Origin of the sequence: Flintibacter porci, assembly GCF_041925195.1 — a bacterium.
In the GTDB taxonomy this organism is placed as follows: domain Bacteria; phylum Bacillota; class Clostridia; order Oscillospirales; family Oscillospiraceae; genus Lawsonibacter; species Lawsonibacter porci.
On sequence record NZ_JBHEVB010000009.1, the window covers coordinates 1 to 112,040 of the forward strand.

The following is a 112,040-nucleotide window of genomic DNA, read 5'->3' on the forward strand; positions in this document are numbered from 1 at the left end:
CACAAAGCACTACACCGTGGTGATTAAACCTAAAATGACCACCTAATTACGGGTGGCCGCTGCGCCGCAAGGTGGCCGCTGGTGACCGCACCGGTGGCCGCCGAGCGCCGCAGAATGCATCTATATAGCAGTTACCCGAATATGCGGAGCATGCCGATGTACTACCGCGTACAATTCCAAAGTCTATACCACACATTGTAAGGCCTTCGCCATTATTGCCGAGATAACGCAGTAGATTCACGGCTTCAGTGGTATTAGTTTTATCGATATTGATTCGGATGATTGTACGTAATTTGTTGCTTACTTTAGACAATAACTTAATTGCGCAGATAATGTCGTCGAAGGAACCTTTTCCATTTTTATAAGGACGCCTAGCATCATGAACATCTTTGGTTCCATCGAGAGTAATCTGTACCATGGTACAATTATAATAGAGAAGTTTGTCAATGATCTCAGATGTTATTAAAGATCCATTAGTGATTATACCGCAAAAAAGGCTAATTCCATGTGAGTCGCAGTATTTTTTCAGGTTTTCCAAAATATAAAAGCCCTGTATTATATTTACGAGAGGCTCACCGCCGAATAAATTGATATACATTGATTTTGCATTGCGCGTTTCAGCCAATCTTATCATAAACCGAATAAACTTGTCTGCCGATTCCTGGGTCATGACATTTGTGGTTTCTCCGGCTCCTTCAAAACAATATACACAAGAAAAGTTGCATGCCCATGTTAAAAGAACTGTTGCAGAGACAGAGGGTGATGCAAATTTGGACTTGTTGTGGAAATAAGAAAAGAGCCGTGTTTCATCAATATGATCATCAATAATGATTCCATAGTTAGTAAAGGACTTTTGCGTAGCAAAATCAAGAGCAGTTGGATCTCCTTCTGTAATTGCGATGACAATATCATCAGACACATAGAAACTATGCCCAGATAATGTATTAAAAAGAATGTGCTTTTTTTCTTTGTCCTCAAATATTAAATTGTATTTAGAAAATTTCATTGAGTCACTCACCTCATAAGCTCTTAGGAAATATGTATAGCTGCTTTTAGATCGAAACCAATGGAGTAGACCGATTCTAGGCTGATAAATTATTTTGCAGTGAGATGTGCCAAGCTGAGGAATGCCCTCTATTAAGCGGGGGTGTCTCCCTCGTTCAGAGGACCAGGCAGCGGGGTAAAGTTCAGGACACATGCGTCAGCAACGCAGCCGTTCAGGGGGCAGGCGTTAACCGCGCAACCAGCGGCACCACAACCATCGACACCACATACATTGGCGGCGCAGGCCACGGCAACACAGGCATTAGCGGCACACCCTACATCGGCAATACAGCCTGCATCAGCAGCACAGCCGAGAGGAGTAGCGTTACCGTATCCATTTCCGATATATTCAGCACTCATTCTTTTCACTCCTACTCAAAATGATTCTCATTACAGAGAATCTGATGAACATACAGAAAGCAGCTATACATATTATTTCCAGCCACTGTATTACAGCAAATCCTCTGTAACTATAAAGGAATATTACGCTAAGCGATATAACGGTTAGCGATATATCCTTTTATAGAAGTATACAAAAAACATGGTAAAAAATCAATAGGTTACATATAATTATACCATTTTCAAAACTCAAAAATTGAATTGGAGTATGTTGAATGCTTGACACTGACATCTGCATCTGATATATTTATATTACAGTAACCGTAATAATATGGAGGCGATAGCTTGAGAGATAATGCTAAAGGCGGAGCACTGACTGAGGTGACTTTCTATATTCTTTTGGCATTATACGAGCCAAAACATGGATACGCAATTATGCAATTTATAGAAGATAGAACAAATGGACGATTGTTACTAGGTGCTGGCACATTGTATGGTGCACTGAATTCTCTATCTGAAAAGAAGTGGATTGAACCTTTTGGGGATGGCGAAGGGAGAAAAAAAGAATATAAGATAACTGAACTCGGCAAGAATGTTGCAGAGAAAGAGTTGTTGCGCCTTCAGGAATTGACCAGAATTGCCGGTGAGATTATTAGGAGGAAATAGTTATGAGTAAAAGATGCTACCGTTTTTTTGGGGGATTATTGCGGACTCAAACAAATTGGTTAAATAAAATGGCTTCGGAAGGATTCCGTTTGGTTCGCACGGGAAAACTGCTTTACGAGTTTGAATCGTGTGAACCTAATAAGTATGAGTACTGCCTGGAATTCATTGGCGAAAAATCTCAGCAAGGTGCAGAGGAGTATAAGAAGTTCCTTGAAGATATTGGATACCATGTCTTTTATAAGAATATTAATTTGAATTACTCTATCGGTAAAGTTAGGGTTCGCCCTTGGGCAGAAAAAGGTGGACGAATTGCAACAAATTCCACCACCTTCAATAAGGAATTGTTAATCGTAGAGAAGGTGAAGGATGGGAAGCCTTTCGAATTACATACTACAAATGAAGATCGTGCTCAATATATAAAGCAACTGAGAAATCCCTGGCTATCTTTCGGACTGATCTTCTTGGTATGCGGCTTTCTAATGAAATCTATCATTCTTGCAATTCTCGCAGTTGCTTCTCTGATTCCTGTTATTCTTTACCAGGTTGAAATTTCTAAACTTGAGAAAGACGCAATAACAAGGGAATAGAGGGAGTGAGCAGTAAAATGAGAAGAAAAGCAACAGTGGTAGGCCTGTGCGGTTTGGTGCTGTTTATTGTTGTTGCGTATGCGTTGGGCTTCAATACAACAAGATTAGCAACAAGAATTGGTTATACGGGCCATGAGTGGTTGGATAGTTGGTCCGGCAAATATATTTGCCTTGATGGATCTATGACTAAGACAATCCATACAAACTCCGATCAGGATGCTATACATGTGGAGGTCGTAACTGAGTCTGGAAATATTTCAATCACGATGACCGATAGTGAAGGCAATACTGTTTTCGAAGAGGATGATATAGAAACATCAGAGTTTAATGTTGATGTATCTGGATCTGTTAAAGTAAGAATTACTGCGGATAAGCATAGAGGTAGTTTTTCCGTTGCAAGCGAATAGTGTGCCAACCGGCTTGAAAAATATACATGCTGCCAATATTATTATGCTTTTGATTTTTTGTTTCCGGTGGCGACACTTGACAGGTCCTGCCGGATGATCCACTCGATGATACCTAAAGCACCCCCCGCTCCATGTTCAGGTGGGTAACGGCAAAGGATACATTAGATTTTAATGGAAAGGGGAGGATTCCATTGTGCTAATATTTAATGAGCCAGCTTTTTTAAGGAACATATGGCCCAAGTTATAAAAACAGTTATAGCAATATGTTTGAGAATATCTGTCGATGCGACTGCAAAAAAGGAGGTAAGACAAATGAAAAGATTTATAGCTTTGATCCTCTCGGCAATTATGATGTTTTCTCTATCGAGCCAAGCATTTGCGGCATCTATTGAGCCAGAAGACGTTACAACGGTCGTGTTAACAGACGAGTTGGGCATACAGACTGGGGAAGGAATGAGTGAAGCTGAGGTTAGGGATGTAGCAAATAAAACATTTGATTACCTAACACCGGAGCAGCAGGAAGTATACATTTATCTAATCGAATCGCTTGCTATAAGCGGAGACTATTCTCTTGTTGAGTTCCATCAAAGATATGTTGATCCAAACTATCGTTTTGAGCCAAGTGCTTCAAGCAGAAGCGCTATTGTGAATGATGAAGTGGTCCTCTATAATGCAGCAAGTATAGCAGGACAATTACAAGCATTGAACCTGCCAGAAGTTGTTTACAATGGCTTTATGGCACTGGCTGCTGCTTTAGCAATGCCTGTTGGGAATGTTGTAGATATAGTAATTGGACTTGGCCTTGGAGTTATCATCGTAGCTAACTGGGATGCGATTAGTAGTAAGTGGAATGATATTGTAGATATTTTCGTTAATGCGTTTGGTTCTACTGTTATGGAGGCTTTCTACTATTTACAGGGACTGGTTGGCATTTATACGGTCACGGTGTCGGGAAAGACTATTACGGTAAATAATGACAAATATAACTGTACGACAAAAGCAGATGTTGCTGTGGCTGATATGAAAAATAATGGGCATCAGTATTATCCAGCAGTGCTAAGTGGTAGCTATGTATGGGTAGCACCTGTTGATATTTCAAGAAAAGTAGCTTTGGCAATTATGAAGATAAATAGCAGCAGTGCAGGAATTTTTACAGTGACATCAAATCTTGCAAGGAACTTGTGCGAAAGTTTAGGTGGAGCAAAGGGACCCGAGATTCATGGCAGTGGATCGAAATATTGGTGGCATTATCATGGGCGTAGCTACATGAATGCTCATTGTTGGTATGTGGCGTGAGAGTCTGGTGGTCGTATGTTGTCATTAACTGCAAATTTGTCTGGAAAAGAATATGAACAACTGATTTCTATTTGCTTTAAGTTTGCGGATCTTTTTTCATTGACGAAAAATGGGTGGATAACACCAAAAGAGGAAAAAGAGTCTACGGACTTAATGCAACGCCTTTTGCCGTATCATATTGAAACGCGTCATACAGATAGATGGTTTTGCTATCGAGTTCCAGATGAACAAAAGATAGAAACTTATCTTTTTCGGGCTACACCTGAATCCCAAAAAATCTTGTTAACATCATATAATTGCATGTTTAATGATGGGGTTATTTGGAGAGTTCCGGAGGATCTATGTTTTTTTAAAGAAGGAAAATTGGTTCTTGGAAGTGTATCGCATGAAAATATATGTTATGTGTATGACGAAGAATTAGGAAAGAAACTACAGGGATGCGGAAAATGGGAAGATATTCCTGAAGAGGAGAATGAACGAATTTATCTATGAGTAGGAGCTGCCTCTCGGAGTAACAGAAAACAATAAAAAAGCCCCCGCTCCAGCATGTGCACAATCGAGTGCCGCTGGAGCGGGGGCTTTGTATTATGCGATTACAAATTCTGCGGGTGATCCGCATGATGATACCCGCAGCAATGAGCCCTTCCCGAAAAAATAGACAGTAAAAAGCGCGGAAAAACAGAATGAATCGCAGTAATACGTAAAATCTCTCAGATCAGGCGACAGAGGCATTACGCAGCCGCAGTTCAAAAGCGCACGGTGAGAGCCAGTCAATGGCGGAATGCGGGCGCAGCGTATTGTAAAAGGCCTCGATATAGGCAAAAATATCCGCTTGAGCAGCACGGCGGGAATCATACCGGTGCAGGTGAACCAGTTCACATTTGAGACAGCTGAAAAAGTTCTCCGCCACAGCGTTGTCGTAAGGGTCGCCTTTGCGGGACATGCTTTGCCGGATGCCCAGCGCGGCAAGCCGGTGCCGAAAGGCTTCTGCGGCATACTGGATGCCCCTGTCACTGTGGAAAATCAGGCCAGGGCTGGGCCGTTCACGGCGTACCGCCATGTCCAACGCGGCGAGAGTCAACTGGGTGTCGATGCGGCTGGAAAAGGCGTAACCCACAACCTTCTTGGTGCATAAGTCTTTGACGGCAGCCAAATACAGCCAGCCCTCGCCGGTGGGAATATAGGTGATATCACCTACCCAGGCCTGATTCGGTTGTGTAAAAGAAAATTGACGCTTCAGCAGATTGGGCGCGATGGGATGGCTATGGCGGGAGTTCGTGGTGGATTTGTAGGCCTTTTTGCGCATGGAGTGGATTCCGGCGGCTTTCATTAGCCGGTGGACCCTCCCGCGTGAGCAGGAATTGCTAGCCTTCAACATGTGATACAGGCTGTCCAGACCCAACGCGGGGTATTTCTCATGCAAATATACCAGTTCTCTCGTTAACGCCTGATTGTGCTGTGCCCGCTGGCTTTGACGGCGTGTAAGCCAGGCATAGTACCCGCTTCGGGAGATTTCCAGCAAGCGGCATAATTTCTCCACAGAGACTCCCGAACGGTCGGCCTTGATGTACCGATATTTGTCCTCTATGGTCTGGAAAGTATGCCGACGGATTTTTTTAGCACGTCAATAACCTCATCTTTCTCTGCTAGCTGCTTGCGCAGTGCACGCACCTCCGCTTCCAGCTCACGTGTCCGGCGGCTGTCCCGGTTCTGGCGGTCTGCCTGACCTGCCTGTACGCCCGCGGCCTTCAGCCAGCTGCGCAGGGTGTCGATGCAGATACCAAGTTCCTTGGCAACCTCTGTGCTCGGACGGCCCTGTTCTGTCACCATCCGGATCGCTCCGGCCTTGAACGCCTCGTCGTACCGGGGCGGCGCTATCCCTTTTTTGCGTTTGTTTTCCATTTCCTTTGTCCCCTTTCCTTTCCATTATAACGAATGTTTTTTTGTCCATCAATTCGGGAAAGGGGGCAAATACTAAAACTTGATGAACAAATCTGTACAGTGAGAATAAGCCCATGATATAATCATAACAGAATTTCAGAAGAGCTTATTTGATCAGGAGGGGAGAGAATGCTATGTATCTTTTTGGGCGTTTTGACCGAGGAACAGAGAAACTTGGTTGAACAGATATTTCAAACACACCATGTCAAATTTATAAATATTTCCTGCAAAATAGTGAAAACTGAGCCTTTGGCAAATGATGCAGTGGCGACAGCATATTTGAAAATAATGGACAATATTGAAAGAATATCAGAATTGCCCTGTCCCCAAATGACTGCCTTTTGCGTTACAATAGTGAAAAATGCATCAATTGATATTTTGCGCCAATCAAAAAAACATGTTTATGTGGACTCGATAGATGCTTTTGCTGAAAAGTCATCAGATAATTTTGAAGATGCATTCATCCAAAAGCAAAATATACAAAGATTAGTAGAATTGGTCCATTTACTTGCTGACGAAGAACGGTATCTTATTCATATGAGATACGTACAGAATATGAATTATGCCGAGATAGGTGCGATGCTTGGGATTTCAGAGGAATCGGCCAAAAAGCGAGGACAGCGAGTTGTAAAAAAGCTAAAAAGACTGTTTGAAAGGGGGGAATAACAGTGAATGATAGTTTTAATGACTTGTTGAAAATTGCAGCAAATCTTGAGTTTGAAAAGGAATGTTCCCAGGCTGTAGAAGTAGATAGCATGCAACATAATGAAGTGAATTTAAGTCGTGAACAGCTGCAAATTCTAAGCGAAAAGATATTGCTCCTTCCTAGAGAGGGGATATTGATACTGTTCTGCAAATATTGCTTTCATTTTACACCAGAAGAGGCGGAACTGTTCTACCACATAAAGGATGGAAAAGCACTCCTTTTATACTATAAGAAATGGTTGTCTTATATTATAGGAATTGATAATAAAGAGATGATCTCAGAATCCAATTTCAAAGATGCCAGTGTAATGGCAATGAAAAAGTATTTGGATCATGAACTTTATGAAGCTACTCCACCTTTAATTCTGAAAAAAAGCATCAAAAAACGAGTGCTGCGAAAGATTGCAGTAGCTGCCGTTATTGCTGCTGTAACTTTTTCTACGGCTTTAGTTGCAAATGCTGAATTTAGAGAACGTGTTGTTTCTTGGTTTATTGAAACTTTTGAAAAGTATACCATCTTTGAATTAAAGAGTAGTGATGGGTTGCAGATCCAAGAGTTACAAGATTTTTCACCACAATATCTTCCTGATAAGTTCGAATTGCTTGATACGATTGAGCAACCTAGCTTGATTTTATATGAATATGAGCGTGGTGACGACGAGTTTTTGAATGTTTTGATTAGTCTGTCGGATACCAAAGTTTATGTTGATACAGAAGGAAGCCTATTGGAAACCGTACAAATAGAAGGTGTTTCTGGATACTACTTCAAGAAAGACGGAAATAATTACGTTATATTTGAAAAAAACGGCTACTATTTCTCGGTCTATGGAACCATTGACAAGAGTGAACTAATCAGGGTTGCTGAAAATATAAAATGAAATAGATGTCCCCTTTTGTCTCCCTGTGCGTTATATGAGTAAAGACTCATAAACGCACAGGGAGTTTTCTTATACAGAAAAAAGTTTTTGACGGAAAAAGATTGTCCCTTTTTGCTTCTCTGTACGTTATATGGGTAAATAGCCAAAGAGGAGGGTTTCTTTTGAATAGAAGTAAGAAAAAAACGGTTGTACTAGCACTAACGGCGATTACGCTTATGAGTGCATTGACTTTCCCGGCATCGGCCATGGGAGCTGTTCCACAGCCCCTCGATCAAAGTGCTCAAAATGCCACTATTGATTCTCGCTGGACGAGTACGACGCTTGTTGTTCCATCTATCAAAAACTCAGGAAAGAATATTTCTGTGTCGCTCTTAATCAAGCCCAAACAAAGTAAAGAAAAAACGAAGGGAACTCTATATTTGGAGCAGTATGATGGATCAGGATGGAAGGAAGTAAAGTCTTGGCCGATTAGCGAAAGTGGGACGGTCAATGTCACAAAAACTTACACTGTAAAGGATAAAGCCAGATATCGTGCAAGAGTTGCGGTTACTACAGGCGCAGATGATATTTCGGCTACTTCTACAGAAGTGGATCTTTCATAGAGACGGAACATTTCAAATTTATGGAAGGTGTGATCCCAATGGTGTAAGATATCTATCATGACAGTTTGGCCGATACGTATTTTGGAAAGGATGGGATGCTTTAATTTGTGAAAAAAGAAGATAGAGAGAAGCTATATATTGTCGTTGCCTGCTTTGGGGGCGGAGTCATTCTTGTACTGCTGATGCCGCTGTTTTTTCGCCTCCTTTTAGCACTATGACACAATGAGATATTTTATTTTCGTTACAAGGAGGAATAGATGTGAAAAAATTTGGAGCTTTTATGTTGGCTTTGATTCTGGCCATGAGTTTATCTGTTTCTGCTTTTGCTGCAGATAATAACGATTCTCCCAGCGATATTCCGCAAAACGCTACCGTTACCACCTTTGTTGGAGATGATGGCCTGGTTTATGAGTACATTCAGTATGCTGAGCCCGTCTCCTACGCATATGACGGAACAACCCATACTTTATTGGGTGTTCTCCGTCGCCAAGAAAACAAATCTGCAATTATGACCAGAGACTATCGTGAATGGAAAGAGTGGAAGGTCATCGACAATGGTATCGAGCAGTCTTGGGTATTCATGTCAAAACCTTATTTTGTAAAGAGTATTGCCCGCGGTGAAACTTACCAAAAGTCGGTTGAAAAGGCGGTTTCGATTTCTCCAAAAGCGGGAATCAGTATTCCTGCAGGTTGCCAACCGACAGTAAACAAAGCACTCAAGGGTGAATTTTCACTTAGTCTGACCGGAAGTTACAAAAAGACTATCACCATCACCCTCAGCGGTCCGGATGATGATAGCTCCAATAATACCAGAACTTTTTATTATAAGCTCGGTTATCATAAACATAACTTAACTATCATTGAAACATTGCGTTCCAATTGGGATGGAGTGATTAAAGAAACTACACACAAAAATTGTTATGGATACGAACCTGCTGTGAAGTCGTATTCGGAGGATAGCAAGGCATGAACAAATTGATGGCGATTTTGCCGATTTTCTTTATTTTTATTGCAAGCATATCCTTTATCTTGATTGTCGGGTGTTGGGCTGCAAACTATGTTCCAGAGGCCTTTTTTTATAAGACTATTCCTTTCGCTATTATTTGTGCCGGAGCACTGATCGCTTTGGCAATTTTGGGTAGACAGACTGCAGACAAATTCCGTAACAAGTAGACTAAGGCCATCCTTAACGGAACATACGTTGATAGGTGTTACACTGCGGACATTCTATGTTTCCCTAAACTGGACTGGAATAGTACCGGTAAAGTCATCGAAAAGAAATGGAAATTGTATGAGGCCCATTAAAGTAATAGGCGGAATCGTATTGATTTTTATTGTTTTAAGTATCGCAATTTTAGCGCTAGCGCCTAAGTAACATATCAATGCTTTAAAATTACAGATTTTTATGTTTTTGCCTAAGAGTAAAAATTAAGAGGTATGTATATGAAAAAGTTTTTAGCCTTTTTCCTTGCTTTGATCATGGTATGTTCTTTGTGCATATCTGCAATGGCAGCAGATGCTGAAGCGGAATATCAGGATGAAGGTGAGAATTTAGCAACTGCACAAGAGATTTATAAACAAGCAGAAATCTTCGCACAAGCCAAAGGACTACAATTACTCCCTGAAGAAGTTGTCTTTGCTTCTTCCGCGAATAACAGTGAAACAATTCCCCCTGCATCGGCTCCATCGAAAGTCGCTAAACCTTCCTCTTCCATTACAGTAACGGAGGGGAAAGGCTCAACTCAAACACTCACCGCCAATGGCGAAAAATGGTTCACCTTCAAAACAACATCTGGTGGTGCGTACAATATTTATACGACTGGCTCAACAAACACTTATGGCGAGTTGTATAAGAGTGGATTGCTTGGCCTGAGCTTAGTGACCAAAACAGGTACCGGTGGGAGTAACAATAACTTCCAAATCAAGGTGGATTTGAACAATAATACAACCTATTATGTTAAAGTAAAAGGCGGCACGTCTTCTTCAAGTGGAAGTTTTAGATTCTATTTTGTTGGTAACCGTGATTCTAAGACTTCTTCGAACGGCGGCGAGTGGAGATGGTCAAAAATGGATGTAGACCCAGACGGCGCGTTCTTTAATATTGACCAAATCACCTACTTGACTCCAACGCAGGCTACAGGGTATTATAATGTGGTCTCGACCGACAATATTCGAAAAGTTCGTGACGCAGTTATCAATCTTACTACCACTAAAGCTATTGAGTGGATTATGAAGTATTATGGTGTCAATGCTGATGTGGCAAAATGGATTCTTGATATTTTGGCTGTTGGATCTGCGGTTGTTCCCCAAATCCCCTCATTAACCTCTGTAGAACTTGATTCTATTGCTAAAGCCGCAGCCCGAGATGCAAGTACAGGTATGTGTACCAAAGGCTTGATTGTATATAGCGTTACAACATATACCAGCACAGGAAGCGGTGGAATGATACCGGTTACCATGAATACATATGAACGCTGGAATGGTACTACAATGTATGGCCAAAAATATTATAGAGGTACATTTTCGCTTCCTGCCAATCCGAAACCTCTGTGGCGTTAACCAATTTTGCGGCGTAAGGGGATGCAACAATGAGAAAGTTCATACGAAATGTAATTATTACGCTTGCCATCCTTGGTTTAATATGTGCTGCATTTTATAAGATTGGATGGCTGACAAGCTGGCGCGAGGTGATAAGTTTATATATCATCGCCTTTATAGTGATTGTTGCTAATAAAGCAATCGATATCGCTGTTTCGAAAATCCAGTCGCGCAAAAAAGACAGATAAGCAGTTCATACCTTTACGCTATTAAATGTCTGCTTCGCTGTTCAGAGTAGCAGCAAACAATAAAAGCCCCCGCTTCAGCAAGGCACAAGAGAGTGCCGCTGGAGCGGGGGCTTAATACTATGTTATTACAGGTTCTGCCGGATGATCCGCGTGATGATGCCCACGGCTACGCCACGCTCCATGTCCAGGCGGGTGACGGCAAAGGACACATCATCCTTTTTCCCGGGCATCCGGTAGTCATAGCAGGAGTGGGCCACCGCATTGACGCCGTTGGAAAGTCTGACATAGACGACGCCCTTGTGGACATCGGTGACCTTGCCGGCGTACTTGCCCTGGATGCGGCACTTCTGCAGGTTGTCCCGGTCGGTGTTTTCCGAAGTGCTCTTGATGTCAGCCCGGATGCTCAGGTCTTCCGGACTCTCGCGCCGCACGCTGAGGATGCGGACCAGCACCTCATCGCCCACAGCAAAACGCTCATGGGCGTCGCCGATCCAGTCCCAGGCCAGATCCCGGGCCAGGATGGAGCACTCGACGCCGAACACTTCCACGCGGATGACTTTCTCAGCCACGGCGATCACACGGGCCTGCACAATGCGGCCTTCGTAGACACGGTACATGCCGTCAGCATCCAAATCGAAGTAGAAGATCTGGCGTTTACGCATCATCGCCTCCCGGCGGCTGGCGACCACGCTGCGGGTCTTGGAGTCAATGCCCCGCACCACAAAGTCGATGTCGGCGCCCAGCATGTTGCCCAGGATCTTGTTCTGGCGCAGCATCAGGTCGGCGTAGTCCTGGCCAGAAGGGCTACGGCCCAGGTTGATCATCATTTCCTTGATGGGAATGATGATGCGGAAACCCTTGTAGTCCACCACGGCCACCGTCTTACGGTTGTCCAGCTGCTCGATGCCGCCCAGCTGGCCCGTCAGAATACGGCGGGTGCGGTAGGCGTTGTGGATCTCATGCCAGATGACATCCTCACGGTCTTCCGCCGTCTCGACATCCTCACGGCTGCGGATGGTCAGGATAGAGGGCTCGCGGCGCGTCTGCACATTCCACCGGCGAGCGGGCGCCCGGGGAGTGGTGGCTTCGGGTGCCTGCTCATCCACCGGAGCGGGATCATCTTCCAAAACGGATTCACCCTCCGCAGTAGTATCCTCGGCCGGGGCCTCATCCATCGGGAGCGGCTCAGCGTCTGCCTGCGGAACAGGGGCCTCCGCCTCAGCAGCGGTATCCGATACCTTCTTCTTGCGGGAAGTGCGCTTGGGCTTTGCGGCAGGCGGTTCTTCGACGGCCTGGGGAGTCGGCTCAGAAGCAGCGGTATCGTCACCTACTCTGTCTTCCTCTGCGGGGAGCTCTCCGTCGCCGTCAGCCGTTGCCTCATCGTCCTGCTCGAAGTCTGTGTTCTCGTCAGAAGGAGCCTCGGCGGCGTCCTCGTCGCTGCTCACAGCATCATCGCCGAACATTTCGGCTTCCGTAAGCTCCGGCAAATCACCGGTGGTATCATCGGAAGGGGGCGCGCTGTCGGGCTGATCCATAGCGGCCAACAGAGAGTTCAGGTCCTCGCCGTCAACCGGGGCAGTATCAGGAGCAGTCGTATCCTCGGAGGGAGCGGGGGAATCCTCCAATGCGGTGGTCTCAGGAACAGGGGCCTCCTGTTCCAGAAGTTCCTTTTTCTTGGTTGCCATATAAGTAAACCTCCTTAATTTGGTGTATTACGAAAGGATCGAATCCTTGTCGGTTGAAACAATGCCCTCCGGGGGTTTGGCTCCAGGTTTTTTCACATCAGCAGCAGGAGCGGAAGGCTTGGGCTTTTTTCGTGTCGGCTTTTTCGGTGCGGCGGGCGGCGGGGGAGGAGCAACAGGGGCAGCTGGCTGTTCCTGCTCCATCTGCCGCCATTCAGGAATGTGGGAAGAGGCTTTGCAAGAATGGAGCTTAGGCGCCTCCGGGTGCTTGGAATAGTCCATCTTGTCAACTTTAAGTACCTTCTGACCGCGGATGATGACCAGAGCCTGCGTGATGGGCAATCGAAGTACTTCATCCGGGGTGAGGACAGGCCGCTTGCCAACGCCAGAAGTTTCACGGAATTCCGGTGTGTAGTTGGAAATGCGCCAGGTGCCCAGCTGCTTGGATTTGCTGGATACCGACACTGAGGCCAGACCGGTGCGCTCGGAGATAAACTCAGCTGTGAGGCCATCCGTGCAGCCCAGAAATAGTTGCGCGTCGCAGTTGCCCAGGATTTCCTGCCAGAGATTGAGAGGGTAGCGGTTCTGAAGGCCCGCGAGATTTTGGAACACGCAGCTCATGGAAATGTTGCGAGAGCGAATCACACTGAGTCGCCGCGAGAGATCAGGGATGGTGCCGCAGGCGGTAAGCTCTTCCCCTAAAATGTGGACAGGAATTGGAAGTTTGCCGCCCTCACAGTTTTTGTCCGCATACCGAACCAGCTTGATAAAGCAGAAAGAGAGAAACAGACTTGCCAGAAAATCAAAGGTACTGTCCTGGTCGCTGGTAACAAGGAAGTAGGCACACCGCTCTTGGCCGGGAAGCTCCAGATCGATTTCGTCCCGGGTGGTAATTTTCTTGATCAGTTCTGACTGGAATACCTGCAGGCGGGAACCCAGACCGATGATGACACCGCTGCGCACGGTATCGCTGGCCTGCTTGAACAGACTGTACGGAGCTTTGGCAGGATGAGTGGGAGGCAGAACATCGAACAGATTGTCCAGATCGGATTCTCCGTTTAGCGTCAGCAAACGGTACACCTCACCGATATTGCGGTTCTCCGCCGCATAACTCTGATCCACATAAAGGACAAGGGCTTTCAGCAGATTCATTTCGCAGCTGTCCCAGAAGTGGTCGCCCTTGCCGGTACTGTTGGTGTTCTTGATGATGACATCCACAAAGAGTTGGGCCATCAGTTCCTGCCCTTCCACTTCGGAAAGGCAGTTCCAGCTGTCCGAGTTTTCCGGGAGTACCAGATTGAACACCTTGACACAGTAGCCTTGATTGCGCAGGTACTCGCTGGATTTTTCGTAGAGCTCGCTTTTGGGGTCAGAAATGATCAGGGATTCTCCGCGAATCACCGCCTGAAGGATGCGGTTCATACAGAAGGAGCGGGTCTTCATGCTGCCGCTGGAGCCGTATACGGCCAGATTGCCGTTGATTTTGGGATTTTCAGGGATGCAGACCGCTTTCCCATCTAACATTCCCAGCACAACACCTTTATGCTTGCGAAGGTCGGGCACCAAATCGAGCACACCCGCCATCTCCTTGCGGCTCAACCAACCAGAGGTGCCATAGGTTCCCTTGGCCGAATAGATGAAATTTCGGTCAGTATCATATTCGCCCGTATCGCTGTAGCCCATCTTCATCACCATCAGGAGCAGGATAGCCAGCAGGCCGATGCAGATCAGGACACCGTATACCCCATAGGGAGGGTGCAGCACTGAGGTCAGGCAGGTAAAAAAGTCGGGCGACGCCGCCACCGGAGATGTGCCGTCTCCGGGAACGCCGCCGCCCTGTTTCCAAGCTGCGTAATTGCCCAATATCTGCCCCAGAAAGCCGCCAGAATAGAGAATGGCGAGGATGGCCAAAGGAGCAGCCATCAGGCAGGCAATCATTTTCTTTTTGTTTATGGGAAGAACCTCCTCTCGAATTTGATGAAGTCAATGGTTTGAAAGCGCACCCTGCTGCCGCAGTAGCGCCGCAGTACATCTGCCTGAAAATCAAAGCAAATGATTATTCCGGAACTGTCCATAAGATCGAGGGCGCTGTTGAAGCGCGCAATCCTGGGCAAATCGAAGAAGTAGCAAAACAAAACAGGCGTTCCATCCGCTTCAAAGGCATCGTGTTCGATGGCCCGACTCGCAGCCCCGGTTGTAAGGCCCTGCTTCAAGATGTCATTGAGCTGCGCTGTCTTAGCACAATCGCACAGCAAGGCCAGCAGCACTTCTCCCTGATGGTCGTTGGTAAAAAAGAAAAAATGGTCGTAGCTTCCGTCCAGCATGAAAGAGTCATGTTTGGCGCCGCCAGTGCTGGTCAGCATCTGGTAAGCGAGTTCCATGCTTTCCCCCAGAACGACTCCCTGCACAGCGTCTGCATTGTATTGCCCGGTGAGGCGCTGCTGACACAGAACGCTCCACATCAGAGCCTTTACCCGCATCTCGGACTTGTAGCGCCATTTCATCAGAGCTGCGCTGCTGTTGTAAGTAATATAGATGCCGCTGGAGGTAAGGAGCACACCAGTGAAGCGAGAACTGCGGATCTGCGTGGTATCCACCCCCATCTCCTTGACTTCACGGGAACTGTAAAATGAGGGATACTCCACGGCCCCATCGGAATAGCCCTGCGGGGCAAAAACCTTCGGTTTTTCATCTTGGAAAAGTCCCACCCCAGCATTGTCCATCGTGACATAGGTTTCTGCCAGACGGTGAAGACGAAGCCGACGCCCAATCTCGCTTTTCAGCCGATTGGTGTCGGTATCGCCTGTCAGATAGGGAGCAAAACGCTCAGGCCAGTTGTCCAGCAGCCTGTTTTTTGCGCGAACGCCTAAACGATAGCCGCGGAGTTTGTCACGGTAATAGGTGCGGAGAAGCCCGCTCTTTTTCAGATCGGTCACAACCGACTCCAAATAGTAAGGACTGGCTGGGAGACGGTTGAGCTGGCTGGTGGGGAACTCTCCTGAGATGGCTGTCAACGCCAGAAGCCGGAACGGGAGCGTGTCCGGCTGTGGAAATGTCCGGCTGCTTTTCCCAAGTGATCACCTCCCTTGTGAATTGTTTTTTTACCGTGATGACTGAGAACTTCGGTAAAATTCTGCAGTGGCGCAAGTCTGGAAGCGTTGAAAATCCGGGCTTTTTTGTGCCATCAAGGTATGTCGGGAAAAATAAGGGCCAAAAGGCTCAAAAATCCGAGATGGTTTTCAAGCTCTCTTTGCGCTCTGCAAGCCATTGGGGAAACCGCTGTTTTTCCATGACAAAGATCTTGGTGCAGTCCTGCTCTCCCAGCTCTGTGGTATTATAGGCATCGCATAGCAAACCGGTATCATCGGCCATCACAAAGGTGGACAACAGATCCAGCAACTGCTTTTCCTCCAGATTGTCATAATCACGCACCCGCCTGGTGGGAAGTGTTTGATCGTAAACTTGGGCAAAGCAGACAACACAATTCCGGTAATGGGGGAGAGGCTGTTCCTTTGCGTACTGCTCCAGAGCGAAATAGAGCGGGTCTAACAGGAACTCGGAACTTTGCCGTTGCCGGCGCTTCGGGAGAAGCCCGGGAAGGGTCACTTCCAGGACCCCGTTTTCATAGGCTATCGAGATGCCCTGCGCCACGCTGGCGGATTGGAGATACTCGCCCTTCTGGATGGAGGTGCTGGAATATATCAAATGCCGCAGCCGGCAGGCGATCCGTTCCGCCCGAAGCGCAGCATCCGTAGAGAGAATTTCGTAATTGTCGGGATAGCGTTGGATGTCTGTTGTGTCCATCGCATACAGCGCATTACTCAAACGGGATATATCGTCGAGAATGCTCCCTATTCTGCGGGAAATCAGTTTTCGATCCAAAAATCATGTGCCTCCTGCTTTCTTGAAATACTGGGTTTGTCCATCTTGGGATACGGTGCAAAAACCGGATATGTCGGGACAGTCGATTTTGGCAATCTGTGTCGGAGAATCGACCAAGATGATGCGACGGCTACCGCCCTTGTTGCCCCGTAGAGCATGACAGACTAACGCTTCCTGTCCATGGGCGACATAGGCGACTTCATACAGTTCCCCATCGGCGAAAAAGACCAGTTTGACAGGAAACTCCGCAGGTGCGTGATAATCAGCCTGCTGAATGAAATCCAAAAGGACCCACACCGCCTTGATAAGCGCCTGATCAGCTTTGGGCGAATAGCCGGCAGGAAAATATCCGCCGTTATCACTTTGGAAAATGCGGCCCTGCCTTTCCAGATGGGAAAGCAGGGCTTTCGCTGTTTCAGACTTGCCAGGGTGAAAGCAAAGAAGCTGCTGCTGGCTGAGACCAGGATACATAGTCACCGTCCGCAGTAGCGTTGCAGCTTCATTTCCATAGATTTCAGCCCTGGTCTTCATGAGCTCACCTCCTGTTTGTAAAAATAGATGACGCATAAAAGACGCCATCGGGGCGCCTTTCAAAAATAGTCGCTGAAAGGCGTCATCGCAGCGTCTATTTGGCGTGTTTTGAAGAAATGTAGGAGAACAAGGGTTATGCAGACTCCTGTTCACGGCGCTTGCGCTCCAGAATTTCACGAAGTTCACGCCGGTCGGTGGTAATCAGGTCCTTCTCAAGAGGGCTGGCCTTAAACTCAACCATGACATTGTTGTTGTTGGTCGAGATCAAGCCATTGCCACGCTCAAAATGGGTGACCTCCATCGTTTCCGCATCGGACAGATGCAGGGTCTCCTGAACCCGTTCCGCTTCATCATCCTCCAGGTTAAGAATGATCTTTGTCTTGCTGTTGTTGATGATACCTTTGCCAAAGCGACCTTCATCCAGATTGAAGAAATCGTTGAGGTCTTGGCTCGCGAAGACCGCCGAGCCTCCATACCCACGTATCGTTTTCGCAATCTCCAAAAGGAAATCGCCGGCCAGCCGTGTGCCTGTGGCGCCTGCACCGGAAAGGAGCTGCCAGCATTCGTCGATGAAGATTGTTTTTTCTTCCGTGCGGTCAGCCTTTGCCCGGTCCCACACGAAATCAAGCGCCACAAACATTCCTACAGTCAGCAGATCGCCGGTGAGCGAGGAAATGTCCAGCACGGTATATTTGTTATCCAGACTTACATTGGTCTGCTTGTTAAATGTACTGGCCGAACCGTGAACCAGACGGTTGAGAATATGAGCCATGCGGATAGTTTCCGGCGCAGCTTTCAGAATCTCATGCAGGTCGCCTAGCACCGGCATTTCCCGGTACTGACCCGGATTGGCCGGGTCATCCAGTGAAGCGTTATCATGCGTGATGCCCTTTGCGTTGTAAGTGCGGATCAACGCTTCGTCCAAAAGCTGACGCTCTTCATGGCTCATATCGGGAATGAGCAGGCTGAAAAAGATGTGCAGCTGCTGGATTTTTGCCGCCAATTCAGAAAGCTGGATTCCGGGGCCGTCCAGAAGTTCATTGACAGACCGATCAACCTTGCGGATCTCCATAACATTGATGCAGTGAGGGCTTGCCGGGGAGATTTGGATAAACTCGCCGCCTACGTTTGCACAGGCGCGGTGAAACTCGTGCCCCTTCAAGGGAGCGACGATGAAAATAGGGATATTTTTACGCCGCATTCTTAACGCCATAAGCTGCATTGTGAAGGTTTTGCCTGCGCCACTGGTACCTAAAATCGAAATGTTGGCATTTTTGTAAATCGCGGAATTGAAAATATCCACGATGATGAGGGAACTGTTGTACTTGTTCACCCCCAAAAGGATGCCGTTGTCGTCACACATCTCAAAGGAAGTGAAGGGGTAGCAGCTTGCGGCGCCGCCAGTCAGCAGGTTGCGCTTGCCACGCTCAAAAAGTCCTTTCTCCATGGATACCAGCGGGAGCGCAGAGAGAAATGCCTGTTCCTCACGAAAATGGCAGGAACGGACATCCATATCCTGCGAAAGCAGAAGCTTTTTCATCTCGCTGACCTTCCATTCCAAATCTTCCTCAGTAGGGGCAGTAACGGTAATCAACAGATTCAGATAGTAGAAGTCCTCGTTGTTGGCAAGACCTTCCTTCAGAAAATAGCCGCTTCGGATGGCGCCGTCGATGTCGTCAAAATCGGTGTTGGTGTCGCTCGCGTCCTTGATTTTGGAACGATTGATGCGGAGCTGCTGGCCTACCCGCTGGATGATGCGCTCTTTGGGCTGCCTGGAAAGGAACATGTCCATGTCGATGCCGTCGCCGGCGTTGACGATTAAACTCAGCCATCCGGCGGGAACCTGCGTCTTATAACCATCCGACGGAATCAGCAAATAGGCGTAGTACAGCCCGTCTATGCACAGATAGCGCCCATGAGTAAAATCAATACTTTTGGGAGCGGCAAACTCGGCTGCAGGGATATGGTCAATCTCGCTTTCCCGGCCTTTTGCCGCATACTGTGCAACAACCTCCTGTGCCCGGAGTGCCAGCGGTTTGATGGCGCTCTCATTTCGGCAGAGGAGATTATAAAGAACATCAACCGTAAATTCGTCCTCGTTTTCGGGGATAATCACTTCATTACCGCATTGCCGGAGGTAATTGGATGCAGTATGTACGGCGCTTTGCAGGGACTGAATAGCTTCCTCTTCCTGTTCCGAACGCCGGGTGTTGTTCCAGGGCTCATACTCAAAAATCAGGAAAAAGCGCCGTGTGACAGCTTCCCGGGCGCCGATCTGCTGCACAAAGCTCAGATAGTCTTCCTGCATCAAACGGCACTGCTCATTTTTCTCCTGAGCCATCTCCCTGCGTACTGTGTCCAAATGACGGTTGATGTCCGCGCGACGGGTCAGCACCTTGATCTGCAGCTTGACGGGAGAGATTTTCAGATACGACACAAAAGAGTAGATGATATTGCGCTGCTCTCTTGCGCTGCGGAGCATAAAGTTGATGGGAACCACCTCGACCACCTTGACATACCGGTGGTCTTTGGTGTAGATGATGCCGTTCTGGATCTTTTCGATGGGAAGATAGTCTGCCACCGGATTCAGGCAGGCGGGCGGCTGCTCTTTGATATGAGCGGGGCGCTTGGGCGGATGTACCTTCTCCTTCCGCTTGTTGGGCTTTTTCTTCGCTTTTTTGGACGAAAGTTCTTTCTTCGGCTTTTTCTTGGGCCGGAGCTTCTCACGAATCTCGTAACTGCGAACCTCGTCAAACTCAGCTGGAAAATCCGATTCACCGGAACGCCTGCGCTTCGGAGGCCGAGACTCCTTTTCTTTCGGAGTCCTTTGCTTGAGATGTCTGCCGGGGCGTTTCATAGGGGGCGCTTGCTCATTCGGCTGCTGACCATCGCCGCCGACGATGCGGCGATTCCGCAGATATTTCAAAAAGATAATCAGAAATTCCGACAAACTCTCGCCAGAAATGCCGATCAATGCGACCAGAGCCGCAGGAAGGGCGGTCAGGCACAAAATGATAATGCGGGTCGTCAACCCGAACGGAACAAACATGAAGACCGGCACCCCGATGGCAAAAGCCAGGATACCGGCCTCAATAACATTCCGCGCACGGAACATACCGCCGAAAAATGTGCCTGATTCAATGAAATTCGGCGGTATGATATAAATATCATGGTCGTTTTTGTTGCTCATACATACCTCATTTCCGTAACCGAAGGAAGGTCAACCGATAATCCAGAACGGACCGCCGGCGCCTGCACGACGGCTGGCCTCGTTTAAGATAATGGACAGATCCCAAAGTTGCTCACTGCGCTTATAGCTGGCCGGGTCTGCCACCATGATTTGACCGTCTTTTACACCTCGAAGAACGATGAAGTGGCCGGAAGAAGTGAAATGCCCTTCAGCCATGATTGCCACAACCAGCTTTCCCTCAGAAAGTGCATCGACGATGCGCTGCGGCTCGGATGTCGTACAGCCGGATACCGGCAGCCCCCAGGCTTCTGCTGCGGCAGGAATCAGGGCGTGATAGGAGCCGCTGTTGTCACACCAGTATCCATTTTCATAGGACCACCGTGCCATCTCCACGGGATCAACCGTATCGTCCGTAAGGGAAGACACTACGATTGCCATGCTGGTCGGCCCGCAGCCGTAGCCGCCAATGTTGTCAGTTCCATAAGGCTGGCTGGCATAGCGTTCATCCAGCTGATTATAGTACACCACCGGTGTCACACCATCGGTAAAGGTTACATCCCCAAGAGAGGGGATGCTGTTTCCGGTCCACTCTGTCATGTTCTGGAGCAGCCCATCACCCAAAAAGGTACTCAGGTTGGAAGCGTAGTCAGAGGCAAGCTCCTTTTGCTCATCCGTGAGTGCGAAAACATGGTCCGCAAGATAGGATTCACCGTTATACCGGATCGTGTAAATGATCCATGTTTCGGTAGTGGTGGTTTCCTCGCCGGTTTCCGGGTCTTCGGTAGTAACCTCACGGGATTCCTGAACGCTGGTGTAGGAATACAGGTGTTCCTTATTGTCCCGGAGAACAGCGGCCAAATCATCCAGTGAAATGCTTTCAAAATCCTCATCCCGGGCCGCACAATACTGAGAGATGATGAGATTGGCATTGAAAACAGGGCCGGAGGAATAGGAATTCTTGATCTCCATGTGGTCAGCACCAGACGAAGCAAAATCTTCCTCGATCCGGGCCATCACATCATCCAGCGCCTCGCCCAGAATGGAATTGATGGTGAATGTGATGTCATTGGCGTTTTCCACGATAGCTGTCTCGCTGTTGAGGACAGGGGCTTCGGAATCTGCCGGAGAAAAGGCGTTAACCAGACCTCCAAAGATAAGCCCCGGGAGCATCAGGATAAACAGTACCGGGAGCAAAAGCAGAATGATAATGACGGCAATGATCTTGCCGATGTGCTTGCGTCCGGCCCAAACGGCCCCGGCCACGGCACCATACGGGCCGCCGGCGGCGGCTCCTTTTGCGGCACCGGAAATTGCCTTGCCTGCCTTAATGGCGCCTTTTATCGTGTGGGCGGCGGATGCTCCGGTTTCCACAGCGTCGGCAAGACCAGTCTTTTTTTCTTCATCCATTTAGAGCCTGTCCTTTCTGCGGGGAGTGGGGGGCAGCTTTTTGACGATTGACTCGTTGTAGGCTATCGAACCATCCGGCGCCATGTAGGGGGATTTCTCTACAGTGTCAACAGCGTATTGCTTATACCATGCCGCACCGTCGGCGGAATGAACCGTTGTGTATTGGCCCTCGGGTGCAACATACTGATCTGCATGATACATTCCGAAAGCGATACCCACCGGATGCTCGGCGGTAACTTCGGTGCCTGTGATACGCCCGCCGCCGATCTCAACATTCTGGTATTGGGGAATGTTTTCAGCGCCAGCTTCCAAAGCAGCGTGCCCCATGTAAGAGTGAAGAGCGTCAACAGCTTTCTCACCGGAAATTGTACCCATCTGGGTGATGTTCCCGGTGGCAACAGAACCGATCACATTGTTGGCGAAATTGCCGCCCTTGCTGACGGACGAAGTATAGATGTGGCCGCCGATACCCCCCGCAGCACCGCCTACGAGACCACCAAGGCCGGAGGCTTTTGTTTCTGAGGGAGTTGTCGCTGTTTTTACCGCATTGTTCGTGACCTTCCGGCCAATTACCCCGGCCAGACCGCCGCTGGCAAAGCCGGCACCAAAGCCGCCGCCCTTACCACCACCGCCTGCATTCACATGGGTGGAATTGCTGCTGTGCCCACCGCCGAAATGGTGGCTGGAAAAGCTCTTGAATCCACTGAAGCCCCGGGCGGCTATCATGGCTTCCGCCAACATACTGCCGCCGGTTTGGCCTACATTGACTCCCAGACTTGCCATGAAGGAGTCGATTTTCTGTGATACTTTGAGAAAACCAATCGCACACATGAACCAAATCAGGACATTGCCGGATACTGCTTCTTTGCCTACGGCATCTACCTGCGCCTGCACTTCTTCCTCCGTAACGGCGGCAAAAGCGGGTTGGCAGCATAGACAGGCAAGAAGCCCGACCATGAGCGCAAGAAACAGAATTCTTCTGAGTTTTTTCATTACGCCCCTCCTTAAAGCGAAAGCGGGTTGGAGATAAACGAACCAACCATGCTCGTAAATAGGCGCAGGCACCAGGCGTTCATAAGCAGCAGAAAAATCTGCCCGCCCAGCATCCGACACCAGGATTTCCAGATGTTTGATGTGGTTTGGCTTGCCCCCATCGCAAAAGCGACTGGTGCAGTATAGACCAGCACACCAAGCAATACATATCGTTCCGCTGCTTCAAGCAGCAGTTTCAGATAGTTCCATGCCAAAATGACGACCAGAATCAAAGTGATCAAGGCCACGGCTCCATTGGCACATACACCGATGATCACCAGCATCACCGAATTGAAATCAGCAAAGCTGAGGGGCGGCAGTTCCGAATCCATGATCCAGCGGTACGGGGTGCCGCCGATGGTCAGTATTGTGTTGATGATCTCGTCTGAAAAAAGTGCCAGCAGAATGAAGAGAACCGAGCGGATGCTCAGCTTCACAGGATCTTCTGCCTCGATACCGGCGCTCAGACCAAAATTCTTAAACAGCTGCCATACCCAGTTGAGCAAAATCAGACCGACAGCCAGAGCTACAAAAATCCCGTACATCGTCTCTGCGGCGGGGAAATAGCGCAGAAAAACGGTCATGTCACAACCAAGCGCGCCCAAAACCGAAGTAGTCACAAGGTCGAGACCTGCCATGATCTGCTCTGCAATCCATTCAACGATGCCATCCAGGATACCCATAAATTACGCCTCCTTCCAGCGGGTGTAGAGTTGTCTCTGTCATCCAGCCCACTGACCGCCGGCAAACAGAGGCGTCACATAAGCCATGATAAAGCCCAATCCGTTGAGGATCGCCCAGGTGATACAGATGCGCTTCAGCCAAGCACGGCTTTCATCGACGGTCCGGCCGGAGCGGGAGAAGTTCATCAACAGCAGGGCGACCGAGGCGGTCACAATGGCCGCAATGGTGGAAATAGCGACGATCTGCGTGTAGACATCCTGCATGATCTCTTTGGCTTTAGACCAAACATCGGTTGCAGCGAAGGCCGGCTGACAGAAGACCAGCGACATCGTGACACAGAGAAAAGCCATATAGGCGAGTTTGGCAGCGGAAAAATGATGCTGAGGCGTGCGGTCGGCATCTTTCCGCTTCGGCTGGGGAAGTTTCAGTTTCTTCAATGTTTGAGGACCTCCAATCCAAATGTGATGATCGTTGCTCAAAAAGCAAAGAATAAGCCCACACCTGATTTACAGATGCGGGCTTATTCCCGGGCCGGACGGCCGTTTGGACAGAAAAAGCACCTCGGAAAAAGGCGCTGTTCTCTGTCCGTATTCGGTTTTGGGTGCAAGTTTGAGCATATTCAGTCTAACACATGGAGATTTACGCCTCAAGGGCAGAAACGCGCCAATTATTTTCCCGATATGTGCCAATTATTTGCCCTGCTTGTTTTCGCCGGCCTTCAAGTCTGGGAAAAATTGCTCCAGCACATCCAGGCTGTCCTTGGAGGTATATCCCCACAGCACGGAACTGAGGGCTTCGATGGCCTCCCGCCGCTTACGGTAATAGGTGCGGAAGGAAATATCCCGGATATGAGGACGCAGGTTCTCGATGATCTCCTCCACATTTTTCAGCTGCTGGGGGGAGAGGAAAGAGTAGTACAGAAGCCAGTAGTATGCTTCACCGTTCTTGTGCTTGGTGCGGAGCAGATCGACTGCCGAATCCAGCAATTTCAGCATTTTGTGGCTGCGCTCAATGCACTTGGCGTGATGCTCAATATCGCTGCCCGCCAGATCGGCGCCGGCCAGGTAGACAGAATCCAGAAAATCCTCGATGGAAGTGCCATACTCGATCTCAAATTTTGTCCGGACATGCTGAACAGACAGCTCCAGGCTCCAAACCACATCACGGTATTTTTTCAGCAGCTTCCAGGTGTCGTGGTACAGCGGGTTTTCAGCAACATTCTTTTCGTCAAATTTCTTCATGGTTATGCCTCCTTAATCGTTTTCAACAATGGGGTTGAGAGTAAGTTCAAAACTTGCGACCTGCTTGTTGCCGCACAACACAGCCAAGCCTAAGCGCAGCACCGTTTGATCGCGCGCGCGGGGTAGTAATACTTCCCGGCAGTCGCCCGATAAAGGATATAACTTGTAGTGAGAGAGGGAGCATCCAAAGCACGAAATCCCTTGTGCCATCAGGATTTGCGCCATTTTCTGCAGGATGATTTCAATGTGAGTTTTTGAAACGCTGGAGAGTTCGTCTGAAACGATGACCTCATGCTCCATGGTGGGCTCTTCCTGGTCAACACAGCCCTCCGCAGGAAGCTCCAGACGGATATTGAGTGTCATAGCGACCTCCTCTTTGTCCACCATCACATCAGATATTTCAAACATGGTGGACAAGTAGTTTTTAAGATAGATTACACTGCCGTGGCGGCCGGGGAAGGACATGAGGGAAATATAGTCCAAGGAGGACAGCTTTTTAAGAATACGGCCAACAGTGGCCCGAGAAAGGCCCCAGCGAGCGGAAAGTTCCGTATAGGTGACCAAAGGGTTGCCGGTGCCATTGCGAAAATAGGCTACAGGCCCAAGCGCCGACCCCTGCACTTGACTGTCGTTGTAGATGGCTGAGACCCATAGATCCAGCACGATGTCCATTTCAGAACAGCGGTCAGAGCTGATTAAATCAGTAACGATGGATACCGGTAAAAAGAAAAAGCCGGTGTCCTTTTGACAGGGAGCGTTATACTCCAGAACCGTGTTGTGTCGGGACCAGTTCCGGATTTTATAGCGGATCACATTCCCTCGCCCCAGAGAGGAGAAGTCAATGAGATGACGCTGCTGAAGCTCTCCCAGGATGGAAAGCGCCTGACACTGAAAACGAGTCCGAAACCATTGAGAAAGCTCTTTGAGCGTACAGACCCATTCGCCGGGGTAGACGGTGTAGCTGATGCCATCAATTCGCCGGTATGAGGTGCGGAAGTTTGCAAAGCTGCAAAGCACGGTATAATAAAAAAGGCCGGAGCCGCCGCTTGCGCGAATGCTCCGGTCATCTATCAGACGATGGATAAACTGTCGGTAAATCCGACAACGTGGATAGTCCACCACCTGTTTAATTTGTAATTGATAGGCTGGCATAAGAATCTCCTTTTTATATATAAGGTATGAAATTGGATTGCACTGCGAAAAAATCGTTGACTTGAACATCTCTGGGGCTTATGCTATACTTGTTTCTGTATGAATCTGCTTGCTGATGCTGGCAGTATCCATGCAGGCTTTACTCTTCCTGGGGCTGTTGCCTTTCAAAGCAATGTAGCCATTCATTGTGCCAATTTTAAGCCATCTTCGAGCCAATTCTGAGCCACTACAACTTTTTACAACTTTCCCACAACTTTTGCTCAAAACCAAACGGCGCAGGAAGGCATGAAATGGAATCAAAGCTGTATGAAGAATGTCATGAAGGTGGCGGTTTTATGGCACAACAGGCTATGTTGAAACAAGATGAAACGGTCAGAACTCAAATCCCCACGATGAAACCACTCGATAACTAATCTCTGAAAAATGTTCAAGAATAGGCGAAAACAGCGGTAAAATGCCTGTTTATGAATAAAAAATTGCATAAATTGAGAGGCGATTTTCATTTTACCCCAGCTTTACCCCATTTCATTTCAAAACCCCAGAGTTACCCCAGCAAAATTACGCGGGTTGAGAAGTTGAAATATGGAGGGTTGGAAGAGCCTCTTATTTCAAAAGCAATTTTAGATCGGCGAGATCACCCAAGCACAATGCTTGGTAAGAGAGTTGGCCTACGGGCCGGCTCTCTTTTTTTATAAATGCAAAAGGAAGGGAGGTGTCGAAAATGGCTAAGTGCGGTGGAGGCAAAGGTAAGGGCAAAGGCAAGGGCAGAGGCTAAAAAATTATAGGGTGCAGATTTATTTCTGCACCCTATTTTTTTGCCAGCGGAGCCGCTGGGTAACGCAGGAGCGACGACTGGGATTTCCGAGGGTAGTTTTACCCCTAAAATTTAGAACGCTTAGAGAGGCTGTAAATGGCCTTAGAGCGGCTTATTAAATCTGGTACATTTGCAGTGCCCATAAGGATCGCTGTGCCTGAGCCAATAGCTGCTAACTTCCACTGTGCGTCCGCAATTCTGACAGAGGCATTTCCATCTGGTTTCATTGCTTCTGATTCTTGTGTTCTTTACCGGCTCAATCACTTTGAGAAAACCAAAGGTCTGGCCTGTAAGGTCGTGTTTGATTTGGAACTGGGAGCAACCGCAAGATTTAGTTTTGCCGCTGCGGAGGCTGTCAGAAAGCACAGATACGATATTTCCGCACTCGCATTCGCAGATCCACTTCGCTTTGCCCGGTTCTGCTTCTGAGTCTTTCTGTATCACTGTCAACTTTCCGAATGACCTACCCTTCAGATCAATGAGGGTAGGTGATTGCTGGTGCCGAAGACATCCACATGATTTTGTTCCGTTTTTCTTCAACAAATTGGTTGAAGAGATAACGGCGGTATTGCCACACTCACATTGGCATAGCCACATAGGACGACCTGGCTTCCTATCGTCTACCCTTTTTACAACGGTCAACATATCAAATGTTCGCCCAGTGAGGTCGATTAACTTTCCCATTTGAAGCCCTCCATCAAGAGATTTTTATTTTCCCTTCGAGATTGGAGAACGACTCTTGCTTTTTCTCCTTGGTAGCTTCCGCGTAAATGTTCATCGTGGTTTCAATGTCGGCGTGACCCATAATTTCTTGGATGACCTTGATGTTCTTTTCGTTTTCGCAAAAGCGAGTACAGAAGGTATGGCGTAGGTTGTGTGCGGAAAAATGCCGGATCAATACGGGGTCGCGCCCTTCCCGATCGGCCCGTACCGTTTCGTCTTCGACATAGGCGGCACAGATACGATCTATGGCTCGGTTGACACTGTGAGGAGAAAGAGGATCGCCGTATCGGTTCTGGAAGATGAAGCCGGTATATCCATCAACGACAGACTCATTGAACCCGATTATCTTTTGAGTTTCCCATTCCGCTTCCAGAGCAGCCCTAACCTCTGACAACATAGGAACGATACGGATGCCTGCCTCTGTTTTGGGGGTTACAATATGAAACCTTGCTTTTTCTTCGTCCACATATTTTCGATAAACCATATTGTGGTTAATGCTGATAATCCCATCGTCGAAATCGCAATCTTCCCAGCGCAAGCCTACAACTTCACCAATGCGGCATCCTGTACCAAGCAAAACTGTGAAAACGGGGAGCCAATGATTATAAACCTTATGCTCCCTCACATACTCAATAAAAGCAGACTGCTCTGCGATACTCAATGAGTGGCGCTTGGGTTTCTCCCAGTTGTTGCTCTTTTTGATTTCTGCCATCGCACCGGTGGCTGGATTGATACGGATATAGTTGTCTCGGACGGCCAAGGTAAATACAGGGTGGATGATGGTGTGAATGATCTCCATTGAGTTTGGCTTGAAACCCTTTTCTTTGATGAGCTTATTATAAAAAGCCTTGACATCTGAGTATTTGATACTGGCGATTTTCTTCTTGCCAATATCATTTCGCACGTACTTGTTGTACATATAAAGATAGTTGCTGCGGGTGGTATCTTTCAGTTCGGGTTTGTTTGCCATATACAGCTCAAACAAATCATTGAGGGTAGCTTTGTTTTCGACTGCAGCTTTGATCCCGTCTTCCAGATCACGGTTGATTTTGCGTTCTTTTTCTCTCAGGCTAAGGTCATCTTTACAGCCCGGAGGAACGCGGTCGGTGGGAACGAGCCGCTTACTATACACGTCATGACGGATACCGTCAGCATCAGTGTAACGGTATCGGTACGACCCATCTTTTCTCTGGGACTCGCCGTCTTTAAGGATACGGCCTTTGTTATCCGTTCGTTTTAATCCAGCCATACTATCTCCTCCTTGCTTTTGTATGGGTGGTAATTCTCCAGTTACATAATATCTTGAGCGATTACCTGTGTCAAGAAGAAAATCATCATTTACTTACTCTTGAAATTTTCTATTGATTTTCGTAGTTGTTCGGTTTACAATGAAATTAAAAGTTGGGAGGTGCTATTATGCCAATGGCTGAGAAAATTCGGATTGCACTGATCAAGCGTAATATGAGCCTGAAAGAGTTATCCTCTCGGCTCGGATGTACCTCTCAAAATCTCAGCGGCAAGTTGAAGCGAGACAATTTCAGCGAGAGAGAATTGATAGAAATTGCCGACGCTATGGATTGTCATTTTGAAGGCCGGTTCATTAGTAATGACAACGGCGAAGAAGTCTAAAGCTATAAGAGCGTAGGGTTTTCACCTACGCTCTTTTTTTTGTTCCTAATGACTGTGGTATCGTTTTGAGTAGCCACATTTTTTACATCGGTATGTTTTGCAACTGAACGATTTTATGTCTCCCTCTACGAATACGTCAAAAATCAATTCCCATTCGTGTTTGCAAAAACAAGATCTGATATAATTTATCAGCCAACGCATAAGTAATTGACCTCCTATTAGTCCTACTTTGTCTTCCAATAACAGTAGAGACAACTATGTGGGCACTGTTGCTTATGCTCCAGCAACTCAACCTTACCCGAATAACACATACAGTTCTTACGCTGATATCCTATTCTGTCGGGCGGGTTTCCATAGTAAAGTTTGAGCAGTTCAAGATCGTACCCAGAAATACAGCCGCAGGCAATCGCCTCTGTTAATCCAGGTTCAGCACAAGATTCGATGCGCAAATCTTTGAGCGGTTTCCCGAGGCTAATGAGGTAGTTTTTGGCGTCCAAGATTATCCCATCTACTGCTCTAAGCTGGCTTTCGTTTGGCGAGAACTTTGGCCCATAGGGAAGAGGAAGTCCTGCAGATTTGAAGCGCTCTCGAACATGGGGGTACATATCAATTACACTGATCCGGTAGCGATTGAAACCCATATCAATGAATGTTTTGATGACGTTAAGCGCTTTTTCGCAGCCTTTTTCGGTTGGGACGATAGGATCTACGCGGATTACAATTCTCTCTTTGGGGAATCCTTTTTCGATCAGGTACATGACCGCTCCGTACTGTTCGTATGGATATGGAACAAGAGGTTCTAAGATGGTACCGCCATAGCCAGTAATCGTCGCGTGGACAATCACCTTGTCTTTGAACTTCATAGCTGCATCGACAAAATTAGGAGAAATGCACTTGGTAATGAGCACTGCGCCATCGACAGATCCCATTTTGTCAACCCATGACAGATCAACGCCGGCATCGCCAGCCTCTGTAATTCCAATTTTATATGCCGGCATCGTTAGTCACTTCCTTTTCGATACGCTGGTTCCAGGCTTCGATAGCAGCATTATTCAAAACCTGAGCAGGCCGATCATACCACCCTGCGTACATAGAGACCGTCGGGCCTCTCGTGTGGCATTTGTTACAACGAACCGTAACGACGACCAGCTTATCGCATCGTCCTGTTTCGGGGTTCCACTTCGTATTGCTGCTTGTTTTCTGATCGACTTTCAGCTTTGTGCTGCCGCAAAATGGGCAAGGTAGTGGCTTCAAGTTTAATTCGGGCATCGGTATCCTCCTCTTCGGACTCGTATCTTGGGCAGGGCGGCATAATCACTGTTCTTTGGTTTTTCAACCAATCGCACGGAACTAAGAAGCCCTTTTTATGCCTACAGGTAATGCAGTTCGCGTTATTGCTCATGATCAGGACTTCCTTCTCCAATACGTCCGTTGCCAGTCTCTGCGGAACAAGTGGTGCCAGTCGTTACACTCTTGGCAGTGCCCATTACTGCCAAGGCATTCTTGGCAATGTCTGATGTGAGTTTGAACAAAGCAAACTAATCTCCACCGTACAAACTGCTTAAAGTTCATCTCACACCTCATTCGGCTTATGTCGATAAAGCGTAAGGCCGCGTGATTTGATATCGTACTCAAAGTTTACGGCGACATCGCCATCATGCCATGTTCCAACCAAAAATAGCTCGTTTGCCCATCTTCCGACTTTCTCCATCTTCACAATGCCGTAGCATTCTAACTCTTTACACCACACAGGTTCGCCGCGCATCTGTCGCAGCTCATCAAGCGCCAGAGGATCATTGTGTATAGACTCTTGTTTATGTCTGATCTTATCGCTTTGGCACAATGGGCAAGATTTACAACGGTCTATTGGCTCATCGTTGTTGTCTCCATAGATTTGATAAGCACATCCATCTCCATCCGGCACATAGCAGGGAGGTGTAATTTTTGCGCCACACCGTTGACCAACTGGAATGATTTTCCCGCTGTCTGTTTGACGGTATATGATGCCGCTACACTTTGCGCATTCGCTCTCTTGCTTCTGTTGGGTACAAAGGGCTGAGATCGCCATATCATATGCGGACAGGACTTTCTCAACAGGAAGCACTAAGTCACAGGATGCACATTCAGGTCGTTCGCAGGTTTCTCGTTGCACACAAGCTACTTCATTTTGAAGTACCTTATCATCGCTTCTATACCAATATGAAGTGGGGACACGCACAAAATTATGATGTTACTCTGAACAGCGGGACGCTTGGAATTGATAAGTGCGTGGATATTATTAAAGATCTCTATTGAGGTGATGTACAGGGAAGAGAACCGTAAGGTTTCTTTTCATGTCCAATCATCCTTTTCAGAAGAAAAAAGAAGCCGCCCTTCCCAAAGCGGGAAGGGCGGCAAATATTTAGGCGGTGTGATGGTCGTGGCAGTGGCAGCCGCTTCCGCAGTTGCCGGGGCAGCCTGCGCAGTGCTTGCCTGCCTTGTGGTCTTTCCACATGGCGCGCCCGGCCAGGCCTGCGCCCAAAATTACGATTGCTAATACAATAAAAGTTCCCATATTAAACTCCTTGATCTTATGCGCGGCTGACCGAGCGGCGGGCGGAGAGCTGCTCCTGCTCACTGGGACGGTAGCCTTTGCGCACCAGCAGATAGATAATAGCGGCCAGAGCCAGGATGGCGGCGATGGTGCCAGCGCCAAATGCCACTTCACCAAGGGCCAGACCCACCAGCTGATAAACAATCAGAGAGACCACATACGCAAAGCCACACATGTAGCCGATAGCAGCCAGAGTCCACTTGGGGTTGTTCATCTCCCGCTTGATGGCGCCCATAGCGGCAAAGCAGGGGGCGCATAGCAGATTGAAGATCATGAAGGCGTAGGCGGCGATAGGCGTGAAGTGTTCAGCCATCTCTAACGACAGATTGCCCGGGAACGTAACACCGAAGGTGGACACCACTTCCTCCTTGGCAATGAGGCCGGTGACAGTGGCCACAGTAGCCTGCCAGGTGCCGAAGCCCAGGGGAGCGAAGATGAAGGCAACTGTCTTGCCGATGGAGGCCAGCAGGGAATCGTTGTTGTCGGCTACCATGCCAAAGCCGTCAGCGGTGAAGCCAAATCCCTGAAGGAACCAGAGAATGATGGAGCTGAGCAGGATGACGGTGCCGGCCCGCTTAATGAAGGACCAGCCGCGCTCCCAGGTGGCGCGAAGGACATTGCCACGGGTGGGGACATGATAAGCGGGCAGCTCCATGACAAAGGGGGCGGGCTCGCCGGCGAAGGCTTTGAACTTCTTCAGCATGACGCCGGAGATAATGACTGCTGCCACACCGATAAAGTAGGCGGAGGTAGCGACCCAAGAGGAGCCGCCGAACAGGGCTCCGGCAAACAGAGCCACAATAGGCATTTTAGCGCCGCAGGGGATAAAGCCAGTGGTCATAATGGTCATCTTACGGTCCCGGTCTTGTTCAATGGTCCGAGAGGCCATGATACCGGGGACGCCGCAGCCGGTGGCCACCAGCATGGGAATAAAACTCTTGCCGGACAGGCCGAAGCGGCGGAAGATCCGGTCCATGATAAAGGCGATACGAGCCATGTAGCCGCAATCCTCCAGCAGAGCCAGCAGGAAGAAAAGCACCAGCATCTGAGGCACAAAGCCCAGAACAGCGCCCACACCGCCCACAATGCCGTCCAGCACCAGGCCTGAGACGACCTCGTTGCAGCCGATGCTATTGAGGAGGTTCTCCACCAAGACAGGGATGCCAGGCACCCAGGTGCCATATTCGTTGGGATCGGGCTCCTCAACCGTAAGGGCCTCTTCAAAGTGGGAGAGGTCCACGGTCTCGGTTGTGGTGACGCCGGTCTCATCGTCATAGAAGTAGACGTCAGTGGTGAGATCAGCGGTCTGAGCGGCAAAGGCCTGGATCATAGCATCGTCCAAGGTGCCATCTTCCCGGGCGGCAGTAAACTCACTGGTGTCCACGCCGGCCTTTTCCGCCGCGGCCAGGAAGCCCTCAATCACAGTATTGGCCTCCTCGTGAGCACCAGAGGCCTCTTCCCAGGCCTCTGTGTCTGCGGTGAAGGGGACAAACCAGCCGTCTCCAAACAGGCCGTCGTTGGCCCAGTCAGTGGCTTTGGTACCAATAGAAACCGTCCAGCTTCCCATGGAGATGGCGTAAACCAGAGCCATGATCACCACAAAGATGGGCAGGGCCAGGATACGGTTGGTGACGATCTGGTCAATACGGTCGGAGGGAGTCAGGCCGGTGCGGGCCTTTTTCACTACGCTGCCAATGATGGAGGTGATGTACTGATAGCGCTCATTGGTGATGATGGATTCACCGTCATCATCCAATTCTTCTTCGCAGGCAGCGATAGTTTCCTGAATCTCAGCGGGCAGCTTCATGCGTCCCTCAAGGGAAGCCAAGACCTTTTCATCTTTCTCAAACAGTTTGATAGCGTACCAGCGTAGCTGGCTGGCATCCACATGGCCGGAGATATTATTTTCAATTACTTCCAGCGCCTGCTCCACCCGCTTCTGGAACGAATGAACCGGACGGAAGGGCTCCTTTAGAGAGGCCACCTCAATCGCCTTGTTATACAGCTCCTTCAGTCCGGAGCCCCGTAGCGCAGAGACCTCAATGACCGGGCAGCCCAGCTTTTCCGACAGCTTGATGCTGTTGATTTGGTCGCCGCGCTTTTTGATAACATCCATCATGTTCAGCGCAACCACCACAGGGATCCCCAACTCCAGGACCTGAGTGGTGAGGTAGAGGTTGCGCTCAATGTTGGTAGCGTCCACCAGATTGATGATCACATCAGGATGTTCATTGAGCAGGTAGTTTCGGCTGACCACCTCTTCCAAGGTGTAAGGGGAGAGGGAGTAGATGCCGGGCAGATCAGTGACAGTGACATCGGGATGTCCTTTCAGTTTGCCTTCCTTCTTTTCTACTGTAACGCCAGGCCAGTTGCCCACATATTGGTTGGCTCCGGTCATGGCGTTGAACATGGTGGTTTTGCCGCAGTTTGGGTTGCCCACCAGTGCCATGCGAATGGACATGATTGCTTCCTCCTTTTAATTAGCTTATGCTAATCCATAGACAAAAATAAAAGCGGTCAAACAGAACCGGTGGAATTACTCCACCAGGATCATATCTGCATCCGCCTTGCGCAGAGAAAGCTCGTAGCCTCGGACGGTCACTTCGACCGGATCGCCCAGAGGAGCCACCTTGCGCACAAAAATGCTGGTACCTTTGGTGATTCCCATGTCCATGATCCGGCGCTTGACGGGGCCTTCTCCCTGCAGCTTTTGTACGGTGACGGTTTCACCGCACTTGACCTGCTTGAGTGTCTTACTCATCGCTATGTTCTCCTTTCCAACCACATCCAAAGCACGTCATACCATAATGCGGTTTGCCATACTCTGGCTGATAGCCACCCGGCTATCTTTTACATTGACAATCAGGTTTCCATTGAGCTGAGCGATTACTGTAACGGGCTGCCCAACGGTAAAACCCAGATTCTCCAGAAATCGACGGGTCTCATCCTTGCCGCGAATGGCCTTAATATTTGCCACGCAGCCAGTTTGCGAGAGGGAGAGGGGCATAATAGGAATCACTCCTATTACAATAAATTTGGACAGGGAAGCCGGGCAGCCAGTCCGGTTTCCCCTCCATCTCGTGCCTAAGCTACAATAAGAGGAGCAACTGGCTGACCATTCACTCCTTGGGCTTCTATGTCCGTTAGAAAGACTGTCAGCCATCCTCTTGTTGCAGCGTTCGATTTGAGCAGGTTGAGCCACCGGATGCCGGAGAGTTCGTGTCACCCAATAGATTGAATCGGCAGCGAGAAAAGATGGATTCCGGTTGCAGATTCGTTGTATTGGAGGAATGTGGATGAACTGCGTTGGCATCAATATTTCCAAAGGAAAAAGCATGATCGCCGTCATGCGGCCCTTCGGAGAGGTGGTAGTCTCACCCTTTGAGGTACTTCACACCGACAGCGAACTGAGTAAGCTGGCAAGGCTGCTCAAAAGCCTGGACGGTGAGACCCGTGTGGTGATGGAGTCCACGGGCAATTACCACGCGCCGGTGGCCTGGCTACTCCACGACGCGGGGCTTTATGTCTCCGTAGTCAATGCAATGCTGGTGCATGACTACGGGAACAACAGTTTAAGACGGGCCAAGACTGACAAGAAGGATGCCGTGAAGCTGGCCAACTACGGCCTTGACCACTGGATCACGCTGCCGAGATATGTCCCGGAGGAAGATACCCGGCTCATGCTGAAGTCTTGCTACCGGCAGTACCAGCAGTATTCCAAAGTGCGGACCATGCTGAAGAACAACCTGATTTCCCTCCTGGACACCGCTTTCCCGGACGCAAACCGCCTGTTTACCAGTCCGCCCCGCGCCGACGGCAGCGAGAAATGGGTGGACTTTGTAGCTGCTTTTTGGCATTGCGAGTGCGTCTGTGGCTTGTCTGAGAAGGCCTTTACCGCCAAGTACCAAAAGTGGTGCAAAAAGCACGGCTACAATTTCAGCGAAGATAAGGCGCTGGACATTTACGCTTCCGCCTGTGGACACTTCGGTGTCATGCCCAAAACGGATACCACAAAACTTTTGGTAGAACAGGCCATTTCCCAACTCCGGGCAACTTCCGCCGCGTTAGCTGCTCTTAAGCAGGAGATGCAGTCTCTGGCGGCTTCTCTGCCGGAGTATCCTGTGGTGATGGAGATGTTTGGTGTTGGCCCCGCGCTCGGCCCCCAACTCATGGCTGAAATTGGCGATGTGCGCCGTTTTCATTCCAAGAAAGCGCTGGTGGCCTTTGCAGGTATTGACGCCCCACCTTACCAATCCGGCCAAATGGATGTTCGTAGCCGCAGCATTTCCAAGCGGGGATCTGCCTCGCTGCGCAGAACGCTTTTTCTGGTGATGGGCGTTCTCCTGCAATGCGCTCCAATGGATGAGCCGGTCTACCAGTTCATGAACAAGAAACGCTCTGAGGGCAAGCCCTACCGTGTCTACATGATGGCCTCCGCCAACAAGTTCCTGCGCATCTACTATGCTTCTGTGAAAGCCTACTTGGATTCTCTGGAACACGACTGATTTCCCAGCGTTATACCATCTGGCTGGCCGCCGTTTTAATTTTGAAATGCTCAGCGGCTTGATTTTGTGTTGCTTTTTTGCTTCTCTAAAAATCTGAAATTTCTACTTGACTTTTATTAGCAGGTCTTTCTCAGTATAGATATTTTAGAGTTTGCAATGTCTAACCAATTAACAGGGTAAGTTTACCACCGCTAACCATGGTTGTCAATAGCTAACTGAATTTTAAGTATCTGTTTTCATTGACTTTTTTTCTGCAGTTGGGTATGATTATATGTACTGAGTATAGGGTTCAGCAGCTGTAGAATATCATCCAAAGGAAAAGTTGATATGCGGGTATGGCGGAATTGGCAGATGCGCAGGATTTCGGTGCTGTCACCTCAGTGGAGAATTACCGTTCCATTTCTGGTGCCCGCGATCTTTAAAACTGAATATGCGCCTGTGATGGAATTGGTAGACATGCGAGATTTAGGTTCTCGTGCAGCGATGCGTGTGGGTTCGAGTCCCTTCAGGCGCACCAAACCAATATAATCCGAACTTGTTTCCGATAGGAGATGGGTTCGGATTATTTGTTTTCTTTGACCGTTACGAAACCGCCTATTTTCGCAACGGGGTGAAGCGTAAACCGACCTCCAAGCCAAGAGGACCACGGAAAAAGAAGAAATCCATATAAACGCAAAAAAGGCGGGGTGCCACCATTTTCGGATGACACCCCGCTTTTGCTATGCCCTTATTCTGGTTTTGCCTCTTGCTTCTCCATTTCTCTCTGCTTCTTCCATTCAGAAAACTCCCGCTGCCCTTCCTCACTCTCATAGAAGGCCAGAATGTCCGGCAGGATGCAGCGAGCTATTGCTTCGATCTGGTGCTGGGGAATATCGGTGTTGTTGATCAGCTTTTTTCTTCTACCCAAATGTACCTCCGTGTTTCTCAAAGATGGTTTACAGATCGTGATCTTTGGGTCGCTGCTGGCGCTGCTGCTCTCTTAGTATCCGACGCACCTCAGGGGGAATACTCTCCACAAACCGCCGCAGCCGCTCGTTTTCCTTTTTCAGTGTCAATACCTCCATCTTCTTCTGGATGCTCTTTTCGCTGTTGACCTTTTCCTTCAGGCCCTCGTTCTCCTGCGTCAGATAGTCGATGGTGGCCTGGTACTTCTTCATCTGCCCCAGATACTTTTCCAGCCGGGAGAAGTACGGCCCCACAATCTCCAAAATCTCGTCCCGCTTCTTCCCGGCGTTCAGCACCCCGATTTCAGATACCGCCTTTTCTATGGCCTGCTGCTGGCGGGTCAGGTCTACGGACTGCTTGAACAGCCATGTGGGAATGTGCTTCCGTTTGGTGACAAGGGCGCTCTCGCCCCGCTTGAGGACGGGGAACGCCTTTTTCATGTAGACGTGAAACTCGTCCTGCCATTGGGAGAGCTGCGCCCGGTTGCCCAAAATCTCCTTGGCGGACAGCCGCCCGTCCTCCGTGATGGGGGTGAAGCACAGATGGAGGTGGGGCGTTTTCTCGTCCATGTGTACCACGGCGGAGAAGATATTGCCCCGGCCCACCTTCTTCTCCATGAAGGCCACGGCCTCCGTGAAATAGGCTTGTACCTCCTTCTTACTCCGGCCCGTGAAGAACTCCGGGCTAGCGGTTATCAGCGTGTCCACAAACATGGTGCTGTCCTTCCTGGTGCGGCACCCCGCCGCCTTGATGCGAGTGTCAATTTCCTTTCGGTACTTCTGCGTAGGCTGAATAATGTGAAAATTGTCCTTGCTTTTACTGATGTCAATATCGGGATTGCTGGCGTACTTCTCCTTTGTGCGCTCGTGGTGGGCTTCCAATGCCCCTGCCGGCCCCGCCTTGTGCTTGACGAAGCGTAAGATTGCGTGTTGTGCTTTTTGTGCCATTGTACCTCCTTACCGCTTGCGCTTGACCCAGACAATGTCATAGTCCAGCACATCCGCAAGCTCCACGGCTTCTTGGTATCGCAGGGAACCCCGACGCAACTTGCCGGATAGATTGGGGACGCTGCGGCTCCAATCGTAATCGTCGTACAACCTATCCACCACCTCTGTCATGGTCATGCCAGAACGGACAATATAGGACTTGATTTCTTCTCGAATGCCCATTGTTCTCTCTCCTTTCCATGTCTGCCCCACAAAGAGCAATATTCGGTTTCGCTGTTTTGTGTGAGATTTGCCGGAAATGAAAAAAAGCCCGCCAAACCGTGAAATCCGTTCGCTTCACGGTGGCGCGCTCTCCAGAAAATAACCGACACAAAAACAGTCAATCGTTCATTCAACGGCGATCCTTCAAAAATTCGGGGAAATTTTCACCTCTTTTTATCCGGCTTGAGCGCAAAAAAAGCCACGCTCAACCTTCTGGTCTGCGTGGCTTTCATACGCTGCATCTGTACTTTTGAAGTTTCTTTTTTACCGCCTCCACTCGTTTGATAACTCCGCTGTGGTTTTTATACCCCAGTTTGTCCGCAATTTCCTCGTAAGTAAATCCATCCTGTCTCAGTTCAACAATCTGCCGATCTTTCAGGGGCAAGGTCTCTAAAAACCGTTCCACAAAGTCCTTAGCAATCACATATTCCTCTACATTTTGGCTTGGGTCTGGAATATGGAAAATAGGACTGTCGTCATCACTGTTTTCCAGCATTCCTTCCAGTGAAACGGTCTGTACCTTCTTGGAGCGGGTGTGATACCACCTGCGGAGGAAGTCTTTGCGAGCGTTGGTATCCCATTTTTCAAAATCTTCATCGCAGGGCATTTCTCGCACGATATCCAAAATTGGTTGCCATCCCTGCTCCGTAATCGCACGCTTCACCACATGGGCAAATAATTCTCTTACCTGATCGGCGTCTAGAAACGGAATTTGTGTTCCAGGCTTCATGCGAAATAAAAGCTGCAACCCCCAACCACATTCCTGCTCTATCAAGCTGGCCCAAAGTGGTAGCGCATAGGAGAGCCGCCAAACTGGACAGTAGCCAGTGTAGTGTTCTTTCCACCCGCCAAAGCCAAAGTGCGGAAAAGCCAAAGCAGCGGTGGCATCCATGATATCCTTCAAGAAAGCGTCACTGTCGAGCAAGTCCATCATCGGTTCGGATGCCGCTATCTCAGAAAGACACCGTGGCAGTATATTCAGCGCAGGATACCTGACGATCTGGTCTGCCGGGATAAGATAGACAAGAGGTAGATAGCGGATGTTGCTGTCAAACGGAAAAATCACTTGGGTTTGCGCTTTTGGTTTACTCATAGAGTCGACTTTCTCCTCCCGTTTTAATCATCTATTATTTTACGACATAAGTATATACTTATTGTTCCTGCTTTTCAAAATTATTTTGTCGGTTTTATAAGAAAGTGAACTACTTGCGTTAAAAAAGTCTTGTCTTATTTCGCTTAAACGAATATAATATACTTGGTTTGTTGTACGCATCCATAGTGATTATGAGGTGTCGCAAGTGAATGGATATATAACGGTTCAAGAAGCCGCCGAAAAATGGGGCGTAACCCCGCGGCAAGTCCAGATATTATGTAAAGAAAACCGCATCGCAGGCGCGACGCGTATGAGCCGTATCTGGATTATCCCGGAAAATGCGGAGAAGCCGACAAACGATAAACGAGGACAAGGTAGGGAAAGAAATGATCCTTCAAAGCACCATGTATCAAAAACAGAATATTGACCTATCCTCCGCTCCCTGGACGATGCATGAATTTTTTGCAGGTAGCGGTCTCGTTGCGTATGGACTAAGAGGAATGTTCACGCCGGTTTGGGCAAACGATATCAGTGAGCAGAAAGCGGCTGTTTACGAAGCTAATTTCGGGTGTGAACGGTTTATTCTGGATGACATCAAGAACGTCAAAGGCGCTGATCTGCCTTTCGCGCATCTTTCATGGGCTAGCTTCCCTTGCCAGGATTTATCTCTGGCTGGTTCTATCGGTGGAATTCATGCGTCCCGCAGCGGTTTGGTTTGGGAATGGCTGCGCGTATTGGACGAGATGGACGATAAACCAAAGATTCTCTTGTTGGAGAACGTGGCGGGCTTACTCTCGACAAACGGCGGCGATAATTACCGGGTTCTTCATATGGCGCTTGTAGAGCGAGGGTATCGCTGCGGAGCTGTTTTGCTGAATGCTTCCCATTTTGTTCCACAGTCCAGGCCAAGAGTATTTATTATCGCTGTGCAGAAGGACTGCTCTATCCCGGAGGAATTGATAGGCGACGGGCCATGTTGGCTGCATAACAACGTTGCAACGCAGTTGGGCCGTGAACTACCGGAATGGATTTGGTGGTATACGGAAAAGCTTTTGCGCCGAACCACATCTCTCAAAGATATTGTCGAGGATGACGCAGTCTTTGATAAAGATGACGTTTTGAAGTTGGTTCCCGAACGGCATTGGGCAAAATTGCGGACACACGACACTGCATACGTCACAGGTTATCGCAGGACGCGAAACGGAAAGCAGCAGCTGGAGCTGCGCTTTGATGGAATTGCCGGTTGCTTACGGACGCCGGAAGGCGGGAGCAGCAAACAGTATCTGGTTGTCAAGAAGGACGGCCAGGTTCACGCCCGCCTCTTGACCGTACGCGAAGCGGCCAGACTGATGGGAGCGCCGGATAATTTTGAACTTCCCGGAAGCTATAACGACGGATATAAAGCGATGGGCGACGCAGTAGCCGCGCCGGTCGCGCAGTTTATAGGAGAACGTTTCCTAACCAAAATTGCGGAGGCGGTATACGATGATTAGTCCCGAAGAACGCCTAAAGGCGTTTCAATCTGAAAATCATATCACCACGAAGGGGCCTCTCTCTTTGGTCGTGCAGTTTACTCGCATGGTGAGAGATAAGGCTTTCCCGTTGAACCCTGACGACTTCCAGACAAGTAGCAAAGGGCAGGTCGCTGGGCTTGGCGGGGCCAACTTGAAAAAGATTTTGAAGGAACACGGCATCACCCAGCAACTGTCTTCTGAAGGTGGGAGAACCAGCAGAGGCAGCATGGGCCTGATGATTAAATATGTGGACTTTCTGAACGCATGGAACGCAGAGGAAGCGGTAGATTTCTCCGTAGTCGAGGACTTTTGGGCCGAGCAGGTGCGCGAATACTTTAGAAATCAGCCGTTCGTTCTGACCGCAGATACATCAAAAACAATCGGCGCAAATCTGGACGACCTGTTTGAACAGGCAAAAAAGCGTCAAAAGCAGAATCCCGGCACGCAGTATCTTGGCACGGTGTTGCAGCATCTTGTGGCGGCAAAACTCTGCTTAATTCTGCCGGAAGGTTCTTTTGAAATCCACGGAGCCTCTGTGGCGGACGGCCCCACAGACCGAAACGGCGATTTTGTCATAGGCAATACAGTCATTCACTGTACGACTATGCCCGGAGCGTTACTGATTGAAAAATGTAAAGCAAATCTCCGCGCTGGTTGCCACCCCGTTATTATCACGATTTTTGAGCGCGTACATACCGCGCTTAATCTTGCAGAGGATGCCGGACTGGCCGGACGCGTCGAAGTGTGGGATATTCAGCAGTTCTTGTCTGCGAACGTCTACGAACACAGCCTTTTTGACGAGGCCAAAAGGAACTCCACGCTCTCCAGTATCATCGACCGGTACAACAAAATTGTGCTGGAGGCGGAAACCGATCCTAGCCTCCGTATAGAGTTTGAAGCCAGGTGATTTGTCGTGGCGGATGTTTTTGATGCGGAAAAACGATCTGACATTATGCGTCAGGTCAAGTCTAAAAAGAACAAGTCCACCGAGCTGCGGTTAATTGAAATATTCAAACAGAACGGAATTACGGGCTGGCGTAGAAACCACCCAGTAAAAGGGCATCCAGATTTCGTATTCCCAAAGAAAAAGATCGCCGTGTTTGTGGACGGCTGCTTTTGGCATGGACACGACTGCCGAAACACTCGCCCTGCCGATCATCAAGAATACTGGCAGAAGAAGCGCGAACGGAACATGGAACACGACAGAGAAGTAACGGCCATGTTCGAGGCGCGCGGCTGGACGGTGTTGCGGATTTGGGAGTGCGAGTTGAAGAAGAAAAATGAGAGCGCATTGGTCGAGCAATTAGATAAGATAATGCGTTAACTCTGATGGATATTGGGGGAAACGTAGATGACAATCAAAGCAGTTGATTTGTTTTGCGGCGTGGGTGGCCTAACATGCGGGTTGCAGAAAGCAGGTATCCCTGTCGTGGCGGGAATAGACATTGATGGTTCATGCGAATATGCCTATACACACAACAACCATTCTCAGTTTATAAAAAAGAGCATTGATGAGGTTACTGGAAAAGAAGTACGAGCGCTGCTTCGTGGGGCAGATGTAAAAGTGTTAGTTGGGTGCGCCCCCTGTCAACCTTTTTCAAGTCATCAAAAGGATAAAAAGCACCGCTCTAATCATAAAGATTGGAAATTACTATATCAGTTTTCCAGATTGGTAAAAGAGGTTAAACCGCATATTGTTTCGATGGAAAATGTTCCAGAACTTCAAAAAGAAAAGGTGTTTTTAGATTTTGTTAACACTCTCAAAGAGGAGAACTATGTGGTCAATTATGATGTGGTTAATGTGGCGGATTACGGTGTGCCTCAACGGCGTAAACGTCTGATTTTGTTGGCGTCAAAGAGAAAAGAAATAAAGATTCCAACACCGACGCATGAGCGATATATAACAGTGAGAGAGGCAATTGGAAACCTGCCAGAAGTTAAAGCAGGAGAAGCAGATAAGGATGATGCACTGCATATCGCGCCAGCATTGTCAAGCATCAATTTGCAGCGAATAAGGAACTCTCGTCCAGGTGGAACTTGGCGCGATTGGCCCGATGCATTAAAGTTAAAGTGCCACAAATCAGAAAAGGGTAAAACATATGCATCGGTATATGGTCGTATGAGGTGGGATGATCTATCCCCAACGATAACAACGCAATTTATTGGATATGGGACTGGACGTTTTGGACACCCTGATCAAGATCGAGCACTTACTCTTCGAGAAGGAGCAATCTTGCAGTCATTTCCTCCGGACTATCAGTTCGTTCCACCTGAAGAGCCGATTCAAATCAGGAAAATTGCCCGCCACATAGGCAATGCCGTACCCCCAAGACTTGGAGAAATCATCGGACAAAGTATAATTAGCAGCCTGCCAAAAATGAGAAAGAAGGCGGTGAATAAAAATGAACAAGGAGTATAAACTCAATATTGACCCGCGTATTCTGGAATTGCTTGGGCCAAGTCTGTACACTAACATTTACTACGTTTTGGCCGAACTGATTGCAAATGCATATGACGCTGATGCACATAATGTGTATATCATCGCTAATAAGGATGATATTACGGTTGAAGATGATGGAAAAGGGATGTCTTATGCCAAAGGGGATGTTCAGAAATACCTTAACGTGGCTGCCGTATCACGAAACAGCAAAGAGGATTCTTATACGCCGCTTAATAGGAAGAAAATGGGGCGGAAAGGAGTTGGCAAGCTGGCGGCACTTTCCGTATCCGAGAATGTACTTGTTAAGACGATAAATGATGGAGAAAAGTCTGGTTTTATACTCTCACGCCATATAGGTGAGAATAATTTGCTTATTCCACTTACAGATGAACAAATAACCTTTGAAAAAATATCTGGTAACGGGACTTCAATTGTGATGCAAAGTCCTCAGTATAAATTACATAGCACCCTAAAGGCCATAAAGAGAAACCTTCTGAAAATATTCCCGTTAGTTAATAAAGACTTCAAAATTCATTTATGTCGCGGCACAGAGACGGTAATTATAGAAGATTTCGATAAGGAAATGATTTCAGAACTATCTACGTTAATAACTTTAGGAGATGAGTTCAAACACTTAGAGTCTTATTTCAAAACACCTTTCCCGGGAAGAATTGCAGACCTTTTAGATAATAGGCCCTTAGCGACTGTCCCTATCAGAATGAAAGACAAAGAAAACGTCGAACATGACTACAACGTGGAAATTAAGGGCTGGATAGGTACATATACATCAACGCGCGGACGAAAAGCGGAGTTGACGGATTTCCCGGACAACTTTATTTCATTATACGCTAATCAGAAAATGGGAGAATTCAATATTCTCCCGGTTGTCGGTCAAAACAAATTGCCGGAAGTATATGTGGTCGGCCAGCTTCATGTAGATATTTTTGAACTTACTGAGCTACCAGATATGGCACTCAGTAATAGACAAGGGTATAAATCTGACGACCCACGGTATCAAGCAGTTTTGGATTATGTTCGAAACACGCTACTTCCAGATGTTTTGAAAAAGCGGGATGTTTTTGTCAACCTTGGAAAAAAGAAAAAAGAAGAAAAGAAATTAGAACAGCAACGAGAGAGTGAAGCATCTTTTCGCCGGTCCGTTGATTCTTTTCGAAAGAACACCGCTAAAAAAGCAGCGCAAAAAATATCAACTCGATTTGGGATTTCTACTGACAAGGCAAATGAAGTAGAATCAATACTTTCCGAAGAGATTAACTCTAACAGCCCGGATATGGGTATCAAGAGTATAATTGACACTCAGAAGAAGAAAATTTTAATAAGCCAGACATATCCCGATAAGGACTTGGCTGACGTTGTATATAATATGCTTGTATTTAATAATGTGCCGCCAGAGGATATTATATATACAAACTGCGATGATGAAGTGTCGCGCATCCCGGAAGGCGACGTTGGAAAATCTGGAATTTATGATTATCTTCGTGACTTCTTCGTCGATAGTTATTCAACACAAAAGATATATGTGATTTTTGTTACAAGCAACAATACAAAGAAATCATGGGGTGCACTAATTGAGGTGGGGGCAGCGTGGATAACCCAAATTGAGCATAAGATTTTTAACATATATGATTTCCGACCAGAGCATCCTTTGGACGATGAGCAACAGTGGCACACAAGTTCGAGGAATGAAGAAGGTGAGTTGTGTATGTCCAAATTAAGTGTGGATATTTTTGCTCAAAAAATCGAGTATATCTGCGATAAGTTGGGTTATAGAAAAAGGACTCGTCAAGAAAATAAAGATCGACTCGAAACGTTGGTAAAAGTGCTGCCGCGATAATTCATGTCTGTTGTGCCCTGTGCAAAAGTACGACGCATATACCTACCGCCGCTCTCTGAAAACGAACAGGATTTTTTCCCGTCCGCTCACAAACTCCTGCCCGTTTTCCTGCCAGTGTAAACTGGGTGCAAACCGCATCGCACCCCGTTTCCCCTGTCAGCCGCGCCAGCAGGTATAACACACTACACCTTGCAAGCAAGGTCGTGTGCCAAAGGGGAGCATAGGCCCCCTTTGGAAACCCCCGATTTTGTCGGTGTGTGGCCACAGATTGCATTTCTGCATCTATGTCCGCACCCCATCCAAAACCCAAAGAAACGACGCAGATCAGCCCATGAATGGTGGGCTGGTCTGCGCCGTTTCTTTATTCGGCCTGCGGGCCGAGATGGGAGAAAACGCATAGAGAAAATTTTATTTCTGAGTTGAAAATTCACGTTATTCGGGTTATAATAAAGTTAACCCGGATAGGAGGTTGAAAGATGAAAGAAGTGGGTAATCGTTTGAAGGCTCTGCGGGAAAGTGTTGGTTTTTCGCAGGTAAAAATGGCCGAGGCTATCGGCTCCACACAGTCCAGTATCAACCGCTATGAGAATGGCCAGTCCACCCCACCTGTAGAACTGTTCCGTCGCTATGCGGATTACTTTGATGTATCTTTGGATTATATCTTTGCCCGAACGGACAAGCCTCAAGGGGTAACATACGCATTTAAGCCCAAAGCCGCTCCAGAGCGTGAGGAAATGCGCCGCTTTATTGAGATGTGTTTTGATCCGCAATCTCCCATGAATGAGAAATTGAAAGAAACCCTGTTCCGCATGATGGAGGATGGAGAATGAAGGTTATATATGAAAGAGAAATTTCTGCAATAAAAGACTGGCTACAGCGTACCAACGCCCAACTTTCAACAGGAGCCTTACCAGCGTTCCTACAAACCGATTGTTGGAAAATACAAAATGAGTTGCAGACGATTTCGACAAATATTCAGTACGAATACCCATTTTATGGCCATGAATTATTAGAGATAAAGAACATACTTTTTTCTGTTCCCCAGCCTCCTTATGGCATGATGCTGTTGAATTCAGCCGCGTTTGGAGAGCTTTTCATAATTATCAAACACATTTCTTCGGAACCGATAGATACTCGGTTTTGGCAGGACATTCACCCTCGAATCATTGCTGTTTCAAAAGGGCTGTTTTGTGATGGTCATTTTGCCGCCGCCTGTGAAGCCGCCATTAAAGAAGTTGAAACTCGAATGCGAGAATTGTTTAAGGAAGGGAAACCCAACTCTCCTATTCCTAAAGATGCAGCGGGTTTAATTGGTGCATTACTTTCAGACAATGGCTTCTATCAGTTTTGCGATACATCAGAAATAAGCGGAGCTAATTTTCGTAAAGGTGTTAAGTCTATCTTTGAGGGTGCTTTTATGGCTTACCGGAACCCCTCTATGCACGCAAATCTAACTTGCTCACAAAGAGAAGCTTTTGAACGGATCGTGCAGGCAAGTCAAATGATGGGTATTTTAACAAGCGGCGAGGTGAGAATATGAAAGCCGTTATCTATGCCCGCTATTCCTCCGACAACCAGCGGGAGGAAAGCATTGAGGGCCAGATTAGAGAGTGTACCGCCTTTGCCGAGAAGAACGGCATTACCATCCTGCGCCACTACATTGACCGGGCCTTTTCCGCCAAGACCGACAACCGCCCGGAATTTCAGAACATGATCAAGGACAGCGGCAAGCGCCTATTCGATATGATTATCGTCTGGAAGCTGGACAGGTTTGCCCGCAACCGCTACGACAGCGCCCGCTACAAGGCCGCTCTGAAAAAGAACGGGGTCAAGGTGGTGTCCGCCACCGAGGTCATTTCCGACGGGGCCGAGGGCATCATTCTGGAAAGCGTGCTGGAGGGTTATGCCGAATACTACTCCGCCGATCTGTCCGAAAAGGTAGTGCGGGGCATGACGGAGAACGCCTTAAAATCCAAGTACAACGGTGGAACCCGTCCTATCGGCTATCTGATTGATAGCGACCAGTGCTTCCAGCTTGACCCGCTTACCGCTCCCTTTGTCCGGGAGGCATTCCAGCGTTATGACGAGGGAGCCACCATGACAGCCATCCGTGACTGGCTCAACGAGCAGGGTGTGAAGAACACACGTGGCCAGAAGATGACCTACAATAGCGTACAGCATCTTTTGAACAACCGCCGCTATATCGGAGAATACACCTACCGGGACATTGTGGTGCCGGACGGTATTCCCACCATCGTCCCCAAAGACCTTTTTGACCGGGTGCAGGAGAAACTGGCAAAGAACAAAAAGGCCCCGGCCCGTCACAAGGCCGAGGACGATTATCTACTGACAACCAAGTTATTCTGCGGCTACTGTGGGGCCTATCTCTGTGGCGAGAGTGGCACCAGCCACACAGGGAATGTCCATCACTACTATAAGTGCGTGTCCGTCAAGAAGAAGCGCACCGAGTGCCACAAGAAGTCTGTCCGCAAAGAATGGATTGAAGATTTGGTAGTCAGCGAAACCATGAAAATGGTGATGGACGATGAGGCGATAGAGGCCATTGTGTCTATGCTGATGGACTTGCAGGACAGGGAGAATGTCAATCTTCCCCTCTATGAACAGCAGTTGCGGGAGGCGGACACGGCCATTCAAAATCTGTTGAATGCCATCCAGCAGGGAATCTTAACCAAGTCTACGAAAAGCCGTCTGGAAGAACTTGAGGCCACAAAAGAGGAATTGGAAACCAAGATTGCCTGCGAGAAGCTGGCAAAGCCCAAGGTCAGCGCCGAGTTTATGACCTTCTGGCTCCAACGCTTCCGCAAACTGGATGTACGGCAAAAGTCCCACCGTAAGATGCTGATTGACACTTTTATCAACGCTATTTTCCTGTACGATGACAAAATGGTGATAACCTTCAACTACAAGGAAGGGACAACGACCATCACTTTTGATGACCTCAAAACCGCATTGGCCGATCAGAAAACAGGTTCGGATTTGGATTGCTCAACTGCACCATGACGAGTGTTCTTATAGCATTTGAAGCGCTGTAAGAACGCTTGTCTTTTTTTGTTATTTTTATTCAGCAACTTTGGCTAGGATGTAGTTAACGAATGCGCCTTTTCAGACCGGATTTTAGAGAGAACTTGGTTTACAGTACGTCTGAGAAATGTTTTGGCTGGTCAATCAACGTGGATATCCATTTCAGTCTAATCGTACCGAGACGGATGTCTGCATTCGTAGTAAGTCAATTTTAAGCTCTATTTTATGGTCCTATTTTCCCCAATAATATAAAGAAAAATTATTTCGCGCTGTATGGTAGGAAGTTTCTCCAAAGCTTTTTGGATAGAAACGGCATCAAGAACTATGTCGTCAAGCTATGGAGAGAAATTGCTTTGCTCGTTTGATATGGTATCAACCGATAGAGTTCGGTTGTGAAATCTAAAGTCGCCCATACACTTATTGTGTGCGATCGTAAAAATATTGCTATTGAATTTTTCCAAGGATGATAGCTTCCTATGTTTTGTATCACAGCAACAAACACATCTTGGGTGATATCATAAGCATCTTGTTCATACCCAATCATTTTAAAAGTATATCCGTAGATACGGGAATACCAACGCCGTATCAAAATATCCAGCGCACTTCTGTTACCAGATTTGATGCCGCGTATTAAATCAAAGTCGCTGTATTCCATCGACTCACCACCTTGTACATAAGTATAACGAAATGGTGCTAAGAAAAGGATGAACACTTTTCAGAGAAATCCAAAATAGAAGGTGACCGTAGGACAAGGGTAAATTACCTACAACACGCCTTTGCAAAGTTGATTCTGTCATGGCGTTTGTGGTATAGTGAGGCAATAGGACGGCCTGCGGGTCGAACTGTCAGACCAATGGATGGGCGGGATCATGAAGATGAGCGCAGAGATCATGATTGTGGACGATGAGGCAGCCATTGCCGACTTGGTAGATGTCTATTTGAAAAATGAAGGATACACAGTCCACAAATTTTATACTGCCACACAGGCGCTGGAATGTGTGGAGCAGAAGCGGCTGGATCTGGCCATTCTGGATGTGATGCTTCCGGATATGGACGGATTTACGCTCTGCCAGAAGATCCGGGAGAGGCATCTCTTTCCCATCCTGATGCTCACCGCGAAGGTGGAAGATATGGACAAAATCACCGGCCTCACCCTGGGGGCAGACGACTATATTACAAAGCCCTTCAATCCTTTGGAGTTGGTAGCGCGGGTAAAGACCCAGCTGCGGCGCTACACCCGCTACAACCCAAGCAGCGGCTGTGGAGAGGAGATCCCCCAGGAGTACGACATTCGGGGACTACAGATTTCCAAAGCCAATCATAAGTGCTTTCTTTTTGAGGAAGAGCTTTCCCTTACACCTTTGGAATTTTCTATCCTTTGGTACCTGTGTAGCCGGCAGGGCCAGGTGGTGTCAAGCGAGGAGCTTTTTGAGGCAGCTTGGGGCGAAAAGTTTATGGACAGCAACAATACTGTTATGAGCCACATCGCCCGCTTGCGGGAAAAGATGCACGAGAACAGCCGCAAGCCGAAATTTATCAAGACGGTTTGGGGGGTGGGATATACCATTGAGTAAACAGCGGATTCAAAAAGAGCGGGAAGAGCGGGGAAAACGGGCTGGCCTGCGTACCTGGGCGCTTTACCTGCTGGCTCTGGCTGCCTGGGTGACGGCGGTGATCGCCCTGGCTTTGCTGGGCTTCTTGGTGTGCTCCCGATTTACCTGGTATGAGAACAATCCCCTCTATCAATTTCTTGACTGGGTGCGGGATTATATCGTGTTCGTCTGCATCGTGGTGGTATTGGCGGGTTGGGTGGTCATCAGCTATTATTTTATTGCACGCTCTGCCCGGGATTTGGAGTGGCTGCTCTCCGGGGCGGAGGAACTGGCCCATCCTACAGATGCTCCGATCCGTCTGCCGCAAGGACTAAAAAATGCCGAGGACCAGCTGAATCTGGCCCGGGAACAGGCTCTGCGGGCCGCTCAGGCGGCCATAGATGCCGAGCAGCGGAAAAGCGACCTGGTGGTCTACCTAGCCCACGACCTAAAAACACCCCTTACCAGCGTTATCGGGTACCTCACCCTTCTGCGGGACGAGCCAGAGCTCTCCCCGGCCATGCGGGCGCGCTATACCGGTGTGGCCTTGGAGAAGGCTGAGCGGTTGGAGGACCTCATCAATGAATTCTTTGATATTACCCGCTTCAGCCTTACCCATTTGGAACTGGAGAAGGGAGACACCGATCTGAAGCGGATGCTGGAGCAGATGTGCAGCGAGTTTGGACCGGTCCTGGCCCAGAGGGGGATGACCTGCCAGTTGGACCTGCCCGGGGAGCTGCGGGCGGTCTGTGATTCGGACAAAATAGCCCGGGTTTTCGATAATCTGCTCAATAACGCCTGCCACTATGCCTACTCCGATTCAGTTCTTCGAGTGGCAGCCCGGGCAGAAGAGACAAAAATCGTGATGACCTTCTGCAACGCCGGCCCTACTATTCCCCCGGAAAAGCTTGCCCGGATGTTTGAGCAGTTTTTCCGTCTGGATACCTCCCGGGGCACCCGCACCGGAAACGCCGGACTGGGTTTGGCTATCGCCAAAGAGATCGTGGAGGCTCACGGTGGCACCGTTACCGCTCGGAGTGAGGGAGAAGAGGTGCTCTTCACGGTTACTTTGCCTCGGTAAGAAAATTGTAAGAATTTCTACAAGAAATTGCAGTAATTTTAAAAGAGAGTGTTCATACACGCGGCGCCTTGTTTTGTTACCATTTTGGTAGCGAAACAAGGCGCTTTTTGATAGGAGGTTTTTGTGTATGAACCGTATTTTGATTTTCTTTGGCGGTTGCTCCACCGAATACGGTGTGTCTCTCCAGTCAGCCCATGCGGTACTGACCCACCTGGATCGGAGTAGATTTGAGCCCCTGCTGGTGGGCATCACTCAGAGCGGCGGCTGGCTCTATTACACTGGCGCACCCGACAACATCCCCGCTGATCGCTGGCAGGGAACTGAATGTGTCCCTTGTACCCTGGTCCTCAGCCGGGGAGTGTCCCACCTGCTCCTGTTGGACGGTAGTGGCACCCAACTGTCTTTTGACGCAGCTTTTCCGGTGCTCCACGGCAAGAACGGGGAGGACGGCACCCTCCAGGGGCTGCTGGAGTTGGCAGGGATCCCGGTTATCGGCTGCGGCGCGCTGTCCTCTGCCTTGTGTATGGACAAGGACCGGGCTCACAAGCTGGCCGCCCTGGCCGGAGTGAAGGTGCCCCGAAGTGTAGTCTTCCGCCGAAGCGCGGGGATGGATGAAATCAAAGCGGCAGCAGCGAAACTGGGCTATCCCCTTTTCGTGAAGCCCGTCCGGGCTGGGTCCTCTTTTGGTATCACCCGGGTCACCGGCCCAGAGGGGCTGCCCGGGGCGGCCGCCGCCGCTTTTGCCAACGACCGGGAACTGCTGCTGGAGGAGGCTATCCCAGGTTTCGAGGTAGGCTGTGCCGTACTGGGTACCGATGAGCTCACTGTGGGCGCGGTGGATGAGATCGAACTCTCCCAGGGCTTCTTCGACTTTGAAGAAAAGTACACCCTGAAAACCTCCGCTATCCACTGCCCCGCTCGCATTCACCCCCTAAAGGCGGCGGAGATCCAGGCGGCGGCCAAGGCCATCTACCGTGCACTGGACTGCAAGGACTTTGCACGGGTGGACCTGTTTCTTACACCGGCAGGGGAGATCGTATTCAATGAGGTGAATACGATTCCCGGCTTCACCGCCCACAGCCGCTATCCCAACATGATGAAAGCGGCGGGGCTGGATTTCACCACCCTCATCACCCGCATCATCGAGGCGGAGGTGGGCGTATGAGAACTCTTATACGGACCACCGGCGCTCTGTTGCTGGTAAACGCTGCCCACTCCATGGCAACCTCCGCCTCGCCGGACTTGGTCTGCGTGGATCCCCGTTGGCCAGGGGTCCAGCTGGAGCGGCGGGCAGCGGGACTCCTCAACGCCTGCATCCGGGCGGTAGGAGGCGAACATGTCATCGTTCCAGTATCCGGCTGGCGCAGCCAAGAGGAGCAGCAGGCCATCTGGGATGATACTTTGGTCAAGGAAGGAGAGGCGTTTACTCGGCAGTATGTGGCCCTCCCCGGGTGCAGCGAACATCAGACCGGTCTGGCCATTGATCTGGGCTTGGCATCGGAGGAGATCGACTTTATCCGCCCCAATTTCCCCTATAGCGGTGTGTGCGGTGCCTTCCGGAAGCAGGCGGCGGATTATGGCTTCATTCTGCGTTATCCCGCCGGGAAAGAGGCGGTCACCGGTATTGCCTGCAAGCCATGGCATTTCCGCTATGTGGGCGTGCCCCATGCGAGGTTCATGGCTGAACAGGGGATCGTTCTGGAGGAATACATGGAGATACTGCGCCGAGACTTTTCCCAGCGGCCTCTGACTGTCTGCGCAGCCTCCCACATGTTCCATATCTGGTATTGTAACGAGGCAGTCCGTGAGGATCTGCTCTCAGAACCCGGAAGCTACTGTCAGGTGTCGGAGGACAACTGCGGCGGCTTTGTGGTTACCACCTGGAGGTGAGAGGTCGTGTCTTTGCGGGAATTTTTTACTGACTGGTCCAAAGGAGACCGAATGACGGGCTTCTGGTGCCTTTACCGCCTGCGGAACCGGGCAAAGCGGAAGATGATCCGGGATATTTTAACTTTTTTCTTCAACCGCAGCGCCCGACGGCACGGAGGCTATGTGGGGCCCGGCGCTGTGATCTTGGGAGAACCGCTGCTGCCACACGGACTCCACGGAGTCTATATTTCCCGTTTCGCCACCATAGGCGCGGGATGTCGGATCTATCAGAATGTCACCATCGGGGAGGTAAAGCGTCGGGCCCCTGTTGTGGGAAATGGGTGTCTCATCGGAGCGGGTGCAGTGCTGGTGGGGGATATCCGCATCGGCGACGGAGTAAAGATCGGCGCAGGAGCGGTGGTGTGTCAGGATGTTCCGGCGGGATGCACCGTAGTGGCCCAGCCGCCCCGGATTTTGGAAGGGGGAGCGGGATATGCGTGAGGAAATAAGTCGGGCCTGGCGGGAAGTGGATCTGAACGCTTTGGCCTATAACGCCCGAACCCTCCAGGCAGCCTTGGATTCCAGCTGCTACCTGATGGCTGTGGTAAAGGCTGATGCATATGGACATGGGTCAATCCCTGTGGCCCGGCGGTTGGAAGCAGAGGGAGTGAAGGCCTTTGCAGTGGCCTGCCTGGAGGAAGGAATCGCTCTGCGGAGGTCGGGTATCCAGGGAAAAATCCTGATTCTGGGCTACACGCCGCCGGGTATGGCATTCCAGATTTGCCGGTGGAAGCTCGTCCAGACGGTAGCAGATGAGGATCACGGCCGAGCGCTGGCCGCCCAAGGTGTGCCGCTCTCAGTCCACTTGGCTTTGGATACGGGTATGCATCGCCTGGGGATTCCGGCGGAGGACCATAAGGCTTTGCAACATTTATATGAATTGCCAAATCTGAATATCGAGGGGGTATTTTCCCATTTGTGTGTGTCGGACAGCCTGGAAGCGGAGGATATGTCCTTTACCTGCACGCAATTAGAACGATTTTACGCAACAGTTCGATGGCTCAAGACCCACGGCCTGGACACGGGAGCAATCCACATCCAGGCAAGCTACGGCATCTGGAATCTGCCGCCTCAGCCATGTTCCTGGGCACGGGCAGGAATCGCCCTTTACGGTGTCTTCAGCAATGATGCCCACACAGAACGAAAGCTGGATCTGCACCCAGTGCTTTCCCTGCGCGCCCGGGTAGCTTCGGTGCGCACCCTCCTGCCCGGCGAGGGAGCAGGATATGCGCTCTCTCTTCTGCTTAAAATCAACGATGGATTCCGGACGGAAGAATTCCGTCGGCTGGGACTGACTGGAAGTAGCGGAGACTGGGAGCGGCTGGTCCGGGGCGTGATACGGGAGTTCGAGGAAAACAACAGCGGTGTGGGTCTGTTTCACTTCGACTCTGACGAGGATGTGTTCTGCGTGTATTCCCAATACATCGACGATTTGATGATGCTGGCCAAAATGATCCGAGTAGCCTGTGCCGATGAAAAAGCGATGCGGACTTATCTTGGCAAGATCGAGTACATCAAGCTCTTTTGGGAGGGCGCACCGGAGGGTGAACCAGCGGTCATCCTCTATGAAGTGGATACCGAAAACGAGCGGCTGGCCCTCCGCTCCATCGACATCTTTGCAGATTGCCGCACCCGTAACATCCCTGACCTTTACGACGGCGCCATCGAGATTATCACACCCATAAGGCACTGAACCAAGCCATTGCCCAACACTTGATGCAGGGCGATCTACAGGAGAATCTGGATAATGCGATTTAAAGAGGGCCGCACAATTTGTGCGGCCCTCTTTGTATAGGTGGTCAAACGGTCTCTTACTTGTGGGCAGACCAATGGTCCAGAATGGTCTGTTGGATACCAGAGGCGGAGATATCTCCCGCCATCAAAGGAGGCGTGCTGCAGTGGGGGGCCAGAGCCTGGGCGGTGACTGGACCGATGCACACACAGACAGGACCCTCTGGGATGGAACCAAAGGTTTTCAGAAAGAAGTCCACCCCGCTGGCACTGGAAAATACAAGATAGTCACTTTGTTGGACCTGTGAGCACAAAACAGTACAGTCCAGCTCCGGGGCGCGGAGAGTATAGAGGGGGATGTCCTCTGTGTGGGTGTGCTCCGCGAGACGGCGGTACAGCTCCGGAGAGCCCAGAGCAGAGCGAAACAGATATACCGGCTCACCCTGGGGGACGGCGTCCACCAGAGCCTGGGCCAGAGCCTGCGTGGTGTGGACCGGGGGACAAAGGTCAGCATGAATGCCATGGCTAGCCAGGGAGGCTTCGGTAGCCTTGCCAATGGCGGCAAAGCGGCAGGCGTGGAGCTTTCTTAGATCGATGTTCTGTTCCTTCAAACGGCGGAAGAAACAGTCCACTCCGTTCTGGCTGGTGAGTACCACCCAGCGGGGGGCGCCGTCACACAAGGTGTTCAGGTCAAACGAGCAGGGCAGTTCCTCCAATTGAGAGGTCAGAGCAGCAAAGGAGCGGGCGCCCAGTGGAGAAAGAGCGTCGTTCAGCCGCTGCTGAAGAATGGGAGTGCCTACCAGCGCCACCTGCACTCCCTCCAAAGGTCGGGCGGAGGAAGAAGTAAGATCCAGTGCGGCGGTTTCCCCTACCACGATCACCGCTGGAGGCTGGACGTTTGCCTGTTCCGCGGCCGCAGCAAGTTGTCCCAGCGGGGCACGGACCGTAGCCGGGTGAGGCGCGCAGCCTCCGGAAACCACAGCAGCAGGGGTTTCCGGAGAACGGCCGGCAGAGATAAGTCCCTGAGCGATCTCTCCAAGGTGGGACAGTCCCATCAAAAATACAAGAGTGCCCTCCAGCTTGGCCAGACGGTCGAAGTCATCCCGGCCTCCCTGGGCGGTATGTGCAGTGACCACGTGGAAACCGCGGCTCATCCCCCGGTGGGTCACCGGGATGCCTGCCATGGCGGGAATGGCGATGGAGGAGGAAATACCAGGAACTACCTGGAAGGGGATGCCTGCCGCCTGGAGAGCCAGCGCCTCCTCACCGCCCCGGCCAAAGACAAAGGGGTCGCCGCCCTTGAGCCGGGCCACCCGCAGGCCCTGTCCAGCCAGTTCCACCAGAGTTTGAGAAATCTCCTCCTGGGGAGCGGAATGGCGGCCTAGCCGCTTGCCCATGTAGATGCGCCGGGCCTGGGGCGGAGCGGCCTGAAGCAGCTTGTCAGCAATGAGATCATCGTAGACCACTGCATCGCACTGGCGCAGCAGTTCCAGTCCACGCAGAGTGATCAAGTCGGCCTGGCCGCAGCCTGCGCCGATGAGATAGACGCAGCCGGTAGATTGGCTCATGGAAGTTCCTCCGTTTCAAAGCTGAGTAAAAATTGCGTCTCCTCCCGGGAGAGTGGACCGCCGGCCTGGAGGGCGGCGGAAAAGAGCCGGGAGAGACAGGTGGAGCATTGAGGCTGGGACAGTGCGCTGCCTTTCAGTTCCTCCCGCGCAGCATCCATCCAAAGAAGAATGGCCTCCAGATTGTCGGGGAGCAGCCCCTCAATCTGCTCTTTCAAATAGTGGGCAGCGGAAGGACTTTTACCGCCGGTGGAGATGCCCACAGTCAGAGGTCCCCGCCGGACCACGGAGGGGAAAAGGAAAGTGCTTTCCGTTCCAGGGTCGGCCACATTCACCGGAATATTTCGCTCTCGGCACAGTCGGGCGATGTGGCTGTTTAATTCCTGGTCATCGGTGGCGGCAATCACAAAGAAAGCACCCTCCAGCAAGGCGGGGGAGAAGGGTTCCCGCCGCAGGGTCAGACCGGGCAGAGCCTCCAGCTCCGGGAGAACGGAGGGAGCGCACACGGTGAGGTGAGGGCCGTAGGGCAGCAGGGTGCGGATTTTCCGGGCAGCTACCGCGCCGCCTCCCACCACCAATCCCTGTTTCTGGTTCAGATCTATGAAAAGTGGAAAGTAGGCCATGAACGGGCCTCCTTTCAGTCGTAGTAATAGCGCCAGCCGTTGGGAGTATCCACCCGGCGGATATGGGCCTGGAACACCTGGTCCAGGGCGCCGGACTGGAAGACTTCCTCCGGTGAGCCCTGCTGTACCATCTGCCCTTCCTGGAGCAGAACGCAGCGGTCGGAGAAGCGCAGAGCCAGACACAGGTCGTGAAGGACCAGGACCACTGCGGTGCCCTGTCCGGCCATCTGTTGGGCTACGGTCATGAGACTCAGCTGGTGCTGAATGTCCAGATAGGTGGTGGGCTCGTCCATCAGAATGGTCTGGGTCTCCTGGGCCATAGCCATGGCCAGATAGACCTTCTGGCGCTGGCCGCCGCTGAGACTCTGTACGGGGCTGTCCGCCAGTTCCCAGGCGTCCGAGCGCTCCATGGCGCGCCAGGCGGCCTCATAATCTTCCTTGCGATAGCGTCGGGGATAGGAGAGGTAGGGAAAACGGCCGTGGAGCACCATCTTCCGGGCGGTGATGTTGGGGATGGTGCGGGATTGAGGCATATAGGTGATTTTCTGGGCCATCTGGCGGCGGGTCAGCTCCTTGACCGGTACACCGTCCACGGTGATCTGACCGCCGGCCATGGGATGGAGCCCGGCAATCGTGCGCAAAAGGGTGCTCTTCCCGCTGCCGTTGGGGCCAAGCAGAGTAAGCACCTGACCGGGGCGCAGGGCGAGAGAGATGTCCTCTACCACCAATTTGGAGCCGTACCCAGCGCTGACATGTTGAAGCTCAATCATGGATGCGGCCTCCTCTCTGCCGAAGAAGCAGCCAAATAAAGAATGGCCCTCCTGCCAGGGACAGTACGATGCCTACCGGGACCTCAAAGGGGGCAAAGAGCAGCCGGGCGGCCAGGTCGCACAGGGTGAGCAAAGCCGCACCTCCCAGGGCACAGGAGAGAAGCAGCGGGCGGCTGTCTTCCCCGATACAGCGGCGCATGATGTGGGGCACAATAAGTCCCACAAAGCCTAAAAGGCCGCAAAAGCTGACAGCAGCTCCTGCCAGGGCGGCAGCCAGGGCCAGAAAGAGCAGACGAAACTGTTTGACCGGAAGTCCCAGGCTGCGGGCCGTATCGGAACCCAGGGCGAGAATGTCCAATTCGCTGGTCAGAGACAGCAGCAGGATCATGGCAACCAGGATGACCCAGAAAGCGGGGCGCAGCTTGTCAAAGAACAGATTGGTCAGGCCGCCGATGCGAAAGTCGGAATAGCCCAGGACCGCATCGGGAAAGAAGGTGATCACCGCGTCAATGCCTGCGCTGAAAATGTTGGATACCGCCACACCGGCCAGTACCAGGGTGATGCGGCTGGCTCCTGTGCGCTCTGCGATGAACAGAACCACCAGTACCCCCACCAGGGCTCCCAAAAAGGCGGCCAGAGGGGTCAGCCACAGGGCATAGGGGGCCACAGCCCCCACCAGTACCACCATGAGTCCGGCGCCGGAGTTTACCCCGATAATGTTGGGGGCGGCCAGGGGATTGTGCAGTACGCTCTGGATCACGGCACCGGACACCGCCAGGGCCATCCCAGCCAGCAGGCACCCGGCGGTGCGGGGCAGGCGGGCCAGCAGTACGATTTTGGCCTGCGTTGTACCGGTCAGCTGTCCCAGCAGGATTTTGGGCAGCAGAGCAGGGGAGACAAACACCGGACCAAAACAGATGCTGGCCAGAGCGGCCAGCACCGTGAGCAGGAGCAGAAATGCAAATACCTTGACGGTACGGGAATTACTGCGGATAGAGAATGTCTGCCAGTTTTTCATAGGCCTCCCCCCAGCGCGCGTTGGGTTTCAGATTGTACAAAGAGTGCTCCAACGTATAGAACCGTCCCTCCTGTACCGCACGCAGGCTCTGCCAGGCGGGATTGGACAGAAGCGTGCGTTCCAGAGTCTGCTGGGCGTCGGTGGGATCGGAGCCCTGGAGGACGACAAAGATGTAGTCGGGATCGGCGGCCATAATGGCTTCCAGGCTCAGGTCCTCCAACAGAGCGCTGTCCTGGTCGGCCACATTGATGCAGCCCAGGTCGGCCAGCATTTCGCCCAGCAGAAAGTCAGTACTGCCCTTCACTTTACAGCTGGAGCCGGTGGCGCGCATACAGAGAATGGTGGGCTGAGAGCCGTCCTGACGGGCCACCGCCTGATCGATTTCCTTGCCGATCTCCTCGCCGTATTGGACATACCGCTCCGGGCATCCGGTGAGCTGGGTACAGATCTCCAGCATGCGCAGATAGTCGGTAAAATTCTGAATGTCAAAATAAGCAACCGGGATGTTGGCCTTCTCCAGGGAATCCTTCATGTCCACATTGGCCGTGGTGTTGCAGCTGGCCAGGACAAAATCGGGCTGGGCAGAGAGAAGCACTTCAAAGTTTGGCTCTTTGATGGCACCCAGGTCTAAAACTGACTCATCCAGTCCCAGGTCAAAGGAAGTCCAGGCGTCGTTGGCAGTGGCCACCAGGGTGGATTGTCCTCCGGCCAGACACCAGATATCGGCGAAGCTGCCGATGAGAGCGGCCACTCGCTGGGGACGCTCCACCGTGACGGTGCGGCCCAGATCATCGGTAAAGGTGACGGCCTGGGATTGAGAGGAAGAAGCATTGGAAGTGGAGCTGCTGCTCTGGGCGCTGTTAGATGAAGCAGGAGCGCAAGCAGTAAGGGAGCAGACTAACAGGATAGCCGCCAGGGGGCGAAGTACAGTTCGATTCATGAAGAGGCCTCCTAATGTGATTTCGGTTCATTTGATCACAGTGGGAGCATGGCCCCCTCTTCTGTGTCACTCACAATACTACTATATTTTTGTTTGGTTCGTCAATTTTTCTTTTCTAATCAGCAGGATTTGAATTTCAGAAGGAAACAAAAATCCCCGGAAGATACAAAGACAGTATCTTCCGGGGACAAACAGATTATTTCCGGGCGGAGTGCTGGTAGTAATTGATGAGACAGCCGTCGGCCAGGATCTGGCGCTCGGGTGCCGTGAGATGGCCCAGGGAGACGGGGAAGGAAGTAACCGTTCCGTCATGAACGGCGTAGGCGGTGGCCTCCTCGCCGCCCTCCAGCAGTACTTTGCGGATACCGGGGACAAAGACCCAGTCGCCGTTTTCCACCACATCGGCGGACTTGACCAGGAAGGGCAGCATGCCCCAGTTGATGCAGTTGGAGCGGTAGCGCTTGGTAGCGTACTCCAGAGCCAGGTTGGCTCCGGCGCCCAGCACCCGTTGGCAGGAGGCAGCCTGCTCCCGGGCAGAGCCGTCACCGGGCTTGTTGGCATAGATGGTGCTGGCGATGACGGTGTTGGCGGGATCGACATTGAGGCCAGAAGTTTTCAGGGCCTCGTAGACGGAAGCAACCTCGTCGCCCGTGGCCTTGCCGGCCGCCCGGTTTTTCTCCAGAGCCAGGATAGCCTTGGCACGGCCTACATACTCCGGGTCTTTTCGGGACAGGGTGAACTCAGCCAGGCGCAGGGGGTTGGAGCGGTAGGAGGAGGTCTCGCCGGAGGGGATGAGCTCGTCAGTGGTGGTGACGGGGTCGGTGATGCGGCTGACTACCTTCAACAGAATGTCGTCGCTGAGGGCAGGCATCTTGGGCCAATCCTTGATGTTGGGGCCGAATTTTAGTTCAGCCTCGGGTTCCGGCTTGCCCCAGCCGTTGTACACCCGCTTGGCATACACGCCGCCGTCAAAGTGGTAGGCGGGGATAGAGTAGTCCACATCCAGCTCGGTGGCGGCGGTGAGGCGGCCGCCGTTGCGGGCGGTGGCGGCGATGGAACGGGCGTCCATCAGGGCGACCCCGGCCATCTGGCCCTCGCCGGGCTTGGAGCCTTCCCGGTTGGGGAAGTTGCGGGTGGTGTGGCGGATGGAGAACTCGCCGTTGGCGGGGGTGTCGCCCGCGCCGAAGCAGGGACCGCAGAAGCACTCCCGGATGATAACGCCGGACTCCACCAGCTTGGCAATGGAGCCATTCTTCACCAGTTCCAGATAAGCGGGCATGCTACCGGGGTAGACGCTCATCTTGAACGTGCCGTTGCCGCAGCTCTGACCCTCCAGAATGTTGGCCACGGCGCACACGTTGTCATAAGTTCCGCCGGAGCAGCCGGCCACAATGCCCTGGTCCACGTAGATGTGGCCGTCGGCGTGGAGCTTGCTCATAAGATCCAGATGGGCGGTCTTGGCGATCTGGCTGTTGGCCCGCTCCTCCACCAGGTGAAGAATGTCAGCGGCGTTTTCCTGGAGTTCTTTAATGGTGTAGGTATAGCTGGGGTGCATGGGCATGGCGATGGTGGGCTCCACGGTGGACAGGTCCACATACACACAGCCGTCATAGTAGGCCACGTCGGCGGGAGTCAGCTCTGCATACGCATCAGGGCGGCCGTGGAGAGTAAAGTAGTCCTTCACCTTTTCGTCGGTGGTCCAGATGGAGGACCAACAGGTGGTCTCGGTGGTCATCACGTCGATGCCGTTGCGGAACTCCACGGGCAGGTTTTTGACGCCCGGTCCCACAAACTCCATCACCTTGTTTTTTACATAGCCGCTCTCGTACACCTTGCCGATGATGCTCAGGGCCACGTCCTGGGGACCGACCCCATTTTTGGGCTCGCCAGTGAGATAGATGGCGACGACCTCCGGATAGGCAATGTCGTAGGTGCGGCCTACCAGCTGCTTGGCCAGCTCGCCGCCGCCCTCGCCCACAGCCATGGTGCCCAGAGCGCCGTAGCGGGTGTGGGAGTCGGAGCCCAGGATCATCCGACCGCAGCCGGACATCATCTCCCGGTTGTAGCTGTGGATGACGGCCATGTTGGTGGGGACGTAGATGCCGCCGTACTTCTTGGCGGCGGACAGGGCGAACATGTGGTCGTCCTCGTTGATGGTGCCGCCCACGGCGCACAGGGAGTTGTGGCAGTTGGTCAGCACATAAGGCAGAGGAAACTCCTTCATGCCGGAGGCCCGGGCGGTCTGGATAATGCCCACGTAGGTGATGTCGTGGCTGGTCATGGAGTCAAACTTCAAGGAGAGCTGCTCCATGTCGTCCACGGTGTTGTGGGCCTTCAGGATAGAGTGGGCCATGGTGCCCTTCCTGGCCTCATCCTTGGTAGGGACGTTGCCCAGGCGGCCGGAGAGCTGCTGATGGTCAGTCTCATCTATCACAGTCTCGCCATGGAGCAGATACACGCCGTGTTCAGACAACTGGATCATAAAAATTTCCTCCTCACGCAGTGCTTTTTATGGGAATCTGGTCCGCTTTGTGATCAAAATTATAACAACGGCGTTGTAAAGAATCAAATTGGGGTTTATAATACAAAATATAGGTTAGACCAATGTAATTCGTTATTATCAATAAAAATATGCTATGTGAGGAGAGAGCATGGAACTGGAATTTAAGGATATTGAGTACCTGTGCGCCGTGGAGCAGCAGCGGTCCATTACCAAAGCGGCACAGTCCCTGTTTATTACTCAACCCACCCTCAGCCAGTATTTAAAGCATCTGCAGGAGAGGTTGGATATGGTGCTTTTCCATGTGGAAGGCAGAAAGATTCGATTGACTCCGGAGGGTGAAGTACTGGTCCGAGAGGGGAAAAAGCTGCTGCACCAGCGGGAAGAAATGATGGCGGCTATGAACAGTGTCAATGAGACCGGCTGCGGTCTGCTGCGGCTGGCCGTGCCGGTAGGTCGGGGAAGCCACATTATTCCCACCTGCATCCCGCCCTTTCACTGGCGTTTCCCCAAGGCGGAGATCCGGCTGACTGAGGGGCACTCCAAGGAGCTGGTCAATCAGGTACAGGCAGGGGCCTGTGATCTGGTGATCATCAACAAACCGAGCTTTCCCATCCATCTGGAGTATGAGACGCTGGGCTACGAAAAGATGATGTTGGTGGTGGGCAGCGATACCCCTTGGGCAGACTATATCCGCTACGACCGGGATGGCCAGGCTCACATCGGGCTGAAGCGGTGTGCGGACATGCCCTTTGTGCTCCATCTGCCCAGCCAGCACACCGGGCAGATCGAGCGCCAGCTTCTTCATAATGCAGGGATCAAGCCAAAGGTGATTTTGGAGACCCAGAACCTGGAGGCCTCCTACCGTCTGGCGGCCTGCGGCTATGGGGTGACCTTTTTGTCAGAATATCATATCAATCGCCTGACAACAGGAGGAGAAACCTGCAACTGCGTTTTGGATGATCCACTCAGCCAGATGGAGATCATCATCGGATACCGTCGAAAGGAGGACCTGTCCTTCCTGGCCAGAGAGTTTTTGAACACCGCCCGACAGGCGTTGGCGCGTCCCGGGCTGCGGGATCAAGGTGTCTGATAGTATTGCTTTAAGGTGTCGGCCAGGGCGAGGGCGGCTCGGGAGCGATAGTTCCCAGGGGGAAAGGCCAGTCCCAGATCCAGAAAGACCCCTTCCGGTCCAATAGAGTAGTACTGCGTGTGGGGGTAGTCCTCCCGGCAGGAGCGATAGGTAAACGCAATGCCAAGACCAGCCCTGGCCATGGCGGCAGCAAAGGGAGCGGTGAGGTTGCCGTTTCGCACCTTGGGCACCAGTCCGCGCTGGGAGAAAGCCGCCCGGCTCAGGGAGCCAAGAATGGTGTCATAGTCGCTGAGGATGTAATCGTAGTCCATGGTATCTTCCACCTCAACATAGCGGCGTATCTCTCCGGTATCCAGCACACATTCCCGACTCAATGCGTTGACAGGGTGGTCGTGGGAGACCACCAGAAGGATCTCATCCTGCAGCAGCAGCTCCACCTGATCTTTGAGCTTCACTGGGGGGAGGGCGATCAGAGCCAAATCCAGCTGTCCCTCAATGAGCAGCTGTTCCAGTGCCATGCTGTTTTCCTCCCGAATCTCCACCTGGATATTGGGATAGCGTTGGCAGAAGCGGCACAGGGCAGGAGGAAGCAGATAGCCGCCCCGGAAGGTGCTGATGCCGAAATCTACCCGGCCGGCCTCCAGATTTTCCATGTCCTGGATCATTTGCTGAGTTTGGTGATATTCACCCAGTATTTTCTGTGCCCGCTGGATCATCAATTCTCCTGCCTGGGTGGGGCGCACTCCGGTGGAGGTGCGGGTGAAGAGCTTGCCGCCCAGCTCGTCCTCTATGAGACGCAGAGCCTGACTGAGGCTGGACTGGGACATAAACAGCCCTTGGGCGGCCTTAGAGATGCTCTTTGCCTGGGCAATGGCAAGGAGATAGTGCAGATCTCGAAATTCCATAGAAGTTCCTTTCTCAGCTCCCATCGGTTTTCCCGATGGGAGCTATTAAATTATAGCCGCTTCCGAAATAACAGATGTAGTATATACTGAAACATAGAAGAAACACAAGGGAGAATTCGAGTGAATTTGCCCAAAAATAATTTACAGGGAGAGGAAGCGGACACATGAACAAAGTATCTCTGCAAGGCGTTATCGACATGCACGTGCATACCAATCCGGATCTGCGCCACCGGGCTTACGACGACTTTGAGCTCACCGATGCGGCAGTGCGGGTGGGAGCCAGAGCCATTGTCATCAAAACCCATCAGGGTATGACCATGGACCGGGCTTACCTGTGTAACGCCTACAACCAGCGCGTCAACCACGGCAACAACAACTTTACTATGTTCGGCAGCATTACCATGAACAAGGTCATCGGCGGAATCAACCCCGTGGCGGTGGAAACTGCCTTGAAGCTGGGCGCCAAAGTAGTTTGGCTGCCTACCGCTTCCGCCCGCAACCACATTGAAAAACTGAATCTGGATATGAAGAAGTGTGTGGAAGTCGTCCGGGACGGAAAAGTAGTTCCTGAGATGAACGATGTGTTCCAGCTGGTCAAGGACCACGATGCGGTGCTGGGCACTGCCCACGTCTCTCCGGAGGAGTGCTTTGTGGTGGTGGAAGCTGCCCGTAAGGCCGGAGTCAAGAAGATCGTGGTCACTCACCCGGAGTGGTGGCTTGTGAACATGAGCGTGGAGGATCAGGTGCGTATGGTCAAGGACTACGACGTGATCCTGGAGCGCTGCTACGCCCAGAACATGGGCGGCGGCAAGTACAAGAGCAACCTGCCCTCCAACCTGGAGATCATCAAAACCGTGGGTTATGAGCACGTGATGGTGGATACCGATGGCGGCCAGGTGGAGAACCCCCACTGGGAACTGGCGCTGCAGGAGTACATGCAGTATCTGGTGGACCACGGTATCCCCGAGGAACAGGTTTACCATATGACTCATACCATTCCCGCCGGGCTGCTGGGCCTGGAGGACTGAAAAGAAACAGGGAGGTAATTTGCTGTGAGTATTTTGATCATTGCAGCCATCGCCCTGGCCGTAGTGCTGGGGTATAAGACCAAGATCAACACCGGCTTTTTCTGTATCGCCTTTGCCTATATCATCGGCTGCTTCATGCTGGGTATGAAGACCAAGGACCTGATCGCTGAGTGGCCTACCAGCACCATGTTCGTGATCCTGGCGGTCTCCCTGTTTTATAACTTTGCCGCCGTCAACGGAACGCTGGAGAAGATGTCCAGCAGCCTGCTGTACGCCTGCCGCCGCTTCCCTGGAATGCTGCCCTACGCCCTGTTCCTGGTGGCTGTGGTTCTGTCCGTGATGGGTGCGGCCTACTTTACGGTTCTGGCCTTCCTGGCTCCTATCACCATGGCCATCTGTGAGGAGTCCAAAATGGACAAGCTCACCGGCGCGGTAGCCATCAACTGCGGCGCTCTGGCCGGCGGTAACTTCCCCACCGCGGCTCTGGGTGTGGTGTTCCGCGGCCTCATTGATACCGCCTACGAGGCGGACCCCTCTCTGACTCCTCTGGACTCCTTCTCCACCGAGATGACCATCTTTGGCTTTGCCATCGTATTCTCTCTCATTCTGATTACCATTTTCCGCTTTGGCTTTAAGGAGAACCGGAATATCGGCAAGGGTATTACCTTCCGCAAGCCTGAGCCCTTTGAGCCCAAGCAGCGCACCACTCTGAACCTGATGATCCTGATGATGGTGGTGGTTCTGGTCTTCCCCGTGCTGAAGATGATCCTGCCCTCCAACGAGCTGATCGCTTCCATCAGCGGCAAGATCGATGTGGGCCTGGTGGCTATGATCTTTACCGTTATTGCCCTGCTGCTGGATCTGGCTCCTCAGAAGGAGATCATTGCCAAGGTGCCCTGGAATACCATCCTGATGATTGCCGGTGCCGGCATGCTCATTGCAGTCGCTGTGGAGGCCGGTACCATTGAGCAGCTGTCCGCCTGGATCGGCGACAACGTGCCTGTCTTCCTGGTGCCCATCGCCTTCAGCATCGTGGCCGCCTTCATGAGCTTCTTCAGCTCCACCACTGGCGTCGTCACCCCCGCTCTGTTCCCCCTCATCCCCGCCCTGGCCGCCTCTACCGGCCTGAGCCCCGCCGTTCTGTTTGCCTGCACCGTTCTGGGTGCCCAGAGCAGCGCCATCAGCCCCTTCTCCTCCGGCGGCAGCCTGATCCTGGGTTCCTACGGCAACGACGAGGAGCGCAACAAGCTCTTTAACCGCCTGCTGTTTGTGGCTGTGCCCATCAGCGTGTGCGTCAGTGCGGTGTACAACTTTGCTGTGGCTATGATCCTGTAAAACTACTTCAAAATTATTGGAGGTTTGACCATGAATAAGATCCAGATGACCACCCCTCTGGTGGAGATGGATGGCGACGAGATGACCCGAATTCTGTGGAAGGATATCAAGGACATTCTTCTGCTGCCTTATATTGACCTGAAAACTGAGTACTATGACCTGGGCCTGCCTGAGCGGGACCGTACCAATGACCAGGTGACCGTGGACTCTGCCCTGGCCACCCAGAAGTACGGCGTGGCGGTAAAGTGCGCCACCATCACCCCCAACGCCCAGCGCATGGATGAGTACAAGCTCCACCAGATGTGGAAGTCCCCTAACGGCACCATCCGGGCCATTCTGGATGGCACCGTGTTCCGTACTCCCATCATGGTCAAGGGGATCTCTCCCGTGGTAAAGAACTGGAAGAAGCCCATTACCATCGCCCGTCATGCCTACGGCGATGTGTACAAGGCCACCGAGTACCGGGTGCCCGGCCCCGGCAAGGCCGAGCTGGTCTTCACCGACGAGCAGGGCAAGGAGCTCTCCCGCCAGACCGTCTATGACTACGAGTGCCCCGGCGTGCTCCAGGCTCAGTACAACAAGGATTCCTCCATCTACTCCTTTGCCCGCTCCTGCTTCCAGTTTGCTCTGGACAGCAAGAAGGACCTGTGGTTTGCTACCAAGGACACCATCTCCAAGAAGTATGACCACACCTTCAAGGACATCTTCCAGGAGGTGTTCGACAAGGAGTACAAGGAGAAGTTTGACGCCGCCGGCATCACCTACTTCTACACCCTCATCGATGACGCAGTAGCCCGGGTCGTGCGCTCCGAGGGCGGCTACATCTGGGCCTGTAAGAACTACGACGGCGACGTGATGAGCGACATGGTCTCCACTGCCTTTGGTTCTCTGGCCATGATGACCTCTGTGCTGGTCTCTCCCGACGGCAAGTACGAGTATGAGGCCGCCCACGGCACTGTCACCCGCCACTACTACAAGTACCTGAAGGGCGAGACCACCTCGACCAACCCCATCGCTACCATCTTTGCCTGGACCGGCGCTCTGCGCAAGCGGGGTGAGCTGGATGGGCTTCAGGACCTGTGTGCCTTTGCCGACAAGCTGGATGAGGCCTGCATCGCCACCATCGAGGGCGGCACCATGACCAAGGACCTGGCCGGCCTGTGGGAGGGCGATATCCCCGCCAATCCTGTGGACAGCCGGGCCTTCCTGGAGGCCATCCGGGATCAGCTGGAACAGCGGCTGTAAGAGACATAAAAAATTGGGACGGAAGCAATGCTTCCGTCCCAATTTTTTATGTTTAATATTATGCTTCAAATTCCAGGCTGCCTACCGCAATGCACTGGCCGCTCTTGCGGTCAAAGAGCATGATGTTCTTGCCCGAGATGGACAGGGGAGCCTTGGCACCGATGGTGAACAGGGAACTGCCGAAGATGACGCCGGTGAGCAGGAAGTCGTCAATGCGCACCTTGATGGTGGATTCCATACCGGTGGGCATGGCGCCGTAGATCTCACCTTCCAGACAGCTGTCATCTACGATGTCCAAAAACTCCGGCCGGATGCCCAGTACCAGGTCCTCGTTGGTGAGCACCGGCTCCTCACGCAGGGAGTCATCGTACTCTACCACTGTGGAGATGTGGTAGCGGAAGGTCTCGTCCTTGTTTCCCTTTTCCACATAGGACTTCTGGGCAGCTTTTTCTTTGTGTGCAGCTTCCTGGGCGGCCTGCCGGGCGTCCCGGTCCAGGAACCACTGGTTGAGGTCCAGGCTCTCCTTGGGACAGAAGGTGGCCTTTCGTCCGGCAAACACGGTCAGATCTACCGCGCCGTCGGGGCGCTGGGCTCCCTTGGCCTCCACAAAGTTGATGGAGGGGTTGCCCACAAAGTCGGCCACGAACAGGTTGTTGGGCCGGTTGTAGACGGTGAGGGGAGCGTCGTACTGCTGGAGCACGCCGTTGTTGATCAGGCAGATCTGGGTGGCCAGGGTCATAGCCTCCATCTGGTCGTGGGTGACGTAGACGAAGGTGGAACCGGTCTCCACGTGCAGGCGCTGCAGCTCGTAGCGCATCTCCAGGCGCAGCTTGGCGTCCAGGTTGGAGAGAGGCTCGTCCATAAAGAGCACGGTGGGCTTGGGGGCCAGGGTGCGGGCGATGGCCACGCGCTGCTGCTGGCCGCCGGACAGCTCCGCCGGGTAGCGGTCCATGAACATGCCGATTTTCACGATGCGGGAGACCCGGCGCACCGCCAGGTCGATCTCCTCCTTGGAGAGCTTGCGGACCTGGGTGACCACCTGACCGTTTTGTATGACCTCAAAGTTTTCGTTGAGGGTCTGGGACTTCCGGGCAGAGTCCACTTTGGCGCGGAGAGAGGCGATCTCGCCGGACATATCCTTGCCCTGCTCCAGGTGATAGCTGTAGAGCTTTTTGGCGGTGTAGATGGACAGAGTAAAGGCGTCGATGAGCTTGATATAAGCTTTCTTCTCATCGATCTTTCCCTTCTTGTCCCGGCAGTCCTCCAGGATCTTGACTACCTCACCGGGATTTTCCAGAATTTCCGCCAGGCGGGCAGCGTTTTTGGCTTCAAAGTCCACGGTGGGGAGTTCTTCCTTTACGTTGGACAGACCAAAGGCGATGTTGTCGTACACCGTCATGTTGGGCCACAGGGCGTAGTTCTGGAAGAGGAAGCCCACTTTGCGCTTGTTAGCCGGGACGTTGATGCCCTGCTCGCTGTCAAAGACCACTTGGTCGCCGATGGTGATGCGGCCGCTGGTGGGGGTCTCCAGGCCGGCAATCATACGCAGGGTGGTGGTCTTGCCGCAGCCGGAGGGACCCAGCAGGGTGACGAAGGAGTTGTTTTCAATGACCAGGTCCAGGTCGTCTACGGCGTAGAATTTGCCCCAGCGCTTGGTCACGTGTTCTAATTTGATCTCAGGCATGGTTTAACCTCCTATTCCCTTATCCAGGCTGGCCCCGGTAACCTTGTTGACGATGGTGTTGCACACCAGGATGGTGACGATCAAAATCAGGTTGATGCCGCTGGAGAAGGCGTACAGACCCATCTCGTCGAAGTAGTCCAGGGTGGTGGAGAGAATGAACCCCTGCACGCACAGCAGCATGAACAGGGACAGCTCACGCAGACAGGTCATAAAGGGCAGCAAATAGCCGCTGATGATGGACGATTTCTGGATGGGGATGATGATGTGGGTCATTCGCTTGATCCAGGGGATGTTCTGGATGATGGCCGCCTCCTCAATTTCACCGGAGAGCTGAAGCATGGAGTTGAGGGAACTGCGGCTGGCAAAGGGGATGTACTTGATGGTGCCGACGATGATCAGAATGGTGTACGTGTTGAATAGGTTGATATGTTCGTTGGAGAATAGGATAAAGAAGGCCACGCCCACCGCAATGGAGGGCATGAGATAGGGGAGAAAGGCCACGGAGTTTACATAGTTGGCCCATTTACTTCGTCGGTTTTTGGACACGGCGTAACCGATGAGAGTACCGATGGTGCCTGCCAGCAGAGCGCAGCACACGCTGACCCAGATGGTGCCCTTGAAGGCGTTCCAGATGGTCTCGTTGTGGAGGATGCCCTTCTGGCCGTACATGCCGTTTTCGGTGATGTTTTCATCGGTGACCCACCACTTGGTGGTGAGGTTGTCCGGATCGCCGGTGTAGAGGAAGGAGTAGTCGCCGGGGTTGGGCAGGAAGGTCTCAAAGGCGAAGGAGACGATGGGGAAGATGCTGGTGAAGAAGGTGACGACGACCAGCACCAGAGCGATGACGTATTTTCCTACCCGGCCCAGGTTGATCTTGGAGATCTGACCGGACTTGCCGGTGACGGTGGTATAGTTCTTGCGGCTCTGGAGGCTCAGCTGGTTGAGCAGCATGATAGCCACGCCGAAGACCATCATGATAATGGCCAGGATGCTGGCCTCACCGGTGTACTTGGAATTGAGGGAAATGTACTTGGTAGCCAGGGTGGTCAGGCCCAGGTAATGGGGCACCGGGTAGGAGCCCATGGCGCTGCCGAAGACCAGCAGGATGGTGGAGAGGATGGCGGGCTTGACCATGGGGAGGGTAATGCGGCACATGATGCGCCACTTGGGGGTGTCCAGAATAGTGGCCGCCTCTTCCAGGTTGGCGTCCATGTTGCGGAAGATGCCGCCAATAAGGATGTAGGCGAAGGGGGCGTAGTGCAGGCCCAGCACCACCAGGCTGGGGAACAGGCCTTTGCACCACCACAGGGGCATATTGATGCCTAAAGTGGCAGCCAGCAGGCCGTTGGAGGTTCCGGTGACGGCGTTGGAGTTGAACATGTTCTGCCAGACCACCGCCAGAGTCCACTGGGGCATGATGTAGGGGAAGATGAAAATGGAACTGAGGTATTTGCGCCAGGCCAGATTGGTGCGGGTGACCAAAAAGGCGAACAGGCCGCCGAATACAATGGATACCACGCAGGTCCCCACTGCCAGCCAGATCGTGTTGAGCAGGGGGGTCCACAGGTTGATCATGGCCTTATCGCTGGTGAACAGGTCGATGTAGTTGACCACCGTATACCCCGAAGCCTTTCCGGTGAGGTAGGCGTCGATGGTGCCGGGGTGGATCTTGAAGGTGTCCTCCACAATGGCGATGATGGGGGCCACCGTGCTGAAGGTGAGCACGATGCCCATCAGCAGCAGGATCACGTTGTGGGGTTTGGAGAAAAAGGTTTTGATTTTATTCCGACGCACGGCGGACCGATTGGTCCGGGCAACAGTGATCTGATCCATAACAGGCTCCTTTCTGCCGGGATGGAAAGCGCCCTTGGATGCGGCGGATGTCACGCGCGTCCAAGGGCGCCTTGATCTGCTTTTACATTACCGTTTGGGGAAGCAGGGCCCGGACAGGCGAATGGTTCCGGGAAAGAAATCAGCCGGCGCTGTACTTATCCAGCATCTCGATCCAGCTGCCCACGGTGAAGGAGACAGAGGCGCAGTACTCGGGGTCCTCCAGCACCAGCTTGCCGTCCTTGGTCCACCAGTCGTAACCCGCGTCGTTGAGGGCTGCGAACTCCACGGTGGTGCCGTCCTCGGCCATGCCGCCGGTCTGGTGGTGATAGATCTCCTCATTTTCAGCCGCCACGGTGGGGTTGGAGGAGTAACCGCCGATGTCCTTGCCCCAGGCGGAGAAGCCGTCCTGAGTGCAGGTCATGTAGGCGATGAAGGCGCAGGCGGTCCAGGGCAAGGGGCTGTTGTCGGTGAGAAACAGGTAGTGGCAGTAGCCAAAGCCGCCGATGCCGGTGTAGCCGTCGTTGTAAGCGGCCACGGTGATGTTGTTCTTGGAGACGGAGGCGGACTCCTCCACGCTTCTCAGCTTGGAGTACACCAGCAGACCGAACTGATCGGTGGCGGACTTATCAACCAGCGTGGTGCAGATGGGGCCGTCATCGGTCTGGGCATTGTAGCTGCCAACCCAGAGCTTGATCCAAGCCAGAGCGTACTTGCCGTTCTCGCCCAGGTTCAGGCTCTCGGCCTCAGAAGCCATGGCGTCGATGGTGGGCTGGAAGTAGGCCTGCTCGTCGGCAGAGAGGGCATCAAAGGCCTCCTTCAGCCAGGTGGCGTAATCGTCCCGGGTGAGCATGTACAGGAAGTTCTTGCCCACGATCTCGGAGTCGATGTCCATGAACAGACCGTGCTCGCCCTCAGCCACGAAGTCCCAGCAGTTGTCGTAGGTCTTGGAGCCGGTGTTATTGTACATGAAGATCTTGTTCAGAGTCTGCAGGGGCAGGAAGCCTTCATACTCCTCAGCGGTGGTATTGTTGGCCTCGGCCCACTCCTTAGGAATAAAGGTATCCAGAATGCCGGTCTGGACCATCTTGGACTCGATCTGGTTACCGTCCTGGATGAGGGTCATGGCAAAGGTGCCGGTATCCTTCAGCGAGTCAGAGGTGAGCTGATCGAAGATCTTGTTGTTCTTGGGCTGCTGCCAATCAAACTCCATGGTGTAATTGGGGTCGATGGTCTGCAGGTACTCAATGAACAGGGGAAGGGCGCTCTTGCCGCGGCTGGAGTTGCCCACGCCGTAGAAGGTCTTTCCGTTGGACTCCTCGATAGCCTTTTTGGCCAGTTCCTCCAGGGTCATGCCCTGGGCCTCCTGAATGATCTTCTGAGTCTCGGAGAGCTCTGTGGGAGCTTTGGAGCCGGAGCCGGACCCGGAAGTGCCGGAATCGTTGGTCTTACCGCAGGCCACCAGACTTAGGCTGAGGGACGCGGCCAGAAGCAGGGACAGTGCTCGTTTCATGATGTTTCCTCCTTTGTAAAAAATAACAAAAACACTTGGCTTACCGCCACGTTCTATGGTACTTTTATTGTATTCGGGGCAAGTCCAAATGAACAGGGGACAAAACTGCGTTTTTTTATGAAGGACTGAGAATCTTGTGGAAATTTAATGAAAGATACTGGAAAAACGTGCTATAATTAGATAAATTTCTAAAAGGGGAGGGCCTGCAGGTGAATGGTAGACGAACCGGCGCCGTATTGGCGGCGCTGCTGTGCCTGCTTACAGGGTGTGCCGGAAGCACAACGCCGGTGGATACCTCATATATACCGCCGGAGGAGGAGCGCCTGGTCATCTATACCTCCCACAAAGAGGAAGTTTGGTGGCCCATCGTCAAGGAGTTTGAGGAGCGCACGGGAATCTGGGTGGATGTGGTCACCGGCGGCAGCAGCCAGCTTCTGGAGCAGATCCGGCAGGAGCGGGAGGCGCCTCGGGCCGATGTGATGTTTGGCGGCGGCGTGGAGAGTCTGGAGTCCTATTCCGACTGCCTGGAGCCCTACGCCTGTTCGGAAAAAGCACAGATTCCGGAGCGATACTGCTCGGAGAAGGACCTTTGGACCCCATTTTCCTCCCTGCCTGTGGTGCTGATCTATAATACCAAGCTGGTTGACCCGTCTTGGCTCACCAGCTGGTCCGATCTGCTGTCCGACCGGTTTCGGGGAAAAATCGCCTTTGCTGATCCCGGTGTGTCCGGATCCAGCTTCACCAGTCTGGTGACCTACCTGGATGCCATGGAGCAGTCTTCGGAGGAATGTCTGCCTCGGCTGGCGGCCAGCCTGGAGGACCGGCAGCTGGACAGCTCGGGAGATGTGCTCAGCGCGGTGGCCCAGGGCAGCGACTGGGTAGGCATTACCCTGGAGGAGACTGCCCTGCAGTGGATCGCAGCAGGGGAGGACCTGGGGATGGTTTATCCGTCCGATGGAACCAGTTCCGTTCCCGACGGTTCTGCCTTGGTGGCCGGAGCGCCCCATCGGGAGAACGCAGAGAAGTTTTTGGATTTTACCGTTAGTTTGGATGTCCAACAGCTGTTAGCCCGGCAGTTTTACCGCCGTCCGGTGCGCCAGGATGTGAAGACTGGGAAAACCCTGGTTCCTCTGTCTGAACTTAAGCTGGTGGACTACGATGTGGAGTGGGCCAGCCGGGAGCGGGAATCCCTGCTCATGAGCTGGGCTTTCTATCTGGGCGGGGAGGAGGAGTTATGAGAACATCCATGCCCCATTCCTTCCGCCGGCGGCTGTTTGTGGCCTTTTTGGCGGTGTCGCTGGTACCCCTGCTGCTGTGCTCGGCTATGCTGCTGCAGATCTTTCGCCTGCGGATGACCGACGCGGCCCAGGCGGAGGCGGCGGGCTATCTTACCGGAGCGGCCCACATTCTGGACACGACCTACGAGGGACTCTCCAAAGCGGCCAGCCAGATCCGGGGGGATCGGGTTTTTGTCCAAATGCTGCAGGAGCAGGACACTCAGGATACCCAGGTGTACAGCCGCCTGTTCAGCGCCACCCAGGAGAGCCGAAGCTATGCCCGCTTTGATCTGTATGACGCCCAGGGAACCTGGCGCTATTCCACCCACAATGCGCCCGATCAAAAGCAGCTGCCCACCAACTGGGGGGTGCTTCAGCAGGCGCGGGAGCAAACAAAGCTGGAACTCATCGCCTGTCAGGATGTGACCCAGACCAACCAGCCCATGCTCCAGGGGGCAGTATGTCTGGAGGACCGGGACGGTCAAACGGCGGGCTATCTGGTAGTCAGCCTGTACCAGAGTGGTCTGCGCCAGCTGATGGAGGGAGCCTATGGAAATCAGAACGACCTGATCCTGCTCAGTCATTACTGGCGACCGGTGTATTGTGCCCAGCCCAGTCTGGCCAGCTCTTTGGCCCCTGTTTTGCGTCAGCGGCTGTTGGCGGGGCAGCCTCTCAGCGGCAGCGGGGATGAGTTCTCCTATCAGGTGGAATACCACCAGCCCACCGGACTCTATCTGGTGTTGCGAACACCCCAGGCCCTGAACCGCACCACCATGGGCCTGCTGTACACTGTCAGCGCCTTCTGTGCGCTGTTTTGTATCGGGATCTCTGTGTTGATGAGCCTGAAGCTCAGCCGCCAGATGTTCCGCCCCATCCAGCGTCTGCGCACTGCCATGGACGAGGTGGTGCAGAATAATCTGAATGTTCAGGTGCCGCCCGGACGGGATGACGAGCTGGGCGAGCTGGCCCGGCGGTTTAACGGAATGGTGCAGGCGTTAAAGCGCAACCAGGAAGAACTGGTGGAAAACCAGCGGGAGCTCAACCAGGCGCAGATCCGCATGCTCCAGGCTCAGCTCAATCCCCATTTTCTCTGCAACACCCTGGATACCATGAAGTGGATCAGCAAAATCAACCAGGTGCCCCAGGTGGCCCTTATGTCCACCAGCTTAGCGGATATTCTGCGTCTTTGCATTTCGCCGGATGAGTTTGTCCCTCTGCGCCGGGAGGTGCAGATCGTAGAGCGGTACATTGAGATCCAGACCATCCGCCTGTCCGGCGGGTTTCAGTTTCATACGGATATTCCGGAAGAGCTGGAGGACTGCCTGTTACCTAAGATGATGCTGCAGCCCATCGTGGAAAACGCCATTCTCCACGGCCTGGAGGAGAAAAAGGACGGAAGCATTACTGTGCGTGCCCGCCAGTGTTCCGACACCATGCTGGAACTCACCGTAGAGGACAACGGCAAGGGACTGCCGCCTGAAATGGCGGGAGCCTATGCCCATCGGGACCGGGAGCTGTCCCGAGGCCATTTGGGCCTTTATAATGTGGATACCATTTTGCGTAAGTATTACGGCGAGGAGTCCGGGTTGTATCTGTCCTGTGGTCCGTCGGGCCAGGGCGCGGTGATCTCTGCTACCCTGCCGCTGCGAAGGGAGGAAGAAACGTTATGATGAAGGTGCTGGTCGTGGAGGACGAGGAGATGATCCGCAAAGGCATCGTGCTGGCAGTGGATTGGGCCGCCCTGGACTGTGTGGTAGTGGGCGAGGCCTCCAACGGAGAGGAGGGCCTGCAGGCCGCTGAGCGCTACGCCCCCACCCTCATTATCACCGATCTGAAGATGCCCAAAATGGACGGAATCGAGATGCTGCGCCGTCTGCGGGAGGCGGGAAACAACGCCTTTGTCATTATCCTCACCGCCTACGACAGCTTCGCTTACGCCCAAAGCGCCCTGCGCCTGGGAGCAGTGGACTTTCTTCTCAAGCCGTTTCATGATGGAGAACTGGAACAAGCCGTGCAGGCTTTGCGCCGCCGTATGGAACCATCCCAGGGAGAGCCGGCCATCCCGGGGTTGAAAAAGGGAGACAAGAGCAAATATGTGCTCCAAGCGATGAGCTATATCGGAGAGCATTACGACAACCCCAACATTACGGTGGCGGAAATTGCCCAGTCTATCGGCATCAGCGAGGGACATCTGAGTCATACCTTTAAGAAAGAGACCGATTACACCTTGCTCAATTATCTCACCCGCTACCGCATCCACAAAGCGATGGAGCTGCTGCGGGACTGCCGGGTCAAGGTATATGAGGTGGCCCAGCAGGTGGGGTACAAAGATATCACCTACTTTTCTGCTACATTCAAAAAGGTGGTGGGCATCAGCCCTTCGGAATATCAGGATACCAGTCATTAAAAAAGCAGATCGGGCTTTCGCCCGATCTGCTTTTTTAATAAATCTTATTGATTTAAAAGCTCCAGAATTTGCGCGGCGTTGGTGTCCGGCTTGACCTTAGGCATAACTGCCTGGATCATGCCCTGCTCATCGATGAGATAGGTGGAGCGTACCACTCCCATGCTCACCTTGCCATACATCTTTTTCTCCTGCCACACGCCGTAGGCCTGGAGCACCGTGAGCTCTGGGTCGGAGAGGAGCGTGAAGGGCAGGGTATACTTATCGGCAAACTTCCGGTGGGAGGCGGTGGAGTCCTTGCTCACGCCAATGACCACGGTGTTCAAAGCCTTGAACTGGCCAAATGCGCCGGCGAAGGCACAGGCCTGGCGGGTGCAGCCGGGGGTGTTGTCCCGGGGATAGAAATAGAGCACGACCTTTTTGCCTAGAAAATCAGACAGGGAAACAGGATTGCCATCCTGGTCAGGGAGGGTAAATTCGGGGGCTTTCGTTCCAACTTCCAACATTGGGTTTATTCTCCTTCCGTATAAAAAATCAGTTCGGTGGGGGTAGAGGCACTCGAGTCAAACCGGTAGCCCAGCCCCTGAAAGGCGGGCAGGTCTTCCTGGCGGGTGATCTGGTTCTGAGCCAGCCAGCGGACCATCTCGCCGCGGGCCATTTTACATTGTGTGCCCCGTTCGGCCAGCTTGCCGTCCTTCCAGATGCCGAAACGGCAGGTGACCAGCTCCGTCTCCTGGGGCAGGTGGGGAGTGACGGCGCGGCTATATTCCTTGGAAGCCAGATTCAGCACCCAGCCGTCCTCCTCAGCCAGTGTTTGTGCCAGACGGTCGCCCCAGAATTCATACAAATTCTTTGTCCCTTCCACAGCCAGTTTGGCCTGCATCTCCAGACGATAGGGGGTGACGCCGTCAAAGGGACGAAGCACCCCGTAAAATCCGGAAAGGATACGCAGATGCGCCTGGAGGTAGTCCAGAGCCTGGGATTCCAGCACGCCGGGGGCCATGTACTGGTACTGGATCCCCTGGTAGGAGAGAATCGCGGGGGTGAGGTCACCCTCCAACTCCATGGCCTCCAGCCGTTGGACGTTGAGACGGGCGATAGCATCGTTGCAGCCCCAGAGACGCTGGAGTTCCTGGGGCGACATGGCCCGCAGGACCTTCAGAAGTTGTCTGGTCTGGGGCAGAAATTGGGGAACCGACCGGGGAGCGAGACTGTCCCGGTCCTCCACCATTTTTTTCGCAGGTGAGATTATAATTTGCATATGTGGTCCTCGTAGTGTTGGGATAACAGACGGCTGTGCACCTTGCCAAGGCGGCCGGTCTGCCCTATACTGGATATAACTCAGCGCCGGGAGCCTTTGATCTGGCAAAACTGATACGCCTGGGAGAGCCAGTCCAGCAGTTTGCCGTCGATCTCCTCCGGTTGGGAGACCACCACATGGTGGGTCCAGCGGTTTGGGTAGGGCTCCACCGCTACGGCGATGCGGGGAGAGATCACCTGCCGCTCCAGGCCGAAGGTCACCAGCAGACATTCCCGGGGCCAGTCCTTTTTCCGGCGTACCGGGATAGAGGCAGCGGCAAACAGTTTGGGGCAGTAAAAGCTGATTTGGCTTTTTTGTACCTTGACCGAAGCGTCGGGGAAGGCCTGTTCCACGGATTCAAATAACCTCTGATAGAGGGAGAACTCCCGTGGTTTGCCGTCAAAGTAGAACAGCAGATCACTTTCGTAGTGCTCCGGACGGTTCATCCCATATGCCTCCTTTGTCCCGGGCTGTTGGAGCCATTGTACCACAGAACGCAGGACATGGGAAGCAGATAAAAGAGTCCATATTATTGGACTTGATCTTTGCTAAACTAAAAGCAACGATACCGTACAGCAGATGAGACGGGAAGAAAGGCAGGGAGAGGCATGGCCCGCGCACCCTTTCAAAAGTTGAAAATCTTATATATTATGGACTATCTTCTGCGTTATTCCGATGAATACCACCCGGTCACTGTGGCACAGCTCATTGAGGAACTGGGGAAACGGGGCATCTCCGCCGAGCGCAAAAGCATCTACGACGACCTGGAGGCCCTGCGCACCTATGGATTGGACCTGGTGCAGACGGGACGGGGAAGAAACAGCGGCTGCTATGTGGCCGGACGGGATTTTGAACTGCCTGAGCTGAAGCTGTTGGTGGACAGCGTACAGTCCTCCAAGTTCATCACGCAGAAAAAGACCATGAGCCTCATTAAAAAAATCGAGGGGCTGGCCAGTGTCCACCAGGCCCGGGAGCTCAACCGGCAGGTGTTTGTGAAAAACCGGATCAAGACCATGAACGAATCCATCTACTACAACGTGGATGAGATCCACCGGGGCATCGCCGCCAACCGAAAGATCCGCTTTCACTACTTTGAGTACAACATGGAAAAGCAGCGGCAGCTGCGCCGGAATGGGGACTGGTATGTGATCAGCCCCTACGCCCTTACTTGGGATGATGAGAACTACTACCTGGTGGGCTTTGACTCCCAGGCCGGGATCATTAAGCACTTCCGGGTGGACAAGATGGCTCAGATCGGCACCACCGAGGAGCCAAGGGATGGCCAGGAGGTCTATGCGGCCCTGGACATGGGACTGTATGCCCGGCAGGTATTTGGCATGTTTTCCGGAGAACCGGTGTGGGTACGCCTGCGTTTTGATCGGGGGCTGGTGGGAGCGGTGCTGGACCGGCTGGGCCAGGAGGTCATGCTGGTGCCCGAGGATGAGGAGCACTTCACCGTACGGACTCAGGTGGTAGTCAGTCCCCAGTTTTTCGGTTGGCTGTGTGGTTTCGGTAAACGGGCCAAGGTGCTGGAGCCTGAGAACGTTGTGAACGCCATGGCGGAGTATATAGAGAACATCAGCCAGATGTATAAGGTGTAAGACAGACGCGGCGCGGAGATTCTTCTCCGCGCCGCGTTTCTATGTCAATATTAGAGAGGGCATTACGCCTGCTTCAGCAGAGCCTCTCCGGCCAGATAGATGTCTCCTGCGCCCACGGTGATCAGCAGGTCGCCGGGCTGGGCCAGCTCCTTGAAGCGGGCCGTCACATCTTCCAGCGTGGGGCAGAACTCTGCATTGGGGATGCGGTCGGCCAGGTCCTTGGAGGAGATGCCCAGAGTATCGGTCTCCCGGGCGGCAAAGATCTCGGCCAGCAGCACCTTGTCAGGCAGCTTGAGTACTTCCACAAAGTCATCAAAGAGTTCCTTAGTACGGGTGTAGGTGTGGGGCTGGAACGCGCAGATCACCCGCTGATAGCCCAGAGTCTTCACCGTGGACAGCAGAGCCTGGAGCTCGTGGGGATGGTGGGCGTAATCATCATAGACCACCGCACCGTGGTACTCGCCCTTGTGCTCAAACCGGCGGCCTGCGCCGCCGAAGGCGTACAGACCCTCCCGGATGGCCTCCACGGGGACATTCAGCTGCAGAGCGGCCCCGGCGGCGGCCAGCGCATTGCGCACATTGTGGATGCCGGGCACACGCAGAGAGATGGAACCCAGAGTCTCACCCTTGTAGATCAGATCAAAGGTGGGCAGCCCCTTGTTCCAGGTGAGGTTGGCCGCGTGGATATCCCCCTGCTCCAGTCCAAAGGTGAGCATGGGTTTGTCCAGATCTTTCAGGGCGTCCATGGTGTTGGCGTCGTCCCCGTCGGCTACCACACAGCCACCCTGGGGCACCAGCTGGGCAAAACGGCGGAAGGAGTGCTTTACGTCCTCCAAATCCTTGAAAAAGTCCAGGTGGTCAGCATCCACGTTAAGGATAACCGCTACGGTGGGGAAGAAGGAGAGGAAGGAGTTGCAGTACTCACAGGACTCCAGAATGATGGTGTCTCCTTTTCCTACCCGGTGACCCGCGCCCAGGGCGGGCAGTACGCCGCCGATCATGACGGTGGGGTCCCGCTGGGCGGCCAGGAAGATGTGGGTGCACATGGAGGTAGTCGTGGTTTTGCCGTGGGTGCCTGCCACGCACAGGGCGTTCTGGTAGTGGCGCATAATGGCGCCCCAGGCCTGGGCTCGTTCAAAGACGGGGATACCGGCAGCACGGGCGGCAGCGATCTCCGGGTTGTCATCGTGGACGGCGGCGGTACGGATGACGCAGTCTGCTCCCTGTACGCTCTCGGGCAGGTGGCCAATGACCACGGGAATGCCCAAAGAGCGCAGATGGGCCACGGTTGCACTCTCATGGAGATCGGAGCCGGTGATGTTTACCCCTGCGCCGTGGAGCACCTCGCCCAGAGGGGACATGGACACGCCGCCGATGCCTACCAAATGAGCGCGCTTGCCGGGACGGATATAATCATGGATATCAGGGTTCATAGAGAAACACCTCAAAAAATACAAATTTCAGACCGCATACTCGGTGCGGACGCCAACGCACAGCTATTATAATACAGTAAACCGGGAATCACAAGGGGAAAGCCGGGAGAGGCCAGGAAAAACGCCCGATGGTTTCACATCGGGCGTCTTTCCAAAGGAGAAACTCACGCAGAGATAGTCAAAGAATCAATGATAAAACCAAACATGGTGTCCCGGGGGCTCAAGGTGGACTGGAAGGTGTACAGGGTGCTGCCATCCTCCAGAGCGGTCATCCGGCCGGAGAGGATTACCTGTCCATTGTCCTGGGTCTGAGTGTCATCCACCGTGACCTGAATGAGAGCCTCATCGCCCCGCGCCAGATGATAGGAATCATCGGAAGCGAAGTAAGCGATCCGCTGGGAGATGGGAGCGGGGATTTCGGGGAGCTGAGCCACATCGGGGTAGAGCGCGGCGGCATAGTCCCGGACCATCTCAGAGGGGAGAATCATGGTGTCGTCGGTGAATTCCGCCCGCTCATCCATCTGGCCGTAAAGGCTGAGCATGTAGTACAGGCTGGTCCACAGAAACTCACTGTCGCTGGGGTCGTAGTCCAGGTGGTTTTCCGTCATAGCCAACACCAGAGCGTGGACAGCGGGGGTCATAGCCTGAGCTGCATTGGTCTGGGCGGGCACATTACCGTGGACCTCTTCGGTAGACACGGCGGGGAGGGATTCCTGCTGAGACTGGGTCAGAGCGGCGGCGCCCAGAGGAAAGATAAGAAGGGAAACAATAGTCAGGGACTGGATCAGCTTTTTCACAGCGGAACCCTCCTTTCATTCTTTGGATTATAAATAGTATATCAAATAGGGCTGTCATGGTGGTTTCGAAGCGATTACATGGGAATGAAAAAAGAGTTACAAATTAGTTGCAAAATATGGGCTTGTCCAGGGTGGAGGAAAGTGTCGATGCAAGATAAAGATTTATGCCCTGCAAAATAAGAGCTTTCAATGGAAGTATATGCCCTGGAAGGACAAACCATACCAAAAAAATGCGGGGAAACCAAAGTACGGCACACGGTTGACCCGGGGACGGGTTTTCGGTACAATGAAGGACACGAATTATCTTATAAAGACAGGACGGATCACCATGCTGGATCATCAACAGGAACAACGTTTTGCTGCCGCGCGCCGCGCGGCCATTGCCCGGGACTTTGCCCGCCTTAACCCGGAACAGCAAAAGGCGGTACTGACCACGCAGGGACCTCTGCTGCTGCTGGCAGGAGCGGGCAGCGGAAAGACCACGGTACTGATTAACCGCATTGCCAACCTGATGCGCTACGGGCGGGGTTCGGACAGTGCGGAAGTGCCCGAATGGGTCTCTCCGGAAGACCTGGACTTCTTGGAGACCTACGCCAAAACCGGAGAGGGGGACCGGGACAGAATGGTCTCCCTGTGTGCCCTGGACCCTGCGGCTCCCTGGACGATTTTGGCCATTACCTTTACCAATAAAGCTGCCGGGGAACTGAAGGACCGCCTGTCCGCCATGCTGGGCCCTGAGGCGGAGGACGTCTGGGCCTCCACCTTCCACTCGGCCTGCGTGCGAATCCTGCGCCGGGATATTGAGCGGCTGGGCTTTGCCTCCTCCTTTACTATCTACGACACCGACGACTCTCTGCGGGTCATTAAGGACTGCCTCAAGGAACTGGAGCTGGACGACAAACAGTTCCCGCCCCGGTCGGTCCTGGGCTACATCTCCCGGGCCAAGGATCAGATGCTGCTGGCAGAGGACTACGCCGCCCAGTGCGAAAAGAGTGGAGACTACCGCCTGAATAAAATCGCCAAGGTGTATACCCGCTACCAGCACCGGCTGTGGGAGGCCAACGCCCTGGACTTTGACGATATCATCCTGCACACGGTGCGGCTGCTTCAGCAATTTGAAGAGGTGCGCGCCTATTACCAGCGGAAATTCCGCTACGTTCTCATTGACGAGTACCAGGACACCAATAATCTGCAATATCTGCTGGCCTCCACCCTGGCGGGGCGCTATGAAAACTTCTGCGTGGTGGGCGATGACGACCAGTCCATCTACCGCTTCCGGGGAGCCACCATTGAGAACATCCTCTCCTTTGAAAAGCAGTACCCCCGCTGCCGCACCATCCGTTTGGAGGAGAACTACCGCTCCACTAAGCACATTCTGGAGGCCTCCAATGCGGTTATCCGCAACAACCAGGGCCGTAAAGGCAAAGAGTTGTGGACTAAGGCAGGGGAGGGGGAGAAACTCCAGGTCTACACTGCCATGAACGAAAACGACGAGGCGCAGTACGTAGCCAATCAGATTTTGGATGATTTCGGAAAGGGCCGTGTCTGGAAGGACCACGCAGTGCTTTACCGCATGAACGCCCAGTCCAACCAGTTGGAGACCGCCTTCAAGCGCAGCGGTATCCCCTACCGCATCATCGGCGGCACCCGGTTCTTTGACCGGGCTGAGGTCAAGGACATGACGGCCTATCTGGCGGTGCTCAATAATCCCGAGGACGACCTGCGCCTCCAGCGTATCATCAACAACCCGCCCCGTGGCATCGGAGCCAAGACCATCGAGACGGCCCAGGCCATTGCCCAGCGGGAAGGGGCCTCTCTCTACGCTGTCATCGATAACGCCCGGATGTATCCGGAACTGGAGCGGTCAGCGGCCAAGCTGGCGGCCTTTACCAACCTGATGGGGGAGCTGACCGGGCTGCTGACCACCCTGCCGCTGGATCAGTTTTATGAGGAGATGATGATCCGCACCGGCTACGCGGCCATGCTGGAGACCAAGAACACGGTGGAGGACCGTACCCGCCTGGAGAACATCCGGGAGCTGCTCACCTCCATCCGGGGCTATATGGAGAACGCCGGGGACGAGCCTACGTTGGCAGGCTTCCTGGATGAAATCGCTCTGTACACCGACCTGGACAGCCACGACCCGGATCAGGATTGCGTGGTAATGATGACCATGCACTCGGCCAAGGGCCTGGAGTTCCCGGTGGTCTTTGTGGTGGGAGCCGAGGAGGGCATCTTCCCCGGCATCCGGGCCATCGGAGAGCCCGACGAGATGGAGGAGGAGCGGCGGCTGTGCTACGTGGCCATGACCCGAGCCAAGGAGAAGCTCTACCTCACCTGTGCAGGCCAGCGTATGCTCTTTGGCCGCACCAGCGCCAACCGTCCCTCCCGCTTCCTGGAGGAGATCCCCCCGGAGCACCTGGAGCGCTCCGGGCGGAACTTCCTGGATCGGGGCGACAGCTGGGGCGGTATGCCCTCCCGCACCTCTGGTTATGGCGGATATGCCAAGCCGGAGCGCAGTCCCTATGACCAGCGGCCGGAACCCCGGGCGCCTCAGCGCCGGGACTACGGCGGATTCGCCCGGGCTATGGGTGCCTCGGCTGCGCCCAAGGGCGGCGCCGACCTGTCCGCCTTCCATAAGGGAGATATGGTGCGTCACAAGGCCTTTGGCCAGGGCATGATTCTGTCCATCCAGAAGATGGGAGGCGACGCCCTGGTGGAGATCGCCTTTGACAACGTGGGCACCAAGCGGCTCATGCTCAAGTCCGCCGCCGCCCATATGACCAAGGTGTAAGCAGACAATTTGTTAGAAAAACCGGCGATGTAAGCTTTGGTTGACAAAAAGGAAGGGAGATTTGGTTGCCGATTCCCTTCCTTTTTGCTACCGTCAAACCAGAGAGGAGGGACAAGATCATGACATTAGGAACGCGGATCGCAGCCCTGCGCCGGGAGCGGGGGCTGTCTCAGGAGGCCCTGGGAGAACTGGTGGGAGTATCCCGCCAGGCGGTAAGTAAGTGGGAGAGCGACAGTGCCCTACCCGATGTAAATAACTGTGTGGCTCTCAGCCGAGCCTTCGGCATTACCCTGGCCCAGCTGCTGGAGCTGGAAGAGGAGACCGCGCCCAGCCGGGAGCTGACCCAGGAGCAGCTGGAGATGGCCGAGACGATTGCAAAGAAGTATCTTGAGTCCCTGCCCCGTCCTAAGGGTTGGCGGCAGCGGCGGAAATGGCCCTGGGTGCTGGCGGCAGCGGTGGTGCTGGTGCTGGCCTCGGTGGCCGCCCAGTGGGTCCGGGATCTCAACCGTACCGTCAGCAATATGACGGATGAGATGATGACGATTCAAAACACGGTGAGTGACGCGGTGGAGCAGCAGGTGAATGCCGCCCTCCAGCAGGTCACCAGTCTGGTGGAGTCATTCGACTATACAGCGGTAGAGGTAAATCTGTGGGAAAATACGGCTACGTTTGACCTGAACGTCCAACTGCGACAGCGCACAGCGGACACTCCAGTGATTTTGGCTGCCCGCAGCGCGGGAGAAACGGTCTCTGTTCAGGCGAAGAACCAGGGGGGCGAGAACTTTTCTGCCCGGATCACCTGTCCTCTCAGCGACGCCATTGACTTCTCTCTCACCTTCCAGATAGACGGAGAGAATCGCACTCAGACGGTGGGACAGGCCATTCAAATGCGGAAGGGATACTCTTTGCAGCCCGAGCATCGGGTACTCTACGCATCCCCCTATATGGACAAAAAGCTGGAGAAAGGACATTTGCCCAAAGGAACCGTAGTGCCGCTGGAGTACACCGTGACCTTCGACCAGATGTCTCTGCTCACAGAACCCATCTACGTGAAGGCCCAGCTAGGCGTCTTTGTCAACGACAAGCTGGACCACTGGGTGGAGGACATCCCAAGCGCCAGTGTGGAGAATGCAAATGATACCTATTTTTCTATGTACTGGAGACCGGAGGTGGACCTGAGCGGCCTGGATTTAAAGGCGGGAGACCAGATCACCCTGGCTCTTTCTCTGAAAGACAGCTACGACCGGTCACTGAGCCAGGTGCTGTGGCGGGGGAGCATCGATGAGGACGGCTGCATTCAGGAACAACCCTGGGGTGAAGAGGAGGCCTACCCTCCAGTGGAGGAGGCCAGACCGGAATGAAAAAACAAATGATTCCTGCCTTGGTGGGCTTCTGGGCGGGACACGTAGTGACCAGTGTTCTGCTGTTCGGCTGGATTATGCTGGGGATTTTGTGGTATTTTATGGGTACCAGCGATCTTTGGTATGACGTTACTGCTATCTTAGTGGCACTGCTCATTCCCTTGATGGCTGGCGGCCTGACCCGGAAGAAGCGACCTTATATCCCCGTGAAATCTTTGTGGATGGCCGCGGGAGCGGATGTGATCCTCCTGGCCCTGATACTGGCGGTGTATCACGGAATCACTGCCTGGGGGAATTATGGCCTGGGGGCTACGGTGTTCCAGGGACTGTTGCTGGATGGAACCATACTGGCCACAGGGGTTCCTCTTGTGCTGGAGAAGATTGGTGGAATTACCTACGCTGCCCGTGAGACAAGTCAGGAGATCATGGGACTGTTTCTGCCGCCCCTGGCCTTCACCGTAGGGTACCTGCTGGCCAAGCGCCCGGAATAAAGTTTGGAATATGAAAAGCCGCCTGCGTTTTTGCAGGCGGCTCTTTTTAACCAATGGTAATGGTACAGGGAGTAGTCAATCCACTGTCTAGGGGGAAATAAGAGGTATGGACAGCCTCTTCCTCGCTGGAGGTCAGGGCGGTGTAGGTGATGCTGCCGTCGTCGGCCTGCTCCGAAACCAGAGCGTAGGCGGCATGGTCCTCCCAAGTGAGGTCCAGAGCATCCTGGCCCGCCAGTACCTGCTGGACGGAGATGGTTTGGGTGGTGATGGATTGCTGGCCCTGCGTAAACTGCTCTACGGTGACTTGCTTCAGGTGGGGGACGTAGGAGAAGTTGACGGTGATATCCAGAATATTTTCCCGAGTTACTTGATCGTCGAGCGTTTCGGAATATTTCGTATTCAATGTGATACCGCCCGCACCGGTTGTGCCGCCTCCTTCGTTGACCAGATAAACAGTCCCATCGGAACTCTGATAGACGTAGTAGGGACTCCAACTCTGATCTTCTATACGAGCGAGGGGGGTGGTGTAGTGAAGGGTACCGGATAAAATGTAGGACGTGCTGTTTTCTGTGACATTGATTCCGTGCTCGTAGCGATCCTGAGATAGGTCAGAGTGCAGCTCAACCGTTGCCTCCGGATTGCCGTCCACCATGTTCTGTTCCTGGACCAGGAAGAAACGGCGGCCTTCCGGGCCGGGAAAGCGGTATTGCCCATCCTTGTCTTTCTGGGCTTTCAGAACAGTCTGGGGCAGAAGGATGCGTTCTAAGCCATTGATATAGGCTATGCGGGAACTGTATTCCTCCCAGCCGTTTTCTGCAGATTCCCAGTTGGGGGGCACCAGTTCGTCTGGCAGCAGATAATAGCCGACCAGACGGGCTTCTTCTGGGACGGTTTGCTCCGGCTGAGCCAGAGGGACCCGACTGAACAGAGCCAGCAGAAGAATGGGAATCAGGAGAGGGATGGTCCTTCGCAGAAACTTTTTCATTGTTCTCCTCCTATGATCCGTGAACACGCAGAATCTGGCCTGCGCGGCAGCAAGTGAGGAACGGGAGCGCGGCGGTCAGGGCTCCAGCGTAAGAAACAGGGGGATGGTCAGCCCGCTCTCCTCCGCCGCCCAGCAGGTGTGGGAGACGGGGGCATCCTCCCGCTCCAGCAAGGTGCGCTGCATGGTGCCATCCGCATAATGCTCACAGATAAGGGTGTACGCGGCATTGCTTTCCAGAGAAATGGAGAGCTCAGACAGGCCGTTCAACACCTCTTGAGCGGTAATGGTTCTGGAGGTCACAGGCTGGTTGTCTGCGGTAAATTGCTCCACTGTGACCTGCTCCAGGCGGGAAATGTAGCGAAAGTTGATCGTGAGGTCCAGGGTGTTTTCCTCTGTGGCCTGCCCGTTGCGGGCCTCCTGATAAGTAACCGTCTTGGTCATGCTGCAATCCAACGTGCCGCCATAGCTGTTGCCGCCATCCTCCAGGTAGACGGTGCCGTCTGGTTCCTGCCAGACCTGATAGGCAGCCCAAATCTGGTTGTCCTCTGTCCAGGCCGGATCGTTAAGGGGAGCGGTGTAGTAGAGTGTGCCGGAGACGGTGTGGTTGGTCCCCAGGTCGGTGACTTCCATGTGAAGGCCTTCCGATTCCAGGTCGGAGTACAGTCGGTAGGCAAACTCCTCCAGGTTGCCGGGGTTATAATACTCCTTCGCTAAGAAAAAGCGTCGGCCCTCCAGATTGGGAAAGTACAGCTCTCCCTGTTCATCGGTTTTGGCCTTGAGAATCATATCTGGAATGGAAAAGGTGAGGCCGTTGGCGTTGACAGAGCTGCTTCCTTTTTCCTCCCAGCCGGCCTTGGGATCGCCGATGGAGGTTGGGCCGGAATTCATGGTCTCCCGAACCAGATAAAAACCCACCAGATGGTTTTCCCAAGCGTGAGTTTCCTCCGGCTGGGCCAGGGAGATCTGACTGAGCAGAGCCAGCAGGATAACGGGAATCAGAATCAAAATGCCTGTCCGAAACCGTTTATTCATCGTCCTCCTCCAATCGTCCGTCGAAGCGCAGGATATCTCCCACGTCACAGTTGAGGTAGTAGCAAATTTTGTTGATGGTGTGAAAGCGCACGCCGCTGGCCTTGCCGGAGCGGAGAATGGACAGGTTGGCCTCGGTAATGCCGACCTTGGCACATAGCTCCTTGGAGGTCATGTTCCGCGCCTTCAGCACTTCGCTGAGATGAACCGTAATTGCCATGACTGTCCCCTTATATAATAGAGCGGTTGTCGTCCAGAAGTGCTTTGCCCTGCTGAATACAGCGGCACAAAAGGAACAGAGCGGCAGCCAGAGCCAGAGTGGAGAGGGGCAGGGAGAGGGAGTACTCCTGGCTGGTGAGGAGGGAACTTACCATCAGCTGGAAAAGATTACTTCCAAGGGAGAGCAGGACGGCGGTCTGGATGACCTGACGGCAGCCGCGGGCGGTTTTTTCACATTGAGCCAGGGATTCCGCTTCAAAAGGCTCGTGGACCATGATGCGGGCCAGATCACTGCCCCAAAGCAGAACGATTCCTCCCAACAGACTGGGGATGGCATGAAGCAGAGCCAGCAGGCCGTGGATCCAAATGGTGGTTTGAGCAGCGGCGGGTGCACCGGTATTTCCCTGCTGAATCGCCTGGGTTTTCGCGAGAAGGGAGAAGGTGGACTGGAAACCAACGGCAAAGACCAGCACCAGGGCACAAGCGGTGAGTAGCGCCGACAGCAGTCTGGCCAGATCAGCAGTGTCCTGGCGGTCCAGAGGCTCCAGTAGCCGCAGCACCAGCCAGCAGACCAGCGCACACAGGGCGCCGCCTGCCGCTCCCAAGATCCGGTACTCAGGCAGTGGATTGCTGAGCAGGGTGGGGTTGACAGAAAAGAAGAGGGCTAAAAAAATCAGCAGGGAACTGAGGGGGAGCAGAGTATCAGTCCCGGTGAGTGCGCCCCGTCCTTTGGGAAGCTTCAGCAGGAGCAGAGGCAGAGAACTCACAGCCAGTATGATGGCCCAGGCAGACAAATTGCCCAAAAATCCGGTGAGGGACAACGCCCGCAGTCCCTCGCCAGCCCGGGTGGACAGGGAAAATAAGGCCTCACCAGTCCCGCTTCCACCCCAGAATCCGGCCAAAATACCCAGAACAGCGGCACAGATCAGCCCGGTTATACGGCGTGCTTTCATGGTATGCACCTCCATAATTATTGTTATTCGATAATTCTAACTTATAGATACCATATAAATTATTGTTTGTCAATAATTTTAAAATGCGATACGATGAATAATAATTCTAAACAATGGAAATAAACGGATGAATAAAACAGCAAATATTTATTTTTATACGTTATGTACTGAAAGAACAATGAAAATACCGAATAATTATACCAATTCAATCTTGCATTTTTATTCTTCCGGTGGTAGACTATTGCCAACACAAAGGAAGGCCCCTCCGATGGGCCAAACCAAAGAATTGGGAGGAAGAAGATCATGAGTGAGATTAAAAAAGTAGTGCTGGCCTATTCCGGCGGTTTGGATACGTCCATCATCATCCCCTGGCTGAAGGAGAACTACAATAACCCCGAGATCATCGCGGTTGCCGCTGACGTGGGTCAGGGCGATGAGCTGGAGGGACTGGAGGAGAAGGCCATCAAGACCGGCGCCTCCAAGCTGTACATTGAGGACCTCACCGATGAGATGGTGGACGATGTCATCGTTCCCTCCATGATGATGGGTGCCAAGTATGAGGAGTACCTGCTGGGTACCGCCTTTGCCCGGCCCATCATTGCCAAGCGGCTGGTTGAGATCGCCAAGAAAGAGGGCGCCGACGCCATCTGCCACGGCTGCACCGGCAAGGGTAACGACCAGGTCCGGTTCGAGCTGGGCATCAAGCGCTTCGCTCCTGAGATGAAGATCATCGCTCCCTGGAGAGAGTGGGACATCAAGGGACGTGACGAGGAGATCGACTACGCCGAGGCTCACAACGTGCCTCTGAAGATCAGCCGGGAGACCAACTACTCCAAGGATAAGAACCTGTGGCACCTGAGCCACGAGGGCCTGGATCTGGAGGATCCCGCCAACGAGCCTCAGTACGACAAGCCCGGCTTCCTGGAGATGGGCGTGTCCCCTGCCATGGCTCCCGACAAGGCCACCTATGTGACCCTGGACTTTGAGAAGGGCTGGCCCGTTGCCATCGACGGTGAGAAGATGAAGGCCAGCGATATCATCCGCAAGCTCAACAAGCTGGGCGGCGAGAACGGCATCGGTATCCTGGATATCGTGGAGAACCGGCTGGTTGGTATGAAGGACCGGGGCGTGTATGAGACTCCCGGCGGCACCATCCTCTATAAGGCTCACGAGGTGCTGGAGATGATCACCCTGGACAAGGACACCAAGCACATGAAGAGCAAGCTGGCGGTTGACTTTGCCGACCTCATCTACAACGGCAAATGGTTCACCCCCCTGCGGGAGGCTCTCACCGCCTTTGCCTTCGACACTCAGAAGCATGTTACCGGTACTGTAAAGCTCAAGCTCTACAAGGGCAACATCATCACCTCTTCCGTCACCTCTCCTGAGACCCTCTACTCTGAGAATCTGGTCACCTTCGAGGAGAGCGACTACAACCAGGACGATGCCACCGGCTTCATCAACCTGTGGGGCCTGCCCGATACCGTTCAGGCCATGCGGGAGCAGGGAAAGCTGAAGTAAGCGTCTGAGCCGTCGCGAATAGACGAAACGAAATAATATGAGTCCGAAGGCGAAGTTACTTCGCCTTCGGACTGCTTAAAAATTTATTTCCGCTGCGGCGGAAATCCTGCGAGGCGAATGGCCGCAGGTCATTCGCTCTTCGCATATCAAAGGAGAGAATGTTATGAAGCTCTGGGCTGGTCGGTTCCAGAAGGAGACCGATACTCTTGTCAATGATTTTAACTCTTCCATCCAGTTTGATGCCCGGCTCTATAAGCAGGACATCGCCGGCTCCATCGCCCATGCCCAGATGCTGGGTAAGCAGGGCATCATCGAGGAGCATGAGGTGGAAGCGATTGTGGATGGCCTGAAGGCCATCCTGGAGGATATTGAAGCGGATAAGGTGGAGTTCTCCGTGGATAACGAAGATATCCACATGAACATCGAGACTCTGCTCACCCAGCGCATCGGCGATGCCGGCAAGCGGCTGCACACCGCCCGGTCCCGGAACGACCAGGTGGCTGTGGATACCCGCCTGTACGTGAAGGAGGAAATTCCTGTTATCATCGGGAAGATCCTGGATCTGGAGCAGGTGTTGGTGGAGAAGGCCAAGGAGCACACCGATACCGTTATGCCCGGCTATACTCACCTGCAGCGTGCTCAGCCTACCACCTTCGGCCACTACATGATGGCTTACGCCAACATGTTCAAGCGGGACGTGACCCGGCTGGAGGACTGCCTGGAGCGGCTGGACGAGTGCCCTTTGGGTGCCGGCGCTCTGGCCACCACCACCTATGATATCGACCGCTTTTCCACCGCTCAGGCTCTGGGCTTCAAGAAGCCCACCGACAACTCCATGGATTCCGTCTCGGACCGTGACTACGCCATCGAGCTGCTCTCTGCTCTGTCCATCCTGATGATGCACCTGTCCCGGTTCTCCGAGGAGATCATCCTGTGGTGCTCCTGGGAGTTCAAGTTCGTGGATCTGGACGATGCCTACTCTACCGGCTCCTCCATCATGCCCCAGAAGAAGAACCCCGACGTGGCCGAGCTGGTCCGGGGCAAGACTGGCCGGGTATATGGTTCCCTCATCACCCTGCTGACCATGATGAAGGGTCTGCCTCTGGCCTACAACAAGGATATGCAGGAGGATAAAGAGGCTCTGTTTGACGCCATCGACACGGTGGAGATCTGTCTGCCTGTGTTTGCGGCCATGGTGAACACCCTGTCCGTGCGGCGGCACAACATGGAGCGGGCGGCTGCCGGCGGCTTTATCACCGCCACCGACTGCGCCGATTATCTGGTGAAGAAGGGTCTGCCCTTCCGGGAGGCCTATATGATCGTGGGTCGGCTGGTCAACCTGTGCATCAAGAACCACGAGACCCTGGATACCCTCACTCTGCGGGACTTCCGGGCTATCTGTGACCTCTTCGATGAGGGCGTGTACGAGGCCATGGCTCTCAAGCACTGCGTCAACGGCCGTACAGTCTACGGCGGTCCTGCCAAGGAGTCGGTGCTCAAGCAGATTTCTCTGATCGAGGAATTTATTCAGGAGCACCAGCCTCAGAAGTAAAAAGGCTCTTGTGGTCAGGAGGGGCGGGGGGTACAATGGGGAACGGAGAGGGCCCCGCCCCTCTTACACCACTTAAAGGGATGATCCTCATGGGCAAGAACCCAAAGGTATTTATTGACGGAAAGGGCGGCGTGGTAGGAGCGCGGCTGTATGAGCAACTGTCCCGCCGCAGCGACCTGGACTTTTTGATTATTGACCCGGAGAAACGCCGAGATGTGGAAGAGCGGCGCAAGCTACTCAACGAGGCGGACCTGGCTATTCTGTGTCTCCCGGAGGAGACGGCGGCCCAGGCGGTGGAGCTGGTGGATAACCCCAACACCCGCATCATCGATACCTCTCCAGCCCACCGTACTACGCCGGGCTGGATGTACGGCTTTGCCGAACTGCTCCCCGGTCAGCGTCAGCGTATCCGCTTTTCCAAGCGGGTGGCAAACCCCGGGTGCCATGCCTCCGGCTTTCTCTCCACGGTAGCCCCGCTGGTACAGATGGGGATGCTGCCCCCGGACTATCCGGTGTCCTGTTTCTCGATTACCGGCTACTCGGGTGGGGGAAAGGACATGATCGCTGAGTTTGAGGATCCCAACCGTGATCCGGCTTTGGCGGCCCCGGCTCTCTATTCTCTGGAGCTGCGCCACAACCATCTCAATGAGATGCAGCATATCGCCGGGCTGGAGTATCCCCCGGTGTTTGTCCCCATTTTAAGCGACATGTACAGCGGTATGGCCACCTCGGTGACCCTGCAGAACCGGCTGCTGCGGGGAACGCCCACGGCCCAGGACATCTGTGAGATGCTCCAGAGCTACTACCAGGATCAAGCGCTGGTATCGGTGGCACCCTTTGGAACACAAGGCCCCCGGCTGGTATCCAACACCATGGCGAACACCGACCGGTTGGAGATCACCGTCTGCGGCCGGGAGGAGCAGACTTTGCTCACTGCCCGCTTTGACAACCTGGGCAAAGGGGTGGCCGCGGCGGCCATTCAAAATCTGAATCTGATGCTGGGTTTCCCGGAGACCACCGGCTTGAGGGTGGAGTGACCGGGCCCGGCTCATGCATAAAGAGGGAGGAACTTATTATGGATGCAAATCTGGATCGTGCAAAAGTGCTTACCGAAGCCCTGCCTTACATCCAGCAGTATAATGGAAAGATCGTAGTTATCAACTGCGGCGGCGTACCCATGACCGACCCGGAGCTGCGGGAGGCGGTGATGTCGGACATCATCATGCTGCGCCTGGTGGGTATCAAGGTGGTGCTGGTCCACGGCATCGGCCCTGAGACCAAGGAGGCTTTGAAGGACGCTGGAATGGAGCTGCAGTACAAGGATGGCTATCCCTGCGTGAGCGACGACGCTTTGGACGTTGTGCAGCAGGTGCTGTGCGGCAAGGTGAACAAGGGCCTGGTATCCGCTCTGAATCAGAAGGGCGGAAAGGCCATTGGCCTGTGCGGCATCGACGGCGGCCTGCTCTCCGCCAAGACCATCAGCCCCTCCTACGGCCGCACCGGCGAGGTGGTGAAGGTAGATGTGACGATGGTGAACAGCTTCCTGAATCAGGGCTATATCCCCGTCATCGCTACTGTTGCTCAGGGAGCGGACGGTCTGGCCAACGTTTATTCCGTCAGCGCCAATGTGGCGGCCGCCAAGCTGGCGGTGGCTCTGGGAGCGGAGAAGCTCATCCAGCTTACCGACAAGGAGTCTATGCTGCAGAATCCCGATGCTCCCGGCGCTCCCATGCCTGAGCTGCATTTGTCCAAGGTGCCCGCCCTGATCCGCTCCGGAGCCATCTCTCAGATCATGGTGCACAAGGTAAACTGCAGTGTGGAGGCGGTGCGTTCCGGCGTCAAGTCTGCCACCTTCCTGGACGGCACCGTACCTCACGCCATTCTGCTGGAGCTGCTGTCCGACGAGGGCATCGGCACCATGCTGACCCACTGATTTTCGCTGGAGAGGGGAATAGACGATGAAAAAAGACCTGTTGAAGCTGCTGGACCTGACCGGCGAGGAGATCCTGAAGATCCTGGACACCGCTGACCAGCTGAAATTTAGCCAGAAGCATGGCATTGCTCACGATAAGCTCAAGGGTAAGACCCTGGCCATGATTTTTGAGAAGAACTCCACTCGTACCCGTGTCTCCTTTGAGACCGGTATGTACCAGTTGGGCGGCCACGCCCTGTTTCTCTCCAGCAAGGAGAGCCAGATCGGCCGGGGCGAGCCGGTAGAGGATACCGCTCGGGTGCTGCTGCGCTACTGTGACGGCATCATGATCCGTACCTTTGCCCAGGAGGAAGTGGAGACCCTGGCGGCCCACGCCAATATCCCTGTCATCAACGGCCTGACGGACTTCTGCCATCCCTGCCAGGTGCTGGCCGACCTGATGACCGTCCGGGAGCATAAGACGGTGCTGGAAGGGCTGAAGATGTGCTACATCGGCGACGGCAACAACATGGCCAACTCTCTGATCGTGGGTGGCCTGAAGACCGGCATGGAAGTGGCAGTGGCCTGCCCCGAGGGCTACGATCCTCATCCTGATGTGCTGGCTTTTGCCAAGAGCGACCCCAACTTTAAGTTTACCCTCTGCCGCGATCCTAAGGAGGCCGCTGTGGGCGCCGACGTGGTGTTCACCGACGTGTGGGCCTCCATGGGCCAGGAGGAGGAGAAGGCCATCCGTGAGAAGGCCTTTGTGGGCTATCAGGTGAACAAGGAGCTGATGGCTCTCACCAACCCCGGCTGCATGGTGCAGCACTGCCTGCCCGCCCACCGGGGTGAGGAGATCACCGCCGACGTGTTTGAGGAGCACGCGGAGGAAATCTTTGACGAGGCGGAGAACCGCCTGCACGCTCAGAAGGCAGTTATGTACCTGCTGATGGGCGGCGAGGACTAAGTTTTTCTTTGGGGGAACAGGTGCTTTTTCGGAGCCTGTTCCCCCAAAAAATAAAAAATGAAAAAATTGAAAAAAGATGTTGACAGAAGGGAAAACATCTGGTAATATATCGTCGTTATCCGTTGCAGGACATACCACTTGGGGGTATAGCTCAGCTGGGAGCCCGGTTGAAGCTGTTACACACCCCTCAACAAAACTAAATAAATGTTCTTTCCCACATCTGGGGGTATAGCTCAGCTGGGAGCCCGATACAATCGTGTACCAGCACCCCACACAAAACTGAATAAGAAATACCCAGCGCATCCTCTTATATGGGGGTATAGCTCAGCTGGGAGAGCGCTTGAATGGCATTCAAGAGGTCAGCGGTTCGATCCCGCTTATCTCCACCATAGGATGCGCTGGGTATTCTTAGATAACTTGTCTTACTTCAAGGCAAGTTTTTTCTTTTGCCTATTCCCTGCCGGGAATGGGCTTTTGTTTTTATGCGGCGATTTCCACAATGTCCAGCCCCAGGCTGAACTGTGCAAAGTCAATGTTGAAATCAATGTGCAACTTGTAGTCCCGATAGACCTCCACCCGACGGATCAGGCAGTTGACGATCATTTTCTTTGCCTCCAGGCTGGCCGTGTCATATAGATCCGCCCAGGAGATTACATTATCGTACTGCTCCTCCAGGGAGTGCAGAACGGCTTGCCCTTCCTCATAGGCAGCCTGTGCGTCCTCAAACTGCTTTTGTAGTTCGGTGCATTTGGCCTCGGCCTCAGACACCATAGAGCCCAACAGGTCTTTGGAAAAGGCGCTTTCCCCTCGCAGGGCCTTGATGACTTCCGCTTTGAGCATATCCAGTTCATCGGCTGCCTTGGTGTAATCGGCCCGGACGGAGCGGAGCAGATTTTTTCGTTCCTCCATCTTTTCCCGGTAGCGGGCGTTGACGATCTCACTTTTCGGGATTGTTTTCATGCGCTCGAAGATTTGCCGCACCAGCTTATCAATTATCCCGTCCAGGATATGTGCCGTGTAGCCCGTCTGCCCGTCGCAGTCGGTCTGCTTGCGGGTTTTGCCATAGCAGATGTACCGCACCCGCTTGATGACCCGGTGGGGATCTTCTTTACAGGGATAGGCCTTGCCGCTGGTGGTGAGGTTGAGCCGGGCCCCACAATGGCCGCAGTACACATTCCCAGACAGGAGCGACTGGCCCGCAATGTTGCGGGGAACGGTGCGCTCCGTTTCATTGGCCCGGTTGGTGCGAATCCGCTGGGCCGCTTCAAACAGCTCCGGCGAAATGATTTGCAGGTGGGGCAGCACCGGGGAGCGGCTTTCCCCGCTGCGGAGTACGCCGGTATAGGTTAGGTTGCAGAGGATGCCCCGGATGGTGGCGTGGTGCCACATCTTGCCGCTCCGGGCCCGGTAGCCCTGGTTATTCAGGTAGGTGGCGATTCGCTGGGCCCCATAGCCCTCATGCACATACTTGTCAAAGGCAATGCGGACAACGGCGGCCTCGGTTTCATTGAGAGCCAGCTCGTAGACCTCATGCTTGCGCTTATTCACGCGCCCGCTTTTCACAAGGTCATAGCCATAGGGGGCGACGCCGCCCTTAAAGCCTCCATCCTCCACAAGCTGCCCCAGGGCAGTTTTGGTACGTATGGAGGTTTTTTCGCTTTCACCGTCCGCTTGCCAGAACCGGATGTAGTTGGTGAGTTTGTCGGTGTGGTTGTCAAACCGCTGCTCGCCCTCCTGGGTGCTCCAGACCCGGACGCCGTTCTTGACGAACCATTCCACCACAAAGGGCGTTTCATCCGCGATCCGCCCGATGCGGTCAAACATGAACACCAGCAGAATATCAAACTTGCCCTGCCGAGCCCGTTCCTTGATGATTTGCAGCTTGTCCCGGTTTTCCGCCCGTACCTTGTGACCGGAAACGCCGTCCTCCTGTTCCTCGTGAACAATTGTCCAGCCCATTTTCTCACAAAAGGCGTGGCAGGCTTTCCGCTGCATGGGAATGTCGGCCTGGTTTTTATCGTTGTGATCCACCTGCTTATCGGTAGACACCCGGTATAAACAATCAACGCGAGTGCCAGTTATCATTTGATTTTCCATGTATAAGCCATCCTTTCAAATGTCATTTAGGCAGGTGAAAAGAGGCTTTTTGTACGCAGGATTTTTGAACTTGTCAAGGTGCATAGGGACTACCCCCACCATTATTATCCCTCTGTTCCGAGGGCTTGACAAGGATGACTCCAGGCCGGGGGGATGAGGTCTGTGCCACAAAGGACGAAAGCAAAATCTGCTTGACCTGCCCGATGGCCGCTGTGTTTTGTGACTCTGCAAAGGTGGCGGATATTTCAAACCCATCAATGGCAAAAACGGCATTTGCTTTTGGCATATACGGCCTCCTCTCTCATGGACGGACTGACATAAACAAACTCCCTGTTGTCCCGTAGGGCAAGGAACAGGGCCAGCACCGTTTCCGATGCTGGCCCTGTTCCTTGCCTCACTTCTGGACAAAGTGTCCATAGGTCTAAAGATAGGGCCGCCGCGCTCATTTCCTTGGCCTGTCGTTAGACAACAATACTCGGCGCAACGGCCCCGCGCAAAGGGGCGGCGGCCCGGACGGTCAGGTGGCCAGCCTGACCCGGCGGATCGTGGCCGTGGGATGGCCTGTCCCACTTGCGGCGCTGGTGTCAGACACCCGCCGCTAAGCTCCCCACGCTATATCGGGGCCCCGGTGTCCATTTGCGGAGAGGAACCTCCTCTCATATACCACCAGAAAAAAGGGGCCAAATGGAGATGGCAATTAGAAATTTTCCTGCAAATATTTTTTCATCTGTTTGATACCGCTCTCCACCGAGTGCCGGACGGCGCTTTTGTCTACGCCCTCTTCGCGGGCGATCTGACGGTAGCTTTTGCCCAGAATCAAATAGGCGTCCACGCGGCGCCCCTGGATCTCCGGCAGAGAATTGAGGGCGTTCCACAGACGAAAGAACAACTCCTTGCGATCCATGAGTTCCTGGGGGCTGGGCTCGTGCAGGCAGGCGGAAAATTCGATCCCATCGTCACAATCCAGGGAATAATAAGCCTTGTTGTAGCGCGCCCGTTCCATATGGGCGGCTTCGCGCCGCCTGCTGGCCATGAGCTCCTCGGCCACTTCGTCAGAAACTTCTGTATATTCATCGTGGGTGTACCACGGGTAAAAGTCTTTCAGATTGATGGTCGTCATTTGTAATTCCTCCGTTCAGATGGTTAGGGGGTGAATGGCGATCTGAACGGGGGAAGGTGGAGAGCGGCATCGAAACTCAACTCGTTTCTTTTTTCTTGATATGAATCGCAGTACACTTTGTTTTCCGTACCGAACTTCTATGCAACATTGAAATTCACATTCGACAACTCAGAAAACCAAAGTGGCCTGGGATTCATCGAAACCTCCCTTCACCAAACAAATGAATTGTAATACCTAAAAAAGGCGCACTGTGATGAATTTAGTCAGAAAAGAGTGTATTGTAAAATATTTTTGAGGTGAATTACAATGCAATCTTATTCTAGGCCTTTAGGCGACGCAGTAAAGCGTGCGCGAGCTGAACTTGGTTTCACCCAGAATCAAGTTGCAGAAGCGGCAGATATTGATGTGCGTACAGTACTGAACATAGAGAACTATAAAGGCAATCCTAAAATGGAAGTGCTCTTCCCTCTTGTACGTGTGTTGAAAATGGACTCTAGAGAGATTTTCTATCCAGAAATGCGTCGTGAAAGTCCAGCAATTCGCCGGTTGCGCTTCTTGATAGAAGAATGTAGCGAAGAAGAAGCAGAGGCTTTAGCACCTGCGATAGAGTCTATTCTGTCTGTATTGAGATCAAAAACAGCTGCTACGGTTGGCTAATCATAAAAAAGAGAGCCTGCGTCCCTTATATTGGGGAAGCAGGCTCTTCATGCCTAAGTGTCAGGCTCTTTGCTTACTACCATTTTCAGTTGTACGACATCTACCCTGATTTCCTTTTTACATTTAGGGCAGTAAAGGGGGAATTTCACAAGGACAGTATCTGCAAATATTTTTGTTCGTGTCTTTCCACCACAGATTGGGCAGCAAACCCACAGTGAGCCTTGATGATCGTTTTTTACTGGTTCTATTCCGTCGTGTCTCTGCGTTAATCGGCGGGATCTATCAGACGAAATATACATACCCTCAAAAGGTCAGTTGGCTTCGATCGAGATTTGATGATTTCCGTATTTCACATAGTCTACCTGAGACAGATCCAACGGAGCGGCGAACACATAATACTCCATGCCTTCCATACCCGCAGTCTCACTAATAGCTACTGTGGAGCCGTCCTTTAAGACAACTTCCAAGGGACCGACATACGGAACAATGCGGTTGTTGTTAGGTTCTGTAGCGGAGTAACTGAAAGTAAGGCTCAAAGGCGAAAGAGTCAGGTTCTCCAGCGTACTGGTATATCCATATTCTTCATCCGTCCAGGTCAGGCCAGCCGTATCCAGCGAGAGTATCTCGGTATCATTATAAAGGGTAATGTCGAAGGAAAACTCTCCACTCAGAATTTGAGTATATTCCTTTTCGGGAGTCTGAAGCCATAGTCCATGAAGGGTAAGCTGCTTGGACACCTCGTCATTGAAACGGACATCGGTTCCGGTTTGAGCTCCAATCCAGATAACAACTTCTTTCAAATTATCCTGGGGATTTTCATCAGGGAGCCAATCACATTTGAGGATGTAACCACTATCGGAATAGGCACCATCCTCAAAGGTAAGCTCCAATGCTTCACCAGGCCCAAAAAGCTGGTAGCATCCATCTGTCTTGCTATCATAATCGGGTAGAATCATATCTTCCGGTGCCTTGATCTGGAGACGGAGATAGTAAACGTTTTCGTCGGCCAGAGCTGCAATAGGTGTAATGGTTGTGCCGTTGCTGGTTACACCATTCTCAAAAGTCTTTCCCATCTGGTCAATGACCTGAATCTGGCCATCCGAAAGAGAGCCATTCTTTTCAGCAAAGAAATTTTGAAGCAGCGCTCCCGCACCGAGTACATGACCAACTGCCAATGCAGAAACAGTAAGTGTAGAAATGATTGCTGCAACCGCCAAAAAACGAAGTGGACGGATGTGTTTCCGCGGTTTATTCATTGATACTTTATTCATAGTTAACTCCTTAATCCGTGACGAGGAGTAAGGAGTAGTAATGCCCAAATCCAAACCCTCTACCGGGTATGAATCCAGCAAATCGGAAATATTACGCTTCATTAACAAATCCCTTCCTCGTCAGTATTTCTTTTAGTTTTGCGCGACCTCTTCTTAGCCTGGTTTTGATGGTTGATTCATTGATTGCCATGCTAAGGGAGATCTCTTGAATCGTTTGAGCGTAGTAATAATATCGTAAAAAAATCTCTTGATCTTGTTCCGGCAACGATTGGATTGCTTTACGAACGAGCTGTTGCTCCTCGGCCTGCTCAACATCATTCAGCGGATCATTGGGGCCGGGAATATCAAGAAAATCATCTTCTAGCGGAAGAGTCTTTCCCATCTTCCGCAACTTGTTTTTTGCTTTATTTCTCGCAACGGCAGCAAGCCATCCTTTTACAAAACCCGGTTTCAATTCGGATGATTGCTGCCATGCAGCCAGAAATACATCTGATACGACCTCCTCTCCGTCCTCCTGGGACATAGCACCGCGAAGAATATTCCATACCACAGTAGACACATAAGGTATGTAAATATCCATAAGCGATTCTAGCCCAGATGGATCACCAGTTTGCATTTTATGCAATATGGCATCTTCTCTCATAAGAAAGGCTCCTAACTGTCTTTGAAAGCTGCTTTCGCTTATAATATCACATCATTTTAATGCTAGGTTTCAAAAATTTTTGCTTTTGATGGCTACTGAAAGCGGTAGCGATTTTGGGCATATTCATCGATAAATTTGAGATATTGTTCACGGCTTGTAATTTCTAACGGTAGTCCGTTTTCCATAGTATGAAATGATACAATGTGATTTTCCTCGTCAATCCATACGCGCCACGATTCGCACAACTCTTTTTCTACTTCCATTCAGTATCCCTCCATCTACCACGGTTGCTTAAGAAAATTCTTTATAAAGTTGATTGTTGCAATAAGGACAGAATTTGTTTTATATCGCCTCGCATCACTAATATCACATAAAAACTGTGCGTAGTTTCAAAAAACAAAAAAGGAAATATATGGAATATAGAGAGTGTGTGGCGTTGCAATTTTGGCAAGCAATTCGGGTGTGGCCACACTCCGAAATTTTCACAGGCCGCAGGCCCGTGAAAATGCTTGTTGGGGAGCTCCCCAAACCCGCTGGACTTCTGGACACTTTGTCCAGAAGTCCCGGCGCAAGCGCCTGTTGTCGGCGGCCCGGAGCTAACGCTCCTGGGCCTTATTTTTTTGCTCGTCCGCGTGGCCGAGCAGGTGATCGATATTCGCCTTGACCGCCACGGCCTGCCGCATATCCGCCTGGGCCTTGCGGTATTCCGCATAAAGGGCCTTTTTCTTTTCGGAGAGCTCCCGGCGCTGCTTTTTCAGCGTGTCCATTTTGGGGAGCTTTGCCCCGCCCAAAAGCTCACTCATGGCCGCCTTTGCCGCCCGGTAGTCTGCCAGCTCCGCCTCATGCTGGGCCAGATACTTTTTAGAATACCGGGTTGCCTTGTAACCGTCAAACACAGGCCGCGTCTTTGCATACTGCACCACCGCGCCCATGAGCTCGGAGGTTTTGGAAAGGGCAGCCTCCGTGTCCCGCAGCTCCCCGGCCAGCTTGTGAGCCCGATCCACCGCCGCCTCGGTGCTGGATGCCAGCGCCGCATAATCCATAAGATCGTGTTCCCGCAGATACAGGAGCGCGGCGGCCATCTGCTTTATGTTATAGACTTTGGCCCACCGCTCATAGGCCGGGCCCTTGCCCTGGGCCATGCGCTCTTGAATGTCTATGATCAGATTGACGCGCCGGGCCGGGGCCGGGCTGTCCTGGGGAAGCTCCGGGATGGGCCGCTCCCCGGCAATCGCCGCCCGGATGTCATCGGGATCAAAACCGGGGCCCAGGGTGGATGCCCGCAGACGGGTGTACTTATCCTGCCCAGGGGCCAGGAACGAGATCGCGCCACCCCGCCCATGCTTCACTTGAAAGCCGGACTCCTCCATGAGCCGCAGAAACGCCGGGAAGTCGGTGGGCTTTTGCTCCAGAGCCGCTACGATCCCCAGCCGCACCCGCTGCTGGGCCGAGGGCGGCTTTTCTCCGATCCATTGTCCATAGTGAAGAAAGCGGCCCTTGCTGTGCTGCTTTGGATTTTGAATGACAGACAGCTCGTGCTCAATGCACACCCGGTCAGAGAGCCGCCGCACCGCAAAGCTGGAGCCGATGAAGTTATGGAATTTCCGGGAACAGTCCTGGGCGGTGGAGTTGTAATAAATGTGATTGTGAATGTGGCCCTTGTCAATGTGGGTACAGACAAAGAACTGATACTTGCCCTTTGTCCAGCGCATGGCCGTTTCATAGCCGATTTTGTTTGCCTCCTCCGGCGTGACCTCGCCGGGCGGGAACGCCTGCCGGATCTGAAAGAACAGGGCCCCGCGCTCCACGGCCCGGCCCGTTTCCGCCTGGTACTGGCTTTTCAGCAGTAGGAACTCAGCGGGGGCGGATGCAGGATCACAGAGATAGGCAGACACAGCCCCCAGCTTTTTCGGATTGAGCCCATAGGCAAACCGCTCCTCCATTGTCTGGATGGCCGTTTTCCCAGCCGCTACCTTGTAGGGCCGGATGTAGGTTGTAGCGATAGCCGCACCTCCTTTCCCAGCAGAAAAAACGGGCGGCGGTCTGTTCCACCCGCCGCCCGGAACTTCTGGACAAAGTGTCCAGAAGTATCAGCTTGCCATAAAATCCATCGCCGCATACTTCACACCATACAGGCGCTCCACCAGCCAGCCGCCCAGGGCCGGGAGCCCAAAGGGAGAAACCAGGAACGCCAGCACGAACATGGCGATGCAGCCTGTGGTCTGCCCGGCCAGCAGGCAAAGGATCGCCAACAGGGACAGGCCCACACACGCCACAACGCACACAGCGCCCGCCACGCAGGACAGGAACGAGAGCACCGCCACGGCGAGGATCAGGGTCAGAATAAAGGGAGACGCAATAATTTTTAAGATCGTCCGCATGGTTCATACCTCCTACAAAAGTTTGATATTTGCCTCTATATGTATATTATAACTCTGCGGGAGGGGGCCAACAAGGATGCCTCGGCTATCCCCACCTCTGGACAAAGTGTCCAGAAGTCGAGATAGCCGGGGAACGGCGCAAGGCCGCTCCCCGGCAGGTCAGAGCCGCACAATGTCGGAGAGCATTTCCAGAAGATCGGACAGGGGCCGCCACAGCTTTTCATAGTCCCGCTGCAACGCCTTGATCTCCTCCGGGTAAATACCGCCGTAGGTGTTCGCCTGGATCGCCACCTGGTTTAAGTTGTTGGAGCAGCGCCGCTGGAGCGACACCAGCTCCTGGACAGGTGACAGGTCAACATGGAGCACATAGCCATTGAGGGCCATTTTCCGCATATAGGCCCCCATGTTGCGGATGCCCGCCTCGGCCATGCGCTCCTGAATCAGCGCCAGCTCCTCCTCGGACACCATCACATGAAGATGGATGGGGCGGCGGCGTTTCTTTGTCACCGCTCCTCCCGTTCCAGGCTCCGGCTGGTGCGGGGCGGCTCCTTTACCTTGTCCAGCGTCTTGTCACGCTCCGGGGGCAGCGCGGGGAGCGGCGTACCGAACACCCCGCAAAGCCGCTTCACTTCCAGATCGGCAAAATCCTGTTCATGCTTCTTGTCCATAGTCATCCTCCTATCTGTCGCCCCGGTCAGGGGCTTTCTTTTTGGGTGCGTCCGGGGCCCGCTGCTCCTGGGCTTCCCGTTGGGCTGCTTTCAGTTGTTCGGCAATCGGGCGGGGCCTGCCGCCGCTTTCCCGGCGCAGCTCGGAAATAACCGGGGCGGGCCGAAGTTCATAGTCCGCCGCTTGCTTTTCAGTCAGCGGTTTGGTGTAGGTCAGATGGCCCCAGGCCAGGAACGCGCCGCCCTCCACCGGGACGCGCTGATCGTAGTTGACGATTTCATCCGGGGCATTGTGGGGCGGTTTGGGGAATGTTCCGATGTCCACCGGGCGCTGGGTGGAATAATACTTGTAAAGGCCGGGAGCCTCGACCTGTATAACCTTGACCTTGAAAAGCCGCTGGTAGTCCTGCACCCGATCTGCAAAGTCCTTTTCCATAGCGTTCAGATCGTTGCCATAGTGCCCCCATTCATATTGCCGTTGGCCCTTTTCGTCATCGTAGCAGGCCCACGTTACATAGGGGGATGGGGCCGTGGGATGATGCCCCAGGGCAAAGCCCCGGCCATTTTCCAGCATAACGGCTTTCAGAATGGAATAGCCTTGATTTTTGTCCATTGTACCTCCTTTCCGGGAACGGGCCACTTCTGGACAAAGCGTCCAGAAGTCCCGCGCTAAAATGTTGACAGCATCCGGGCCAAACAGGGGCAGGCCGTAGAAACATACGGCCCACCCCAAAAGTGGCCCCGAAAAGCCTTGTAATCAGCGGGTTTTGGGGGCCTAATTGTCAACGCCCCAGCCTCGCTTTTTCCGCATATATTCCCGCTGTTGGCGGCGGTGGGCTTTCTTTGCACAGGCCGCCGAGCAGTAAGCCTGCCGCCGATCCGGGGCAACAGGCCCGCCGCAGATAGGGCAAATCTTAAAATCCGGCCTGGGCCCCTCGGTCAAGAGGGCGGCCTCCAGTGCCGGATCGAGGGGCAGCACCGCCTCCCGAAAGTAGCGGCACAGCGCCCCCGTCCAGCATTTCCCCAGCATATAGCACTCACAGTCCAGGGGCAGGCAGCCGCACTCCCGGTCATAGTTGGCACACCATTTTGTTACCAGGGCGCGGATCGCCCGTTTTTCCTCGCGTGTCAGTTCACGGGCCAAGCCGTCACCTCCCGCCAGCCGGGGCCCGCATAAGCTTCCGGTAGCAGGACACGCAGCCGATCCCGCGCCAGTAGGGACACCCGGAGCACCGGGAGCCCCTGGGCGGCTTTGCCGGGGCCGGAGCCTGGGGGCGGGGCTTCTGCTGCATCATCTTTTCATAGGGGCTGTTGGTAAACCTCATTTGTCCGCCTCCTCTCCGTCATCGTCCTCCTCGTTCCAGGGCGGGCCGTCATCGTCCTCGTCCCCGTAGCCGTCCGGCTCGTCATAGTCCGTGAGCTCGTCGCCGTAGTCCTCCTGGGACGCGGCGGCTTTCTGCTGTTTGGGGCGCAGCACCTTGAAATAGAACGCCGCACCGCCGCCCACTAAGGCCACCGCCAGCACCGCCAGGAGCATCCCCATGTTGCCGCCCGTTTCCGGCTCGGCCTCCTCCGGGGCGGGTTTCTCGGTTTCCGTGGGCTCCGGCTCCGGCTCAACGCCCACGCACTTGCTCATATTGACAGAGCAGACGGCACAATCCGTATTGACGGCCCCCGCCTCGCATTTTTCAGAGCAGGAGCACACCGCCTGTTCCACGCCAGCGGCCTCCGCCGCAGCCAGCAGATCGGCCTCATCCACAACGCTGAAAAAGTAGGTTTCGTACTGTTCGCCCTCTTCGTCCACGGGCTTGTCATAGTCAATGACGATATAGAACGTGTTGCCGCCGCTGGTCTGCACCGTAATAAACTGCTTGTTGGTGTGCTCGTCATAGAGCAGATCGCGGGTTACAAGGTTTCCCTCCTCCGAAAAGCCCTCGCCCGGTTCAATGGTGGGCTCCGGCTCCGGGGCCTGGGTTTCCTCGGTCATGGTGGGATCGCCATAGTCCGCGCCCTCGCCGCCGTCCGCATAGGCATAGGCCGGGACGCTAAATCCGCATAAAAGAACGGCGGCACACAGCGCCGCCGCCATCACCCGAAAGCGTTTCATCTTCAATTTTCCTCCTTTCCGCCGTCCTCGGACTTCTGGACACTTTGTCCAGAGGTGCCGTCCCGGAGCCGCTGGAGCACCAGGGGGAGCTCCTCCAGGGAAATGCTCATGCCCCGCACGATGTCCACGATCTCGCTGTTTTCGGCCTCCTGCTTATTCTTTTCCAGCTCCTTGAGCCGGGCCTGCTGTTCGCTGATTTTGGCCTTGACCTTATCAATCTCGGCCTGGATTTTCTGGCTTTTGCTTACCGCCATAGATACCTCCTTGTCAGGGTAAACGCCCGTAGGCGTAGAAATGTGATTGCCAGTAGCTTGTATTTAAGTTTGCGTATTGGATGGGATCTCCACAGTGGATCATCATCCCGTCCCCCACATAGATGCCACAGTGGGACACGCCCGCCGTGTCATAGGTGCCGACAAAGAACACCAGATCGCCGGGCTTTGGACTGCTGGTAGGGGTACAGATGTTATAGAGCCCCTGGGCCCCCAGGCGGCCCACATTCCAGCCGGAGTGATTGATCACCCAGGACACGAAGCCGGAGCAATCAAAGGACGTAGCCGGGGAGCTCCCGCCCCACACATAGGGATAGCCCAGGTATTTCTCCGCCTCGGTGAGCATGGCTGCAAAGGTTTCATCGTCCAGATATTCCCCCGGCACGTCATATCCGGCGGGCGGGTTGGTAACGTATTTCCCCACATAGGCCGACTCCGGGAACAGGTCAGGCCGGTTTCCCAGGGTGGACATATAGAGGGAGTACCGGGACATCTGTTCCTCGTTCATCATTTCCAGGGGCAGATGGGACAGGTTGCGGTTTTCCAGCGTCACATAGCAGATGTAGTAATTGTAGGGGACTTCCACATCGTAGGAGTTGCCCTCGCTGTCCGTCCGGCTTTCCGTCCGATAGCGCACCTCAACCACCACATCCTCGGTGAGAATGTACTGGCGGTCAAAGAGGGTTTCCAGCGTCCCCTCAACCTGATCCAGCGTCCATGCCCCCTCATGGAGCACAGACAGGATAGAGATCAGCACATAGGGATCGTGCTCAATGCTGTCCAAGTCGAAGTGATACTCGTCATAGTCATGGGTGCTTTCGTAGCTGTCCAGGTAGTCCTGGAGCTCCGCCTCCATGCCGCAGTAGGCCGCCTCCGCCGCCAGCATTTCCTCGTCCTGGGATGGGTAAGTAGTCGCGCCCACTGCGCCAGCCCCGGCGTTGCCAAGCGTCACCAGGGAGGACGAACAGGACTGCATCATAAAGAGCAGGAGCACACAGGCCAGGGCCAGCACCACCCCCACGGGATGCCGCTTCACAAAGCCTACCACCTTTGCCCCGGCCTTTTCCGTGGCGGCGGCTGTCTTTTTCGCCGCGCCTGCCGCCCCGGTCTTGACCGCCTCCCGCGCCCGCTTCTGGTACTGCTTTTTCAAGCGGTACCTACGCCACATCCGGGAAACCGGGTTGCCGGACATCTCCGGGTGTTCCTGGGCGGCCATGCGGAAGTGATAGTCCGCCGTGGCCTTGACATATTTGGACTCGGCCCGCTGGACGGCCTTTGCCGGGTGTTCCCGGACTTTCCGTTTCACAAACCGGGAGCCATGCCGCAGGGCGGACTCACCCACCAGCTCGGAGCGGTGAGCCCCCTCAATGCCCACATTTTCCTGCTCGTTCTCGTAAATCTTCCCATGCACAAAGCCGTGAACAGTGCCGCCAGCGGCGCGGCCCACCCGTCGGATGGGGCCTGGCTTTTTCGGGGGCTTCTGTTTTGCCAGCTTATCTTTGGCCGCCTCCAGCTTTTCCCCGCGCTTTTCCATGCGGAGCTTAGAAGCGGCGGCCTGTTCCTGCTGGCTTTTCTGCCGGAACTTCGTCGTCGCAAACTTCGCTTGAGCTCCTTTGGCGGCATGGCCGCCAAAATCCGCCCGCTCCGTTGCTCCTCCTCTCCCCACAAAGTCTTGCGACTTTGCGGGGTGCCCCATGTTCTGGACACTTTGTCCAGAAGTGCCGCTGTCCGCAACCCCGGCACCGCCTGGGGAGCCGCCCCCAGCGGCACCGCCAGGATCGGCGGCGCTCTCCCAGGAGCCGGGACGCTCCCTGGGCTCTTGTTGGGGTTTATTCGGTTTTCGCTTCATTCTTCAAGTCCTCCGGGCGCGTAGTCAGCAGGTTATAGATCTCCCCACGGGGGAACCGATCCACAAAGGGGATGGTCACATCGCCATAGAACAGCAGGCCCTCGCCGGAATTGGAGTGGGTGATATAGGAAAGCTGATGCTCGGAAATGCCGAGCTGCTTCGCCAAAATCGCCCGGTCACTTTGGGCCTGGGACAGCAGGATCATAAAGTCGGTGTTGTCCAGAATGGCCTCGATCTCCCGGCTGGCCAAAAGGTCTTTGACGTTCTGCGTTAAAGCCGAGGGGACACAGCCCTTTTTGCGGAGCATCTTCCACACGGCCACAAAGTAGCTGGCGGTGAGCGCGTCCCGGAGCAGGATGTGGAACTCGTCAAAGTAGCACCAGGTAGAAACGCCGTTGTGGAAATTCACATTGACCGCCGACGTTACAAAGTCGTTGGTAACGTGCATGGCGATCTTGCGGAGGTTTTCTCCCAGCCCTTTGAGGACGATGCAGACAATATGCGCCGTTAATTTTACGTTGGTCTGGTGGTTGAACAGGTTAAGGGAGCCCGTACAGTAGAGCTCCAGGGCGGTTGCCACCCGGCGGGCCTCCGGCTCCGGCTGTTTGAGAAGCTCCTCGTACAAGTCCTGGAGCAAGGGCGGTTTGCCGTCCCCCAGGCCCAGGGCCATGTCCCGGTAAATGAGCCGCACACAGCGGTCAATCACGGTTTTTTCGATGGGTTGCAAACCGTCCTTGCCGCCCACCACCAGCTCGCACAGGGACAACAAAAAATCCGCTTTCATGGAAAGCGGGCTTTCGTCATCGTCCAGATCAAGCTGGATGTCCATCGGGTTGATATGGCTGGGGGAGCCGGGGGCGATCTCCACCACCTGGCCGCCCAGCCTGCGCACCAGCGGGGCATATTCCCCCATCGGATCGACAATGATAATGCGGTCTTTTGGGATAGCGAGAAACACGTTGATGATCTCACGCTTTGCGGCGAAGCTCTTGCCGGAGCCCGTGGAGCCGAGATACAGTCCGTTGGCCGATTTCAGCTTTTTGCGGTCAGCCATGATGACGTTGTGGGAAAGGGCGTTCATGCCGTAGTAGAGGGACGGCCCGGCCATCCGCAGCTCCCTGGTCATAAATGGGATAAAGATCGCCGTGGAGCTGGTAGTCATGCCCCGCTGGATCTCCACCTCGTTATATCCCAGGGCCAGAGAGGACACAAAGCCCTGCTCCTGTTGCCAGTCCAGCCGCTTCAAAGCGCAGTTGTATTTCTGCGCGATGCCGCCCACCGTGAACACATCGTTTTCCAGCCGCTGGCGGGTGGGGGCGATATTGATAACCGTAAACGTCAAGAGGAACATCCGCTCGTTGCGGGACTGCAGATCGGCCAGGAGCTCCGCCGCGTCCTTGCTGAATGTAATCAGGTCAGGGGGCAGGATGTCGGGATCGTACCCGGCCCGCACCGCTTTCCGCTGTTCCTCCACCTTCATTTTCCCGATGTCGGAGAGCTTTCCCTTGATGGTCTTAATGGCTTTGAGCTGATCCACCGTCTGAATGTGCATGGTAACGGTAATTTCCGCATCAAGCTCCAGAATTTCCGCCAGGAGTTTGTCAGAGAGCTCGGACGCCAAAATCTGCAAATAGGACGCAGCGCCCCAATACTGGCCCACCCGGAACGTCCGGGATTGCCGGAAGTCGAAGCTGTCCGGGGCGATAAAATCCTTTGTCCCCATGCCCGTCCGGGGAATGTCCTGCCAGGAGAAGCGGAACGGCTCCCGGCTGCCGGGGTGCATCTGGCTATGGAGCAGCGCCAGCCGTTCCTGCCCATCCATCGGAGCAGAGGGAACGCCCAGCCGTTTGAGGTTGCCTGTCACATCGGCCTCCACCCGTTCCAGACGGGGGCGGGCCTCCGCGATCCCCTCGGCGGGCAGGCCAAAGGTGATATATTTTGAACGCTCAATGCCGTTGTTGCTTTTGGCAATCTGGTTTTTCAGCATCCCCGTGAACTCCGCCCGGATGCTGTCAAAGTCATCCTGGGCCGGGGGAATGTTTACCTTGTAGCGGCTCCGGGAACGGGAGCGGCGGTTGATAAAGGAGAGCTGGAACGGCAGGGAGCTGTCGAAGTAGTTGAGGAACGAGCTCCACCCGCTGAAAATCGCCGTCTGATCCTCGGTGCTTGCCACGGAGTAGTTGATGTCCTCATATTCCACCGTCTTTGTGTAGAGCCCGCCGGGGAGCTGGCACACGCCGTCCGGGTGCATCACCAGATAAGGGATGGTCTGCTGGGCGGACAAAACAGCTTTCCGGTTAGCGGCCTTTCCGGGGCCGCGCTTTGGGCTTTTTGCTTTCTGCAATCGCATCCTCCTTTCGCACAGCGCCCCGCTGGGTAAACGGGGCATAGATATTTTCCGTCTGGTAGGGCCTCACCCCAGGCCGCAGGAACTTAGCCCGCAGGACGTTCCGCACCACCTTTTCAAAGGGGAGGCCGTCTTTTTCATACATCGCCAGCAGGAACGCCGGGAGCGCCACCCCCATCATCAGGAACATGGCCCCGGTGTTGCCGATGGCGCTCCGGGCCAGCAGGTAGGACGGGATGCCCACCGCCGCCGCGATCCCGAAGCACACAAGCTGGCGTTTCGTCAGGTTAAAGGCCAGTTTGGTCTTGATTTTGGATAAGTCGTTGGGAACATTCACATAGGGCATGGATCAACCTCCTTTCGCGCCCACCTCTGGACACTTTGTCCAGAAGTCCGGGACGGTGCTTTCCACCTCGTTCCCCCACACATCCCAGCCGGGCGGGGACTGCCGGGCAAACAGCTCCACTCTGGGCACATCGCCCATGAGAGCCACGATCTTATCACGGGCCTCGTCCGGCTTTCGGCTGTGCTCCTGGATCGGGGCAATAATGAATTGATGGACGTTTGCCGCCTGCCGTTTCGGGTGCCCCCGTGTCGCCAGCAGGCAAACCTCCGCGTTGCCCCTCGTCCAAAAGCCCAGGCCATAAAACCAGCTCTCGGACTTTCGGTTTTTCTTCAGCCAGACGAAAGCAACGCTTTTGTAAGTGAAGCCCCACGCCTTGATGAGCCGCAGGGCCTCCGGGAGCTGCGGGAACGTAGCCCACAAAAAAAGCACGCTGTCCGGGGCCGCCAGATTAGCCACCGGGAGCGTGCATAACTCGTCAATCCCCATTGTGGGGTAGTGTTTTTCCGCTGCCCCCTGCAAGCCCTTTTGAGCATACCGCCAGGGGGGATCGGCGTAGATCACAGAATATTTCCTGATAGTTACACTCCTTTCTCCCCGGCCTCCACCGCCGCGCCCGCCACACGGATGCGCTCACTGGCGGCGGCATAGTAGGCTGGGACGGTTTCAAAACAGATGAAGCGGCGGCCCGTATTGAGAGCGGCCACCGCCGTTGTGCCGGAGCCCGCGCAGATGTCCGCCACCAGTTCGCCGGGCCGGGTATAGGTCTTGATGAAATACTCACACAGGGCCACCGGCTTCTGCGTAGGGTGGACGGTGCGCTGGACGGTGGGGAACGTGAGCACATTCCCCGGAAAGCGCAGGCCGTCCTCCGAGCCGCCCGTGGTACGGACGAAT

Annotated in this window: 116 protein-coding genes and 2 tRNA genes (1 of these 118 running past the window's edge); 49 read left to right on the plus strand and 69 right to left on the minus strand. The window is 53.3% G+C overall.

Annotation, left to right across the window (positions count from 1 at the left end; genetic code table 11):
- Positions 1-46: 46 nt before the first annotated feature.
- Both ACEVJL_RS10795 and ACEVJL_RS10800 read right to left on the minus strand, forming a co-directional pair.
- Entirely contained in the window at positions 47-1,006 is a 960-nt protein-coding gene (locus ACEVJL_RS10795) for a radical SAM protein (RefSeq protein ID WP_374737839.1), read from the minus strand.
- Between the two features lie 131 nt (positions 1,007-1,137).
- Entirely contained in the window at positions 1,138-1,404 is a 267-nt protein-coding gene (locus ACEVJL_RS10800) for a Cys-every-fifth RiPP peptide CefA (protein WP_209346562.1), read from the minus strand.
- Between the two features lie 324 nt (positions 1,405-1,728).
- Between ACEVJL_RS10800 and ACEVJL_RS10805 the strand changes: the two genes are divergently transcribed.
- The 5 genes from ACEVJL_RS10805 to ACEVJL_RS10825 all read left to right on the plus strand — a co-directional run bounded on the left by ACEVJL_RS10805 (position 1,729) and on the right by ACEVJL_RS10825 (position 4,831).
- A complete protein-coding gene (locus tag ACEVJL_RS10805; RefSeq protein WP_209346563.1) occupies positions 1,729-2,049 on the plus strand; it encodes a PadR family transcriptional regulator in 321 nt (106 codons plus the stop codon).
- Between the two features lie 2 nt (positions 2,050-2,051).
- Positions 2,052-2,636 carry a DUF2812 domain-containing protein gene (locus ACEVJL_RS10810; RefSeq protein WP_209346564.1) on the plus strand — a complete coding sequence of 195 codons (585 nt, stop codon included), beginning with the start codon at positions 2,052-2,054 and terminating at the stop codon, positions 2,634-2,636.
- Between the two features lie 17 nt (positions 2,637-2,653).
- A complete protein-coding gene (locus tag ACEVJL_RS10815) occupies positions 2,654-3,043 on the plus strand; it encodes a hypothetical protein (RefSeq protein ID WP_209346565.1) in 390 nt (129 codons plus the stop codon).
- A gap of 312 nt (positions 3,044-3,355) precedes the next feature.
- A complete protein-coding gene (locus tag ACEVJL_RS10820) occupies positions 3,356-4,339 on the plus strand; it encodes a hypothetical protein (protein WP_209346566.1) in 984 nt (327 codons plus the stop codon).
- Positions 4,340-4,354: 15 nt separating this feature from the next.
- Positions 4,355-4,831 carry a hypothetical protein gene (locus ACEVJL_RS10825; RefSeq protein WP_209346567.1) on the plus strand — a complete coding sequence of 159 codons (477 nt, stop codon included), beginning with the start codon at positions 4,355-4,357 and terminating at the stop codon, positions 4,829-4,831.
- 223 nt (positions 4,832-5,054) lie between these two features.
- On the opposite strand, the gene ACEVJL_RS10830 is transcribed toward ACEVJL_RS10825, so the two are convergent.
- Positions 5,055-5,951, minus strand: a complete 897-nt coding sequence (locus ACEVJL_RS10830; protein ID WP_131774731.1) for an IS3 family transposase — start codon at positions 5,949-5,951, stop codon at positions 5,055-5,057.
- Positions 5,924-6,241: a transposase gene (locus ACEVJL_RS10835; protein ID WP_131774732.1), complete on the minus strand. Its 318-nt coding sequence runs from the start codon at positions 6,239-6,241 to the stop codon at positions 5,924-5,926. Before ACEVJL_RS10835 ends, ACEVJL_RS10830 begins: the two co-directional genes overlap by 28 nt.
- 168 nt (positions 6,242-6,409) lie before the next feature.
- On the opposite strand from ACEVJL_RS10835, the gene ACEVJL_RS10840 reads away from it, so the two are divergent.
- The 7 genes from ACEVJL_RS10840 (at position 6,410) to ACEVJL_RS10870 (ending at position 11,251) form a co-directional block, all read left to right on the plus strand.
- Positions 6,410-6,946: an RNA polymerase sigma factor gene (locus ACEVJL_RS10840; RefSeq protein WP_209346569.1), complete on the plus strand. Its 537-nt coding sequence runs from the start codon at positions 6,410-6,412 to the stop codon at positions 6,944-6,946.
- 2 nt (positions 6,947-6,948) lie between these two features.
- Entirely contained in the window at positions 6,949-7,863 is a 915-nt protein-coding gene (locus ACEVJL_RS10845; RefSeq protein WP_209346570.1) for a DUF4367 domain-containing protein, read from the plus strand.
- Positions 7,864-8,024: 161 nt separating this feature from the next.
- A complete protein-coding gene (locus ACEVJL_RS10850) occupies positions 8,025-8,465 on the plus strand; it encodes a cell agglutination protein Mam3 (RefSeq protein WP_245185325.1) in 441 nt (146 codons plus the stop codon).
- Positions 8,466-8,724: 259 nt separating this feature from the next.
- Complete coding sequence (locus tag ACEVJL_RS10855) at positions 8,725-9,435, plus strand: hypothetical protein (protein ID WP_209346571.1); 711 nt, start codon at positions 8,725-8,727, stop codon at positions 9,433-9,435.
- Complete coding sequence (locus ACEVJL_RS10860) at positions 9,432-9,638, plus strand: hypothetical protein (protein ID WP_209346572.1); 207 nt, start codon at positions 9,432-9,434, stop codon at positions 9,636-9,638. The genes ACEVJL_RS10855 and ACEVJL_RS10860 overlap by 4 nt, the downstream gene beginning before the upstream one ends.
- 270 nt (positions 9,639-9,908) lie before the next feature.
- Positions 9,909-11,024 (plus strand): hypothetical protein, encoded by a 1,116-nt coding sequence (locus ACEVJL_RS10865; protein WP_374737840.1) that lies wholly within the window; start codon positions 9,909-9,911, stop codon positions 11,022-11,024.
- Positions 11,025-11,053: 29 nt separating this feature from the next.
- Positions 11,054-11,251, plus strand: coding sequence for a hypothetical protein (locus ACEVJL_RS10870; protein ID WP_209346574.1), 198 nt, complete (start codon positions 11,054-11,056; stop codon positions 11,249-11,251).
- Between the two features lie 125 nt (positions 11,252-11,376).
- On the opposite strand, the gene ACEVJL_RS10875 is transcribed toward ACEVJL_RS10870, so the two are convergent.
- From ACEVJL_RS10875 to ACEVJL_RS10930, 12 genes are all read right to left on the minus strand, one after another.
- Complete coding sequence (locus tag ACEVJL_RS10875; protein WP_209346575.1) at positions 11,377-12,936, minus strand: S1 RNA-binding domain-containing protein; 1,560 nt, start codon at positions 12,934-12,936, stop codon at positions 11,377-11,379.
- Between the two features lie 27 nt (positions 12,937-12,963).
- Positions 12,964-14,856 (minus strand): VirD4-like conjugal transfer protein, CD1115 family, encoded by a 1,893-nt coding sequence (locus ACEVJL_RS10880; protein WP_209346576.1) that lies wholly within the window; start codon positions 14,854-14,856, stop codon positions 12,964-12,966.
- Between the two features lie 26 nt (positions 14,857-14,882).
- Entirely contained in the window at positions 14,883-15,869 is a 987-nt protein-coding gene (locus ACEVJL_RS10885; protein WP_348633708.1) for a hypothetical protein, read from the minus strand.
- A 283-nt stretch (positions 15,870-16,152) separates the two neighbouring features.
- On the minus strand, positions 16,153-16,815 hold the full coding sequence (locus tag ACEVJL_RS10890) for a DUF6100 family protein (protein WP_209346578.1): 663 nt from the start codon (positions 16,813-16,815) through the stop codon (positions 16,153-16,155).
- Positions 16,816-16,818: 3 nt separating this feature from the next.
- On the minus strand, positions 16,819-17,346 hold the full coding sequence (locus ACEVJL_RS10895) for a DUF5697 family protein (RefSeq protein ID WP_209346579.1): 528 nt from the start codon (positions 17,344-17,346) through the stop codon (positions 16,819-16,821).
- Between the two features lie 133 nt (positions 17,347-17,479).
- Positions 17,480-20,536, minus strand: coding sequence for a VirB4 family type IV secretion system protein (locus ACEVJL_RS10900; RefSeq protein WP_209346580.1), 3,057 nt, complete (start codon positions 20,534-20,536; stop codon positions 17,480-17,482).
- 30 nt (positions 20,537-20,566) lie between these two features.
- On the minus strand, positions 20,567-21,943 hold the full coding sequence (locus tag ACEVJL_RS10905) for a C39 family peptidase (protein WP_209346581.1): 1,377 nt from the start codon (positions 21,941-21,943) through the stop codon (positions 20,567-20,569).
- Complete coding sequence (locus tag ACEVJL_RS10910; protein ID WP_209346582.1) at positions 21,944-22,936, minus strand: hypothetical protein; 993 nt, start codon at positions 22,934-22,936, stop codon at positions 21,944-21,946. It lies immediately after the preceding gene.
- Between the two features lie 11 nt (positions 22,937-22,947).
- Positions 22,948-23,658: a hypothetical protein gene (locus tag ACEVJL_RS10915; protein ID WP_117777638.1), complete on the minus strand. Its 711-nt coding sequence runs from the start codon at positions 23,656-23,658 to the stop codon at positions 22,948-22,950.
- A gap of 39 nt (positions 23,659-23,697) precedes the next feature.
- Positions 23,698-24,096, minus strand: coding sequence for a hypothetical protein (locus ACEVJL_RS10920; protein WP_007712699.1), 399 nt, complete (start codon positions 24,094-24,096; stop codon positions 23,698-23,700).
- 252 nt (positions 24,097-24,348) lie between these two features.
- A complete protein-coding gene (locus ACEVJL_RS10925) occupies positions 24,349-24,900 on the minus strand; it encodes a hypothetical protein (RefSeq protein ID WP_007712695.1) in 552 nt (183 codons plus the stop codon).
- A 12-nt stretch (positions 24,901-24,912) separates the two neighbouring features.
- A complete protein-coding gene (locus tag ACEVJL_RS10930; RefSeq protein WP_209346584.1) occupies positions 24,913-26,052 on the minus strand; it encodes a MarR family transcriptional regulator in 1,140 nt (379 codons plus the stop codon).
- A 290-nt stretch (positions 26,053-26,342) separates the two neighbouring features.
- Here ACEVJL_RS10930 and ACEVJL_RS10935 point away from each other — a divergent pair, with 290 nt between their 5' ends.
- Positions 26,343-26,465: a hypothetical protein gene (locus ACEVJL_RS10935; RefSeq protein ID WP_374737841.1), complete on the plus strand. Its 123-nt coding sequence runs from the start codon at positions 26,343-26,345 to the stop codon at positions 26,463-26,465.
- A 497-nt stretch (positions 26,466-26,962) separates the two neighbouring features.
- Positions 26,963-27,295, plus strand: coding sequence for a hypothetical protein (locus ACEVJL_RS10940; RefSeq protein ID WP_374737842.1), 333 nt, complete (start codon positions 26,963-26,965; stop codon positions 27,293-27,295).
- 268 nt (positions 27,296-27,563) lie between these two features.
- On the opposite strand, the gene ACEVJL_RS10945 is transcribed toward ACEVJL_RS10940, so the two are convergent.
- The gene (locus ACEVJL_RS10945; protein ID WP_374737844.1) at positions 27,564-28,838 is read right to left on the minus strand and encodes an integrase DNA-binding domain-containing protein; all 1,275 of its coding nucleotides are present in this window, start codon (positions 28,836-28,838) and stop codon (positions 27,564-27,566) included.
- 167 nt (positions 28,839-29,005) lie between these two features.
- Between ACEVJL_RS10945 and ACEVJL_RS10950 the strand changes: the two genes are divergently transcribed.
- A complete protein-coding gene (locus tag ACEVJL_RS10950; protein ID WP_374737845.1) occupies positions 29,006-29,218 on the plus strand; it encodes a helix-turn-helix domain-containing protein in 213 nt (70 codons plus the stop codon).
- A 224-nt stretch (positions 29,219-29,442) separates the two neighbouring features.
- On the opposite strand, the gene ACEVJL_RS10955 is transcribed toward ACEVJL_RS10950, so the two are convergent.
- The 7 genes from ACEVJL_RS10955 to ACEVJL_RS10985 all read right to left on the minus strand — a co-directional run bounded on the left by ACEVJL_RS10955 (position 29,443) and on the right by ACEVJL_RS10985 (position 34,818).
- Positions 29,443-30,216 (minus strand): DUF1848 family protein, encoded by a 774-nt coding sequence (locus ACEVJL_RS10955; protein ID WP_374737846.1) that lies wholly within the window; start codon positions 30,214-30,216, stop codon positions 29,443-29,445.
- Positions 30,203-30,487 carry a Lar family restriction alleviation protein gene (locus ACEVJL_RS10960; protein WP_374737847.1) on the minus strand — a complete coding sequence of 95 codons (285 nt, stop codon included), beginning with the start codon at positions 30,485-30,487 and terminating at the stop codon, positions 30,203-30,205. Before ACEVJL_RS10960 ends, ACEVJL_RS10955 begins: the two co-directional genes overlap by 14 nt.
- A 304-nt stretch (positions 30,488-30,791) precedes the next feature.
- Positions 30,792-31,370, minus strand: a complete 579-nt coding sequence (locus tag ACEVJL_RS10965; RefSeq protein WP_374737848.1) for a hypothetical protein — start codon at positions 31,368-31,370, stop codon at positions 30,792-30,794.
- A 249-nt stretch (positions 31,371-31,619) separates the two neighbouring features.
- Complete coding sequence (locus ACEVJL_RS10970) at positions 31,620-31,772, minus strand: FeoB-associated Cys-rich membrane protein (protein ID WP_008980242.1); 153 nt, start codon at positions 31,770-31,772, stop codon at positions 31,620-31,622.
- A gap of 16 nt (positions 31,773-31,788) precedes the next feature.
- Positions 31,789-34,272 carry a ferrous iron transport protein B gene (gene feoB / locus ACEVJL_RS10975; protein ID WP_374737849.1) on the minus strand — a complete coding sequence of 828 codons (2,484 nt, stop codon included), beginning with the start codon at positions 34,270-34,272 and terminating at the stop codon, positions 31,789-31,791.
- A 75-nt stretch (positions 34,273-34,347) separates the two neighbouring features.
- Positions 34,348-34,572: a FeoA family protein gene (locus ACEVJL_RS10980; RefSeq protein WP_020989522.1), complete on the minus strand. Its 225-nt coding sequence runs from the start codon at positions 34,570-34,572 to the stop codon at positions 34,348-34,350.
- A gap of 36 nt (positions 34,573-34,608) precedes the next feature.
- On the minus strand, positions 34,609-34,818 hold the full coding sequence (locus ACEVJL_RS10985; protein ID WP_008980245.1) for a FeoA family protein: 210 nt from the start codon (positions 34,816-34,818) through the stop codon (positions 34,609-34,611).
- A 289-nt stretch (positions 34,819-35,107) separates the two neighbouring features.
- Between ACEVJL_RS10985 and ACEVJL_RS10990 the strand changes: the two genes are divergently transcribed.
- On the plus strand, positions 35,108-36,316 hold the full coding sequence (locus ACEVJL_RS10990; RefSeq protein ID WP_374737850.1) for an IS110 family RNA-guided transposase: 1,209 nt from the start codon (positions 35,108-35,110) through the stop codon (positions 36,314-36,316).
- A 432-nt stretch (positions 36,317-36,748) separates the two neighbouring features.
- Positions 36,749-36,833 (plus strand) — tRNA-Leu (locus ACEVJL_RS10995).
- A gap of 210 nt (positions 36,834-37,043) precedes the next feature.
- Here the strand turns inward: ACEVJL_RS10995 and ACEVJL_RS11000 are convergent.
- From ACEVJL_RS11000 to ACEVJL_RS11015, 4 genes are all read right to left on the minus strand, one after another.
- The gene (locus tag ACEVJL_RS11000) at positions 37,044-37,223 is read right to left on the minus strand and encodes a hypothetical protein (protein WP_055180738.1); all 180 of its coding nucleotides are present in this window, start codon (positions 37,221-37,223) and stop codon (positions 37,044-37,046) included.
- Positions 37,224-37,251: 28 nt separating this feature from the next.
- A complete protein-coding gene (mobV, locus tag ACEVJL_RS11005) occupies positions 37,252-38,208 on the minus strand; it encodes a MobV family relaxase (protein ID WP_374737852.1) in 957 nt (318 codons plus the stop codon).
- A 9-nt stretch (positions 38,209-38,217) separates the two neighbouring features.
- Positions 38,218-38,430: a phosphoribosylglycinamide formyltransferase gene (locus tag ACEVJL_RS11010; protein ID WP_072849870.1), complete on the minus strand. Its 213-nt coding sequence runs from the start codon at positions 38,428-38,430 to the stop codon at positions 38,218-38,220.
- Between the two features lie 268 nt (positions 38,431-38,698).
- Complete coding sequence (locus ACEVJL_RS11015; protein ID WP_374737854.1) at positions 38,699-39,562, minus strand: RNA polymerase sigma factor; 864 nt, start codon at positions 39,560-39,562, stop codon at positions 38,699-38,701.
- Between the two features lie 386 nt (positions 39,563-39,948).
- Between ACEVJL_RS11015 and ACEVJL_RS11025 the strand changes: the two genes are divergently transcribed.
- From ACEVJL_RS11025 to ACEVJL_RS11060, 8 genes are all read left to right on the plus strand, one after another.
- Positions 39,949-41,055, plus strand: a complete 1,107-nt coding sequence (locus tag ACEVJL_RS11025; protein ID WP_374737856.1) for a DNA cytosine methyltransferase — start codon at positions 39,949-39,951, stop codon at positions 41,053-41,055.
- Entirely contained in the window at positions 41,048-41,983 is a 936-nt protein-coding gene (locus ACEVJL_RS11030; RefSeq protein ID WP_374737857.1) for a DUF4928 family protein, read from the plus strand. Before ACEVJL_RS11025 ends, ACEVJL_RS11030 begins: the two co-directional genes overlap by 8 nt.
- A 6-nt stretch (positions 41,984-41,989) precedes the next feature.
- The gene (locus tag ACEVJL_RS11035; RefSeq protein ID WP_374737859.1) at positions 41,990-42,400 is read left to right on the plus strand and encodes a very short patch repair endonuclease; all 411 of its coding nucleotides are present in this window, start codon (positions 41,990-41,992) and stop codon (positions 42,398-42,400) included.
- A 27-nt stretch (positions 42,401-42,427) separates the two neighbouring features.
- Positions 42,428-43,495, plus strand: coding sequence for a DNA cytosine methyltransferase (locus ACEVJL_RS11040; RefSeq protein ID WP_374737860.1), 1,068 nt, complete (start codon positions 42,428-42,430; stop codon positions 43,493-43,495).
- A complete protein-coding gene (locus tag ACEVJL_RS11045) occupies positions 43,479-45,371 on the plus strand; it encodes an ATP-binding protein (RefSeq protein ID WP_374737862.1) in 1,893 nt (630 codons plus the stop codon). The genes ACEVJL_RS11040 and ACEVJL_RS11045 overlap by 17 nt, the downstream gene beginning before the upstream one ends.
- Before the next feature lie 476 nt (positions 45,372-45,847).
- Positions 45,848-46,201 (plus strand): helix-turn-helix domain-containing protein, encoded by a 354-nt coding sequence (locus tag ACEVJL_RS11050; RefSeq protein ID WP_374737863.1) that lies wholly within the window; start codon positions 45,848-45,850, stop codon positions 46,199-46,201.
- Positions 46,198-46,911: a TIGR02391 family protein gene (locus ACEVJL_RS11055; RefSeq protein ID WP_374737865.1), complete on the plus strand. Its 714-nt coding sequence runs from the start codon at positions 46,198-46,200 to the stop codon at positions 46,909-46,911. Before ACEVJL_RS11050 ends, ACEVJL_RS11055 begins: the two co-directional genes overlap by 4 nt.
- The gene (locus ACEVJL_RS11060; protein ID WP_374737866.1) at positions 46,908-48,392 is read left to right on the plus strand and encodes a recombinase family protein; all 1,485 of its coding nucleotides are present in this window, start codon (positions 46,908-46,910) and stop codon (positions 48,390-48,392) included. Before ACEVJL_RS11055 ends, ACEVJL_RS11060 begins: the two co-directional genes overlap by 4 nt.
- A 343-nt stretch (positions 48,393-48,735) precedes the next feature.
- On the opposite strand, the gene ACEVJL_RS11065 is transcribed toward ACEVJL_RS11060, so the two are convergent.
- Entirely contained in the window at positions 48,736-49,068 is a 333-nt protein-coding gene (locus ACEVJL_RS11065) for an RNA polymerase sigma factor (RefSeq protein ID WP_374737868.1), read from the minus strand.
- 220 nt (positions 49,069-49,288) lie between these two features.
- Between ACEVJL_RS11065 and vanR the strand changes: the two genes are divergently transcribed.
- The 6 genes from vanR (at position 49,289) to alr (ending at position 54,708) form a co-directional block, all read left to right on the plus strand.
- On the plus strand, positions 49,289-49,987 hold the full coding sequence (gene vanR / locus ACEVJL_RS11070) for a VanR-ABDEGLN family response regulator transcription factor (RefSeq protein WP_235396346.1): 699 nt from the start codon (positions 49,289-49,291) through the stop codon (positions 49,985-49,987).
- The gene (locus ACEVJL_RS11075; protein ID WP_374737870.1) at positions 49,980-51,086 is read left to right on the plus strand and encodes a sensor histidine kinase; all 1,107 of its coding nucleotides are present in this window, start codon (positions 49,980-49,982) and stop codon (positions 51,084-51,086) included. The genes vanR and ACEVJL_RS11075 overlap by 8 nt, the downstream gene beginning before the upstream one ends.
- Before the next feature lie 127 nt (positions 51,087-51,213).
- The gene (gene vanG / locus ACEVJL_RS11080) at positions 51,214-52,251 is read left to right on the plus strand and encodes a D-alanine--D-serine ligase VanG (RefSeq protein ID WP_374737872.1); all 1,038 of its coding nucleotides are present in this window, start codon (positions 51,214-51,216) and stop codon (positions 52,249-52,251) included.
- On the plus strand, positions 52,248-52,976 hold the full coding sequence (locus ACEVJL_RS11085; protein WP_374737874.1) for a M15 family metallopeptidase: 729 nt from the start codon (positions 52,248-52,250) through the stop codon (positions 52,974-52,976). Before vanG ends, ACEVJL_RS11085 begins: the two co-directional genes overlap by 4 nt.
- A 51-nt stretch (positions 52,977-53,027) precedes the next feature.
- On the plus strand, positions 53,028-53,456 hold the full coding sequence (locus ACEVJL_RS11090; protein ID WP_235396148.1) for a serine O-acetyltransferase: 429 nt from the start codon (positions 53,028-53,030) through the stop codon (positions 53,454-53,456).
- Positions 53,449-54,708, plus strand: coding sequence for an alanine racemase (gene alr, locus ACEVJL_RS16830; RefSeq protein ID WP_425475192.1), 1,260 nt, complete (start codon positions 53,449-53,451; stop codon positions 54,706-54,708). The genes ACEVJL_RS11090 and alr overlap by 8 nt, the downstream gene beginning before the upstream one ends.
- A gap of 118 nt (positions 54,709-54,826) precedes the next feature.
- Here alr and cobA read toward each other — a convergent pair whose 3' ends face one another.
- The 6 genes from cobA to ACEVJL_RS11130 form a co-directional block, all read right to left on the minus strand.
- Positions 54,827-56,314 carry a uroporphyrinogen-III C-methyltransferase gene (gene cobA, locus ACEVJL_RS11105; RefSeq protein WP_374737876.1) on the minus strand — a complete coding sequence of 496 codons (1,488 nt, stop codon included), beginning with the start codon at positions 56,312-56,314 and terminating at the stop codon, positions 54,827-54,829.
- Positions 56,311-56,934 carry a precorrin-2 dehydrogenase/sirohydrochlorin ferrochelatase family protein gene (locus tag ACEVJL_RS11110; protein WP_374737878.1) on the minus strand — a complete coding sequence of 208 codons (624 nt, stop codon included), beginning with the start codon at positions 56,932-56,934 and terminating at the stop codon, positions 56,311-56,313. The genes cobA and ACEVJL_RS11110 overlap by 4 nt, the downstream gene beginning before the upstream one ends.
- A gap of 14 nt (positions 56,935-56,948) precedes the next feature.
- The gene (locus ACEVJL_RS11115; RefSeq protein ID WP_374737880.1) at positions 56,949-57,704 is read right to left on the minus strand and encodes an ABC transporter ATP-binding protein; all 756 of its coding nucleotides are present in this window, start codon (positions 57,702-57,704) and stop codon (positions 56,949-56,951) included.
- Positions 57,697-58,722, minus strand: a complete 1,026-nt coding sequence (locus ACEVJL_RS11120) for a FecCD family ABC transporter permease (RefSeq protein WP_374737882.1) — start codon at positions 58,720-58,722, stop codon at positions 57,697-57,699. The genes ACEVJL_RS11115 and ACEVJL_RS11120 overlap by 8 nt, the downstream gene beginning before the upstream one ends.
- Positions 58,688-59,662, minus strand: a complete 975-nt coding sequence (locus ACEVJL_RS11125) for an ABC transporter substrate-binding protein (RefSeq protein WP_374737884.1) — start codon at positions 59,660-59,662, stop codon at positions 58,688-58,690. Before ACEVJL_RS11125 ends, ACEVJL_RS11120 begins: the two co-directional genes overlap by 35 nt.
- Before the next feature lie 196 nt (positions 59,663-59,858).
- Positions 59,859-62,144, minus strand: a complete 2,286-nt coding sequence (locus ACEVJL_RS11130) for a hydratase (RefSeq protein WP_374737885.1) — start codon at positions 62,142-62,144, stop codon at positions 59,859-59,861.
- A gap of 169 nt (positions 62,145-62,313) precedes the next feature.
- Between ACEVJL_RS11130 and ACEVJL_RS11135 the strand changes: the two genes are divergently transcribed.
- Positions 62,314-63,255, plus strand: a complete 942-nt coding sequence (locus ACEVJL_RS11135) for a LysR family transcriptional regulator (RefSeq protein ID WP_374737887.1) — start codon at positions 62,314-62,316, stop codon at positions 63,253-63,255.
- Here ACEVJL_RS11135 and ACEVJL_RS11140 read toward each other — a convergent pair.
- Positions 63,243-64,160 carry a LysR family transcriptional regulator gene (locus tag ACEVJL_RS11140; protein WP_374737889.1) on the minus strand — a complete coding sequence of 306 codons (918 nt, stop codon included), beginning with the start codon at positions 64,158-64,160 and terminating at the stop codon, positions 63,243-63,245. The two genes, ACEVJL_RS11135 and ACEVJL_RS11140, sit on opposite strands and share 13 nt — an antisense overlap.
- Before the next feature lie 164 nt (positions 64,161-64,324).
- Between ACEVJL_RS11140 and ACEVJL_RS11145 the strand changes: the two genes are divergently transcribed.
- From ACEVJL_RS11145 to ACEVJL_RS11155, 3 genes are read left to right on the plus strand one after another with little or no spacing between them, the layout of a single operon-like run.
- A complete protein-coding gene (locus tag ACEVJL_RS11145) occupies positions 64,325-65,188 on the plus strand; it encodes a DUF6282 family protein (RefSeq protein WP_110440953.1) in 864 nt (287 codons plus the stop codon).
- 24 nt (positions 65,189-65,212) lie between these two features.
- A complete protein-coding gene (locus ACEVJL_RS11150; protein ID WP_110440952.1) occupies positions 65,213-66,523 on the plus strand; it encodes an SLC13 family permease in 1,311 nt (436 codons plus the stop codon).
- 30 nt (positions 66,524-66,553) lie between these two features.
- Positions 66,554-67,768, plus strand: coding sequence for an NADP-dependent isocitrate dehydrogenase (locus ACEVJL_RS11155; RefSeq protein WP_110440951.1), 1,215 nt, complete (start codon positions 66,554-66,556; stop codon positions 67,766-67,768).
- A gap of 58 nt (positions 67,769-67,826) precedes the next feature.
- Here the strand turns inward: ACEVJL_RS11155 and ACEVJL_RS11160 are convergent, their stop codons facing one another.
- From ACEVJL_RS11160 to ACEVJL_RS11170, 3 genes are all read right to left on the minus strand, one after another.
- Positions 67,827-69,452, minus strand: a complete 1,626-nt coding sequence (locus tag ACEVJL_RS11160; protein WP_374737892.1) for an ABC transporter ATP-binding protein — start codon at positions 69,450-69,452, stop codon at positions 67,827-67,829.
- A 3-nt stretch (positions 69,453-69,455) separates the two neighbouring features.
- Positions 69,456-71,285, minus strand: coding sequence for an ABC transporter permease (locus ACEVJL_RS11165; protein ID WP_374737894.1), 1,830 nt, complete (start codon positions 71,283-71,285; stop codon positions 69,456-69,458).
- Between the two features lie 139 nt (positions 71,286-71,424).
- Positions 71,425-72,795: a hypothetical protein gene (locus tag ACEVJL_RS11170; RefSeq protein ID WP_374737896.1), complete on the minus strand. Its 1,371-nt coding sequence runs from the start codon at positions 72,793-72,795 to the stop codon at positions 71,425-71,427.
- Positions 72,796-73,004: 209 nt separating this feature from the next.
- Between ACEVJL_RS11170 and ACEVJL_RS11175 the strand changes: the two genes are divergently transcribed.
- Genes ACEVJL_RS11175 through ACEVJL_RS11185 form a run of 3 tightly spaced genes read left to right on the plus strand, consistent with a single transcriptional unit; the run spans position 73,005 to position 76,479 of the window.
- Entirely contained in the window at positions 73,005-74,033 is a 1,029-nt protein-coding gene (locus tag ACEVJL_RS11175; protein WP_325208242.1) for an ABC transporter substrate-binding protein, read from the plus strand.
- On the plus strand, positions 74,030-75,742 hold the full coding sequence (locus tag ACEVJL_RS11180) for a sensor histidine kinase (protein WP_374737898.1): 1,713 nt from the start codon (positions 74,030-74,032) through the stop codon (positions 75,740-75,742). The genes ACEVJL_RS11175 and ACEVJL_RS11180 overlap by 4 nt, the downstream gene beginning before the upstream one ends.
- Positions 75,739-76,479: a response regulator transcription factor gene (locus ACEVJL_RS11185; RefSeq protein WP_110440947.1), complete on the plus strand. Its 741-nt coding sequence runs from the start codon at positions 75,739-75,741 to the stop codon at positions 76,477-76,479. Before ACEVJL_RS11180 ends, ACEVJL_RS11185 begins: the two co-directional genes overlap by 4 nt.
- A 44-nt stretch (positions 76,480-76,523) precedes the next feature.
- Here the strand turns inward: ACEVJL_RS11185 and bcp are convergent, their stop codons facing one another.
- The 3 genes from bcp to ACEVJL_RS11200 all read right to left on the minus strand — a co-directional run bounded on the left by bcp (position 76,524) and on the right by ACEVJL_RS11200 (position 78,222).
- Positions 76,524-76,982: a thioredoxin-dependent thiol peroxidase gene (gene bcp / locus ACEVJL_RS11190; RefSeq protein WP_008980284.1), complete on the minus strand. Its 459-nt coding sequence runs from the start codon at positions 76,980-76,982 to the stop codon at positions 76,524-76,526.
- Between the two features lie 5 nt (positions 76,983-76,987).
- On the minus strand, positions 76,988-77,737 hold the full coding sequence (gene yaaA, locus ACEVJL_RS11195) for a peroxide stress protein YaaA (protein WP_374737901.1): 750 nt from the start codon (positions 77,735-77,737) through the stop codon (positions 76,988-76,990).
- Positions 77,738-77,817: 80 nt separating this feature from the next.
- Positions 77,818-78,222, minus strand: a complete 405-nt coding sequence (locus ACEVJL_RS11200) for a DUF5655 domain-containing protein (RefSeq protein WP_374737902.1) — start codon at positions 78,220-78,222, stop codon at positions 77,818-77,820.
- Positions 78,223-78,426: 204 nt separating this feature from the next.
- Between ACEVJL_RS11200 and ACEVJL_RS11205 the strand changes: the two genes are divergently transcribed.
- Positions 78,427-79,377, plus strand: a complete 951-nt coding sequence (locus ACEVJL_RS11205; RefSeq protein WP_374737904.1) for a helix-turn-helix transcriptional regulator — start codon at positions 78,427-78,429, stop codon at positions 79,375-79,377.
- 62 nt (positions 79,378-79,439) lie between these two features.
- Here the strand turns inward: ACEVJL_RS11205 and murC are convergent, their stop codons facing one another.
- On the minus strand, positions 79,440-80,810 hold the full coding sequence (gene murC, locus ACEVJL_RS11210) for a UDP-N-acetylmuramate--L-alanine ligase (protein WP_302667733.1): 1,371 nt from the start codon (positions 80,808-80,810) through the stop codon (positions 79,440-79,442).
- Positions 80,811-80,974: 164 nt separating this feature from the next.
- A complete protein-coding gene (locus ACEVJL_RS11215; protein WP_374737906.1) occupies positions 80,975-81,607 on the minus strand; it encodes a hypothetical protein in 633 nt (210 codons plus the stop codon).
- Positions 81,608-81,935: 328 nt separating this feature from the next.
- Between ACEVJL_RS11215 and ACEVJL_RS11220 the strand changes: the two genes are divergently transcribed.
- The 3 genes from ACEVJL_RS11220 to ACEVJL_RS11230 all read left to right on the plus strand — a co-directional run bounded on the left by ACEVJL_RS11220 (position 81,936) and on the right by ACEVJL_RS11230 (position 86,253).
- The gene (locus tag ACEVJL_RS11220; RefSeq protein ID WP_374737908.1) at positions 81,936-84,401 is read left to right on the plus strand and encodes an ATP-dependent helicase; all 2,466 of its coding nucleotides are present in this window, start codon (positions 81,936-81,938) and stop codon (positions 84,399-84,401) included.
- 119 nt (positions 84,402-84,520) lie between these two features.
- Positions 84,521-85,762: a helix-turn-helix domain-containing protein gene (locus ACEVJL_RS11225; protein ID WP_374737910.1), complete on the plus strand. Its 1,242-nt coding sequence runs from the start codon at positions 84,521-84,523 to the stop codon at positions 85,760-85,762.
- On the plus strand, positions 85,759-86,253 hold the full coding sequence (locus ACEVJL_RS11230; protein ID WP_374737912.1) for a hypothetical protein: 495 nt from the start codon (positions 85,759-85,761) through the stop codon (positions 86,251-86,253). The genes ACEVJL_RS11225 and ACEVJL_RS11230 overlap by 4 nt, the downstream gene beginning before the upstream one ends.
- A 46-nt stretch (positions 86,254-86,299) precedes the next feature.
- Here the strand turns inward: ACEVJL_RS11230 and ACEVJL_RS11235 are convergent, their stop codons facing one another.
- From ACEVJL_RS11235 to ACEVJL_RS11250, 4 genes are all read right to left on the minus strand, one after another.
- A complete protein-coding gene (locus tag ACEVJL_RS11235; protein WP_374737913.1) occupies positions 86,300-87,238 on the minus strand; it encodes a hypothetical protein in 939 nt (312 codons plus the stop codon).
- 75 nt (positions 87,239-87,313) lie between these two features.
- The gene (locus ACEVJL_RS11240) at positions 87,314-88,270 is read right to left on the minus strand and encodes a hypothetical protein (protein WP_302667575.1); all 957 of its coding nucleotides are present in this window, start codon (positions 88,268-88,270) and stop codon (positions 87,314-87,316) included.
- A complete protein-coding gene (locus ACEVJL_RS11245) occupies positions 88,263-88,487 on the minus strand; it encodes a helix-turn-helix domain-containing protein (RefSeq protein ID WP_008980295.1) in 225 nt (74 codons plus the stop codon). The genes ACEVJL_RS11240 and ACEVJL_RS11245 overlap by 8 nt, the downstream gene beginning before the upstream one ends.
- 10 nt (positions 88,488-88,497) lie before the next feature.
- Positions 88,498-89,439 carry a hypothetical protein gene (locus tag ACEVJL_RS11250; protein WP_235396198.1) on the minus strand — a complete coding sequence of 314 codons (942 nt, stop codon included), beginning with the start codon at positions 89,437-89,439 and terminating at the stop codon, positions 88,498-88,500.
- Positions 89,440-89,742: 303 nt separating this feature from the next.
- On the opposite strand from ACEVJL_RS11250, the gene ACEVJL_RS11255 reads away from it, so the two are divergent.
- The 6 genes from ACEVJL_RS11255 (at position 89,743) to ACEVJL_RS11280 (ending at position 95,780) form a co-directional block, all read left to right on the plus strand.
- A complete protein-coding gene (locus ACEVJL_RS11255) occupies positions 89,743-90,960 on the plus strand; it encodes an argininosuccinate synthase (protein ID WP_008980297.1) in 1,218 nt (405 codons plus the stop codon).
- A 163-nt stretch (positions 90,961-91,123) separates the two neighbouring features.
- Positions 91,124-92,512, plus strand: coding sequence for an argininosuccinate lyase (gene argH, locus ACEVJL_RS11260; protein ID WP_374737915.1), 1,389 nt, complete (start codon positions 91,124-91,126; stop codon positions 92,510-92,512).
- A gap of 35 nt (positions 92,513-92,547) precedes the next feature.
- On the plus strand, positions 92,548-93,549 hold the full coding sequence (gene argC / locus ACEVJL_RS11265; RefSeq protein ID WP_374737917.1) for an N-acetyl-gamma-glutamyl-phosphate reductase: 1,002 nt from the start codon (positions 92,548-92,550) through the stop codon (positions 93,547-93,549).
- A gap of 38 nt (positions 93,550-93,587) precedes the next feature.
- Positions 93,588-94,445 (plus strand): acetylglutamate kinase, encoded by an 858-nt coding sequence (gene argB / locus ACEVJL_RS11270; RefSeq protein WP_374737918.1) that lies wholly within the window; start codon positions 93,588-93,590, stop codon positions 94,443-94,445.
- A 25-nt stretch (positions 94,446-94,470) separates the two neighbouring features.
- A complete protein-coding gene (gene argF / locus ACEVJL_RS11275; RefSeq protein ID WP_374737920.1) occupies positions 94,471-95,391 on the plus strand; it encodes an ornithine carbamoyltransferase in 921 nt (306 codons plus the stop codon).
- 313 nt (positions 95,392-95,704) lie between these two features.
- Positions 95,705-95,780 (plus strand) — tRNA-Ala (locus ACEVJL_RS11280).
- A 91-nt stretch (positions 95,781-95,871) separates the two neighbouring features.
- On the opposite strand, the gene ACEVJL_RS11285 is transcribed toward ACEVJL_RS11280, so the two are convergent.
- The 3 genes from ACEVJL_RS11285 to ACEVJL_RS11295 form a co-directional block, all read right to left on the minus strand.
- Positions 95,872-97,488: a recombinase family protein gene (locus ACEVJL_RS11285; protein ID WP_087271477.1), complete on the minus strand. Its 1,617-nt coding sequence runs from the start codon at positions 97,486-97,488 to the stop codon at positions 95,872-95,874.
- 73 nt (positions 97,489-97,561) lie between these two features.
- A complete protein-coding gene (locus ACEVJL_RS11290) occupies positions 97,562-97,774 on the minus strand; it encodes a hypothetical protein (protein WP_050618672.1) in 213 nt (70 codons plus the stop codon).
- Between the two features lie 411 nt (positions 97,775-98,185).
- Positions 98,186-98,608, minus strand: coding sequence for a sigma-70 RNA polymerase sigma factor region 4 domain-containing protein (locus ACEVJL_RS11295; RefSeq protein WP_087271474.1), 423 nt, complete (start codon positions 98,606-98,608; stop codon positions 98,186-98,188).
- Between the two features lie 306 nt (positions 98,609-98,914).
- On the opposite strand from ACEVJL_RS11295, the gene ACEVJL_RS11300 reads away from it, so the two are divergent.
- Positions 98,915-99,265, plus strand: a complete 351-nt coding sequence (locus tag ACEVJL_RS11300; protein WP_087271471.1) for a helix-turn-helix transcriptional regulator — start codon at positions 98,915-98,917, stop codon at positions 99,263-99,265.
- 53 nt (positions 99,266-99,318) lie between these two features.
- Here the strand turns inward: ACEVJL_RS11300 and ACEVJL_RS11305 are convergent, their stop codons facing one another.
- The 18 genes from ACEVJL_RS11305 to ACEVJL_RS11390 all read right to left on the minus strand — a co-directional run.
- Positions 99,319-99,564 (minus strand): cysteine-rich KTR domain-containing protein, encoded by a 246-nt coding sequence (locus ACEVJL_RS11305; RefSeq protein WP_087271468.1) that lies wholly within the window; start codon positions 99,562-99,564, stop codon positions 99,319-99,321.
- Between the two features lie 12 nt (positions 99,565-99,576).
- Complete coding sequence (locus ACEVJL_RS11310; RefSeq protein WP_087271465.1) at positions 99,577-100,638, minus strand: DUF4179 domain-containing protein; 1,062 nt, start codon at positions 100,636-100,638, stop codon at positions 99,577-99,579.
- The gene (locus tag ACEVJL_RS11315) at positions 100,628-101,179 is read right to left on the minus strand and encodes an RNA polymerase sigma factor (protein ID WP_050618675.1); all 552 of its coding nucleotides are present in this window, start codon (positions 101,177-101,179) and stop codon (positions 100,628-100,630) included. Before ACEVJL_RS11315 ends, ACEVJL_RS11310 begins: the two co-directional genes overlap by 11 nt.
- A 92-nt stretch (positions 101,180-101,271) precedes the next feature.
- Positions 101,272-101,442 carry a hypothetical protein gene (locus ACEVJL_RS11320; RefSeq protein ID WP_164475031.1) on the minus strand — a complete coding sequence of 57 codons (171 nt, stop codon included), beginning with the start codon at positions 101,440-101,442 and terminating at the stop codon, positions 101,272-101,274.
- Positions 101,443-101,775: 333 nt separating this feature from the next.
- Entirely contained in the window at positions 101,776-103,122 is a 1,347-nt protein-coding gene (locus ACEVJL_RS11325; RefSeq protein ID WP_374737924.1) for a relaxase/mobilization nuclease domain-containing protein, read from the minus strand.
- A 147-nt stretch (positions 103,123-103,269) separates the two neighbouring features.
- Entirely contained in the window at positions 103,270-103,560 is a 291-nt protein-coding gene (locus ACEVJL_RS11330) for a CD1845 family protein (protein WP_374737926.1), read from the minus strand.
- A 159-nt stretch (positions 103,561-103,719) separates the two neighbouring features.
- Positions 103,720-104,067 (minus strand): plasmid mobilization protein, encoded by a 348-nt coding sequence (locus ACEVJL_RS11335; RefSeq protein ID WP_087271456.1) that lies wholly within the window; start codon positions 104,065-104,067, stop codon positions 103,720-103,722.
- On the minus strand, positions 104,064-104,228 hold the full coding sequence (locus tag ACEVJL_RS11340; RefSeq protein ID WP_164475030.1) for a hypothetical protein: 165 nt from the start codon (positions 104,226-104,228) through the stop codon (positions 104,064-104,066). The genes ACEVJL_RS11335 and ACEVJL_RS11340 overlap by 4 nt, the downstream gene beginning before the upstream one ends.
- Positions 104,229-104,238: 10 nt before the next feature.
- Positions 104,239-104,838, minus strand: coding sequence for a defense against restriction DarA-related protein (locus tag ACEVJL_RS11345; RefSeq protein ID WP_087271454.1), 600 nt, complete (start codon positions 104,836-104,838; stop codon positions 104,239-104,241).
- Between the two features lie 162 nt (positions 104,839-105,000).
- Positions 105,001-105,369, minus strand: a complete 369-nt coding sequence (locus ACEVJL_RS11350) for a cysteine-rich VLP domain-containing protein (RefSeq protein ID WP_006575040.1) — start codon at positions 105,367-105,369, stop codon at positions 105,001-105,003.
- Positions 105,370-105,373: 4 nt separating this feature from the next.
- The gene (locus ACEVJL_RS11355) at positions 105,374-105,550 is read right to left on the minus strand and encodes a hypothetical protein (protein ID WP_164475029.1); all 177 of its coding nucleotides are present in this window, start codon (positions 105,548-105,550) and stop codon (positions 105,374-105,376) included.
- On the minus strand, positions 105,547-106,332 hold the full coding sequence (locus ACEVJL_RS11360; protein WP_374737930.1) for a DUF4366 domain-containing protein: 786 nt from the start codon (positions 106,330-106,332) through the stop codon (positions 105,547-105,549). Before ACEVJL_RS11360 ends, ACEVJL_RS11355 begins: the two co-directional genes overlap by 4 nt.
- Positions 106,333-106,334: 2 nt before the next feature.
- On the minus strand, positions 106,335-106,586 hold the full coding sequence (locus ACEVJL_RS11365) for a DUF4315 family protein (RefSeq protein ID WP_087232213.1): 252 nt from the start codon (positions 106,584-106,586) through the stop codon (positions 106,335-106,337).
- 13 nt (positions 106,587-106,599) lie between these two features.
- On the minus strand, positions 106,600-108,453 hold the full coding sequence (locus tag ACEVJL_RS11370) for a C40 family peptidase (RefSeq protein WP_374737933.1): 1,854 nt from the start codon (positions 108,451-108,453) through the stop codon (positions 106,600-106,602).
- Positions 108,434-110,803: a VirB4-like conjugal transfer ATPase, CD1110 family gene (locus ACEVJL_RS11375; RefSeq protein ID WP_374737935.1), complete on the minus strand. Its 2,370-nt coding sequence runs from the start codon at positions 110,801-110,803 to the stop codon at positions 108,434-108,436. Before ACEVJL_RS11375 ends, ACEVJL_RS11370 begins: the two co-directional genes overlap by 20 nt.
- On the minus strand, positions 110,751-111,146 hold the full coding sequence (locus tag ACEVJL_RS11380; RefSeq protein WP_087232295.1) for a PrgI family protein: 396 nt from the start codon (positions 111,144-111,146) through the stop codon (positions 110,751-110,753). Before ACEVJL_RS11380 ends, ACEVJL_RS11375 begins: the two co-directional genes overlap by 53 nt.
- Before the next feature lie 3 nt (positions 111,147-111,149).
- Positions 111,150-111,707, minus strand: a complete 558-nt coding sequence (locus tag ACEVJL_RS11385) for an MT-A70 family methyltransferase (RefSeq protein WP_425475193.1) — start codon at positions 111,705-111,707, stop codon at positions 111,150-111,152.
- A gap of 17 nt (positions 111,708-111,724) precedes the next feature.
- Positions 111,725-112,040, minus strand: partial view of a DNA-methyltransferase gene (locus tag ACEVJL_RS11390; RefSeq protein WP_374737937.1) — the 3' end only. Its footprint extends 479 nt past the window's final position; only the last 316 of its 795 coding nucleotides appear in the window; the start codon falls outside the window, past its right edge; the stop codon is at positions 111,725-111,727.

What these genes read in the sequence shown, in the direction of transcription:
- ACEVJL_RS11250 (WP_235396198.1), bottom strand. Translation starts at nt 89,439, where the DNA reads ATGAAAGCACGCCGTATAACCGGGCTGATCTGTGCCGCTGTTCTGGGT.
- ACEVJL_RS11375 (WP_374737935.1), bottom strand. Translation starts at nt 110,803, where the DNA reads ATGCGATTGCAGAAAGCAAAAAGCCCAAAGCGCGGCCCCGGAAAGGCC.
- argF (WP_374737920.1), top strand. Translation starts at nt 94,471, where the DNA reads ATGAAAAAAGACCTGTTGAAGCTGCTGGACCTGACCGGCGAGGAGATC.
- ACEVJL_RS11155 (WP_110440951.1), top strand. Translation starts at nt 66,554, where the DNA reads ATGAATAAGATCCAGATGACCACCCCTCTGGTGGAGATGGATGGCGAC.
- argH (WP_374737915.1), top strand. Translation starts at nt 91,124, where the DNA reads ATGAAGCTCTGGGCTGGTCGGTTCCAGAAGGAGACCGATACTCTTGTC.
- ACEVJL_RS11130 (WP_374737885.1), bottom strand. Translation starts at nt 62,144, where the DNA reads ATGATCCAGTTGTCTGAACACGGCGTGTATCTGCTCCATGGCGAGACT.
- ACEVJL_RS11320 (WP_164475031.1), bottom strand. Translation starts at nt 101,442, where the DNA reads ATGGAAGTAGAAAAAGAGTTGTGCGAATCGTGGCGCGTATGGATTGAC.
- ACEVJL_RS10935 (WP_374737841.1), top strand. Translation starts at nt 26,343, where the DNA reads ATGGAATCAAAGCTGTATGAAGAATGTCATGAAGGTGGCGGTTTTATG.
- ACEVJL_RS11370 (WP_374737933.1), bottom strand. Translation starts at nt 108,453, where the DNA reads ATGAAGCGAAAACCGAATAAACCCCAACAAGAGCCCAGGGAGCGTCCC.
- ACEVJL_RS11225 (WP_374737910.1), top strand. Translation starts at nt 84,521, where the DNA reads ATGACATTAGGAACGCGGATCGCAGCCCTGCGCCGGGAGCGGGGGCTG.
- ACEVJL_RS10835 (WP_131774732.1), bottom strand. Translation starts at nt 6,241, where the DNA reads ATGGAAAACAAACGCAAAAAAGGGATAGCGCCGCCCCGGTACGACGAG.
- ACEVJL_RS11050 (WP_374737863.1), top strand. Translation starts at nt 45,848, where the DNA reads ATGAAAGAAGTGGGTAATCGTTTGAAGGCTCTGCGGGAAAGTGTTGGT.
- ACEVJL_RS11325 (WP_374737924.1), bottom strand. Translation starts at nt 103,122, where the DNA reads ATGGAGGAGCGGTTTGCCTATGGGCTCAATCCGAAAAAGCTGGGGGCT.
- ACEVJL_RS10955 (WP_374737846.1), bottom strand. Translation starts at nt 30,216, where the DNA reads ATGCCGGCATATAAAATTGGAATTACAGAGGCTGGCGATGCCGGCGTT.
- ACEVJL_RS11135 (WP_374737887.1), top strand. Translation starts at nt 62,314, where the DNA reads ATGGAACTGGAATTTAAGGATATTGAGTACCTGTGCGCCGTGGAGCAG.
- ACEVJL_RS11315 (WP_050618675.1), bottom strand. Translation starts at nt 101,179, where the DNA reads ATGAGAGAAGATGCCATATTGCATAAAATGCAAACTGGTGATCCATCT.
- ACEVJL_RS10865 (WP_374737840.1), top strand. Translation starts at nt 9,909, where the DNA reads ATGAAAAAGTTTTTAGCCTTTTTCCTTGCTTTGATCATGGTATGTTCT.
- ACEVJL_RS10985 (WP_008980245.1), bottom strand. Translation starts at nt 34,818, where the DNA reads ATGCCCCTCTCCCTCTCGCAAACTGGCTGCGTGGCAAATATTAAGGCC.
- ACEVJL_RS11345 (WP_087271454.1), bottom strand. Translation starts at nt 104,838, where the DNA reads ATGGACAAAAATCAAGGCTATTCCATTCTGAAAGCCGTTATGCTGGAA.
- ACEVJL_RS11230 (WP_374737912.1), top strand. Translation starts at nt 85,759, where the DNA reads ATGAAAAAACAAATGATTCCTGCCTTGGTGGGCTTCTGGGCGGGACAC.
- ACEVJL_RS11185 (WP_110440947.1), top strand. Translation starts at nt 75,739, where the DNA reads ATGATGAAGGTGCTGGTCGTGGAGGACGAGGAGATGATCCGCAAAGGC.
- ACEVJL_RS11045 (WP_374737862.1), top strand. Translation starts at nt 43,479, where the DNA reads ATGAACAAGGAGTATAAACTCAATATTGACCCGCGTATTCTGGAATTG.
- alr (WP_425475192.1), top strand. Translation starts at nt 53,449, where the DNA reads ATGCGTGAGGAAATAAGTCGGGCCTGGCGGGAAGTGGATCTGAACGCT.
- ACEVJL_RS11165 (WP_374737894.1), bottom strand. Translation starts at nt 71,285, where the DNA reads ATGGATCAGATCACTGTTGCCCGGACCAATCGGTCCGCCGTGCGTCGG.
- ACEVJL_RS11015 (WP_374737854.1), bottom strand. Translation starts at nt 39,562, where the DNA reads ATGAGTAAACCAAAAGCGCAAACCCAAGTGATTTTTCCGTTTGACAGC.
- ACEVJL_RS11290 (WP_050618672.1), bottom strand. Translation starts at nt 97,774, where the DNA reads ATGCCAAAAGCAAATGCCGTTTTTGCCATTGATGGGTTTGAAATATCC.
- ACEVJL_RS10820 (WP_209346566.1), top strand. Translation starts at nt 3,356, where the DNA reads ATGAAAAGATTTATAGCTTTGATCCTCTCGGCAATTATGATGTTTTCT.
- ACEVJL_RS10945 (WP_374737844.1), bottom strand. Translation starts at nt 28,838, where the DNA reads ATGGCTGGATTAAAACGAACGGATAACAAAGGCCGTATCCTTAAAGAC.
- ACEVJL_RS11355 (WP_164475029.1), bottom strand. Translation starts at nt 105,550, where the DNA reads ATGAGGTTTACCAACAGCCCCTATGAAAAGATGATGCAGCAGAAGCCC.
- ACEVJL_RS11240 (WP_302667575.1), bottom strand. Translation starts at nt 88,270, where the DNA reads ATGAATAAACGGTTTCGGACAGGCATTTTGATTCTGATTCCCGTTATC.
- ACEVJL_RS11120 (WP_374737882.1), bottom strand. Translation starts at nt 58,722, where the DNA reads ATGAAAAACTGGCAGACATTCTCTATCCGCAGTAATTCCCGTACCGTC.
- yaaA (WP_374737901.1), bottom strand. Translation starts at nt 77,737, where the DNA reads ATGCAAATTATAATCTCACCTGCGAAAAAAATGGTGGAGGACCGGGAC.
- ACEVJL_RS11090 (WP_235396148.1), top strand. Translation starts at nt 53,028, where the DNA reads ATGACGGGCTTCTGGTGCCTTTACCGCCTGCGGAACCGGGCAAAGCGG.
- ACEVJL_RS11285 (WP_087271477.1), bottom strand. Translation starts at nt 97,488, where the DNA reads ATGGAAAATCAAATGATAACTGGCACTCGCGTTGATTGTTTATACCGG.
- ACEVJL_RS10950 (WP_374737845.1), top strand. Translation starts at nt 29,006, where the DNA reads ATGCCAATGGCTGAGAAAATTCGGATTGCACTGATCAAGCGTAATATG.
- ACEVJL_RS10800 (WP_209346562.1), bottom strand. Translation starts at nt 1,404, where the DNA reads ATGAGTGCTGAATATATCGGAAATGGATACGGTAACGCTACTCCTCTC.
- ACEVJL_RS11025 (WP_374737856.1), top strand. Translation starts at nt 39,949, where the DNA reads ATGATCCTTCAAAGCACCATGTATCAAAAACAGAATATTGACCTATCC.
- cobA (WP_374737876.1), bottom strand. Translation starts at nt 56,314, where the DNA reads ATGAGCCAATCTACCGGCTGCGTCTATCTCATCGGCGCAGGCTGCGGC.
- ACEVJL_RS11255 (WP_008980297.1), top strand. Translation starts at nt 89,743, where the DNA reads ATGAGTGAGATTAAAAAAGTAGTGCTGGCCTATTCCGGCGGTTTGGAT.
- ACEVJL_RS11295 (WP_087271474.1), bottom strand. Translation starts at nt 98,608, where the DNA reads ATGACGACCATCAATCTGAAAGACTTTTACCCGTGGTACACCCACGAT.
- ACEVJL_RS11200 (WP_374737902.1), bottom strand. Translation starts at nt 78,222, where the DNA reads ATGAACCGTCCGGAGCACTACGAAAGTGATCTGCTGTTCTACTTTGAC.
- ACEVJL_RS10810 (WP_209346564.1), top strand. Translation starts at nt 2,052, where the DNA reads ATGAGTAAAAGATGCTACCGTTTTTTTGGGGGATTATTGCGGACTCAA.
- ACEVJL_RS11170 (WP_374737896.1), bottom strand. Translation starts at nt 72,795, where the DNA reads ATGAAACGAGCACTGTCCCTGCTTCTGGCCGCGTCCCTCAGCCTAAGT.
- ACEVJL_RS11245 (WP_008980295.1), bottom strand. Translation starts at nt 88,487, where the DNA reads ATGGCAATTACGGTTCATCTCAGCGAAGTGCTGAAGGCGCGGAACATG.
- ACEVJL_RS10925 (WP_007712695.1), bottom strand. Translation starts at nt 24,900, where the DNA reads ATGAAGAAATTTGACGAAAAGAATGTTGCTGAAAACCCGCTGTACCAC.
- ACEVJL_RS10840 (WP_209346569.1), top strand. Translation starts at nt 6,410, where the DNA reads ATGCTATGTATCTTTTTGGGCGTTTTGACCGAGGAACAGAGAAACTTG.
- ACEVJL_RS11010 (WP_072849870.1), bottom strand. Translation starts at nt 38,430, where the DNA reads ATGGGCATTCGAGAAGAAATCAAGTCCTATATTGTCCGTTCTGGCATG.
- ACEVJL_RS11125 (WP_374737884.1), bottom strand. Translation starts at nt 59,662, where the DNA reads ATGAATCGAACTGTACTTCGCCCCCTGGCGGCTATCCTGTTAGTCTGC.
- ACEVJL_RS11360 (WP_374737930.1), bottom strand. Translation starts at nt 106,332, where the DNA reads ATGAAACGCTTTCGGGTGATGGCGGCGGCGCTGTGTGCCGCCGTTCTT.
- ACEVJL_RS11365 (WP_087232213.1), bottom strand. Translation starts at nt 106,586, where the DNA reads ATGGCGGTAAGCAAAAGCCAGAAAATCCAGGCCGAGATTGATAAGGTC.
- ACEVJL_RS11205 (WP_374737904.1), top strand. Translation starts at nt 78,427, where the DNA reads ATGGACTATCTTCTGCGTTATTCCGATGAATACCACCCGGTCACTGTG.
- ACEVJL_RS10990 (WP_374737850.1), top strand. Translation starts at nt 35,108, where the DNA reads ATGAACTGCGTTGGCATCAATATTTCCAAAGGAAAAAGCATGATCGCC.
- ACEVJL_RS10875 (WP_209346575.1), bottom strand. Translation starts at nt 12,936, where the DNA reads ATGGCAACCAAGAAAAAGGAACTTCTGGAACAGGAGGCCCCTGTTCCT.
- ACEVJL_RS11115 (WP_374737880.1), bottom strand. Translation starts at nt 57,704, where the DNA reads ATGATTGAGCTTCAACATGTCAGCGCTGGGTACGGCTCCAAATTGGTG.
- ACEVJL_RS11310 (WP_087271465.1), bottom strand. Translation starts at nt 100,638, where the DNA reads ATGAAGCGTAATATTTCCGATTTGCTGGATTCATACCCGGTAGAGGGT.
- ACEVJL_RS10825 (WP_209346567.1), top strand. Translation starts at nt 4,355, where the DNA reads ATGTTGTCATTAACTGCAAATTTGTCTGGAAAAGAATATGAACAACTG.
- ACEVJL_RS10895 (WP_209346579.1), bottom strand. Translation starts at nt 17,346, where the DNA reads ATGAAGACCAGGGCTGAAATCTATGGAAATGAAGCTGCAACGCTACTG.
- ACEVJL_RS10815 (WP_209346565.1), top strand. Translation starts at nt 2,654, where the DNA reads ATGAGAAGAAAAGCAACAGTGGTAGGCCTGTGCGGTTTGGTGCTGTTT.
- ACEVJL_RS11300 (WP_087271471.1), top strand. Translation starts at nt 98,915, where the DNA reads ATGCAATCTTATTCTAGGCCTTTAGGCGACGCAGTAAAGCGTGCGCGA.
- ACEVJL_RS11235 (WP_374737913.1), bottom strand. Translation starts at nt 87,238, where the DNA reads ATGAAAAAGTTTCTGCGAAGGACCATCCCTCTCCTGATTCCCATTCTT.
- ACEVJL_RS10980 (WP_020989522.1), bottom strand. Translation starts at nt 34,572, where the DNA reads ATGAGTAAGACACTCAAGCAGGTCAAGTGCGGTGAAACCGTCACCGTA.
- ACEVJL_RS11065 (WP_374737868.1), bottom strand. Translation starts at nt 49,068, where the DNA reads ATGGAATACAGCGACTTTGATTTAATACGCGGCATCAAATCTGGTAAC.
- ACEVJL_RS11145 (WP_110440953.1), top strand. Translation starts at nt 64,325, where the DNA reads ATGAACAAAGTATCTCTGCAAGGCGTTATCGACATGCACGTGCATACC.
- ACEVJL_RS10795 (WP_374737839.1), bottom strand. Translation starts at nt 1,006, where the DNA reads ATGAAATTTTCTAAATACAATTTAATATTTGAGGACAAAGAAAAAAAG.
- ACEVJL_RS10970 (WP_008980242.1), bottom strand. Translation starts at nt 31,772, where the DNA reads ATGGGAACTTTTATTGTATTAGCAATCGTAATTTTGGGCGCAGGCCTG.
- ACEVJL_RS10915 (WP_117777638.1), bottom strand. Translation starts at nt 23,658, where the DNA reads ATGGGTATCCTGGATGGCATCGTTGAATGGATTGCAGAGCAGATCATG.
- ACEVJL_RS10930 (WP_209346584.1), bottom strand. Translation starts at nt 26,052, where the DNA reads ATGCCAGCCTATCAATTACAAATTAAACAGGTGGTGGACTATCCACGT.
- ACEVJL_RS10870 (WP_209346574.1), top strand. Translation starts at nt 11,054, where the DNA reads ATGAGAAAGTTCATACGAAATGTAATTATTACGCTTGCCATCCTTGGT.
- ACEVJL_RS11110 (WP_374737878.1), bottom strand. Translation starts at nt 56,934, where the DNA reads ATGGCCTACTTTCCACTTTTCATAGATCTGAACCAGAAACAGGGATTG.
- ACEVJL_RS10860 (WP_209346572.1), top strand. Translation starts at nt 9,432, where the DNA reads ATGAACAAATTGATGGCGATTTTGCCGATTTTCTTTATTTTTATTGCA.
- mobV (WP_374737852.1), bottom strand. Translation starts at nt 38,208, where the DNA reads ATGGCACAAAAAGCACAACACGCAATCTTACGCTTCGTCAAGCACAAG.
- murC (WP_302667733.1), bottom strand. Translation starts at nt 80,810, where the DNA reads ATGAACCCTGATATCCATGATTATATCCGTCCCGGCAAGCGCGCTCAT.
- ACEVJL_RS10880 (WP_209346576.1), bottom strand. Translation starts at nt 14,856, where the DNA reads ATGGCTGCTCCTTTGGCCATCCTCGCCATTCTCTATTCTGGCGGCTTT.
- ACEVJL_RS10960 (WP_374737847.1), bottom strand. Translation starts at nt 30,487, where the DNA reads ATGCCCGAATTAAACTTGAAGCCACTACCTTGCCCATTTTGCGGCAGC.
- bcp (WP_008980284.1), bottom strand. Translation starts at nt 76,982, where the DNA reads ATGTTGGAAGTTGGAACGAAAGCCCCCGAATTTACCCTCCCTGACCAG.
- ACEVJL_RS11060 (WP_374737866.1), top strand. Translation starts at nt 46,908, where the DNA reads ATGAAAGCCGTTATCTATGCCCGCTATTCCTCCGACAACCAGCGGGAG.
- ACEVJL_RS11220 (WP_374737908.1), top strand. Translation starts at nt 81,936, where the DNA reads ATGCTGGATCATCAACAGGAACAACGTTTTGCTGCCGCGCGCCGCGCG.
- ACEVJL_RS11140 (WP_374737889.1), bottom strand. Translation starts at nt 64,160, where the DNA reads ATGGAATTTCGAGATCTGCACTATCTCCTTGCCATTGCCCAGGCAAAG.
- ACEVJL_RS10905 (WP_209346581.1), bottom strand. Translation starts at nt 21,943, where the DNA reads ATGGATGAAGAAAAAAAGACTGGTCTTGCCGACGCTGTGGAAACCGGA.
- ACEVJL_RS11160 (WP_374737892.1), bottom strand. Translation starts at nt 69,452, where the DNA reads ATGCCTGAGATCAAATTAGAACACGTGACCAAGCGCTGGGGCAAATTC.
- ACEVJL_RS11085 (WP_374737874.1), top strand. Translation starts at nt 52,248, where the DNA reads ATGAGAACTCTTATACGGACCACCGGCGCTCTGTTGCTGGTAAACGCT.
- argB (WP_374737918.1), top strand. Translation starts at nt 93,588, where the DNA reads ATGGATGCAAATCTGGATCGTGCAAAAGTGCTTACCGAAGCCCTGCCT.
- ACEVJL_RS10940 (WP_374737842.1), top strand. Translation starts at nt 26,963, where the DNA reads ATGGCCTTAGAGCGGCTTATTAAATCTGGTACATTTGCAGTGCCCATA.
- vanG (WP_374737872.1), top strand. Translation starts at nt 51,214, where the DNA reads ATGAACCGTATTTTGATTTTCTTTGGCGGTTGCTCCACCGAATACGGT.
- ACEVJL_RS11340 (WP_164475030.1), bottom strand. Translation starts at nt 104,228, where the DNA reads ATGGACAAGAAGCATGAACAGGATTTTGCCGATCTGGAAGTGAAGCGG.
- ACEVJL_RS11305 (WP_087271468.1), bottom strand. Translation starts at nt 99,564, where the DNA reads ATGTATATTTCGTCTGATAGATCCCGCCGATTAACGCAGAGACACGAC.
- ACEVJL_RS11030 (WP_374737857.1), top strand. Translation starts at nt 41,048, where the DNA reads ATGATTAGTCCCGAAGAACGCCTAAAGGCGTTTCAATCTGAAAATCAT.
- ACEVJL_RS10910 (WP_209346582.1), bottom strand. Translation starts at nt 22,936, where the DNA reads ATGAAAAAACTCAGAAGAATTCTGTTTCTTGCGCTCATGGTCGGGCTT.
- feoB (WP_374737849.1), bottom strand. Translation starts at nt 34,272, where the DNA reads ATGTCCATTCGCATGGCACTGGTGGGCAACCCAAACTGCGGCAAAACC.
- ACEVJL_RS11055 (WP_374737865.1), top strand. Translation starts at nt 46,198, where the DNA reads ATGAAGGTTATATATGAAAGAGAAATTTCTGCAATAAAAGACTGGCTA.
- ACEVJL_RS11040 (WP_374737860.1), top strand. Translation starts at nt 42,428, where the DNA reads ATGACAATCAAAGCAGTTGATTTGTTTTGCGGCGTGGGTGGCCTAACA.
- ACEVJL_RS11380 (WP_087232295.1), bottom strand. Translation starts at nt 111,146, where the DNA reads ATGCCCTATGTGAATGTTCCCAACGACTTATCCAAAATCAAGACCAAA.
- argC (WP_374737917.1), top strand. Translation starts at nt 92,548, where the DNA reads ATGGGGAACGGAGAGGGCCCCGCCCCTCTTACACCACTTAAAGGGATG.
- ACEVJL_RS11180 (WP_374737898.1), top strand. Translation starts at nt 74,030, where the DNA reads ATGAGAACATCCATGCCCCATTCCTTCCGCCGGCGGCTGTTTGTGGCC.
- ACEVJL_RS11330 (WP_374737926.1), bottom strand. Translation starts at nt 103,560, where the DNA reads ATGCGGACGATCTTAAAAATTATTGCGTCTCCCTTTATTCTGACCCTG.
- vanR (WP_235396346.1), top strand. Translation starts at nt 49,289, where the DNA reads ATGAGCGCAGAGATCATGATTGTGGACGATGAGGCAGCCATTGCCGAC.
- ACEVJL_RS10900 (WP_209346580.1), bottom strand. Translation starts at nt 20,536, where the DNA reads ATGAGCAACAAAAACGACCATGATATTTATATCATACCGCCGAATTTC.